81 protein-coding genes and 5 pseudogenes are annotated in these 87,021 nt (G+C 69.9%); 48 read left to right on the plus strand and 38 right to left on the minus strand.

Annotated features, from left to right (window positions below; all coding sequences use genetic code 11):
• Together I6A60_RS16240 and I6A60_RS16245 are read left to right on the plus strand one after the other, a co-directional pair.
• Positions 1 to 295: pseudogene (locus tag I6A60_RS16240) on the plus strand (gfo/Idh/MocA family oxidoreductase); the annotation flags it as partial.
• Positions 296 to 637: 342 nt separating this feature from the next.
• Positions 638 to 1,000, plus strand: a complete 363-nt coding sequence (locus I6A60_RS16245) for a hypothetical protein (RefSeq protein WP_203014935.1) — start codon at positions 638 to 640, stop codon at positions 998 to 1,000.
• Between the two features lie 257 nt (positions 1,001 to 1,257).
• Here I6A60_RS16245 and I6A60_RS41695 read toward each other — a convergent pair whose 3' ends face one another.
• Positions 1,258 to 1,629, minus strand: a complete 372-nt coding sequence (locus I6A60_RS41695; protein ID WP_238435563.1) for a hypothetical protein — start codon at positions 1,627 to 1,629, stop codon at positions 1,258 to 1,260.
• Positions 1,630 to 1,670: 41 nt separating this feature from the next.
• Between I6A60_RS41695 and I6A60_RS42810 the strand changes: the two genes are divergently transcribed.
• Positions 1,671 to 1,757: a hypothetical protein gene (locus I6A60_RS42810; RefSeq protein WP_307873717.1), complete on the plus strand. Its 87-nt coding sequence runs from the start codon at positions 1,671 to 1,673 to the stop codon at positions 1,755 to 1,757.
• A 4-nt stretch (positions 1,758 to 1,761) separates the two neighbouring features.
• Positions 1,762 to 2,601, plus strand: coding sequence for a recombinase family protein (locus tag I6A60_RS41700; RefSeq protein ID WP_307873709.1), 840 nt, complete (start codon positions 1,762 to 1,764; stop codon positions 2,599 to 2,601).
• Positions 2,602 to 2,846: 245 nt separating this feature from the next.
• On the opposite strand, the gene I6A60_RS16255 is transcribed toward I6A60_RS41700, so the two are convergent.
• Positions 2,847 to 3,794 carry a HEAT repeat domain-containing protein gene (locus I6A60_RS16255; protein ID WP_203014937.1) on the minus strand — a complete coding sequence of 316 codons (948 nt, stop codon included), beginning with the start codon at positions 3,792 to 3,794 and terminating at the stop codon, positions 2,847 to 2,849.
• Between the two features lie 57 nt (positions 3,795 to 3,851).
• Complete coding sequence (locus I6A60_RS16260) at positions 3,852 to 4,094, minus strand: hypothetical protein (protein WP_203014940.1); 243 nt, start codon at positions 4,092 to 4,094, stop codon at positions 3,852 to 3,854.
• An 872-nt stretch (positions 4,095 to 4,966) separates the two neighbouring features.
• Here I6A60_RS16260 and I6A60_RS16265 point away from each other — a divergent pair.
• Positions 4,967 to 5,179: a hypothetical protein gene (locus I6A60_RS16265; protein ID WP_203014943.1), complete on the plus strand. Its 213-nt coding sequence runs from the start codon at positions 4,967 to 4,969 to the stop codon at positions 5,177 to 5,179.
• Positions 5,180 to 5,200: 21 nt separating this feature from the next.
• Here I6A60_RS16265 and I6A60_RS16270 read toward each other — a convergent pair whose 3' ends face one another.
• The 3 genes from I6A60_RS16270 to I6A60_RS16280 all read right to left on the minus strand — a co-directional run bounded on the left by I6A60_RS16270 (position 5,201) and on the right by I6A60_RS16280 (position 7,943).
• Entirely contained in the window at positions 5,201 to 6,298 is a 1,098-nt protein-coding gene (locus I6A60_RS16270; protein ID WP_238435564.1) for a sulfite oxidase, read from the minus strand.
• A 130-nt stretch (positions 6,299 to 6,428) separates the two neighbouring features.
• Positions 6,429 to 6,770, minus strand: a complete 342-nt coding sequence (locus tag I6A60_RS16275) for a sulfite exporter TauE/SafE family protein (protein ID WP_203015080.1) — start codon at positions 6,768 to 6,770, stop codon at positions 6,429 to 6,431.
• 513 nt (positions 6,771 to 7,283) lie between these two features.
• Positions 7,284 to 7,943 carry a hypothetical protein gene (locus I6A60_RS16280; protein WP_238435565.1) on the minus strand — a complete coding sequence of 220 codons (660 nt, stop codon included), beginning with the start codon at positions 7,941 to 7,943 and terminating at the stop codon, positions 7,284 to 7,286.
• A 308-nt stretch (positions 7,944 to 8,251) separates the two neighbouring features.
• On the opposite strand from I6A60_RS16280, the gene I6A60_RS16285 reads away from it, so the two are divergent.
• Entirely contained in the window at positions 8,252 to 9,127 is an 876-nt protein-coding gene (locus I6A60_RS16285) for a ZIP family metal transporter (protein WP_203014944.1), read from the plus strand.
• A gap of 46 nt (positions 9,128 to 9,173) precedes the next feature.
• On the opposite strand, the pseudogene I6A60_RS16290 reads toward I6A60_RS16285, so the two are convergent.
• Positions 9,174 to 9,620, minus strand: a pseudogene (locus tag I6A60_RS16290) (sigma-70 family RNA polymerase sigma factor); the annotation flags it as partial.
• A 176-nt stretch (positions 9,621 to 9,796) separates the two neighbouring features.
• Positions 9,797 to 11,077: a PQQ-binding-like beta-propeller repeat protein gene (locus I6A60_RS16295; protein ID WP_203014946.1), complete on the minus strand. Its 1,281-nt coding sequence runs from the start codon at positions 11,075 to 11,077 to the stop codon at positions 9,797 to 9,799.
• A 986-nt stretch (positions 11,078 to 12,063) separates the two neighbouring features.
• Here I6A60_RS16295 and I6A60_RS16300 point away from each other — a divergent pair.
• From I6A60_RS16300 to I6A60_RS16320, 5 genes and pseudogenes are all read left to right on the plus strand, one after another.
• The gene (locus I6A60_RS16300) at positions 12,064 to 12,735 is read left to right on the plus strand and encodes a TetR/AcrR family transcriptional regulator (RefSeq protein ID WP_238435567.1); all 672 of its coding nucleotides are present in this window, start codon (positions 12,064 to 12,066) and stop codon (positions 12,733 to 12,735) included.
• A gap of 109 nt (positions 12,736 to 12,844) precedes the next feature.
• Positions 12,845 to 13,630 (plus strand): SDR family oxidoreductase, encoded by a 786-nt coding sequence (locus I6A60_RS16305; protein ID WP_203014948.1) that lies wholly within the window; start codon positions 12,845 to 12,847, stop codon positions 13,628 to 13,630.
• A gap of 71 nt (positions 13,631 to 13,701) precedes the next feature.
• A pseudogene (locus I6A60_RS16310) lies at positions 13,702 to 14,685 on the plus strand (flavoprotein); the annotation flags it as partial.
• An 8-nt stretch (positions 14,686 to 14,693) separates the two neighbouring features.
• Positions 14,694 to 15,161 (plus strand): annotated as a pseudogene (locus I6A60_RS41705) (MFS transporter); the annotation flags it as partial.
• A gap of 357 nt (positions 15,162 to 15,518) precedes the next feature.
• Positions 15,519 to 15,830, plus strand: coding sequence for an SHOCT domain-containing protein (locus I6A60_RS16320; RefSeq protein ID WP_203014952.1), 312 nt, complete (start codon positions 15,519 to 15,521; stop codon positions 15,828 to 15,830).
• Between the two features lie 174 nt (positions 15,831 to 16,004).
• Here the strand turns inward: I6A60_RS16320 and I6A60_RS16325 are convergent, their stop codons facing one another.
• Positions 16,005 to 18,374 (minus strand): diguanylate cyclase domain-containing protein, encoded by a 2,370-nt coding sequence (locus tag I6A60_RS16325; RefSeq protein WP_203042514.1) that lies wholly within the window; start codon positions 18,372 to 18,374, stop codon positions 16,005 to 16,007.
• 357 nt (positions 18,375 to 18,731) lie between these two features.
• Here I6A60_RS16325 and I6A60_RS16330 point away from each other — a divergent pair, with 357 nt between their 5' ends.
• Both I6A60_RS16330 and ppsA read left to right on the plus strand, forming a co-directional pair.
• Positions 18,732 to 19,427, plus strand: a complete 696-nt coding sequence (locus I6A60_RS16330) for a DUF1918 domain-containing protein (RefSeq protein WP_203014959.1) — start codon at positions 18,732 to 18,734, stop codon at positions 19,425 to 19,427.
• A complete protein-coding gene (gene ppsA / locus I6A60_RS16335) occupies positions 19,424 to 21,946 on the plus strand; it encodes a phosphoenolpyruvate synthase (RefSeq protein ID WP_203014962.1) in 2,523 nt (840 codons plus the stop codon). The genes I6A60_RS16330 and ppsA overlap by 4 nt, the downstream gene beginning before the upstream one ends.
• Here ppsA and I6A60_RS16340 read toward each other — a convergent pair.
• From I6A60_RS16340 to I6A60_RS16370, 7 genes are all read right to left on the minus strand, one after another.
• A complete protein-coding gene (locus I6A60_RS16340) occupies positions 21,910 to 22,398 on the minus strand; it encodes a hydrogenase maturation protease (protein WP_203014965.1) in 489 nt (162 codons plus the stop codon). The genes ppsA and I6A60_RS16340 overlap by 37 nt on opposite strands.
• Complete coding sequence (locus I6A60_RS16345) at positions 22,395 to 23,744, minus strand: Ni/Fe hydrogenase subunit alpha (protein ID WP_203014967.1); 1,350 nt, start codon at positions 23,742 to 23,744, stop codon at positions 22,395 to 22,397. Before I6A60_RS16345 ends, I6A60_RS16340 begins: the two co-directional genes overlap by 4 nt.
• Positions 23,731 to 24,621, minus strand: a complete 891-nt coding sequence (locus I6A60_RS16350) for an oxidoreductase (RefSeq protein ID WP_203014970.1) — start codon at positions 24,619 to 24,621, stop codon at positions 23,731 to 23,733. The genes I6A60_RS16345 and I6A60_RS16350 overlap by 14 nt, the downstream gene beginning before the upstream one ends.
• Positions 24,622 to 25,542 (minus strand): FAD/NAD(P)-binding protein, encoded by a 921-nt coding sequence (locus I6A60_RS16355; RefSeq protein ID WP_203014972.1) that lies wholly within the window; start codon positions 25,540 to 25,542, stop codon positions 24,622 to 24,624. It abuts the gene before it with no gap.
• A complete protein-coding gene (locus I6A60_RS16360) occupies positions 25,514 to 25,981 on the minus strand; it encodes a Crp/Fnr family transcriptional regulator (RefSeq protein WP_203014973.1) in 468 nt (155 codons plus the stop codon). Before I6A60_RS16360 ends, I6A60_RS16355 begins: the two co-directional genes overlap by 29 nt.
• Positions 25,978 to 27,171, minus strand: coding sequence for a 4Fe-4S dicluster domain-containing protein (locus I6A60_RS16365; protein ID WP_203014974.1), 1,194 nt, complete (start codon positions 27,169 to 27,171; stop codon positions 25,978 to 25,980). Before I6A60_RS16365 ends, I6A60_RS16360 begins: the two co-directional genes overlap by 4 nt.
• A 113-nt stretch (positions 27,172 to 27,284) precedes the next feature.
• A complete protein-coding gene (locus I6A60_RS16370) occupies positions 27,285 to 28,145 on the minus strand; it encodes a universal stress protein (protein ID WP_203014976.1) in 861 nt (286 codons plus the stop codon).
• 503 nt (positions 28,146 to 28,648) lie between these two features.
• Between I6A60_RS16370 and I6A60_RS16375 the strand changes: the two genes are divergently transcribed.
• From I6A60_RS16375 to I6A60_RS16410, 8 genes and pseudogenes are all read left to right on the plus strand, one after another.
• Positions 28,649 to 28,972, plus strand: coding sequence for a hypothetical protein (locus I6A60_RS16375; protein WP_203014977.1), 324 nt, complete (start codon positions 28,649 to 28,651; stop codon positions 28,970 to 28,972).
• Between the two features lie 167 nt (positions 28,973 to 29,139).
• Positions 29,140 to 29,601 (plus strand): pyridoxamine 5'-phosphate oxidase family protein, encoded by a 462-nt coding sequence (locus I6A60_RS16380; RefSeq protein ID WP_307873711.1) that lies wholly within the window; start codon positions 29,140 to 29,142, stop codon positions 29,599 to 29,601.
• A 471-nt stretch (positions 29,602 to 30,072) separates the two neighbouring features.
• Positions 30,073 to 32,754: a bifunctional GNAT family N-acetyltransferase/acetate--CoA ligase family protein gene (locus I6A60_RS16385; RefSeq protein ID WP_203014981.1), complete on the plus strand. Its 2,682-nt coding sequence runs from the start codon at positions 30,073 to 30,075 to the stop codon at positions 32,752 to 32,754.
• Between the two features lie 193 nt (positions 32,755 to 32,947).
• Entirely contained in the window at positions 32,948 to 33,376 is a 429-nt protein-coding gene (locus I6A60_RS16390) for an SsgA family sporulation/cell division regulator (protein ID WP_203014984.1), read from the plus strand.
• Between the two features lie 450 nt (positions 33,377 to 33,826).
• A complete protein-coding gene (locus I6A60_RS41710; protein WP_307873712.1) occupies positions 33,827 to 34,189 on the plus strand; it encodes a helicase associated domain-containing protein in 363 nt (120 codons plus the stop codon).
• Positions 34,186 to 34,365: pseudogene (locus tag I6A60_RS16400) on the plus strand (hypothetical protein); the annotation flags it as partial. The gene I6A60_RS41710 and the pseudogene I6A60_RS16400, both read left to right, overlap by 4 nt.
• A gap of 181 nt (positions 34,366 to 34,546) precedes the next feature.
• Positions 34,547 to 34,741, plus strand: a complete 195-nt coding sequence (locus I6A60_RS16405; protein ID WP_203042319.1) for a DUF2188 domain-containing protein — start codon at positions 34,547 to 34,549, stop codon at positions 34,739 to 34,741.
• Between the two features lie 62 nt (positions 34,742 to 34,803).
• Complete coding sequence (locus I6A60_RS16410) at positions 34,804 to 35,337, plus strand: hypothetical protein (RefSeq protein WP_203014992.1); 534 nt, start codon at positions 34,804 to 34,806, stop codon at positions 35,335 to 35,337.
• Between the two features lie 166 nt (positions 35,338 to 35,503).
• Here the strand turns inward: I6A60_RS16410 and I6A60_RS16415 are convergent, their stop codons facing one another.
• The 4 genes from I6A60_RS16415 to I6A60_RS16430 form a co-directional block, all read right to left on the minus strand.
• Complete coding sequence (locus I6A60_RS16415; protein ID WP_203014994.1) at positions 35,504 to 36,523, minus strand: universal stress protein; 1,020 nt, start codon at positions 36,521 to 36,523, stop codon at positions 35,504 to 35,506.
• Positions 36,524 to 36,595: 72 nt separating this feature from the next.
• A complete protein-coding gene (locus tag I6A60_RS41715; protein ID WP_203042318.1) occupies positions 36,596 to 39,550 on the minus strand; it encodes an ABC transporter permease in 2,955 nt (984 codons plus the stop codon).
• A gap of 7 nt (positions 39,551 to 39,557) precedes the next feature.
• Positions 39,558 to 40,379 (minus strand): ABC transporter ATP-binding protein, encoded by an 822-nt coding sequence (locus tag I6A60_RS16425; protein ID WP_238435569.1) that lies wholly within the window; start codon positions 40,377 to 40,379, stop codon positions 39,558 to 39,560.
• 183 nt (positions 40,380 to 40,562) lie between these two features.
• Positions 40,563 to 41,528 (minus strand): universal stress protein, encoded by a 966-nt coding sequence (locus tag I6A60_RS16430; RefSeq protein WP_203014997.1) that lies wholly within the window; start codon positions 41,526 to 41,528, stop codon positions 40,563 to 40,565.
• 707 nt (positions 41,529 to 42,235) lie between these two features.
• On the opposite strand from I6A60_RS16430, the gene I6A60_RS16435 reads away from it, so the two are divergent.
• Positions 42,236 to 43,609, plus strand: a complete 1,374-nt coding sequence (locus I6A60_RS16435) for a PP2C family protein-serine/threonine phosphatase (RefSeq protein WP_203014999.1) — start codon at positions 42,236 to 42,238, stop codon at positions 43,607 to 43,609.
• Between the two features lie 70 nt (positions 43,610 to 43,679).
• On the opposite strand, the gene I6A60_RS16440 is transcribed toward I6A60_RS16435, so the two are convergent.
• The gene (locus tag I6A60_RS16440) at positions 43,680 to 44,252 is read right to left on the minus strand and encodes a hypothetical protein (protein ID WP_203015000.1); all 573 of its coding nucleotides are present in this window, start codon (positions 44,250 to 44,252) and stop codon (positions 43,680 to 43,682) included.
• A 113-nt stretch (positions 44,253 to 44,365) separates the two neighbouring features.
• Complete coding sequence (locus I6A60_RS16445) at positions 44,366 to 45,271, minus strand: universal stress protein (protein WP_238435570.1); 906 nt, start codon at positions 45,269 to 45,271, stop codon at positions 44,366 to 44,368.
• A 336-nt stretch (positions 45,272 to 45,607) separates the two neighbouring features.
• Between I6A60_RS16445 and I6A60_RS16450 the strand changes: the two genes are divergently transcribed.
• Positions 45,608 to 46,000 (plus strand): SsgA family sporulation/cell division regulator, encoded by a 393-nt coding sequence (locus I6A60_RS16450; protein ID WP_203015002.1) that lies wholly within the window; start codon positions 45,608 to 45,610, stop codon positions 45,998 to 46,000.
• 68 nt (positions 46,001 to 46,068) lie between these two features.
• On the opposite strand, the gene I6A60_RS16455 is transcribed toward I6A60_RS16450, so the two are convergent.
• From I6A60_RS16455 to I6A60_RS43560, 3 genes are all read right to left on the minus strand, one after another.
• Entirely contained in the window at positions 46,069 to 46,722 is a 654-nt protein-coding gene (locus I6A60_RS16455) for a response regulator transcription factor (protein WP_203015004.1), read from the minus strand.
• 154 nt (positions 46,723 to 46,876) lie between these two features.
• Positions 46,877 to 48,619, minus strand: a complete 1,743-nt coding sequence (locus I6A60_RS16460) for a GAF domain-containing sensor histidine kinase (protein WP_203015006.1) — start codon at positions 48,617 to 48,619, stop codon at positions 46,877 to 46,879.
• 289 nt (positions 48,620 to 48,908) lie between these two features.
• Complete coding sequence (locus tag I6A60_RS43560) at positions 48,909 to 49,271, minus strand: DUF1918 domain-containing protein (RefSeq protein WP_307873713.1); 363 nt, start codon at positions 49,269 to 49,271, stop codon at positions 48,909 to 48,911.
• 105 nt (positions 49,272 to 49,376) lie between these two features.
• On the opposite strand from I6A60_RS43560, the gene I6A60_RS41725 reads away from it, so the two are divergent.
• The 8 genes from I6A60_RS41725 to I6A60_RS16500 all read left to right on the plus strand — a co-directional run bounded on the left by I6A60_RS41725 (position 49,377) and on the right by I6A60_RS16500 (position 57,510).
• Entirely contained in the window at positions 49,377 to 49,550 is a 174-nt protein-coding gene (locus tag I6A60_RS41725; RefSeq protein ID WP_238435571.1) for a hypothetical protein, read from the plus strand.
• A gap of 73 nt (positions 49,551 to 49,623) precedes the next feature.
• Complete coding sequence (locus I6A60_RS16470) at positions 49,624 to 50,613, plus strand: hypothetical protein (RefSeq protein ID WP_203015010.1); 990 nt, start codon at positions 49,624 to 49,626, stop codon at positions 50,611 to 50,613.
• Between the two features lie 78 nt (positions 50,614 to 50,691).
• Positions 50,692 to 51,744, plus strand: a complete 1,053-nt coding sequence (locus I6A60_RS16475) for a nitroreductase family protein (protein WP_203015012.1) — start codon at positions 50,692 to 50,694, stop codon at positions 51,742 to 51,744.
• 450 nt (positions 51,745 to 52,194) lie between these two features.
• On the plus strand, positions 52,195 to 53,445 hold the full coding sequence (locus I6A60_RS16480; RefSeq protein WP_307873714.1) for a ferredoxin reductase family protein: 1,251 nt from the start codon (positions 52,195 to 52,197) through the stop codon (positions 53,443 to 53,445).
• 129 nt (positions 53,446 to 53,574) lie between these two features.
• Positions 53,575 to 54,141 (plus strand): FMN-binding protein, encoded by a 567-nt coding sequence (locus I6A60_RS16485; RefSeq protein ID WP_203015015.1) that lies wholly within the window; start codon positions 53,575 to 53,577, stop codon positions 54,139 to 54,141.
• A gap of 2 nt (positions 54,142 to 54,143) precedes the next feature.
• Entirely contained in the window at positions 54,144 to 55,013 is an 870-nt protein-coding gene (locus I6A60_RS16490) for an FAD:protein FMN transferase (RefSeq protein WP_238435572.1), read from the plus strand.
• Positions 55,014 to 55,189: 176 nt separating this feature from the next.
• Positions 55,190 to 55,930, plus strand: a complete 741-nt coding sequence (locus I6A60_RS16495; protein WP_203015016.1) for a response regulator transcription factor — start codon at positions 55,190 to 55,192, stop codon at positions 55,928 to 55,930.
• A 14-nt stretch (positions 55,931 to 55,944) separates the two neighbouring features.
• Complete coding sequence (locus I6A60_RS16500; RefSeq protein WP_203015018.1) at positions 55,945 to 57,510, plus strand: cell wall metabolism sensor histidine kinase WalK; 1,566 nt, start codon at positions 55,945 to 55,947, stop codon at positions 57,508 to 57,510.
• Positions 57,511 to 57,660: 150 nt separating this feature from the next.
• Here I6A60_RS16500 and I6A60_RS16505 read toward each other — a convergent pair whose 3' ends face one another.
• A complete protein-coding gene (locus I6A60_RS16505) occupies positions 57,661 to 58,203 on the minus strand; it encodes a DUF2231 domain-containing protein (RefSeq protein ID WP_203015020.1) in 543 nt (180 codons plus the stop codon).
• Positions 58,204 to 58,645: 442 nt separating this feature from the next.
• On the opposite strand from I6A60_RS16505, the gene I6A60_RS16510 reads away from it, so the two are divergent.
• Positions 58,646 to 60,172 (plus strand): AAA family ATPase, encoded by a 1,527-nt coding sequence (locus I6A60_RS16510; RefSeq protein ID WP_203015021.1) that lies wholly within the window; start codon positions 58,646 to 58,648, stop codon positions 60,170 to 60,172.
• A gap of 203 nt (positions 60,173 to 60,375) precedes the next feature.
• On the opposite strand, the gene I6A60_RS44040 is transcribed toward I6A60_RS16510, so the two are convergent.
• Positions 60,376 to 60,690 carry a LemA family protein gene (locus tag I6A60_RS44040; RefSeq protein ID WP_374210151.1) on the minus strand — a complete coding sequence of 105 codons (315 nt, stop codon included), beginning with the start codon at positions 60,688 to 60,690 and terminating at the stop codon, positions 60,376 to 60,378.
• A gap of 215 nt (positions 60,691 to 60,905) precedes the next feature.
• Here I6A60_RS44040 and I6A60_RS16520 point away from each other — a divergent pair, with 215 nt between their 5' ends.
• The 3 genes from I6A60_RS16520 to I6A60_RS43565 all read left to right on the plus strand — a co-directional run bounded on the left by I6A60_RS16520 (position 60,906) and on the right by I6A60_RS43565 (position 64,889).
• Positions 60,906 to 61,181 carry a hypothetical protein gene (locus I6A60_RS16520; protein WP_203015025.1) on the plus strand — a complete coding sequence of 92 codons (276 nt, stop codon included), beginning with the start codon at positions 60,906 to 60,908 and terminating at the stop codon, positions 61,179 to 61,181.
• 119 nt (positions 61,182 to 61,300) lie between these two features.
• Entirely contained in the window at positions 61,301 to 63,868 is a 2,568-nt protein-coding gene (gene mgtA, locus I6A60_RS16525) for a magnesium-translocating P-type ATPase (RefSeq protein ID WP_238435584.1), read from the plus strand.
• A gap of 139 nt (positions 63,869 to 64,007) precedes the next feature.
• Positions 64,008 to 64,889 carry a universal stress protein gene (locus I6A60_RS43565; protein WP_203015028.1) on the plus strand — a complete coding sequence of 294 codons (882 nt, stop codon included), beginning with the start codon at positions 64,008 to 64,010 and terminating at the stop codon, positions 64,887 to 64,889.
• 100 nt (positions 64,890 to 64,989) lie between these two features.
• On the opposite strand, the gene I6A60_RS16535 is transcribed toward I6A60_RS43565, so the two are convergent.
• The 3 genes from I6A60_RS16535 to I6A60_RS16545 all read right to left on the minus strand — a co-directional run bounded on the left by I6A60_RS16535 (position 64,990) and on the right by I6A60_RS16545 (position 67,449).
• Positions 64,990 to 65,415 (minus strand): hypothetical protein, encoded by a 426-nt coding sequence (locus I6A60_RS16535; protein WP_203042317.1) that lies wholly within the window; start codon positions 65,413 to 65,415, stop codon positions 64,990 to 64,992.
• A gap of 501 nt (positions 65,416 to 65,916) precedes the next feature.
• Positions 65,917 to 66,408, minus strand: coding sequence for a hypothetical protein (locus I6A60_RS16540; protein ID WP_203015034.1), 492 nt, complete (start codon positions 66,406 to 66,408; stop codon positions 65,917 to 65,919).
• An 87-nt stretch (positions 66,409 to 66,495) separates the two neighbouring features.
• On the minus strand, positions 66,496 to 67,449 hold the full coding sequence (locus tag I6A60_RS16545) for a universal stress protein (RefSeq protein WP_203015036.1): 954 nt from the start codon (positions 67,447 to 67,449) through the stop codon (positions 66,496 to 66,498).
• Positions 67,450 to 67,811: 362 nt separating this feature from the next.
• Between I6A60_RS16545 and I6A60_RS16550 the strand changes: the two genes are divergently transcribed.
• The 3 genes from I6A60_RS16550 (at position 67,812) to I6A60_RS41730 (ending at position 70,015) form a co-directional block, all read left to right on the plus strand.
• Positions 67,812 to 68,426 carry an HPP family protein gene (locus tag I6A60_RS16550; protein ID WP_203015044.1) on the plus strand — a complete coding sequence of 205 codons (615 nt, stop codon included), beginning with the start codon at positions 67,812 to 67,814 and terminating at the stop codon, positions 68,424 to 68,426.
• A 429-nt stretch (positions 68,427 to 68,855) separates the two neighbouring features.
• Positions 68,856 to 69,218, plus strand: a complete 363-nt coding sequence (locus I6A60_RS16555; protein WP_203015045.1) for a hypothetical protein — start codon at positions 68,856 to 68,858, stop codon at positions 69,216 to 69,218.
• 86 nt (positions 69,219 to 69,304) lie between these two features.
• A complete protein-coding gene (locus I6A60_RS41730; RefSeq protein WP_238435573.1) occupies positions 69,305 to 70,015 on the plus strand; it encodes a hypothetical protein in 711 nt (236 codons plus the stop codon).
• A 53-nt stretch (positions 70,016 to 70,068) separates the two neighbouring features.
• On the opposite strand, the gene I6A60_RS16565 is transcribed toward I6A60_RS41730, so the two are convergent.
• The 4 genes from I6A60_RS16565 to I6A60_RS16585 all read right to left on the minus strand — a co-directional run bounded on the left by I6A60_RS16565 (position 70,069) and on the right by I6A60_RS16585 (position 73,853).
• Positions 70,069 to 70,275 carry a hypothetical protein gene (locus I6A60_RS16565; protein WP_203015046.1) on the minus strand — a complete coding sequence of 69 codons (207 nt, stop codon included), beginning with the start codon at positions 70,273 to 70,275 and terminating at the stop codon, positions 70,069 to 70,071.
• An 88-nt stretch (positions 70,276 to 70,363) separates the two neighbouring features.
• Entirely contained in the window at positions 70,364 to 71,311 is a 948-nt protein-coding gene (locus tag I6A60_RS16570; RefSeq protein ID WP_203015047.1) for an IS3 family transposase, read from the minus strand.
• A gap of 34 nt (positions 71,312 to 71,345) precedes the next feature.
• Positions 71,346 to 72,044 carry a WD40 repeat domain-containing protein gene (locus I6A60_RS16575; RefSeq protein ID WP_203015048.1) on the minus strand — a complete coding sequence of 233 codons (699 nt, stop codon included), beginning with the start codon at positions 72,042 to 72,044 and terminating at the stop codon, positions 71,346 to 71,348.
• A gap of 1,146 nt (positions 72,045 to 73,190) precedes the next feature.
• Complete coding sequence (locus tag I6A60_RS16585) at positions 73,191 to 73,853, minus strand: helix-turn-helix domain-containing protein (RefSeq protein ID WP_307873715.1); 663 nt, start codon at positions 73,851 to 73,853, stop codon at positions 73,191 to 73,193.
• Between the two features lie 480 nt (positions 73,854 to 74,333).
• Between I6A60_RS16585 and I6A60_RS16590 the strand changes: the two genes are divergently transcribed.
• From I6A60_RS16590 to I6A60_RS16610, 5 genes are all read left to right on the plus strand, one after another.
• On the plus strand, positions 74,334 to 75,875 hold the full coding sequence (locus tag I6A60_RS16590; RefSeq protein ID WP_203015049.1) for an MFS transporter: 1,542 nt from the start codon (positions 74,334 to 74,336) through the stop codon (positions 75,873 to 75,875).
• 92 nt (positions 75,876 to 75,967) lie between these two features.
• Positions 75,968 to 76,702 (plus strand): SDR family NAD(P)-dependent oxidoreductase, encoded by a 735-nt coding sequence (locus I6A60_RS16595; protein ID WP_203015051.1) that lies wholly within the window; start codon positions 75,968 to 75,970, stop codon positions 76,700 to 76,702.
• Between the two features lie 81 nt (positions 76,703 to 76,783).
• A complete protein-coding gene (locus tag I6A60_RS16600; RefSeq protein ID WP_203015053.1) occupies positions 76,784 to 77,404 on the plus strand; it encodes an NADPH-dependent F420 reductase in 621 nt (206 codons plus the stop codon).
• Between the two features lie 230 nt (positions 77,405 to 77,634).
• Positions 77,635 to 78,489, plus strand: a complete 855-nt coding sequence (locus I6A60_RS16605; protein ID WP_307873716.1) for an LLM class flavin-dependent oxidoreductase — start codon at positions 77,635 to 77,637, stop codon at positions 78,487 to 78,489.
• A 135-nt stretch (positions 78,490 to 78,624) separates the two neighbouring features.
• Positions 78,625 to 79,113, plus strand: a complete 489-nt coding sequence (locus I6A60_RS16610) for a maleylpyruvate isomerase N-terminal domain-containing protein (RefSeq protein ID WP_203015057.1) — start codon at positions 78,625 to 78,627, stop codon at positions 79,111 to 79,113.
• A 369-nt stretch (positions 79,114 to 79,482) separates the two neighbouring features.
• Here I6A60_RS16610 and I6A60_RS16615 read toward each other — a convergent pair whose 3' ends face one another.
• Both I6A60_RS16615 and I6A60_RS16620 read right to left on the minus strand, forming a co-directional pair.
• A complete protein-coding gene (locus I6A60_RS16615) occupies positions 79,483 to 80,076 on the minus strand; it encodes a YceI family protein (protein WP_203015059.1) in 594 nt (197 codons plus the stop codon).
• A gap of 35 nt (positions 80,077 to 80,111) precedes the next feature.
• Positions 80,112 to 80,750 carry an NADPH-dependent F420 reductase gene (locus I6A60_RS16620; protein WP_203015061.1) on the minus strand — a complete coding sequence of 213 codons (639 nt, stop codon included), beginning with the start codon at positions 80,748 to 80,750 and terminating at the stop codon, positions 80,112 to 80,114.
• 228 nt (positions 80,751 to 80,978) lie between these two features.
• Here I6A60_RS16620 and I6A60_RS16625 point away from each other — a divergent pair, with 228 nt between their 5' ends.
• Positions 80,979 to 81,485, plus strand: coding sequence for a MarR family winged helix-turn-helix transcriptional regulator (locus I6A60_RS16625; RefSeq protein WP_203015063.1), 507 nt, complete (start codon positions 80,979 to 80,981; stop codon positions 81,483 to 81,485).
• A gap of 171 nt (positions 81,486 to 81,656) precedes the next feature.
• The gene (locus tag I6A60_RS16630) at positions 81,657 to 82,367 is read left to right on the plus strand and encodes an IS6 family transposase (protein ID WP_203015065.1); all 711 of its coding nucleotides are present in this window, start codon (positions 81,657 to 81,659) and stop codon (positions 82,365 to 82,367) included.
• A gap of 280 nt (positions 82,368 to 82,647) precedes the next feature.
• Here the strand turns inward: I6A60_RS16630 and I6A60_RS16635 are convergent, their stop codons facing one another.
• The gene (locus I6A60_RS16635; protein ID WP_203015066.1) at positions 82,648 to 83,319 is read right to left on the minus strand and encodes a response regulator transcription factor; all 672 of its coding nucleotides are present in this window, start codon (positions 83,317 to 83,319) and stop codon (positions 82,648 to 82,650) included.
• Positions 83,307 to 85,241, minus strand: coding sequence for a histidine kinase (locus tag I6A60_RS43570; protein ID WP_203055646.1), 1,935 nt, complete (start codon positions 85,239 to 85,241; stop codon positions 83,307 to 83,309). Before I6A60_RS43570 ends, I6A60_RS16635 begins: the two co-directional genes overlap by 13 nt.
• Before the next feature lie 140 nt (positions 85,242 to 85,381).
• Between I6A60_RS43570 and I6A60_RS16645 the strand changes: the two genes are divergently transcribed.
• From I6A60_RS16645 to I6A60_RS16655, 3 genes are all read left to right on the plus strand, one after another.
• Entirely contained in the window at positions 85,382 to 86,056 is a 675-nt protein-coding gene (locus tag I6A60_RS16645) for a hypothetical protein (RefSeq protein WP_203015072.1), read from the plus strand.
• Between the two features lie 19 nt (positions 86,057 to 86,075).
• Positions 86,076 to 86,249 carry a hypothetical protein gene (locus I6A60_RS16650; RefSeq protein ID WP_203015074.1) on the plus strand — a complete coding sequence of 58 codons (174 nt, stop codon included), beginning with the start codon at positions 86,076 to 86,078 and terminating at the stop codon, positions 86,247 to 86,249.
• A 14-nt stretch (positions 86,250 to 86,263) separates the two neighbouring features.
• Positions 86,264 to 87,021: PD40 domain-containing protein (locus I6A60_RS16655; RefSeq protein WP_203055647.1), on the plus strand; the 758-nt coding region annotated here is incomplete at its 3' end.

The raw sequence follows: 87,021 nt of genomic DNA on the forward strand, positions 1-87,021 counted from the left end.
CACCTCGGTGACGTTCCCGCAGACGGTGCGAATCCTGGGCAGTGCGGGCGCGATCGAGATCCGCGACGACCACATGGTTACCGTTCGTCGGTCCAACGGGCAGTCCGAACAGTTCTCCTTCCCCGCACCTCCGGGCGATCCGCTCCTGCCGGGCGCGCAGGGGTTGATCGCGGAGATCACGCAGGCACTCCGCGACCGCCGTCAGACGTCACCGTCCTTCGACGACGGCGTCGCCGTGGCCGAGGTTCTGGACCAACTCCGCAGCGAGGCAGAGGCTATCCGCACACGCCCGTGAACGGCCCACACGGCTTCCCCGCAGCAGCAAGGGAGGTCACGGAAGAAGAGAACACGGGCGCCTGCGGGTGTGGAGGACAGCCGGGCCGGCAAGCCCGCCTCGGCGCCTGCTCGATCTTCAAACAGCCCGTTCGCGCGATAGCGAGCCTCGACGCGACACCGACGACCCGATCGACACCGTCGCCCGCTCCGTCGGCTATACCTCCGAGTACGCGTTCTCCTGTGCCTTCACCCGCCACCGCGGCCTCCCACCCGGCCGCTACCGCGCACGAGCACGCGAAAAGATCGCCGCCGCACCCGAGCCGGGACCGTCCCCACAGCGGCCGCCCGCGGACGTCGACAGATGAGCGCAACCGCGCCCAATTTGGCCCGGCGGCTGATGCCTCTGCAGGTCGCGGTGGGCCTGTCCGGGATGGTCGTCTGGGTCCCGGTCGAGAAACTGTTCATGACGCAGATCGACTTCACCCCACGAACCGTCGCCATCATGGCCGCCGCCCACGCCGCGGTCGTCCTGCTGCTCGAGGTGCCCTTAGGAATCCTCGCCGACCGCTGGAGCTGGAGCCGCCTCATGGTCTGCGCCAACGTCGCGCTCCTCGCGAGCACAAGGGAACCTACGCTTCACCAGACCCCGAGCTGGGAAGGTCCCTGGCGTCGTCCGCTCAGGTGCCCACGAACCGCGCCGCGGTTCCGCGTGACCATCCATTGAGACACCCTTCCCTCCCGCATCGCGGCCGGGGTGGGCAGCCCGGGCGTCGTCCCTCCCCACCCGCGCGGGGATCCTCCGCCGGGCCTGTAAGAAGAACAACGGTGTAACTCCCGCGCGGGCGGTCTCAGGACATCGGAGACTGCCGAACCTACGGTTTGTTGGTTCGGGAGCCAGCCTCGGCGGGTCGGAGGAGGCCAGCGCGACGGCCATGGCGATGCTCGCGCGACCGCCGAGGCGTCACGGCGCCCTCATGGAGGTCACTCCCGGGGAAGGCGCCAGATCGCGGCTTCGATGCCGTCGTCATCGGCGAACCTCACCGGGCGTTTTACGGCAACCAGTTCGGTCTGGTCTTCCCCCTGTTCGTGCACTACGACGCCCAACTCTGGGTCCCCGAGGTCGGCGGGCCGATCGATCCGAACTCTGAAGCCCACGACCTGATCATGTTGGTGTTCGGCGGCATGTCCAAAGGCAAACGAAACCGCATCAAGATCCGAGTCCGCAGCGCCATGGCTGCCCAGGCCAAGACCGAAGGGCGCTACCTCGGCGGCCGGCCGCCCTACGGCTACCGCATCGCCGATGCCGGACCCCATCCCAACCCGTCCAAGGCCGCCGACGGCAGGCGTCTCCACGTCCTAGAACCCGACCCGGTCACTAGCCGACCATCGCCAGGATCTTCCGCGAATACGCCGCAGGCCGCGGACTGTACGCGATCGCCGAAGGGCTTACTGCCGACGGCATTCCCAGCCTCGGCCTATGACCCGGTGCGTAACCCGCACCGAACGGGCATCGCCTGGTCCCAGGGTGCGCTACGCGCGATCCTGACCAACCCCCGCTACACCGGCCGCCAGGTCTGGAACCGCCAACGCAAGGACGAGGTCCTCCTCGACGTCGAGGACGTCGCCCTCGGCTACGAAACCCGGATGCGCTGGAACAACCCCGACGCCTGGATCTACTCCGCCGCCGTCGTCCACCAACCACTCGTCGACGACGAGACCTTCGCCCAGGTCCAAGCTCGCTACAACGCCCGCAAAGTCGACCCGAGCGGCCCCCGCGAACCCAAGCGCACCCGCCACCCCTACCAGCTCCGCGGCCTCATGCACTGCGGCCTGTGCCAGCGACGCATGCAGGGCAGCTGGAACAACGGCAAACCCCACTACCGCTGCGTCTACCCCGACCAGTACGCCCTCGCCAACCACGTCCACCACCCCCGCAGCATCTACGTCCGCGAAGAGCTCATCGTCCCCCACCTCGACCACTGGCTCGCCCAGGCATTCGTCCCATCACGGCTACCCGCGACCATCGCCGCCCTCACCGCCGCCCAGGACGACGAAGCCACGACCACTCACGACGCCGACCTCGAGCGGGCACGGCGAACCATCGCCGACTGCGACGCCAAACTGGAGCGCTACCGGCTCGCCCTCGAAGCCGGCACCGACGCCGACCTCGTCGCCCGCTGGACTGGCCAAGGTCAACACCGAACGCGCCGGCGCCCACACCCGCCTCCGCGCCACCACCGCGGGCCGTTGAGCGACGCCACACCGCTCCACTCCCCTGCGGCCGACGCCCTCAACCACAACACGCAATCTGCGCGCCGGCGATGACGTTCGTCCCCCTGGCCGACCAGGTTCGACCGCTGCACCCCAACGGATCCGGCGGCGGCGGCCAGATTACGGACCCACGACCGGAGGATTATGAGAATGATCTTCGGAAGATCTCTCTCATGTCTCTCGCTGTCGATGGATGCCGCCTCGGGCAGATTTCTGTGGCCCCGTCGAGGTTCCACTCCCAGACGGAACGGACCCTGGCCTGGCTCACCGCGCACCGCCGCCTCGTCCGCGGCACACCCCTACAGTGCCGAGTCGGCCAGGTCTCGTTGGAGGCGCGACAGCACCGTGTGGCGTAGCTGGGTTCGCCGGGCCTCCGTCAGGGGGCCGAACTGGCCACGGAAGTCCGGTGCGAGCTGCGGAAGATGGGCCTGAATCCAGGCGACCTCGGTCTCGTCGCGTTTCGCCCAGTGCCTCGCCGTGACGGACCTGGTCTCCGCGAACGCATCTGGTCGCGCGGCGCTCTGCTGGCCCAGGTAGTTCAGCTCCAGCTCCCAGACGATGGTGGTGCCATCGGCGCGACGGGCCGAGTCCAGCCGGTACCGGTGCAGGACCGCGTCGACCGCACGGTCGTCACCGACACAGATCAGGGCGTGGAGCGCGGCCTCCTTGGTCAGGGTGTCACGGCGTTGCAGCGGAGCGATCAGGTGATCAGTGCACGAAGAATCGCCCCTGAACGCAAGCGTGTAGAGCGCGGCGTTCCTGATGTGGGAGTCGGCGTCGTTGGCGTAGGCCGCGACGGCCTCCACGTCTAAGGTTCCAGTTCCGTAAGTGAGCACACCGAGACATAGGGACCGACCGTATTTTGACAGGCTTCCCAGCAGCGCGAGGACCGCACGCTCGCCCTCGTCGCCCGTCTTGACAAGCAGGTAGGCCGCCTCGACACAGATGTCGGTGTACGGAACCTTTACCAGCTGCTCCAGCAGGTCCTTTGGATAGTCTGCGCACGGGCAGCCGCCGGCAGCCTTGAGAAGCATGACGCGCCGCGTGTCCGACTGCTCCTCCTCAAGCCACCTGAACAGTTTTCGACAAGCCCAGTCTGCGCCCAAGGAGGCCCGCACACCGAGCTGGAGCACTAAGTCGTCGAACCGTTCGTTGGACAGCCTTCCCAAGCGGCACCTCTCGAAGTCGCTCTCGGTCCAGGATTCGATTCCCGGGAAATGGGCCGACAATTCAACCACCCCCTTCACACTCGGCTTTCATAGGCGACCCCGACCAGGTACTGATCTTATCCGCCTCGGCGATTTTCAATCGGCTGGCTCATCTGGTACGGGCCACCGACGTCCGCAGTCCATAACGTTGATCGCCTGACTGATCGTCCGAAGTAGTGCTCTAGCCTCCTCACGGGTGGCACCAAGACGCGCATGGAATTCAAGATCGGCGATATGAACGCCGTTACAGACCTCGTTGAGCGCGTTGTTGATCAGTACGGCGTCGGCATCCGACATTCGGACCTCGATCTCATCGGACGTGACGTTCAGGACCTCCATGCCCGCATCATCCGCCCACCACCGAACGGGAACCGCACCGCCCGATTGCAAGATCGATCCGCGTCGCCCTGGACTCCGCCGGTCCTGGCCACGGTCTTGCTCCGGTCCACAGACGTTCGCCGGCGTCTACCGGTGCGGGTCACGGGCTTGGCCGTGTCCCGGGCCGTCCACGCCCGTTGCACTACGCTTGCCGTTCGACAGCTCGCGGGCTCGCGGTCACAGACCATGCGTCAGACCCCAACCCGCGGTTGCAAGCCTCGAAATCAAGGTCGCAACAAAAGCAGTTCGACGTCGGAGAAGTCCGCGACGTCACGGGGGCCGACCGTCTCCGACTCAAGGCCGATCTCTTCCGGATCATCGTGTGCCAAGCCGCGGCGGGCCGCGTCGAGTTTGGCGTACCGACCATCGACGTATCACTCGTCCTCCGGGTCGATGAACGCGACAGGCAGGCATTCAGTCCGTAGGCGCAGTGGGCGACGCATTGACCTTGGAAGCGCTCGTGGGCGTGGGGGTTATCCGATCCACGATCGTCCGCAGGAGTCCGGGTGTGGTCACCGACGTCGCGACAGCCAATCGCTACAGCTCGCGTGGTGCGACACTCCGACGGGCGCGGGCGAGTGGCAGTCCGGCGCTCCCGCGCCGCGTGCAGGCGGCTGCGCGGCGGGCCGTCGGGTCCCGGCCGCGCGCGGCGAGTGGGGCGCGTACTGCTAACTTGCCCAGAACAGGTGGATCGAGTCGTGCCTTTGGCCGGCGCAACGGACCTGAGATCACCTGGGGTGAGCGGCCCTAACGCAAGGGTCCTGCTAGGTCGCTTCGCCCGACGGCCTCTCGTTGCCCACGACGAACGTCCTCGCTCCGAGAGCCTGGCCCTCATGGCTGAGGCAGAGCGTGATCGGGTTGCGTGGCGGGTCGTCGGGTCCTGGCCGCGCGCGTCGCGTGCGGCGCTGCACACGACCTACGGGCGCGAGATCTCCGTGGCCACGATGCCGACACCGCCCGCGGCGAGCCCGGTCGCCAGGACGTCCAGGAACGTCCGCGTGCTGGGCCGGGTTGCCCGGCAGGTCGGGGGCGCCAGTCTCTCCTGATCCGTCACCGCGCTGATCGGTTCAGGTTGCGGCCGAGGTGTGGATCGTGGCGCGGGGCCAGGAGTTGTTGACATATCCCATCGGGTTCCACAGCGACTCGGCCGATGTGGGTTGCAGGGCGCCGGTGTCGTCCCAGGCCCGTGCGACCAGTTCGGTGTCCGTCGCGGGCGCGAGGGTGAGGTCGGCATGCCAGAGCTGCCAGGTGTACGAGCCGGGTCTCGGGTCGAGCGCGGCCTGCCGCCAGTTTCGGCCGCCGTCGGCGGACAGGTCCACCCGGACCACCCGGCGATTCTCCCCGGCCAGTGCGTAGCCGCTGACCGTGGTCGGGCCGGGTGGCAGTGTGGCGTCGTCGGCGGGGCGCAGGATCGCGCTGTTGAGCGCGATCGGTCCCAGCGACGGTCCGGCATCCGGGCCGGCCCGGTCGGGGTCGGTGTCCGGGGGCAGCAGCCGGTAGGCGACCGCTTGGAAGTAGTTGTCCGATGGCTCGGCGCGCACCGTGACGCGTCGGACCCATTTGACGCTGCGCGCGCCGATGTAGCCGGGCACGATGACCCGCAGCGGCGCGCCGTGCGCGGCGGGCAGCGGTCTGCCGTTCATCGCCCAGGCCAGCAGCACCTCCGGCGCCATCGCCTTGGCGATTGGGATGGAGCCGCCGTAGCGCTGTGGGGGGTCCGCGAGCGGCGAGACGTCGACCGCCTCGAACGCCACGTGACGGGCGGCGTCCGCCGGGCCCGCTGCGGCCAGGACGTCGGCGAGCCGGACACCGGTCCACTCGGCGGTGGACGTGGCGCCGTCCCGCCAGGGGTCCTCCCCGGGGATGGCCCGCACGGCGATCATCCCGGCGCGCCGGTTGCCGGCGCACTGCAACGTCACCGCGAGCGTGCACGGCGCGAAGTCGCGGCGCAGATCGGACAACGACACGGTCAGCGGACGCTCCACCAGCCCAGTCACCCCAAGGCTCCACCGGTCGCCCTCCAGCTGCGGGATGGGCCCGTGGTTGCGGCTGTAGAACGCCTCGACCGGGGTGAGCGGGGCGTCAGCGAGCGCAGCGGGCGGCGGCTCGGCGTTGAACGGCTCCCACTCGTGCACGAGCATGTCGTCGCGCTTGTCCCACCTCATCGTCGCCCCCGTCCCGTCGGCCCCGGGTCGTTTCCTTCCCGTGAGGTCGAGGGCCGAACAGGCTTCGGCGACGTCGGGGCCGCCGGGCCGAGCGGCATCCGCAAGGTCAGCAGGTCCCGGAAGCGGGATTTCACCCGGGTCCGCCGCTGGCGGGCGGGTTCAGGACGGCCTGCGCGGCGACGAACACCGCGACGCCGAGGACAACGTAGGCGAAGGCCCTGCTGAGGCGCTGTGCCGGCAGCCCGGTCGCGACCCGGCCGGCGGCCAGCGAACCGATGACCGCGGCGGCGGTGAACGCGCCGGTGACCCGGTAGTCAAGCTCGGTGTCGCCAGCGCGGGCGACGAACCCGGCACCCGAATTGATCACGATGATGGCGAGGGAGGTGCCGACCGCGGTGGGCATGGGCAGACCGAGGAGCACGACGAGGGCCGGGATGACGACGAACCCGCCGCCGACCCCGAACAGGCCCAGCGGTCGCCGGACGACGTCGGTAGACCGCGTGGCGCTGGATCACCGTGTGACGCGACGCCGACCGGGCCTGTCTGCCGCTGCGACGTCCGCCCCGCGCCCTCGCATCGGTGAAGGGCGAGCGCTCGGCGGAGAACTCGCGGTAAGCCAGGCGAGACGTTCGGCGACGAGGGAGCCCTCTCCGTGGAGGAGTGGGTGGCCCCGGCAGGCGCAACCGATCGCCGGCCTGTCCCGGTCCGCGAGCATGTGAGGCCAAGGCATGCTGATGTCGAAACATACGGGTAGCTGGGGAGCGGCAGGCCGGCGTCGCCTGGGTCCCTGGAGGGGTCCGACACGGCATCCGGTCGTGCATGATCTCACGCCCGGCGGCGTGCCCGGGGCTCGTCGCGGGATGTGCATTGACCCGCGGGCGCGTTGCTAGGGCCCCGCATCGGACAGCGATCAGCCTGCCCAGTGGGCGGCGACGAAGCGGTTAGCGGTAATCAGGTCGTCGGTGCGCAGATTAAGACGAAGGAGTCAGCGCAGAAGGCTAGACACCCGGGACGCCCCCAACGCGGGACGCAGACCCCGGAGCGCCGTGATGAGAGCCCCGACCGAGGCGCCGATCGCGGTGACCAAGACCAGGCCGACGAAGGTCAGCCCCGGCGCTCCGGCCTCTCCAGCGTGCGCGTTCCACAGCATTAGGACGACGGCTGCCGTGGACGCCGCGGTGGCGACGGTCAGCAGCGCGGCGATGGGAAGAGCCACTAGTCCGGGCAGGCGTAGCGCGCGAGTTGGCGGCGCAGCTCGGGTCGTGGCGAGCGCTGGCCCGACGCCGGCGGCGACCAGGGTGCACACGAACCCAAACGTCCAGGCGACCAACGCGCCGACGAACAGGCCGGAGAAGTGCGGGTTCTGCGCGATCGGCGGATACGTCCGCCGCCAGGCGACGAGCCCGGCGAGACCCAGCAGATCCACCACGACCGCGAGCACCGCGATCAGCAACGGACGGACGATCGGCCATTCGCCCCGGCGGGCGGCTACCAGAAATACCCGCAGGATGGGAACCGAGGCGACGACGATCAGTGCGGCGCTCACCGCGATGGCGACCAGCGACGCGTTCAGCAGCGAACGCACGCCCGAGGGCACGTGTGCGGGTTCAGGGTCCAGCAGTGCTCGGTTGATGGCCGGCGTCACCAGGAATCCAGCGCACCAACAGACCCAGGTGGTGGCGACCGTCGCCTGCAGGCGACGGCGAACGCGTTCGGTCCCTTCGGCTGGAACGATGGCCCGCTCCAGGCGCGCGCGGCACCCCCGATCAGGTCCAGGACGGTCCGCAGGCGGATGTCGGTGTCCTCGACCAGACCGCGGATCTCCGCGCCGTACCGCTCCCGAAACGACGCGGTCGTCAAGGAGTCGACCCGGGGTCGCTTGACTCTGGCTGACCGTTAAGCAAACCTAACCCGCGCGGATGTAGGTTAAGCTTGCCTAACTAGGAGTTCGGCGTGAGTCTGTCGAAGACGCTGCTGCTGGGGTTCATCGCGGGTGTGACGATCCTGCTCGGGTTGCCGGTGGGGCGGCTGCGCCGACCGGCGCCCGGTCTGCGGGCCACGCTGAACGCGCTCGCGATCGGGATCCTGCTGTTCCTGGTGTGGGACGTGCTGACGCACGCCTGGGAGCCGATCGACACCGCACTGGGCAAGGTGCACGATCACTCGGGCGGTCTGGCGCCCGTGTTCGGCTACGGTGCGCTGTTCGCGGTGGGACTCACGGTGGGCCTGGGATCGCTGGTGGCCTATGAGCAGTGGATGGGACGTGTCGGCCGCGACAAGGACGCGCCGAGACGGTTCGGCCCGGGCGCGGCGGCCGCGGCCGAGTTGGACGCCCGGCCGGGGCGGCTGTCTGCCTGGTCGCCCGAGCGGCGGCTGGCGCTGATGATCGCGGTCGGGATCGGGCTGCACAACTTCGCCGAGGGCCTGGCGATCGGGCAGTCGGCGGCCCGCGGCGAGCTGGCCCTCGCGACCCTGCTGGTGGTCGGCTTCGGGCTGCACAACGCGACCGAGGGCTTCGGTATCGTCGCCCCGCTGGCTAGCGACGGTGAGGCTGAGCAGACCCGGCCTACGGTGGCGTTCCTCCTGCTGCTCGGCCTGATCGGTGGCGGCCCGACCTTCGTCGGTACGGCGGTCGGGCACGGCTTCACCAGTGAACCGGTCAGCGTCGTGTTCCTCACCCTGGCCGCCGGGTCGATCCTCTACGTGGTGATCCAGCTGTTGGGCGTGGCGGCCAAGGCACGCCGACCCGGCCTACTCGCCACCGGGCTGCTACTCGGCCTGCTCGCCGGGTTCGCGACCGACGCCATCGTGACAGCCGCCGGCGCCTGAACCTCGCCGCGATGACCACCGGAGGGATCGTCGCAGCGGTCTCGGCGGCACGGCGGGCGTCACGGGTGCGCGACTTCACCGTGCCCGGCGGGACGCCCAGGGCCTGCGCGGCCTGGCCGACCGAGCTGCCCCGGAAGTAGCATTCCCGCAGCACGTCCTGGTGCTCCTTGGACAGCCGGCGCAGCGCGACCGCCACCAGTTGGCGATCGACTACGTGCTCCGCCGGGTCGCCGACGGGCTGCTCGGGGATGTGGTCGGTCACCGTCTCCGGCCGGCTGCGGGCAGCGCGCCACTCGTCGATGGCGATGCGCCTGGCCACCGTGAACAGCCACGGCCGCGGCGAACCACCGGCCGGATCGAGCACCCGCGGGTTACGCCAGGCTCGCAGCAGGGTCTCCTGCACGATGTCCTGGGCCCGCACCCGGTCGCCGCCGGTCAGCCCCACGACATAGGTCCACAGTGCGCCAGCGTGCTGGTCGTGCAACGCGCGCAGCAGGTTGTCGTCGCTCACGTTCTCCGAGGAGCCCGACCGGCCGCCACCCTGCGGGAGCGCCCGACTCACCGGTCAGCCTTCATTCCGAAGCACTATGACGCCCATTCCCAGTAACACGTAATTCCGGGCCGATAGGTTCAACGGTTGGGGCGGCTGGCGCTGTGGTCTCGGCTTGGTCAGGTCCCGCGCAGCGCGGTCACGCCGGTGCTGGTGGGGATCAGCAGGGTGCCGGCGGCGTAGCTGGGCCCGTCGAAGATCGGTATCTGCGCGTCGAGCCGCACCGACCGCAGGAGGCGGCCTGTGCTGGTCTCATAGCCATACAACGTGCCGTTGCTGTGGTCGATGACCCAGACCTGCGGCCCCACGACGATCGGTGGCCCGTCACCGTGCGGGAGCTTCGACAGCAGTTGGTGGCTGGCGACGTCGATCATCTGTACGCCGTCGCCGCGGCACGGAACGAACAGCCGTCGGGTACGTGGGTCGTAGGCCGGTCCGCCATTGGGGTTGCTGCCGCACACGCCACGTACGGCGGCCAGTTTCGCCAGCGAACCGGCGCGTAGGAAGAAGGCGACCTGGGTCTTGCCGACGGTGAAGATCTCGCCACCTGGCAGTACGACGGGGTTGCCGGTGGAGAGATCCAGGTCCTGGTTGGCCTCGGGGTCCTTGAAGCTGGCGAGCGGTCGTAGCGCCGGGCTGAGTGCGACGGCGCTTTCCGCGAATTTCAAGGGGTCAGGGCCGTTCTCGGCCGGGAATGGGTTGGCGTTGCCGGTCGTGACGTAAAGCGTGTGGTCGGTGTCGACCGCGGGCGCGCCGCCGCCCTGCCAGATCGCGCCGCCTTCGCCGTCGGAGGCCACCTCGAAGGCCTGCTTGCCGGTGCCGGTCTCGGTGACTGACACGAGCCAGCCGTGGTAATGCCCGCAGTCGCCGTTGTTGCCGCCGAAGGGGATGTAGACCCGGCCGTCCACCAGCGCCAGCGAGGCGCGCTGCAACAGGTTCTTGGTTGGTTCATTGGCGGGCAGCGGGGGGTCGACGTCGGCGCTCATCCGGATTGCTCCGGTGCTCAGCGAGAGGCCGAACAGTTCGTGGTGTACGGCTCCGTTGTCGACGATCTCCGCGACGACGAAGACGGTGCCGGTCGCCGGGTCGATCACGGGCGTGCTGGTAACGCCGAGCGGGTCGATGCTGCCGCAGCCGGCGACCTGCACGACGTTCGTCAGTGGACGGCCCAGTGACGTCGACCAGAGCTGGGTACCGTCGGCCGGACGCAGCGCCACGACCCGGTTGGTCTCGGTCGCGGCGATGATCGCGGAATCGGTCGCGAGCACCTGGCCGTGGACCTCGCCGCCGAGGGGGGCGGTCCAGACCTTATGCGGCTCGTCGAGCCCGGCGGCGTCGCTCACCGCGCCGTAACGCCGCTGATCGCCTCCCGGCGCCTGGTAGCCAAGCCAACCCGCCACCGATCCCGTCGGCGCCGAAGCGCCGGACACCACGCTGGTCGCGGACGGCGGCGCAGCCGCACCGGTCGAGGATGAAGGCGTCGCCGAGCCTGCGCACCCGGCCAGCAGAAGCGCTGCCCCGGCCACCGGCGGCACGGACCGCCAACCCGGATGGTTCGACACCCAGCCCACGCATGCCCGCAGCATGGTGGCCACACTAATCGGGAATGGCATGAAATATGCCAATGCGCGGATGCCTTGTGGGGTGCATCTGGACGGTCCGGGGGCCTGAGCTGGGCAACCCGTCGTGAGAACTCTTAAAACGCCCATCCGGCCCGACCTCGGCTACGTTTTGGAGTCACATCACTGCGGTAGGCCACCCTGCGGGTGAGAGCATGTCCGGAGTTCGTCGCGCTATGCGGCGCCAGGCCGCGAGCGGTCCTGAGCCGCGCGCGTTTCGGCTAGTGTCTCGTGATCCTGTTTTCTTTACATCCCTGGGCCAGAGGATAGAATGATCTTGTGGAGTTGGGGGATGGGGCGAGGGCCCCGATGAGGTTCGTTGTTGATCTTCTGGTCACCGGGATCCCTTCACCGCCCTCTGGCAGATCGGGCCCCACACCGCACTTGTCGATCACGTCATCGCCTCGGGCGGGTGGGCTTTCGCCGATACCGACGCCGCCATGACCAACTCGTCGGGGCCACGAGCCTGACTCCGCGAGGAACCTCGCAAGCCGCGAGGCGGGCCGCACGGTCAGCGGGCCTGTTTGAAGATCACGAAACGCTCTCGTACGGAGTCGGGCAGCGTGGTTCCGGCGGCTTGCGGTGAGGCGTGCGCCCGAGATGCGGGGGCGCATCAGGTGGGCGTCGGTGAGTCCGCGCCCGCCAGGTCGAGGTCAGCCGCCCGCAGGCCGGTCAGGGTGGCGTGGCACAGGTCGGCGTGAACATCCTCGCCCACCCTGGCTGCGCCGAACCCTTGACATACCGTCCGGTTGGTTTATTCTGGTCTCATGGCTGGTGAGACCGCGGCGATGGTGCCGGCGACCGCGAAGGGGGAGGCGACCCGCGCCTTCCTGCTCAAGACCGCGGGACGAGTGTTCGCGGAGCGTGGCTACGCGGGCACGACGATGGCGGATCTGATCGAGGCGTCGGGCCTGACCAAGGGTGCCTTCTACTTCTACTTCCGTTCCAAGGCGGACCTCGCGCTCGCCGTGCTGACGGACCAGAAGACCCGCTGGCTGGACCGGATCACCACTCGACTGGCGGCCGAGCCCCGCGCCGTCGACCAGCTGGGCGCCCTGTTGCCGGCGATGCTCGATCTGATTGCCAACGAGTCCGGGGCATGGAGCGTCACCAGGCTGACCAGGGAGCTGGCCACCGAACCCACGCTGACCAACATCGTCGGTGAGCCGATGGCGGAATGGGTGGGGATGGTCGCGGACATAGTGCGCCGGGGCCAGGACGACGGTGACCTGCGGGCCGACCTGGACCCTGACGACGTCGCCGTCGTGCTGGTCGCGGCGTTCGACGGCCTGAAGTCGATGTCCGACATCCTCGACGGCCCCCGGGCCGCCTCGAGGTTCCCCCATCGCGCAAACACCCTGAACAGACTCGTCGAAATGGCTCTACACGAACCGGGCCTGGGCAGCCCCCGGGAACGCCCAGGAAGCACTGACAGCTAGGACCCGGACCGGCCTGCTGGCGCTCACTCACGGGTGGGCCGATGCGCTCGCGCTCGATCAAGCATGCATGGCGTCAAAACAAACCGACCAGATGGTATGGAGACAGATCATGGACCTTCGCGGACAGACTGCCCTGGTGACCGGCGCGTCGGGCGGCATCGGCCTGGCCTTCGCCCACGAGTTCGCCGCCCGAGGTGCCGACGTCGTGCTGGTCGCCCGCAGCGAGGACAAGCTACGGGCGAACGCGGTGGAGATCACGCGCCGCCACGCGGTGCACGCCGAGCTGATCGCCGTCGACCTCGAGCAATCCGACGCGGTCGACGAGATCTCCCACCGGCTGGACGCTGCCAACCGGCCCGTCGACATCCTCGTCAACAACGCCGGATTCGCCACCCATGGAGACGTCGCGACGGCCGACCCGGCCCGGCTGAGGGCGCAGATACGACTGAACACCCTCGCCGTCGTGGACCTGACAACACGATTCCTGCCCGCGATGACCGCACGCCACCAGGGCATCATCATCAACGTCGCAAGCACCGCCGCCTACCAGCCCGTGGCCCACATGGCCGTCTACGGCGCGACCAAGGCCTTCGTCCTTTCCTTCACCGAAGCCCTGTGGGCCGAGGCGAAGCCAGCCGGCGTCCGCGTCCTGGCAGTGTCCCCCGGCGCCACCGACACCTCGTTCTTCGACGTGGTCGGCGCCGAGGAGGCATCGGTCGGCCGCCGCCGCACGCCGCAGCAGGTTGTAGCCACGGCGCTGCGCGGCCTCGAGAAAGGCCGGCCATCGGTCGTCGACGGTCCCACCAACAAGATCATCGCGGGACTGCCCAGGGCGATGCCCCGGTCCGCCATTATCCAGATCGCCGAACGGTCGGTCCGCCCAAACAACTTGTAGGACACACGCACCGCTTGACGAATCCCATCGGGACATCTCCCAATGGTCCCTATTTTGCCGCAACCTGCCCCCGGCTGGTCAGCGCGGGCCGGGACGAAGCACCGTTCGTGATCCACACTGTCGACCCCGACGGCGTCGAAACGCGCCACACAGTCCGCGCGGTGATCGACGCGTCGGGCACCTGGCGCCAGCCCAACCCGGCCGGCGCGGACGGTCTGCCCGCGTTCGGCGAGCGAGAGGCCGCCGACGCGGGTGTGCTGTCCTATCTGCCCCCAACTCCCGTGCAGGTCGCGGCCCTGGCCGGCGGGCACGTGGTGGTGGTCGGCAGTGGCCACTCGGCGATGTCCGCGATCATCGACCTCGCCGCGGTCGTCCGCACGGTGCCGGGCACGCGGATCAGCTGGGTACTGCGGCGCGGCGCCGTCGGCGACGCGTTCGGCGGCGGTGCGGCCGACGCCCTGCCAGCCCGCGGCGCTCTGGGAATCCGCTCCCGCCAAGCGGTCGACGACGGGCTGGTGGACCTGGTCACCGGGTTCCGCGTGGAGCGGATGGATCTGCGGGACGGGCAGGTCGTGCTGGTCTCCCAGGATTGCCGCAAGCTGCCGCCGGCGGATCAGGTGGTGGCGGTGACCGGGTTCCGGCCGGACCTGTCGTTCCTGTCCGAGATGCGCCTGGACCTCGACCCGATCCTGCAAGCCCCGGTCCGGCTCGCACCGGAGATTGATCCCAATTTGCACTCGTGTGGCACCGTCATGCCGCACGGCGCCCGGGAACTCGCCCACCCCGAGGTCGGGCTGTATCTGGTCGGGATGAAGTCCTACGGCCGGGCGCCGACGTTCCTCGCGATGACCGGCTACGAACAGGTCCGCAGTGTGGTCGCCGCACTCGACGGCGACCACGAGGCCGCAGCCCGCGTCGAGCTGATGCTGCCGAACACCGGCGTCTGCTCCGGTGGCGGTCTGGCGGACGACCCGGCAGGAACCGAGGGTGGCGGGGGTTGCTGCGCGCCGCCGGTCGAGTTGCTCTCGATCGGCTGCGCTCCGGCGTCGGCGTAGGTGCTCTGGTGGTCGACATCTCCACCGGAGCGGGGCCCGCGGCCGGTCCCCGGCGGGCCCTGACAGCACTGTGCGTAACCACGATCGTCAGCTACGGAGTGCTCTACTACGCGTTCCCCGTCCTCGCCGAAGGGATCGCCGCGGACACCGGCTGGTCGCGCACGGCCGTGACCGCGGCGTTCTCGGCGGGGAACCTGCTGGGCGCGGTGGCTGGCGTGCCGGTCGGGCGCGTTCTGGGCCGGCGCGGCCCGCGGCCGGTGATGACCGCGGGCTCGGTCCTGGCTGTCGCCGCGCTGGCAGGGGTGGCCGAGGCGCCGTCGTATGGCTGGTTCCTCGCCGCGTGGCTGGTCGCGGGCGTGGCGATGGCCGGCGTGTTCTACCCACCAGCCTTCGCCGCGCTCACCAGCTGGTACGGACCCCATCGGGTCCGCGCCCTGACCACCCTCACGCTCGCGGCGGGCTTCGCGAGCACGATCTCACGGCGTCGCCTCCGTCAGAGGTCGTCTTCGGCGCGATCGTCGCCGCCTGACTGTCGGTCAGTTTCCTCGTCCGGTGCTTCGAGACCCGCACCCTCACCCCAGTCGCGATCGAGCGGCCCGCACCCTCCGGCTCGTCCGCGGATAGCGGAGACGGCCGCAGGTAGGAAACGTTCCCTCCCGGGCCGCTGGAGGGAACGGTCGCCTGGCGCACGGCGGTGATCGGTTCGGCCCAGTGTTCCGGGGCCTCCAGCCCCTGCGCTCCCGCGTTCGAGGGAGCACTGTGGAGGTAGCCGGAAGCGCGGGGGCGCTGCCAGGTTGAGGTCGTCCATCCGCTCTGTCCGGGAGGTGACGGCGATGATGTACTGGTACGACGACCATGGGATGCACGGCTGGGGCTGGTTCGCCATGTCGGTGGGCATGTTGCTGTTCTGGGTCGTGGTCATCGTCGGGGCTGTACTGCTGGTACGAGCGCTGATCCACCCCGGTGGGCGAGGTCGTACTCCGACGCAGCCACCCGCCGGTCCGCCTGCGGGCGGCGGCCCGGCTGGTCCGTCGCCCGAGCAGGTCCTCGCTGACCGGTTCGCCCGCGGCGAGATCGACGAACGGGAATACCACGCCCGCCTGGCGACGCTGCGCGAGACGGCCGATCGCCTCGTCAAACACTGACCGCCCTGCCGAGTGCCCCGTCAGGATGATCACGTCTTTGGCTACCATGCGGCGTAGCGGGAGATACCCAAGGAAGTTCGTGGCCGGGCGGGTCGGCGTCCCGATTCGTCGGTGTCTGGGCACTTTTGGCCGGGCTTCCCGTCATGCACGTGCTGCCACGTGGCGCCGGCTGAATCAGGCCGGCACTCCGGTTCTTACGGCGGTGCCCTGGACCAGGTCGCAGCCCAGGGTGCGGACCGCGGCGAGCTCCTGTGGAGTGTCGACGGACCGGACCGCGACTCGCAGATTCAGAACGTGCGCGAACTGAACGATGCCGGTCAGGGTGGCCAGCGGTATGCCGCCCTTGTCGATGCCGCGGACATAGCTCGCTCCCAGCCGCACGACGCCGATCTTCGCTGGGATGATGTCTTCCATCGTCGCGCGCAATGGTCCGATGTCGGTGAAGTCCATGCCGACGCCGACCCCTGCCCGGTCGAATTCGGCGGCGATGGCGTCGGCCGTGGCACGGTCGCGCTGCACCATCTCGTCGGGTAGGAGGACGGTCAGCTCGGGCGTGTCCGTGGCATGTGCGGCGCCAACCTGGCGGGCGATCGCGCCTCGCAACTCGGGGTCGGTCGCGCCGCGTTCGGAGATCCGCAGCCACAGTGGTCTTCGCCGCAGTTGCACATGCGCCGCGGCAATGGAGGCGGTGGCGTGTTCGACAAGCCAGCGGTCGAGCTCGCCGGTGAGCCCCGCCTCCCGAGCGATGCGCTCGATCTCGTCGGGGCCGAGCCGGCCTCGGCGAGGGTGCTGCCAGTAAGGAACGGCCTCTACGCCCACGACTTCACCGCCGTGGGCCGCGATCGGCTCGACACAGACGCCGAGGCCGCCATCGCTCAGTGCGTCGCGGAGCTCGGTCGTGTCGCGCAGCTTCGCGTCCAGCCCGGCGCGGATGTGCTCGTCGTAGGCGACGCACCGCCCCGGCCCGCTCTGCTTGGCGTCGTACATCGCCATGTCGGCGGCGTTGAGGAGCTCCTCCGCGTCAGCTAGCCCGGGGCCTGAGAGCGCGAGCCCGATACTGCCTCCGAGTCGGACCGTCCGGCCAAGCGCCGCGGGTTCGGCCAGTGCGGTCAGCACACGTCCAGCGATCGCGCGTAGGTCCGCCCAGCTGATGGCGTCGCACATCACGGCGAACTCGTCACCTGCGAGCCTGCCGACGACATCATCGGGCCGGACCGCCCGCTGGAGACGATCGGCGACTATGCGGAGCAGGTCGTCTCCTGCCTGGTGCCCGAGGGTGTCGTTGACCGCTTTGAACCCGTCAAGGTCGAGGAACAGCACGCCGATGGTGCGCCTGTCCGCGCGGGCACGCCGCAGGCCGCGTTCCAGCCGGTCGAGGAGCGCGGTCCGGTTGGCCAGGCCGGTGAGCGGGTCGTGCCAGGCGCGGTAGCGAGCATCGCCCTCGGTCCGGATCCGCATGACGGCCGTGCCGACGATGGCCGCGACCGCCCGGACGAATTCGAGGCTGTCCGGGCCGAAACCACGGCCGTCGCGGCGAACCATGATTTCGGCGACCGGGTCGTCGGCCCGGCCGACCAGTATCCGCATGACCTCCGACGTCCCCTCGACCGGAGGCTCGTTCCCTCCGCCGGACGCACGCGCCCCCGAGGTGCCCGCTGTGCCCGTGGCCGCCGCTGGTGACTCGTCCGCGGCCCGGTACGGCTGGATGGTGACCTCGTCGGCAGGGAGGTGGGCAGCCAGGATGCGTGTGGCGTGCTCATACACGCTCCCCGCGTCGGTGATCTCCAACGCATGCTGGGCGAGATCGACGAGCGCGGTCTGGCGGGCCGCGCGAACCCGCAGGTCCGTGACCTCCAAGGCGACCCCGCCGACGGCGGGTCCCGGTCCGGAGGCCGCGGCTCCGGGTACTGGCACCAGGTGGAGGTCATACCAGCGGCGGCGCGCCTCGATCACGGTGTGTGCCCGCTCGCCCGCGATGGCCCGGTGCACCAGCGTCAGCAGTTCCGGACACTCGGCGAGGACGTCGTAGACGCTTGACGCGAGAGCTCGCCGCAAGGCCGCGGCGGGCGGCTGGGAGGGCTCGCCGCCGCACACCAGGACGCGTCCGGCGCGGTCGAGCAGGAAGATCGTCGCGGGCGTGTGGTCAAGCACCAGCCGAAGCTGAAGTTCCGTCGAGACAAGTTCCGTGATGTCCATGAGCTGGACGAGATAGCAGGATTCGCCGTCCCACGGCACGATCGTCCCCGCCGCCAGGGTGTGGACCACAGTGCCGTCCGGGCGCGCGAAGCGGACGACCCAGCAGGTGCCCTCCATTTCACCGGGCCGGGTCTCGTCCTCCACCGTGACCAGTTCGTCGAGCTGCCTCGGGTCGACAAGCTCCCGCCAGTCCCGGCCAACGATGTCCGACTCGTCTCGGCCGAGGAGCTCACAGGTGGACTTGTTGACTCGCCGCACCCGTCCGTCCTCGACACCGGTCGTGATCAAGCCGAGGCGCATGACTTCGAAGAGAACCGCGTTCTCGCCGGTAGCACCGTCTGCGGTCACAGATACCGCCCTCCCCTCGTGAGCCGGCGGCGCGGTCGTCCCTGCCCGCAGTCCAGGGCATCTGACGCGTCTGTGTACCCGCGGGCTCGGCCGTGAATCGGCAACCTGCGGTCAACCCCGCTAGCGGTGTCGCGTGCGAGGCGCGATCGCGCGGGCGAAGTCCGGCCGGAGGTTACGCCGAACAACATCGGCATCTGTTCGATAGGGCTGTCGGTCCCGCGGGCCGGTTGGAAAGGCGCCGCGGTTTACCCGAGGTGATGCGGGCAGGAGGCGGTTTGACGTTCTCGGCACGCGTCATCGCCCGGCCCCTCGGTCGTCACGTCGCCGGTGGTGCATGTCACAAGGGAGGTGGCAGGGATGGCCCAGATCCGGGACAGGCTCCTGCGCCAGCCGATCACCGTGGGCCGGGCCACCACTGTCGGCGACGCGGCACGGGAGATGGAACGCCAGGGCGTCGGCGCGCTACTGGTCGTCGAGGGCGAACACCTGGTCGGCATCGTCACCGACCGCGACCTGGTGCTGCGGGGCCTCGCGCGAAGCGTCCCGCCGGACGCGAGGATCGACGCTCTCATGACCATCGACGTGATCACCCTGCCGGCGACCGCCGATACCGAGCGGGCGTACGAGATTTTCCGTGACCATGCGATCCGCCGGCTGCCGATCGTCGACGGCCGCCGCGTGGTCGGTCTGCTGTCGGTTGACGACCTGTTGGTGCGCTCGGAGCAGGAGATCGCCGAACTGGTCCACCCGCTCGCCGACGAAATCCTTGCTCCGCACCACGAAGCCCAGCCGCCGGCCGCGATCCGCGAGGGATCGTTGCCAGCGGCCCCCAGCCTGTCGCTTCGCCGCCTGGCGATGCGGGCCCGTGCCGGTGACACGCTGGTCATCCATCGCCGTTCCTCCGGGCAGCCCGACCGGCTTGGGGAGATTTCTGAGGTGCGCTCGCCCGCCGGCGATCCGCCGTTCACAGTGCGGTGGGATGACGACGGGCGGGTCAGTTTCATCTATCCCGGGCCTGACGCGGAGGTCCGCCACCACGATCGGTCGCGATGAACCCGCGCTGCCCGTGGGTCGCCTGGTTCAGCGAGCTGTCGCTGCGCGACGTCGCTCAGGCCGGGGGCAAGGGGGCGAATCTGGGAGAGTTGACGAGGGCCGGGTTCCCGGTCCCGGCCGGGTTCGTCGTGACGTCCGCGGCCTACCAGCGCGCGCTCGCTGCGAGCGACCTCGGTACGGAGCTCGCCCGGCGGATGGCGGAGGTCAACCCTGACGACCCGGCTGGCCTCGGCCGGGCAGCGGCAGCTCTGCGAAAGTTGGTGCGTACCGCGCCGATGCCGGACGACGTAGGCCACGCGGTGCTGGAGGCCTACCACAGGCTCATCGGCGGCCCCGGCCCGGCGTTGGAGGTCGCGGTCCGTTCGTCGGCGACCGCAGAGGACACCGCGGGTACCTCGTTCGCTGGGATGAACCAGACCTTCACCGACGTCCACGGCGATGAGGACCTGGTCGAGCGTGTCCGTGAATGCTGGGCCTCGCTTTACGGCGAGCGGGTCTTGGCCTACCGCGCCAGCCGCCAGGCCGAGGTCAAGGCCGAGACGGGCAGCCCGGAGCCGGCTCTTGCTGTCGTCGTGCAGCTGATGGTGAACGCGGAGCGCTCCGGCGTGATGTTCAGCGCCGACCCGGCGACCGGGGATACCTCACGGGTGGTGATCGAGGCGGCGTTCGGACTCGGCGAGGTCGTTGTCGGTGGGCAGGTTGTGCCCGACACCTACATGCTCGCCAAGGACGCCGGCACGGGTGCACCCGCGTTGCTGGAGACCCGGGTCGGCCGGCAGAGCCACCAGATCGTGCGGGGGCCCGAAGGTCAGGACGTCCGGGTGGAGTTGTCCGAGGCCGACGGATCGCGTCGGGTCCTCTGCAACGAGCAGGCCGTGGACCTGGCCCGCCTCGCGATCCGGGCCGAGCGGCACTACGGCGTCCCACAGGACTTGGAGTGGGCCATCGAGGACGGCGAGATCTACCTGGTGCAGTCCCGGCCGATCACCGCGTTAGGCGGCCAGCGGGCGGGTGCCGCCAGGTCCGACAAGCCTGCCAGGGTCAGCGACAAACCGCGGACGTCCGATGCCTCTGACAGCGTGGCACGCGACGATGGTGGGGGCGACGCGCCGTTGCTGGTCGGGCTCGCCGGCTCGCCTGGACAGGCGAGCGGCCAGGCGCGCCTGTTGCGGTCCCCGCAGGAGGGGGACGAGCTTCGTGACGGCGAGGTGCTCGTCGCCGAGATGACCTCGCCCGACTGGGTGCCCGTCATGCGCCGCGCCGCGGCCGTGGTCACCGACAGCGGCGGCGTGACCTGTCACGCGGCGATCGTCGCGCGCGAGATGGGCGTGCCCTGTGTGGTCGGTACCCGGGACGCGACCTCGACCCTGTCCACCGGGCAGCTGGTCACCGTCGACGGCACCCGTGGCGAGATCCACGCCGGCACGCTGCCCACGCCGTCGGACGAGTCCGCCGCGAGGACCGCACCCGCCGCGACAGGCGTGGCTGCCGCGTCGGCGACACCACCAATGGAGACGACGGCGACGAGGCTGTACGTGAACCTGGCGGTCGCGGAGCGGGCCGAACAGGTCGCGGCGCTGCCCGTGGACGGTGTCGGCCTGCTGCGCGCGGAGTTCCTGCTGGCCGACGCCCTCGGCGGCCAGCACCCCCGTCACCTGCTCGCCACCGGCGGGCGGGCCGAGTTCGTCGAGCGGATGTCGGGCTCGCTGCTGCGGATCGCCCGGGCCTTCGGACCAAGGCCGGTGGTCTACCGCGCGACCGACTTCCGCACGAACGAGTTCCGCGGCCTGCGCGGCGGCGAGCGCTTCGAGCCGGTCGAAGCCAATCCGATGATCGGCTACCGGGGCTGTTACCGCTACATCCACGACCCCGAGGTGTTCGCGCTCGAGCTGGAGGTGTTGGCCCGGGTCCGAGAGACCGCGCCGAACCTGCATCTGATGATCCCGTTCGTGCGCACCCGCTGGGAGCTGGCCGCGTGCCTGGAGGCCGTGGATCGCAGCCCCCTCGGTCAGCACCGCCGCGACCTGCACCGCTGGGTGATGGCCGAGGTCCCGTCAGTCGCCTACTGGATCCCGGAGTACGCCAGGCTCGGCATCGATGGCGTCTCGATCGGCTCGAACGACCTGACCCAGCTGACGCTGGGCGTCGATCGCGACTCCGAGGCGTGCGCCGAGCTGTTCGACGAGTCGGACCCCGCGGTGCTCGACGCGATCGGGCGGATCATCACCGCGTGTGGGGCGGCCGGCATCACGTCCTCGCTGTGCGGGCAGGCACCGTCGACACATCCGGAGTTCGCCGAGCGGCTCGTGCGACTGGGCATCACGTCGATCTCCGTCAACCCGGACGCCGTGGACACCGTCCGGCGCACCATCGCCGCCGCCGAACGGCGCCTCCTGATCGAAGCGGCCCGATCGAAGCGGCCCCCGCTACCGGTCACCGCGGACCAGACGGGGGCGTCAGAACTGGACAGGAATGAGTCCGGCTATTCGGCGTGGGTCCGTTCTGCGGAGGTCCGGTAACGCTCGGTCTCGGCGGCGATGGCCTGAGCGACGGCGCGGGCGGCGCGGATGACCTGGGGATGGACCTGCGTGGTATCGGTCAGCTGGTGCGCGGTGATCGTGTAGATCACGAGGAGCGGTGGCAGGTTCGCGAGTGCCTGGCCGATGCGGATGGCGTGCGCGATGCCCAGCCCGTGCGACGAGGTAACGGGTAAGACGGCAGGCGCCTCGCCGTCGACGACAGCGAGGCGGTGCACTGTTCCGGCCTGGGCGGGTCCGGTCAGCGGGGCAGGGGCCGCGGCGTCGATGATCCAGGCGGCGGCCGCGTCCTCCCAGAGGGTCAGCAGGTCGATCGGTTCGGCGCAGTCGATCACCTCAATTCCGTTGGTCGACTGGTCGCGCAGCAGCTGAGCCGTCAGGGGGCCCGCGCCGTCGTCGCCGCGGTACGGGTTGCCGACCCCGATGATGATCAATCGTGGGTGCGGTCGAGTGTCAGGAAGTGTGTGGCGCATGAGATGCACGGGTCGTGGTTGCGGATGGTCCGTTCGCATAGCAGGGTGAGCTCCTGGTCCGGCAGGTCGAGGTGGCGTTGGACCACGCCTCGCAGGTCCTCCTCGATGGCGCGCTGGTTCTGGGCCGTGGGCGGGTCGATCTTCGCGTCGAGGATCGTGCCGACGGCGTCGGTGGTGTAGCGGTGGTGCAGCAGGCCGCGGGGGGCTTCGGTGGCACCGTGGCCGGTGCCCGCCCGGGGCGGTGCCGGGATGGCTGGTGGGTCTGGTTCGGTGTACGCGTCGATAAGGCGCAGCGCCTCGGTGGCGGCATGGACCATCTCGACGCAGCGCACCAGGATGCTGCGGTAGGGGTTTCGCTCAGGTGGCTGCAGGCCGATCGCCCTGGCCACTTCGCGGGCGGCGGGGGCCAGTGTCGCGGCGTTGAGCGCGAAACGGGCAAGCGGGCCGGTCAGATACGCGCGGCCATCGACGAGCGTGGACTGCAACGCGTTCGACCAGGGCACCTGGTGCTCGACGAACGCGTCGTCGTACTCGGCGGGGGCGATGTCGAAGCCGTCGGTGCAGCGGATGCGCCCGCGTTCGATCGCGTACGCGCCGGGCTGGTGGAGAGCGACGAAGGGCTGGCGGATGTCGTCGTCGGGGAAGTCGAGGCCGGCGGCGAGCCGTGCCGTGTCGGCCGCGATGTCCCGGGCCCGTTCGAGCTCGCCGGTGAGGCGGCGCAGCTCCATCCGGTCCGGTGCGCGGTACCAGCCGCCGACACGGGCGTTGACGGGATGGATCGGGCGACCGCCCACCACGGACATCAGCGTGTTGCCAGCCTTCTTGACGGCGAGCCCGCGGCGGACGAGCTCCGGGCAGGACCGTGCGAGGTCGACGCCGCTGTCCTGGCCGTAGAAGTCGGGCAGGTGCAGCAGGAAGACATGCAGGGCGTGGCTTTCCAACCACTCGCCGCAGTAGACGAGCCTTCGCAGGTCGGCGGCGGGGCCGGTGACGTCGATGCCGCAGATCGCCTCGATGGCGGCGAGGGCGCTCATCTGGTAGGCGACCGGGCAGATGCCGCAGATGCGAGCGGTAATGTCGGGCGGTTCGGTGTAGGCCCGTCCGCGCAGCAGCGCTTCGAAGAACCGTGGTGGCTCGAAGATCGCCAGCTGGGCGTCGGTGACCTTGCCGTCGCGGATTCGTACGATCAGGCGTCCCTCGCCCTCGACCCGGGTCAGCGGCGGCGGAGTGAGGGTCCTCGTCTGCGACTTCGGCCCGGCTTCCGGTGTCGCTGAGTCGAGGGACCTGGTCGGTTCAGTCCGGTGCATCGCCGTCGGCCCTCTGGTCAGCCGCGCCCGTGGCCGGGCGGTCGCGTTCCTGCTGGCTGTGCCTGTTCGGGTCGGCCGGGCCTACTGGTACATCCCGGAATGCGGGCGCGCCGACGTTGAAGGTCCGCAGCACCCTGGTCACCCCGCCCGCGTCCATGCCGAGCACCCTCAGCTGGTGGATCAGCGCCGCGGTGTTCGGGCTCTCCATCGGGCCGAAGCAGCCGTAACAGCCGCGGTGGAACGCGGGGCAGAGCGCGCCGCAGCCTGCATGGGTGATGGGCCCGAGGCAGGGGGTGCCGTGCGCGACCATCACGCAGACCCGTCCGGCGCGCTTGCAGTCCGTGCAGACCGACGAGGAGGAGATCGACGGGCGTCGACCGGCGAGGAAGGCGCTGATGACTTCGAGGAGCTGGTGGGGATCGATCGGGCAGCCCTGAAGCTCGAAGTCGACCGGCACGTGCCGCGAGATCGGCGTCGACGTCGAGAGGCTGGCGACGTACGCGGGGGTGGCGTACACAGCCGCCAGATAGTCGTCGGCGTCCGCGAGGTTCCGCAGCGCCTGAACCCCGCCGGCGGTGGCGCACGCGCCGATCGTGACCAGCCGCCGGGACGCGGCGCGGACCTCGCGGATACGCTCGGCGTCCTGCGGCGTGCTGATCGAGCCCTCCACGAGGGACAGGTCGTACGGACCGGCGACCACCGCGCTCGACATCTCCCGGAAGGTGGCGACGTCGATCGCGTCGGCCAGGGCGAGCAGCTGGTCCTCGCAGTCGAGCAGGGTGAGCTGGCAGCCGTCGCAGGAGGCGAACTTCCAGACAGCAAGCCGCGGCCGGGGAGTCGGCGCGACCGGCGACGGGCTCGGGTTGGTCGTGGTCATCTAGAGCTCCCGTACGGCGAGAAGCGGTGCGAGCTGCGCGAAGTCGACGACCGGGCCGTCCTGGCAGAGCATCATCGGACCCAGCTGACAGCGGCCGCAGTGGCCGATGCCGCAGTGCATGTTCCGTTCCATCGACAGATGGACCTTCGACGGGCTCACGCCAAGGTCGACGACGGCCTGAGCCGTGAGCCGCATCATGATCTCTGGCCCACAGGTGAGCACCACCGTGTGCGCCGGGTCGAAACGGACCCTCGGCAGCAGGGCGGTGACGACCCCGACCTCACCGGTCCAGGCCGCGCTGGCAGCGTCCACGGTGACCAGCACCTGGACGTCGTCACGGTCCCTCCAGGCAAGGAGCTCGTCGCTGTAGAGCAGGTCAGCCGGGGTGCGTCCGCCGACGAGGAGGGCGATCTCGCCGACCTCACCGCGTCGGCGCAGCAGGTCTTCGACCACGGGGCGCAACGGCGCCAGGCCCAGGCCGCCCGCGACGAGAAGCATGTCGGCGCCTGCGATCTGGCCTGGGTCCAGTGGCCAGCCCCGGCCGAACGGCCCGCGGACTCCGAGCACGTCGCCGGGCTGGGCGCCGCAGATCGCCTTGGTCACCGGGCCGACCGCCCGGACGGTGTGGATCAGAGGCCGCTCCTCGGCGGTCGAGTCCGCCCAGGCAGCCAGCGCCGTCGGGGCACCGCCCGGGGTGCAGCCGCCCGCGAGGGACAGCGGAATCTCACCGACGCCGAACGCGTACACCATCGTGAACTGCCCGGGACGGGCCTCGGGCAGCGGCGCCGAACTCGTGCTGGGCTGCATCCGCAGCGTCCAGGTGTCATGGGTTTCCTGGTGGCGCTGGCTGACCCGGAACGCACTGGGGGTCATCGCCCCGGCGGCGCACCGCTCAGCTCTGGTCTGGGTTTCCGTAGACATCGAGCAACCTCAGGCGGGTCGCGTGCAGCCGCTCGGCGAGCACCCGCGAGACCTGCAGCAGGACGTCGTAGGCGAACGCCGGATCGCCCGTGAAAAGGGAACGCAGGCGTGCGCCGTCGACGGCGTGGGCGGTGACGGGCGACAGCGCGTGCGCGTCGAAGACGAACCGGTACGGCGGGAAGAGCCACGACCAGCCGACCAGCCCGCCGGCGCCGACGGTCTCGATGGGAACCAGGCCACGGCTCGGGACGAACAGTTCGATCGCAACCTTTCCGGCTCTCAGCACGTAGAAGACGTCGGCTGGATCTCCTTCACGCAGCAATGCGGCACCCGGTCGCAGATCTACCTGTCGAGCATGTTCGGCGAGGAGCGCGAGATGGTCCTCGGGGATTCTCTGGAAGATTCCCGGTTCCGCGAGCGCGCCAGGGGGCGTGCTCATCGGTCCGCCGTCCCGGCGGCACCGCCGGTCGGCTTCGGCGCGCGGCCGTCGGACGCAGCACCGCTGACGCTGTCCGCGCGTATCGCGGCCAGCTCCTCGGTGACGTCGATGCCGACGGGACACCAGGTGATGCAGCGCCCGCAGCCGACGCAGCCGGACGTGCCGAACTGGTCGTGCCAGGTTCCGAACTTGTGGGTCAACCACTGCCGGTAGCGCGACCGCCCGGCCGCTCTGACGTCGCCACCGTGCAGGTGGGAGTGGTCCAGGGAGAAGCACGACTCCCAGGTACGCCAGCGTTCCGCCGTCTCGCCGGTCAGGTCGCTGACGTCCTCGACACTCGTGCAGAAACAGGTCGGGCAGACCATGGTGCAGTTGCCGCAGGTCAGGCAGCGCTCGGCGACGTCGTCCCAGCGGGGGTGCTCCAGGTTGTCCGCGAGCAGATCACGCAGCCCCTCCGCCTCGACTGTCCGCCCCATCCGTTCGCCGGCCGCGCGCACCGCGGCGGCCGCTGCCTCCCGGTCGGTCAGGTCGGCGGTCCGGCCGGCGAGCTGGTCGAGCACGTCACGGCCCCGGGAGGTACCCGCTTCGACCAGCAGCCGGTGCTCGCCGTCGAGGATCTCGCTGAGTACGAGGTCGTAGCCGGAGCTGACCGCCGGGCCGGTGCCCATGGACACGCAGAAGCACGTTCCGCCCGGTTCGTGGCAGTTGACCGCGACGATGAACAGGTCCTCGCGCCGCGCCGCGTAGTCGTCATCTCGGTGGCGACCGTCGGCGAGTATCCGGTCCTGGATGGCGATCGCGTGCAGCTCGCAGGACCGCACGCCCAGCAACGCCATCGGCCGGTCAGGTGGAAGTTCCTCCCGCACGTCGAAGCCGAGGTCGGGGTCGCGCTGGGCGCGCAGAAGCCGAAGCCGTGGCGGGAGCAGGCACCGCTTCCACGAATGCGGTCCGACCGCGTAGCCGAACCTCGCCTCGTCGGCCCGGCGTTCCAACCGGTATGCCGCAGCCTCCTGCACGTCGGTCCAGCCGGTCGGCAGCTGCGTGGCGGCCGTGATCTCGTCGTACACGATCGCGCCGTCGTGAATGGTCGGGCCGATCACCTGGTAGCCGCCGTCCCGGAGCACGTCCACGAGGCGACCTAGCTCGGCGGGCGCGATCACCGTCTGCGGCGCCTTAGTCTCCACGACCATGATCCCTCAAAGTGGTCAGCTGCGAACGTTAAGTGATGTTCGGGGGTGTTCCCGCCGTCGACCGGCTAACGCCCGGTCCAGCCGTGGTGTTGGGTCCCTATCCTTCGTGCGGGTCACCGGACTACGGCGACGGAGCAGGCTGCGTGTAACAGGCACTGCGAACTGGTGGAACCGAGCAGCAGCTGAGCGAAGCCCCCGCAGCCCCGGCCGCCTACGACAAGCAGCTGAGCGTGCGCCGCCGCGTTGATGAGGGAGTGCGCGGGGGTGCCCTCGATCAGACTCGTATCCACCTGGAGGCCCGGACGCCCCGCGAGGCCGGCGCTGACCGACTGCTCCAGAACGGCCCGCGCGGCCTCCCGCGCTGCCTCGTCGCCACGGCTGATCTGCGCGGCGAGGAACGTTGGAACCGGCTCCCACACATGCGCGACGCGCAACGGAGCCCGCCGTAGCGCGGCCTCATCGGCGGCCCAGACCAGCGCGTCCACTGAAGCCTGCGAACCGTCCACCCCGACGACAATCGGGGCGTGGCCATCCCCGTGCGGCTCCCCGCGGACGACGACCACTGGCACGGTCGCGCCGTGCGCGCAGGCGAGGCTCACCGACCCGGTGAGGATGCGATGTGTGCGGCTCGTCCCATGGACGCCAAGGACGAGCAAGGCCGCGTCATCGGCCTCCGCCAGCAGCTTCTGCACGGGAGGCCCATAGAGCGTCCGTGGATGAATCCGCGCCGACGGTTCGTCTTTGGTCACGCGCTCCACGACATCGTTGAGCATCCACTGCGCGGTCCACCGCGGGTGCTCCGGGGATGTTGCCGGCGGCGGATGGGACTGTTCGCAAGGAGGCCCGGCGGCCGCCCAGACCAGGATCGCCCGGACGCAGGCATCTCGCGGACGGGCCGCGTGCACCGCCCAGCGCAACGCCCGCTCCGCGTCTCGGGAACCATCAATTCCCACCACGATGTCGGCTTTCGCCATGACATTCCTCCTGCCGGTTCGCCCGCCAGAAACCTCCCCGCTGGTACTTCCGACCGCTTTCTGGATGGCTTCCCGCGATTCGGGCTCGCGGGCGCGTTTACCCGAACGCCCGTCTCGGTCCCGGCCGGGAGACGCGGGCGACCAGGCCGCGATCGTCGAGGCCGACCGCCGGCCCGTCGCCCCGCAGTAGATTCCCGGCCTCTCGGCGCCCACACCGCCATATCCGATGCGTACCCCAGGCCGTCCGCGGGCGGGCAGCTCCCGTCACGCCAAGCGGTCTGCGCCGGGCACAGCTACCCTCCGGTCACGTGGCGGCGTCCGATGCAGCGTCCGGCGACCCAGGCGGTATGCCGCCCGACCGACCGCAGGGCACGGGAAACCGACGGCGTCCGAGCGGTCACCCGGACTGGCCAGGTCGCGGCCTGGCTCGGCGGCGACCCGGGCTGGCAGCCCGGGTGGCACGGCGACGAGTCGCGGAGCCGTTCCATCCACGACTACGCCGGATGGCCACCGTTGACGAGACGTTCCCCGGACAGTTCGCCGTCCACGTCAAGGGCGCGCCCGAGGCGGTCCTGGACCTCGGTACGTCGCTGGCGACGCCAGACGGCGCAACCCGAAAGCTCACCGCCGCCGACCGCGATCAGGTCGCGACCCTGTTGGACGAGTTCGCCCGCGCCGGCCTGCGAGTGCTCTCGGTCGCAGACCGCAAGCTGCCCGCGCTTCCGGCCACAGGAACACACGGCCCGGCCGACCTGACGCGGCCAGGGCTGGAAACTGGGGTCCAGTGCCGCGACTGTCAAGGTTCGCGGAATCCGGACCGCTCGTGACCTGCACCGGCGGGCGTCGCAGGACGCTAGGTCCCGTGGGACCAGGACGTTCGAACCGTGATCTACGCCGTCCGGCGGCGCACAGTCATCCCAGGGGCTGCCCCGCGAATATGCGGCTACGGGGATCGCGAGGGCACAGACTTTGCGACGAACGAGAGGTGAGTGCTGTGGCCAGTGCGCCGAGTGCCGGCTCAGGCCGTCGGGCCGTCGACCACGCGGGCATGCGTGTCCTGTCTGACGACGAGTGCGCCACGATGCTGGCCAGCCGACAGGTCGGTCGGCTGGCCTTCGCCGCCGACGGCCAGATAGAAATCTTCCCAGTGGCATTTGTGCTTGACGGCTCGGCCGTGGTGCTGCGCTCGGGATTTGGCATGAAGCTCCTGGCCGCGCTCGACCGAACCGTGGTCGCGTTCGAGGTGGACCGATTCGAGCCGGCTAGCCGCACAGGCTGGAGCGTAGTCGTGAAAGGTACCTGCGAGGAGATCGAGGACACGGGCACGCTCGCCCGGCTGGAGACGACCGGATTTGAAAACTGGATCGAGTACCCCCATTACTCCTCTACCTACCGTTGGCTGCGGATCCGACCATATTCGGTGACTGGTCGTACTCTGCCGCCGCGAGCCATTTGACCGGAGTATTCATAGTCGGCGCCCCAGACTCGGCCCACCTGGGTCGCCGTAAAGAAACGGCCCTGTTGAGCCGCCCGCAGTGCGTTCCGCCGATGAACAGAACTCCAAATTGCTGCCCTCGTCCGCCGCCCCCTGGCTCCGTAAAAAATGCCCGTTCGCGCCGCATCGGCAAGCCGACGCATGACCCTCACCGGCGCGAACCGCATCGCGCCATCGACCGGACCGTCAACCCGTCGGGACGACGGAACGGGCAGCGGGGGCTCGGCGGGCTGGACGTCGGGCAGGTACCTGTCGGAGGTCCCAAAACGGCCGGTCGTCCGGGCCCTGCCTGCGGGTCACGCCACGCCGGACGCTGGACCTCGCCGGAACGGGTGCCCGCGACACCGTCCAAGGCGCGGCTCGACCCGACGTGGACCTGATTGGCCCGCTCGCGCGGTCGTGACGCCGCGGACCACCGAGGGGAGATCCACGATGTGGACCGAGTGTGATGTGGTTCTGCGCGACGGCGCGATCGCGCATCTACGTCCGGTACAGCCTGGCGAGGGGGACGAGCTACGGTCGTTGCACGCGCGTCTGTCGGACCGTAGCCACTACTTCAGGTTCTTCAGCTCGGGTCGGCCTGTTGCGGATCGCTACGTCGACCATCTCGTCGACACGGCTGACCCGACACACGGCGCTCTCGTCGCCGTGGTCGGTGGCCGGCTGGTAGCAGTCGCGGGCTATGAGGGGCTGGTGGACCCGGCTCGCGCGGAGATCGCGTTCGTGGTGGAAGAGGCCCAGCACGGGCGCGGAGTCGGCACGCTGCTGCTGGAACACCTTGCCGTCTACGCCCGCGACCACGGCGTGACGACCTTCGTCGCGCAGACCCACGCGCAGAACGTGGCCATGTTGCAGGTCTTCGCCGACGCCGGCTTCCCGGTCAGCAGGCACCGTGACGCGGACGTCGTCGACGTCACGTTCCCGGTGACTCCGACCGAGAGCCTGCTCGCCGCGCAGGACGGCAGGGAGTCCGAGGCCGACGTCCGCAGCCTGCGGCCGTTGCTGCGGCCTCGCTCGGTGGTCGTGATCGGCGCATCGCGTAAGCCTCACACGGTTGGCCACGAGGTCGTGCGCAACATCCTGGCGGCCGGCTTCGCCGGCTCGGTACACGTGGTGAATCCACAGGCGACCGAGGTCGCGGGAGTCGCCGCTGTTCCGACGATCCGTGACCTGCCGCACCCGGTCGATCTCGCCATCGTCGCGGTCCCGCCGGGCGTGGCCGGCGAGGTCATCGACAGCTGCGCGAAGGCCGGCGTGCGCGCAGCCGTCGTGCTGACGGCTGGATTCGCCGAAGCGGGCGCCGACGGCCGGGCCCGCAAGGCCGCGCTGGTGGCACGGGCCCGCTCGTCCGGGATGCGGGTCGTCGGCCCGAACTGCATGGGCATCGTCAACACCGCTCCCGGTGTGCGGCTGAACGCCACCTTCGCTGTAGCTCCCCCGCGCGCGGGGCGGATCGCTGTGGTCTCGCAGTCGGGTGGTCTGGGAATCGCCCTGCTGGAGCAGGCCAGCGCGCTGGGACTGGGCCTGTCGACGTTCGTGTCCACCGGCAACAAGGCGGACGTCTCCGGCAACGACCTGCTGCTGTGGGCCGAGCAGGACTCCGGGACCGACGTCGTCGCTCTGTACCTGGAATCGTTCGGGAACCCGCTGAAGTTCGCCCGGATCGCCCGGCGGGTGTCCCGTAGCAAGCCCATCGTGGCAGTCAAGGGCGGCGCCTCGCAGGCCGGCTCCCGCGCGGCCGCGTCACACACGGCCGCGGCCATGACGCCACACACCCACGTCGACACGCTGTTCCGCCAGGCCGGCGTGATCGCGGTCGACGGGCTCGGTGAGCTCCTGGACACCGTGACCCTGCTCGCGCACCAGCCGCTGCCCGCCGGCGGCCGGCTCGCGATCGTCGGCAACGCCGGCGGCCCGGGTGTGCTCGCCGCGGACGCCGCCGACCGTGCCGGGCTGACGGTGGCCGAGCTGGCGCCAGCCACCCAGGCGGAGCTGCGCGCGATCCTGCCGGCCGGGGCGGCGGTGGCCGGGCCTGTCGACACGATCGCCTCGGTGTCCGGGCCGGCGTTCGAGAAGGCCCTGCGTACCGTTCTCGCGGACCCGGGCGTCGACGGCGTGCTGGCCATCGTCGCGCCGACGCCACTCACCCAGCCTGATGACCTTCCGGCGGCCGTGCGTGCCGCCGCCGGCCACACCGGCAAACCGCTGCTGGCCGTCCTGCTGGGGCAGGTCCCCCGCGTGACGACGCTCGAACCCGCCGGCCGGGCGGTGTGCGCGTTCAGCGTGCCCGAGGACGCGGTTCGCGCGTTCGCCCGCGCGGCTGGCCATGCCACCTGGCTGGCACGACCGACCGGGACCGTCCCCGACCTGCCCGGACTGGACCGTGGCCGGGCTCAGGCTCTCGTCGAGGACGCCCTCGCGACGGCTCCGGGCGGCGGCTGGCTTCCGGCCGAGCGGGCTGTCGAGCTCGTCGCGGCCTACGGCATCCCGGCCGCGGCGGCCATCCGGGTCGACTCGGCCGAAGCGGCGGCCGACGCAGCCGAACGGATCGGCGGGCCGGTCGTGCTCAAGGCCGGCAACCCGGATCTGGTGCACAAGAGCGATCGCGGTGGCGTCGCCGTCGGACTCGCCACTCCCCCAGCAGCCGCGGCCGCCTACCTCAAGATGGCCGCGTCGCTCGGCGACGAGATGGGTGGCGGCCTGGTCTCGCCGGCCGCCGAGCCCGGTGTCGAGACACTGGTCGGCGTCGTACAGGACCCCGCGTTCGGACCGCTCGTCGCCTTCGGACTCGGCGGCGTCCTCACCGACCTGCTCGCCGACCGCGCCTACCGCCTGCTTCCCCTGACCAACGTCGACGCCGCCGAACTGGTCCGGGAGCCGCGCGGCGCCGCCAGGGTCCTGCGCGGCTTCCGCGGCGCCCCCGCCGGGAACCTCGCCGCCGTGGAGGATGTGTTGCTCCGCGTCGCCCGCCTCGCCGACGAGATCCCACAGATCCGCGAAATGGACATCAACCCACTCATCGTCACACCGGGCGGCGCGACCGCCGTCGACGTCAAGATTCGCCTCGCACCGGCCCCCGACTCCGTCGATCCCACCCTGCGACGCCTGCGCTAACCGAACCGGCCACGCCAGGAACAGCTCCTCGCCTGACCGGCCGACAGGGACGTTTGGACCGTCCGGGCAGGGCCTGTGTATGTCACCGGAGCTTCTGTCGCCCCACTACAAAAAAGCGCGCACGCGGCACAATGTGTTTGTCAGACAAATCCCTGGCCCTCTCCAGGGAAACCAGCAGGGAAGGGGTCCGGCGATGACACGCAGCCACGACCACGTCACAGTCGACCTGATTATCCTGCTTGTTCAATCACCGGGACCGGCACAGCCGCTGGCCGCGACGATGCGGTACGACCGGACCGATCCATTCGCGGTCGCCCTCGACATCCACTCCAGCCCCACCACGGTCGTGACATGGACGTTCGCGCGCGACCTTTTGCAGCAGGGAGTCTACGGGCCGGCCGGGGACGGCGACATCGAAATCTGGCCGGCGAACCTGCACGGAGGCCCCATCTCACTCTCCTTGTCCGGACCAACCGGAAAAGCACTGTTCGAGACACCCCGCAGGAAGGTGCTGACGTTCCTCACCCACACCTACACGGTCGTGCCCCTGGGAGCGGAGAGCCAGAATTTCGACGTCGACGCCTTCATCGCACCGCTGACCGGCCACGATTCAGTCGGCTAGTCCACCGATCCGCCGGGCATCCGCGGGAGCATCGACAATGTACGAGCAGATCGCCCGGAGCAAACCGCGATGTGTGTCGACGACCCTCTGCGACGGCCGGGGCCAGCACACCGCCGACCCGCCAGGCCGCGTAGCCCGGCATCGTGCTGACTCATGGGGCCGACAACGTCAGGACGTCGTGAGCGGCCAGCACGTCGACGAGCCGCGCCGTCAGGAGGGCCGGTCGGCAGGGGTACCGGCACCCCAATCGCTCCGGAACGGGTGTCGTTCGGCCTAGCCCGATATCCCAACGCCAGCCGCCCGGATAGCGTGAAGAGGGATCACCGCAGGCGCTCGACGCGCGATCCTCAGTCGCCCGGCGGGTCGCCATCGCTGACTGAACAACCCGCCGCGCGTAGCCCCCGACATCTGAAACGCCCTCCTGTCGCATCTGGAGTGTCTGGAGTGCCCGTGAACGTTCCCGTATCAGATCCACCGGCACGCGGAATCGGCGAGCACGCCGCGCGGGTCCGGGCGTCACGCCTGGAACAGGCGGTCGGGCATCTGTCAGCCGCCGACGCCGAGGCCGAGGCCGCCGAGTTCGCACGCGGACTGGACGCGATCAGACAATGGGCGGCCGCGCACGGCGGTACAGACCTGCCGCACGGCTGCGTCGACGAGTCCGGGTTCCCGCTCGCAGTCTGGGTCGCGACCCAGCGCGAGGCGCACCTGGAAGACCGGCTCGCCCCGGATCGCCGAGCCGCGCTCGAGAGCGTCCCGGAGTGGCGGTGGGCTCCGGGCGCACCGGACCACGGCCGTGCGCGGCTGGCATGATCGCGGCCATGAAATCCGACGGTCCCGGCACGGACCTCGACGACGCCACCCTGGACCGGTTGATCGACTACTGGGACGCCGCGAACTACCTGACCGCCGCGCAGATCTACCTGCGGGACAACCCGTTGCTGCGCCGGGACCTGCGGGTTGAGGACATCAAGCCGCGGCTGCTGGGGCCCTTTCGCCCTGATGTCGCGCGACTCGAGGCGTCGGGTACAGCCTGCCGCCTGCCGAGATCCGGGTCGGTCGGCTCCTCACTCACCTGCCAATCGGCAGGTGGCAGCGCCGGACGTCAAGCCTGTTGGTGATAGGCGATGGCCACTGGGGATGACGCCTTAGGTGACAGAGACTTTGCCCATGGGCTGGTTCTTCCGAGCGATCGAGCTTGCCGACGGCCAGTGGGCTTGCCGTCACGGTCGGCACGTCTACGACACTCACACCGAGCTGAGCGACGCCCTCGACCACCTTCACGATCTCGCAGCGGCGGTCGCGCCGGCCGAGCTGTTCGTCCACCGCCTCGACGGCAGCGTCGAACACCTCGGCGTCGCCTAGCAGCCAGACCTGGAACGACCATCGGCAAGCAGGTGAGCCTCAGTCAGGGGATGCCCGAGAACATGAGTGAACGTCCTACCTTGCGGCTGCCCATCGTCGGCGGGGATGTCGAGGTCTCGCTGCTCGGGGACTTCCTCGAAGCCGACGCGCGGCGGCCGACCAGTTTCATCACCAACTTCGGAGACTGGCAGCTGCCCGACGCGGTCGCCGCCGTCCTCAGCTCCCCGATCGCTCACCTTGAGTGGTTCCACGACACGGGCGAGCTCGTCGCGATTGGCGGCGTTCCGCATCGAGGCGAGGCGACCGTAGAGGTACCCCGGGCCGACGCGGCTCTCGACGAGGCCGTGGACGTGGTGGCCGGCCCGTTCGGCAGCGCCGGCATGTCGTTCCGAACAGCCGGTGGCGCTGTTCGTGCGTTCCCCGAAATGGTCGTCCCCGCGGCCACCCGCGTCGCGGTCCTCGCCGACATCGAGCATGGACCACGGGTCCACGAGGTGCTCTGGGGCTGGCACCGTCAACACCGCCGGCCAGAGGGATGGACGTGGCTCGGCGAGCGCCTGGCCGGTGCTCGCAACACCACGCCCCGGAGCGACTGACCCGTTCGGGGCGTCTGAACGAGAGGCTCGCGGGCCCGCAACTTGGCCGACGATGGACGGGGATGGCCACAGTTGCGGCCATCCCCGTCGCCTCTGCGGGTTTCTCCAGCACGGCAGGGCCGGGATTGGGCGGCACGATGGGCCGCGGCGCGGCTGCCGCCGGGTCCTAACCGGTCGGGGCGACGCGGCCGCGGACCACGGCGACAGGGCAGCGAGCCTGTGCCAGGCAGCGCTGGCTGGTGCTGCCGAGGGCCAGCCCGTCGAAGCCGCCGGCACCGCGCGCGGCAACCACGAGCAGCTGCGCGTGCTGGGCCGCGTCCAGCAGACGGCTCGCCGGGTCGCCCCAGGTCAGGATCGGCTCGATCCGAGGGGCTCCGGGCAAAGCCTGGATGCCGGAAAGCGCCCGTTCGCAGTCTTCGTCCGCTCCCTGCGCGGCGGGTGGCCGTGGCGACGGACCGGTGACGGCTGTCAACGACGTCCCTCGTGCCAGGTGTGCTCCGCGCCGAGCGATGACCGCCGGCTGCGCCACCACCAGTTCGGCGGGTCTGGTCGTCGGCGAGCTCGCTGGGCGCACGCACAGGACCTGCAGCGCCACCTCGCGTATCGAGGCCTCCTCGGCCGCCCAACGCAGCGCGGCGCCGGCCGTCGCCGAGCCGTCGTAGCCCACGAGGACGGGTCGCGGGTCGGGGCGCCGCAGGTCAGCGGCGAGGAGATCGCCAGGCACGACGACGACCGGTACCAGCGCTCGATGCGCGCAGACGTCGCCGACCGAGCCAGCCACGACGCCCGCTCCCAAGCCTTCGGCCGGACCTCTCCTCGGTACGTGGCGTGCCTGGCTGCCGACGACCAGGAGACCCGCGGTGAATGACTCGTGGATAAGTACGTGAGCAGGTGCACCGTAGACGATCTTCTCTTGCACCGGCACCGGGCCACGGCTCCAGCCGCGTCCGCCGGCTGGCTTGGCGGCGACGACTGCGCGGCGCAGCGCCCGGCTGGCGGCCGCGGCGAGGTCCTCGATCGCGGCTGATGCCGCGTCGGCGTCGACTGCGTGGGGGCGGCCGTCGTCGGCCCAGGCCAGTACGGCGCGGACGCCGACGCCGCGGCGGAACGCGTCGTCCATAGCCCACGCGAGCGCGGCCTCGCTGCCACGGGACGCATCGATGCCGACGACGACGTCGGTCCTCATGGAGATCTCCTTTCAACGCTGGCCAGTGGCCTCGCCAGCGGCTGTCGGCACCTGGCCGGCGGGCGGGGCTGTCTAGTCGGCGACGCGAACCGCCACGGCGGGGCTGATCGCTGCCGCGCGTCGCGCGGGGCCGGCGCTGGCCAGCAGGGAGGCGACCAGGGTGGCGGCCATGGTCGGCAGGATCGTGGCCCAGGCGATCGGGAAGGAGATGTCCAGGCCGCGAAACATCGGATTGTTGCTGAACATCAGCCAGGCAGTGAGCAAGGACAGCCCCGTGCCCGCGACGATGCCCTCGACGGCGACGAACGCGCTCTCGCCGAGGAACGCGGCCATCACGGTTCTGGACCGGACGCCGAGCGCGCGCAGGATCCCGATGGTCCGGCGGCGCTCGCGCACCGCGCGCACCATGACGACACCGAGGCCGGTGATTCCGACGAACAGGCCGAGGGCGAGGTAGCCCTGCATGAGGCGGAAGAAGGCCACGTTCGCGGCGAAGGTGCGCCGGACGTCGTACTCGGTCCGGTTGGAGACCAGGCCGTTGGTCAGGAACCGGCCTTGGAGCGTGGCGGCCAGCCGGTCCTCTTCCTCTCCGGGTGCCGCCCGTACCAGCGCGCTGGTGACCTTCGCGCTGTCGCCGTAGAACGCCCGGACGGTGGCGACGCCCGCGAACACCGGGTAGCCGGCCGGCTGGCCCGGGAACGTGTAGAAGGGGATCGCGCTGCGCACGATGGCGCCGACGGTCTTGTGAGCGGTCCGGCCTGTAGCCGGGTCGGTGAGAGTGAGGGTGGCGCCCGGCTTGATCGCGTTGCCCTGTGGCCCGGTCGTCGAGTCATAGAAGGGGTCGAGCACGACGTACCTGGGGTCTGCGAGGATCGCGCGCCAGGCCGTCGGCGAGTCAGTGCCCAGGGCGGGCAGCCAGGAGTCCAGCGCGAGCGGCCGGGCCGAGGCCGGCCAGCCGACCGCGACGACGGGCAGCGGCTCGTGGGTCCGCCCGGCCGGGTCGTCGGCCGTGCCGCGGCCGATTGTCAGCGGCGCGACCTCGGCGACCTGGCGAGCCAGGTCGCCGGAGCGCAAGGTCGTGGTCGGGTCGGTGACCGGGTTCGACCCGGAGAAGTCGACCCGGATCGAGTAGCCGGCCGAGGCCTCCGCGACGGCCTTGTCGGTGCTGGCGCCGATGATCGCTCCGATCTGCGCGATCAGCACCAACGTAAAGATGATCAATGCATACATCAGGAGAGTCGAGCCGGTCCGGAACTTGCGCGAGACCGGGTAGGTCACGGCGAGCCGCGTCGCCAGGCCCGCCTCCCCCGGGCGCTCGATGAGCGGGCGCAGCGGGCGCAACACGACATCCTGATTCGCGGACAGGATGATCACTGCGGTGGCGGTGATCAGCACACCGAGCACGATGTAGGTCGTCGTCGACCCGTCGTCGTAAAGACCGGGACGTACGAGATTCGCGACCAGCGCCCAGGCCAGGACTGCCGCCGAGGCTCCGGTCGCCACCATCCGCTGGCTCGCGACCCGCAGCAGCAAGGGGATGGCGAACGCCACGGCCAGCGCCGGGTACAGATAGGTCGTCACCCCCGCGGCGTTCGCGATCGCCGGCACAGAAGACGCGACGAAGGCCGCGCACAGGACGCCGCAGGCCACCAGGCGCCACCGACGGGGACGCCGCCCGATGCCGTCGGGCAGGTCCCGGATCGCGGCGATGATGTTCAGGCGGCTCACCCGGGCGCTGGTCGCCGCGATCGTCACGAACGCGATCAGAAAACCCGCGGCGAAGCCGTTGACGAGGCTGGTCGGGGTCACGGCGAACGTGAGATCCAGGGCATTCGGGCCGTCCTGGAAGGCCGCGAAGATCCGTCCGGCAACCAGCACCACCGCGGCGCCGACGCCGATGCCGGCCGCGACGCCGAGTGCCGCCGCGAGTACTCCGTAGACGCTTCCCTCCAGCAGGAAGCTGCCCACCAGGCGTCTGCGGCGCATGCCCATCGCGCGCAGCATCCCGAGCTGCCCGCGCCGCTCGTCGGTGAGCATCACGAACACGTTCACCAGGAGGAGCAGACCGGCGATGATGCTGAAGCTGCCGATGAACAGGAACAGCGAGCCGAGCTGGTCAGCCAGCTGCGTCGCGGTGGCCAGCGCGTCCTTCTTCGGCGTCGTGACCTGGGCGCCGGTGCTCGTCAGCCCGCCGAGCGCAGCGCGGATCTTCGCCTCCACGACGCCGGTGAGCCGGCTACCCGACTCGACTCCGCCGCGGTTCGAGATCAGGCTGATCGTCGTGGGCGTGGCAGGGCTGCCGGCGCGGGCCGCGGCGGCGGCGAGGGTCCCCGGTGCGACGAACAGGTCGCGGTTGGCGCCGCTGCTGATGCCGAGCGCGGCCAGCCCCTCTGCGGGTACGACCCGCTCGACGCGCAGCGGCGTCGCCCTGCCGTACAGGTAGGCGGTGATGGCGTCTCCGGGACGCAGGCCCAGCGGGCCGGCCAGATCGGCGTTGACGACCGCGCCTCCGGCCGCCGGGGTCTGGCCAGCCAGGTGGCTGCCCTCCGGGCCGCTCGCGCCACGGCCACCGAACACCGCGGCCGCGCGGAGGTCGGCCTCCACGACCATCGCCTGGGGCTCGGCGACGAGGGCCGCACCCACGCCGCGGCTGACGGCGGCCCGGTCCGCGAGCACGGTGAGCAGGCCGTCGACGTCCGGGGCGTCGCGCAGGGTAGCCAGCCGCGCGGCTGCCTCCGCCCCGCGCACCGGGCTGTCGCTGAGGACCTCCTCGTCGACCGGCCCCAGGGTCCGGAACGCTGTCGCCTTTACCGAGTGGTTGAGAGTGTCACCGACGGCCAGGCTGCCGACGATGATCGCCGTGCCGAGCAGCGAGCCGGCAATGACGAGGACGGCCTCGGTCGGCCTGCGAGACAGCTGCCGCTGCGCCAGCCGCCGCAGGAACGGCCGGGCCAGCGCGACCGCCGCCATCGCCACCACAGCGGCGGCGACCAGCACCACCAAGGGCCGGGTCAGCTCCGGGTACACGGCCGTCTCATCTCTCGTGCGTCAGCGTGGCGCCGAGTGCCGCGCGGGCCGGGCCCGGCGGCTCGCGCCGCGTGGCGGCTGCCGTACCGGCGGCCCCCGTACCGACCGCGGGCCGTACGGCGCGACGCTCGTCGCCTACCAGGGCGCCGTCGCGCATCAGGATCAGCCGGCCGGCGGCCGCGCCGATCGCCGGATCATGGGTTACCAGGATGATCGTCTGCCCCTCGTCCCGGTTGAGGGTGTTGAGCAGGTCCATCACCTGGGCGGCCATCTCGCTGTCGAGATTGCCGGTCGGCTCGTCGGCCCAGACAATCGCCGGACGGGCGACCAGCGCCCGGGCGATCGTCACCCGCTGTTGCTCGCCACCGGACAGCTCGTTGGGCCGGTGCGCGCCGCGCGCGCCCAGCCCGACCCGATCGAGCATCTCCGCGGCCCGTCGACGTGCTTCCTTGGGCCCGACGCCGACCAGCAGCAGCGGCAGTTCGACGTTCTCGATCGCGGTGAACACCGGAATCAGGTTGAACGCCTGGAAGACGAATCCCATGGTTCGGGCACGGTGCTCGGTGCGCTTTGCGTCCGGCATCGCGAACAGGTCGACACCGCCCAGCGTCACTCGGCCGCCATCGATGTCGTCGAGGCCGGACAAACAGTTCAGCAGTGTCGTCTTCCCGGAGCCGGACGGCCCCATCACCGCGACCAGCTCACCCGCGGCGACCTCGAGATCCAGGCCGCGCAGCGCCGCCACCTCGACCGCGCCGGTCCGGTAGATCTTGCGTACGCCCTCGGCGCGCAGCAGCGGCTGCGCCCCCTGTGTGCCCGTCTCGACCATGGTTCCAGCGAAACACCTCTGCCCCCGCCGCCTCATCTGCCGACCTGCGCCCCCAGAAGGACCTTCGGACCGCCGATCACGGGCGCATCTGCGCGTGCCATTGGTGGCCCGGGAAGCAAACCGGCCGGGGCGCGTCCTTCGACGCGGCCCGGCCGGTTTGTGTGCGACAGCCGTCGCGAGTTCTCAGCTGGCCGCGAGACCGGCGCCAGATACCGCGGCGGCCGGCGGAACCGCTTCGCCGTCGGTGTGAACGACGGCGGTATCGCAGGCCGCGTACAGGACGCACTGGTGGCTGACGGAACCGAGCAGGAGGCGGGCGAAACCACCCAGGCCACGGCTACCGACGACCAACAACTGCGCGTCACAAGACTCACGGATCAGCGCTCGAACCGCCGATTCGGGTGACAGGACGGCGTCCACGGAGAGGTCGGCGGCACCTTCGAGTCCGAGCGCCACCGCCTTGTCGAGGATGTCCTCGGCCTGACGGACGAGGGCACCCTGGGCGGTGACGAGCGCCTCAGTATACATCTGGTCCAGGCCGCCCCAGGCGTGCACCACCCGCAGTGGCGCGCCGCGCAGGGCCGCCTCGTGCGCCCCCCAGCGCAACGCGCCCAACGACAGGTCCGACCCGTCGACCCCGACAACGACCGGACGATCGGCACGCTGGGTGGACGCGGCCGGCTTGCCGTCGCTGCGGGCGACCACGACCGGAATCGGCGAGTAGTGCACGGCGCCCTGGCTGACCGAGCCGGCGGTCCGCCGGTGCAGGGGCGTGTGTCCGTGCTCGCCGACGACGAGCAGGTCGTAGTTCCTGGCCGCGACGGTCAGGGCCTGTGTTGCCTTGCCCTCGACGACCAGCCGACGCAGTTCGAGCGTCGCGGCCGGCTCGCCGACCCGCTTGATCGTGCGTTCGAGCATCTCGGCCGCGGCCGCTCCGAGCGTTCCCTGTTCGGTCTGCTCCGCGGCGCGGAGCACTGCGGCGGGCAGGCCGTCGCCGGTCCAGGCGAGCAGCGCCGTCACGGTGGACGCCGGGGCGCGGTCGTCCGAGCTCGCGGTACGCAGGGCCGCCTCCGCCAGCGCCCAGCGCAGGGCAGCCTCGGAACCGGGAGAGCCGTCGACCCCAACCAGAATTCGTAGCGAGTTGTTCATGTCCCACGCTCCAGGTCCGATACGACACCCATCCGCCGCACTCTCGGGCACGAGATCCCAGGTGATCTTCACCGATCGCCTGGCCCCAATCTCCGTGGTGACCGGGTTGATGGGACTGTTCCATCGACACCATCGGGAAAGCCTCGGCCAGCCGGCAGGCGCGGCCAGTCCTTCGGCTCATGCCCCAAAGGATCGAGATCGGGGCCAGCGCCTTCGACTGCCGTTGGTCCCGCTCTGGTCCCAAGAACGGCCCGTCGTTCCCCGGCCTTGGGCACTGCCGCTGGTCGGCTTCCCCTCGCAGCTCCGCAAGAGTCCGGGGCATGCAGTGTGTAACGAGGCGAATACGGGTAAGCCCTGCGGGTGGCCGACCTGGCGACGCGGCGCCGAACGTCCTGCCTGGGACCTCGATCGGAGGTTCAGGAACCCTCGACGGTCCTCGTCCAGTTGCTCGAGGCGCTGCGGCGCCGTCTCCAGATGGATTTCGCCTGGCTCGGGCGGCTGGACGGAGATCTACTCACCCTTCAGGTCGTCGATCATCAAGATGGACTGCTTCATCACGCAAGGCGGTCGGCCGGCCGCCGAGATGCGCGACGCCTGTTTCAGCAGACCGGTCCCTGCCGGTCATGGCCGAGCGTAGGAGCCCCACAGCAGCCGGTCCGGGGGGTGTGACGGAGCCGAAGAACCGGGCTGCGCCTTGGAGGGGCCCTGTGAGCCAGGACAGTGACCTGCGCCAGCTGTCAGCGCAGGCGGCCCAGGCGGGAAGGCGCGCGGCCGGGACGGCCGAGCCCGCCGATGAGCGGGTCGAACAGCTTTCCCGGGCCAACCAACGGGTCCAGGCGCTTTTGGACGCGGTGCTCGTGGTCAGCCGGGAACTGGAGCTACCCGTCGTGCTGCGGCAGATCGTGAGTACCGCGATGGAGCTCGTCGGTGCCCGCTACGGCGCCCTGGGTGTGCTGGACGCGGAGGGCGAAAGCCTGGCCGAGTTCATCCCGATCGGCCTCACCGAGCGGGAGTACCGCGACCTCGCGGGTGTCGAGCTTCCCCACGGGCGGGGCCTGCTGGGCCGGCTGATCAGGTCGCCCGGGTCACTGCGCGTCGACGATGTTCATGCGCACCCTGATTCGGTGGGGTTCCCCCCGGGGCATCCACCGATGCGCACGATGCTCGGCGTCGGCATCGGAGTGAGCGGCCGGATCTACGGCAACATCTACCTGTGCGACCGGTACGACGGGCGCCCTTTCGACCAGGACGATGAAGCTGTCGTCGTGGCATTGGCCGGTGCCGCCGGCGTCGCGGTCGAAAACGCCCGCCTTTTCAACCAGGTCCGCGCAAGCGCCGAGCAGTTCCAGCGACTTCTACTGCCTCGCCTGCCCGATCTGTCCCCCTTGTCCGTTGCCGCGGTTTACAAGGCCTCATCGGAGCGGGGTACCCGGGCCGGACATGTCGGGGGTGACTGGTATGACGCCTTGCTGTTGCCTGACGGCGCCGTCGGAGCTGTGATCGGTGACGTCGTCGGCCACGACCTCGTCGCCGCTGCCGCCATGGCCCAGACCCGCAACATGCTGCGGGCGCTCCTCTACGACAAGGGCGGGCCGCCCAGCACCGTGCTGGCCCAGCTCGACCGCACCTTGGAAGCCGTCGACGACAGTCCCATCGCCACTGCCTGCCTCGCGCGCGTCGAACCAGCGGACGACACCTGGCGAATGACCTTCAGCAACGCCGGCCACGTCCCACCCCTGCTGCTGTCTCCCAACGGCGCGAGCCGGTATCTGGACGGGGCCCCCGACGTACCGCTCGGCGTCGACGCCCGCCTGCCTCGACGCGACCACAGCCTCGTTCTGCCGCCGGACGCCACCCTGATCCTGTTCACCGACGGGCTCGTCGAGGACCGGTGCCACTCGATCGACCACGGCCTGGACACGCTCGCCGCGCTGGCCTCGGGCCACGCCGCGCGCCCGCTGCCGACCCTGTGCCAGGCCTTGGCAGACGAACATCCCAGCGATGGTCACGACGATCTGGCTGTCCTCGCGATCCGCACCCCAGGCACAGGTCGCCAGCCGAGCCCAGCCGCACGGTGCTAGTCGAGTTGCTCCGGACTACCGAGCAGCGGCGGGCGGCTCGCCAGAGCCCGTCATCGGCACACAGCGTCCGCTACGTCTCTCGCGGGCCGGGCAATTCGACCGCCGGCGCCCTCGGTGTGCGGCCCGCCGCTGGGAGTTCGGCGAGCTCGCTCGCCCAGATGCGGGCCTGGTCACGTTCGCCGTCTCGCAGCGGGCCCTGGGTGCCGGTGACGTAGAAGCTTCGGCGGCCGACGACGTTGGTCCCTCGACGGCTCAGCAGCCGTGCCGCCTTCGACGCGGCCGAACCTGGCAGCGGCGAGCGCACCTTGGTGTCGAAGACCGCGACGGTTGGCGCCGGCCGGCCGAGGTCCACGTTCGCGAGCCACTCCCGGATCCCGTCGCCCCTGGAGACAACCTCGAGGTTGAAACTGCCGTGCTCGGCGTCGGCGGCCAACTGGCGGGCCGCGTCCTGTCGGGTGCTCGGCCGGCTCATGCCCAGGGCGTGGGTGGGGCCGCCGACGACCAGGAGGTCGACCTCGCCGGGGACGACCGTGGGTGCGTCGGCGACTTCCATCAGTTCGATGTCCATCCGTTCCGCGAGGGCCGCCGCGACAGCTTCGGCAATCTCCCGTGTGTTGCCGAACATCGACTCGAAGACGATCATCGCGCGCATTGTGCCTACTCCATTCTCGCATACGTCAAGGTCGGCGGATTCGCGACGAACAAACGCCGCGGAATGTTGCCGAGACGGCCGAGTCTTCGACGGCGACCGCGCTCCTAGGCTGTGGTCTCGTCGCTTCGGACTACAGCGACGGAGCAGGCGGCGTGCAGGACACACTGGTGGCTGACAGAACCGATCGCCAAATCGGCGAACCCGCCTCCGCCGCGGCTTCCAACGACGAGCAGCTGAGCGTGGCAGGACTCTCGCAACAGCGCGACCGCCGGGCGTTCCGAGGCAATTACTGGATGAAGCTCAACCTCCGGCGCGCCGTCGAGGCCGAGTTTGACAGCCTCGTCCAGGAGCTCGCGGCCAAGTCGCAGGACGGCCTGCTCGGAGGACAGGAGCACGTCCGAGTAAAGCGGATCCAGACCGCCCCAGGAGTGGACCACTCGCAGCGGCACGCCCCGCGCCGCTGCCTCACCCGCGGCCCATCGCAAGGCGGCGAACGACGTCGTCGAGCCGTCGACGCCCACGACGACCGGCCGCGTCTCGGGCGCGCCGGGACGGGGAACCTCGCGCGCGACGATGACGGGAACCGTGCTGTGGTGGACGACTCCCTGGCTGGTGGAACCCACGAGCAGCCGACGCATCGCGCTGTCCCCCCGCGCGCCGACGACGACCAGGTCGGCCTGGGCCGCCATCTCGAGCAGCGCGGCGACGGGTTCGGCTCGTCGCACGACCGGTGTCACCGCGGCGTCCGGGTAGTCCTCGTGGACACGGTTGATCGCCGTGTCGAGAAGCGTGCGCGCCGCGTCCGTGAACCCGCTGGGATCCGCGTGCACCGCGAGGTGGTGAACACGACGCGGCCGTCCGTCGGCTGTCCAGACAGTCAGCGCCGTGACCGTCGCCGGTCGCAGCGCGGCCTCGTTGCAGGCCCACCGCAGCGCCGCCTCCGAACCTGAGGAACCGTCGACTCCGACCAGGATTCGCATAGGTTGGGCCGGCGCGTCAGTGCGGTCCATGGGGCACCTTCCGGGGTTCGGTTCGCTGTTGAAGTCCACTGTCCGCACAGGCGTAGTAGCCGACATCTGTCGTCGGGCCGGCCGCCGCGGTGCTTTGGTCCCACCCCCGGCGGTGCGACGGACCCCCGCTGTCTGTGATCTTCGAGCGACCAGCGCGGCGACGGGGGTCCTTTCGCCCCCGGAGCCTGACCGGCCGGCTCGGGAATACGCCTGGTCACGCGAGCAGAGTCGACCTACGAACTCGAAAGGCCCGCGACGCAGGCAAGGAGTGCCCAAATGCCAGGCCAGCGCACATCTGAGACAACGAGACTCAGCTGCAGCCTTCCCATCGGCCAGATGGTGGGCAACGGAGAACGGGTGCCGCTGACCGGCCTCCTACGCTTTGACCCCGCCGACCCGATCGCGATATCGCTCGTCATTCGGGTGACGAGCGGCCAGACAGTCGAATGGACGTTCGCGCGAGACCTGCTCGTCGCAGGCGGCGACCGACCCATGGGCGTGGGCGAGGTGCGAGTCCGACCATCCCAAGGCGCCAAAGGGCGAGTCCTCGCACTGACGCTGACAAGTCCGGACGGGCCGGCGGAGCTGGAACTTCCATCGCAACGCGTCGACACATTTGTGCGCCAGACTTATGCGGCCATTCCATCCGAGATGGAGGCCGATCTGATCGACTGGCCGTCCGAGTTTGCGTGGCTGCTCGGGCCGGAGGATCGCTCTACAGGTACGTAACACGACCAGGGTCATCCGCGCCGCCATTGTCCAGCGGCCGCACCGCAGCCGGCCCACGACCAAGAAAACTAGTGGGTCGAGGGCTCCTGCCCGAGGTGCTTGACCGCGAGTACGGCGGCCTGGGTGCGGCTGGTCAGCGAGAGCTTTTCCAGGATGCTCGACACGTAGTTCTTGACGGTCTTCTCGGACAGGTGAATACGCGATCCGATCTGGCGGTTCGTGAGACCTTCGGCGACGAGTCCGAGGATCTCGCGTTCCCGGGTGCTCAGCTCTACCAGGACCGGGTCCTCCTTCGGCCCCTCACGCAGCCGGGCGAGCACGCGCTGCGTCACGGACGGCGAGAGCAGCGACCCGCCCGCGGCGACCGTCCTGATCGCGCTGACCAGGTCGTTGCCGCGGATCTCCTTGAGAACGTAACCGGCGGCGCCGGCCATGATCGCGGAGAAGAGAGCCTCGTCATCGTCGAACGAGGTCAGGATCAGGAAGGCGATGCCCGGGTGTTCCACCTTGATCTCGCGGCAGACGTCAATGCCAGTGCCATCGGGCAGGCGGCCGTCGACGATCGCCACCGTGGGCAACAGAGCCGGTATGCGTCGTAGCGCCTCCGCCACGAGCCCGGCCTCTCCGACGACCTCGATGTCGTCATGACGTTCCAGGGTCTGCCGCAGACCATTCCTCACGATCTCGTGATCGTCGAGGATGAACACCCGGATCTTCTCCATGACGGGCACGATACGCGGCGTCAACGACGCCGGTGAACGTCGATGGAAGCTCGACCTCGGGACCTTCGGCATGCCCGCCACACGCCGCTCGACTACTGCGCCCCGCAGGTCGGAAGGGATTTCCACCAACGCGGGACCGCTGGGGCCGCGGTCGTCAGATCGGGGCTGTCCAGCGCAGGTGCGTGCCGCCCCCGGCGGGGACCGTCAGGTTGAACGTCCCGCCGAGTGACTCGGCCCGCTCTCGCAGATTGGTCAGTCCGCTGCTGCGGGCCGTGTCGCCGATCCCCACGCCGTTGTCCTGGACCTCCGCGACGATCTCGTCGTTGTCCAGGGCGACGCGTAGCCGCAGTTCGGACGCCCCGGAGTGGCGAGCCGCGTTGGACACCGCCTCCCGGACCACGGCGAGCAGGTGCGCGGCCAGCGCGTCGCTGACGACCGAGTCGAGCGGGCCGGTGCAGATCACCGTCGGCGCGAAGCCGAGCGCGGCTTCGGCGTCCGCGGCGATCTTCTCGATCGCGCTGCGCAGACCGCCGCGTCCGGCCTGGGCGTTTCCTTGCAGTTGGAAGATCGACCGCCTGATTTGCTTGATTGTCGCGTCGATGTCGTCGACGTAACGGTTCAGGCGGTCGGCATTGGCGCTGTTCTCGTACTGCGCCACATCCTGGATACCCAGCGCGACGGCGAACATCTGCTGGATCACGTGATCATGAAGGTCCCGGGCGATACGACCGCGGTCGGCGAGGACCAGCAGCCGTTCGCGGTCGGACTTCGCGCGGGCGAGTTCAAGGGCGAGCGCCACGTGCTCCGCGAAGCTCGCCGCCATGTCGAGATCGGTGGCGCTGAATGCCTGATGTCCGTGGTCGCGTCCCAGGAGCAGGACCCGGCGGTCGGGCTCTGTGCCTGCCCCCAGCGGTAGGGCGAGGAGTGACCCAGTGTCAGGGCCTCGTTCCGCGTCGCAGGCGTCCAGGAGGGCGTCGCCGCTGAGGAGGGGATGCCGTTCGGCGAACACGCGCCCAGCCAGGCTGCCGTCAAGGGGAACCGCGTTCCCGATCGTTTCTGCGCCGACCGCTGCCTCTATGGACGCAGCAACCGCATCAGTTCCACGGGTCACCATGACTGCATGGTCGGCACGCGCGGTGGCTTGAGCGGCCTCGACGACCAGGACGATCGGGTCGGGGGGATCCGCCATGACCTGGCGAGTCACCGCGGCCGACGCGCTCATCCACTGGTGCCGCTGCTGAGCCTCGTCGAAGAGCCGAGCGTTGTCGATCGCGACGCCGGCGTTGGCCGCCAGAGCGAGCGCCAGCTCCTCGTCCTCGGCGGTGAACGCCCGACCGTCGCGCTTGTCGGTCAGGTACAGGTTGCCGAAGACCTCACCGCGCACGGTGATCGGTACCCCGAGGAACGTGTGCATCGGAGGGTGTCCCGGCGGGAAACCGGTGGCGTTCACATCGTGGGAGATGTCGTCGACCCGGCGGGGGTGAGGGTCGTCGATCAGGACGCCGAGCACGCCCTTACCGGTCGGGAGGTGGCCGATGAGTTCAACCTCCGCGGGGTCCATGCCGACATGGACGAATTCCTCGAGGGTCCGGTCGGGCGCCACCACGCCCAACGCCCCGTAGCGCGCGTCGAGCAGCTCGCACGCCGCCTCGACCACCATCCGCAGCAGCACCGGCAGGCGCAGGTCAGCCGTGACCATCTGGTTGGCGCGCAACAGGCCTCGCAGCCGTCCTTGCGTGGCCAGGACGTCCTGCGCACGGTCGACCAGTTGCGTCAGCAACTCGTCGAGCTCCAGTCGACCGACTGTCGGGAAGGTCAGACTGCCCCTGTCCGACAGGGCCAGGCGTTGATCTTCAGGCTGGTCGGCCCGAACGTCGGCCCGCGTGAACGCATCCACAATCTGGAGCGTAGCTGGACCGAGTTCGAGGATCAGAAATTTCGGTCGGACATTCACGTCGCCGACCCCGGGGATGCTCCCGTCGCGCCACTAGTCTTCCGCAACGGAAGAGTGTGGGACGTCGTCAACGGCCTCGTTCCGCACAGGCCACCCGAGCCTGTCTCCGCGATCGGAAGCCCATCACGTGAACCGGCACAGATCGTAACGCTCCACCACTGAACTGGTGATTCTGGCTGACGCCGCGGCGCTGACCGCGCACCAGCCCGGTCGGCGCCGCGCGGGTCAGGCGTCAGCGGTTGACGAGATGGCGGATCTCGGCGTCTGGGCCGGGATAGAAAAACGTCACCTTGCCCGTATCCGACCAGCGCACCAGGAACGGCGGGTCTCCGGCTGGCGAGCGCGCCTCGATGATCTCCCCGTCCCGGTCAGGCTCACCGACAGCGTGCCGGTGGATGACGATCTGGTCGCCGACGCTCGCCTGCCCACGGCCCCTTCTGGCGTTGGCCACAGGGGCCGGCCGGGTCGGCAGGCGAGCGGGAACCGGCAGCGCGGCCTCGTGGTGCGGACTACGCGCGGCCGGACCGGTCGGCTCGTGCCGCTGGTCACAGCCCCGTGCCGGAGGACCATGGGTCGGCGGTCCAAACGACTCCATCTCCTCAGCGCCTTCGGTCGGTCGTGCGATGCCTCGAGACGTCGCAGCATGACGAAGAAGTCGGCGACCGTCCGGCGCCGATTTGTTCCGCCGGAGGAGGCACAGGTGGACGCGCAGACCGCCCCACGAGATGGCGGCTCCGGCGAGCAGAACGATCAGCGGTCCGACGAGCGCGGCGCGCTCCAGGTCTCCTCGGACGACGTGGCCCATCTGCCGGTCCATACGGTGATGACCCCACTCCTGTTCCGGCTGACCCCAGTACTTCCTGGCCCTGGCTGAGGTCCGGTCACAGGCGTGCCTTGGCAGTCTGCTCGATACGGCCGCACCCCCACCCACTTCCCATGGAATGGCGATGACCGTCCTGCAGACCCTGATCACCCGGGGCGAGGCCGCCGACACCTTCGGCGCGCCGGGCCACGTCGAGGCCAAAGAGACCCAGACCGCCACCTTGTTCTTCCTTGGCGACCACGTCTACAAGCTCAAGAAGCCGGTCCATCTTGGTCCTGTCGACCTCACGAGCCGAGCGGCGAGGCTGGCCGCATGCGAGGCGGAGGTACGTCTCAACCGCCGGCTGGCTTCGGACGTCTACCTGGGTGTCGCCGACATTCGGGACGACCGCGGCCGGCTGTGCGACCACATGGTTGTGATGCGCCGCCTTCCGGCCCAGTCCCGGCTCTCCGCGCTCATCCGACAGGGCGAGCCCGTCGACGAACAGCTCCAGGCCCTCGCCCACCAGCTCACCGGATTCCATGAGCGATGCGCCACCGGAAGGGAGATCTCCCAGGCCGGCAGTCGGGAGCACCTCGAGGCGCTGTGGATGACGGCCATCGCGAGGGTCGTCCCGTACCGCGGTCTCCTGGGCGAACCCGAGATTCTCGACGAGATCGGACGGCTCGCGCTGGGCTATCTCGCCGCTCACGGTCCGCTGCTGACCGACCGGATGCGCACCGGATGGATCCGGGAGGGCCACGGCGACCTCGACGCAGACAAGGTCTACCTCCTGCCCGATGGTCCGCGCGTTCTCGCCTGCGTCGAGTACGACCAGCGGATGCGCGTCGGCGACGTGCTGGGCGACGTCGCGCTCCTGGCGGTGGATCTCGAACGGCTGGGCGCCGCAGCCGCCGCGACGCGCTTCCTGGCGTGGTACCGCGAGTTCTCGGACGGCACCTATCCCCCGTCGCTCCAGGATGTCTACGTGGCCCACCACGCACTCCGGCAGGCGGCAGCCGCCGGGGACCGGCATGGTCACGGCGATCCGGACGCCGCGGGGGAAGCTCGACTGCTCGCCGACGCCGCGCTGGCTCATCTGCGCCGGGCACAGGTGTCAGAATCCGCAGCTTGAAGGTCCCTGCCGAGGTCGGAGTCCGGTCGAGGTCCGGGTCGGCGAGCTACTTCGGTGACAACGGCGAGGAGACAAACCATGGGCACGGACAGCACCACGGTCACGACCGAGCAGGTGTACGCGGCCGTCGAGGCCGGTGGCCTCGCGCCGTCTATCCACAACAGCCAGCCCTGGAAATGGCGGTACCGCGAGGGGACCCTGGAGCTGTACGCGGACCTCTCCCGCGCCTTGCCGGTGATCGACCCGGACCACCGCCAGATGCTGATCAGCTGTGGCGCCGCGCTGCTGAACGCCTGGCTGTCGCTGCGCGCCGCCGGCCTCGACATCGAGGTCGGTGACGTTTCCGACGGTCCTGACCTCGCCACCGCACCGGTCGCGACGCTGCGCATCGAAGGCACCCGCCCACCGACGCCGGACGAGAATCGACTCGCCGCGGCGCTCACGCTTCGGCACACCGACCGCCGCCCGTTCACCACCGCCCCGCTGCCCGCCGAGCAGGTGCACGAGCTCCGGCGGGCCGCCGAGGCGGAGGGCTGCTGGCTGGCGGCCCTGACCAGTGAGGACGCCCGGGTGGAGCTGGCGGTGCTGCTGGCGCGGGCCGACTGGGTCGAAAAGCACGACCCGGAATACCAGGCCGAGCTCGCCTCCTGGATCCGCTACGACTCCGAGGCCACCGACGGCATCCCACGCCCCACGGCCCTGTCCAGCGCCGAGCCCCGCGTCGAGGAGTTCCCAACGCGGGACTTCACCGGCGGCAGGAACGGCGAGCCGGCCAGCCCCAGCGAGGCCGAGGAGCGGGCCCGGACGGCGCAGGTCGAGCGTCCCGAGGTGCTGGTGATCGGCACCGACGCGGACGGTCCCACGGACCGCCTGCGCGCAGGTCGGGCGCTGAGCCGTGTGCTGCTCACCGCTACAGCTGCCGGACTCGCCACCTCGCCGCTCGGACAGGCGCTCGACATCGAGGCGACCCGCGCCCTGGTCCACTCCCTGACCGGCGGCACCGGACTGACCCAGATGATCCTACGGGTCGGATACCCGGACACATCCGCGCCCGAGTTGACTCCCACTCGGCGCCGTCCCATCGCCGAGGTACTCGAGCACCTCAGCGACAGCCAAGCGCGGCGCCGCTGACAGAAAAGCCAGGGCTCGTCGGGTGATCCGACGGGCCCTGGCTACATTGCTCTTGCGGTGCCGGCGCTCACCGCGGGTTCGTGATTCCCGGGCTGTTCCTAGGGTTCTCCCAGCCAACTCCCAGGTTCCACCGCCACTGTTCGTGGCATGAGCGCCAGACAGGCCCCGTCGGACAGGACGACGCCCCCAGGCAGGACAGCACCGCCCGGAGTTACCCGCGTCCCCGCCTTCGGCGAATCGCCGACCATACCCGGCCGGCGCGTTGGCCCGCCACGTGTGGACACACTCGTTCGGCAGTCGGACACGCTGCGTTCAGGCGGCGGAGGCGAGGGTGGGTCCGGCGGAGCGCCGGGCGGATGGGTCCCGCGGCCGTCGCCGGGCTGGCGGGGCCGGCTCACCGTCCGGGTGGGTCTCTCGGCTTGGGGTCTCGTGGTCGTGGCCTTGTGGTGGATGAGCACGACAGCGCGCAGCGTGCACGGCGGTGCCGCCGTGATGACCGACCTGGGGCGGGTCAGTGGGTTGCTCGCGGCGTATCTGATGCTCGTCGAGTTGCTGCTCATGGCGCGGGTGCCAGTGCTGGAACGGGCCGTCGGGCTGGATCGGCTGGCAGCCTGGCACCGCGGTCTTGGGACCAACATCGTCGTGTTGATGGTCACGCACGTGTTGCTGATTGTCTGGGGCTATGGGCTGAGCGACCATCATCAGCCTCTCTCCGAACTCTTCACGGTTGTGACCACGTACCCGGAAATGTGGAAGGCGACGATAGGCACCGTCCTGTTCGTCTCGGTCGGCGTGGCCAGCGCCCGTCGCCTCCGACCGCGGATTTCATACGAACTTTGGTATCTGCTGCACCTGACCGTGTATGCCGCAGTTCTCTTGGTCTACGGCCACCAGACGGCGAACGGCGCCGAGTTCGTTGGCCATCCGGTGAATCGTGTTCTGTGGCAGCTCATGTACGTAGCTGTCGCGGCCTGCCTGGTGATCTGGCGGCTCGTTCTCCCACTGGCCAAGATTGCCCGGCATCGGATGCGGGTGGAGCGGGTGGTCGAAGAAGCTCCAGGTGTCGTGTCGATCTGGATCCGAGGTCGGCATCTGGACGATCTGGACATCCGATCCGGCCAGTTCCTGCTGTGGCGGTTCCTAGCTCCGGGGCACTGGCTTACCGCCCATCCGTACTCGTTGTCGGCCGTGCCGCAGCCCCGCCGGCTTCGCATTACCGTCAAGGCGGCCGGCGACCACTCAGCCGCGATCGCCCGTCTTCGTCCCGGCACCTTCGTCGTCGCCGAAGGCCCGTTCGGACACTTCACCGCAGCGCGGGCGAGCCTCGGCAAGTCGCTTCTCATCGCCGGCGGCAGCGGCATCGGACCGGTGCGGGCGCTCGCCGAGGACCTGGCCGCACGGGGCGACGACGTCATCGTCGTCCATCGGGCACGCACCACCCGGGACCTCGCCCTGTGGCGGGAGCTTCGCCGGATGGCCCAGGAACCGCGACTGCTGGTGCACGGCGTCATCGGCTCCCGCAAGGAGCTTGGCTATGACCCACTGGCCGCCGACCTCATCGCGGCGTCGGTGCCCGACGTCGTCGAACGGGACGTCTTCATCTGCGGTCCGCCCGGCCTGACCCACGGTCTTGTCCGTTCGCTGCGGCTCCTTGGTCTGTCAGACGAGCAGATCCACACCGAGGAGTTCTCGCTCCGGTAGTGCCTCTCCCCGACTCGACAGGGTTCGTGGCGCGACAGGCCATCGCCGGTATGGCGGCCGGACTTCATTTCTCTCCTGGAAGGAGGCAGGCGGCGACCAGCTCGAAGGGGCTGCGCGTCGCCACCTCATATGAATCTCAACGCCGGGAAGGCATACCGGGCTCGGCTCGGTTTTGCCGGGTTGCTCGGTGCCGTCGTCGTGGTCGTCGCGGGCAAGGCCGCGGCGGGACATGGTGAGCAGGCCGCCGCGGCGATCTCCATGCCCGGGGCGACAACAGGGGCGCCCCAGCCGACCTCAAGCCAAGCACCCAGTCCCACCGTGGCGGCCGCCGCGACCGCGTCGCCGGCAACCGTCGGCACGCCCACCGCCACGACCGGCGTTGGCACGGTGAGTGGCTCGACAGGCGCGGCCTCGTCCACCCCGAGGACGGTGGTCGGCGACGTGGAGGACACCCACTACGGACCCGTGCAGGTTGAGCTCATCGTCGCCGGCGGCAAGATCACGAACGTGATCGCACTGCAGTTGCCGAACCAGGAACGGCGCGACATCGAGATCAGCTCCCAGGCCGTGCCCATCCTGCGCCAGGAGGTCCTCGCCGCGCAGAGCGCCAAGATCGACGCCGTGTCCGGTGCCTCGTTCACCAGCAGCGGCTATGCCTGGTCGGTACAGTCCGCGATCGACAAGGCCGGGCTCTAGCCATGGGCGACACAACAACGGGCACCACCCGTGATGATGGGACGACCCGCCGGGTGCACGCGGAACCGGTGATGGGAACCGTCGTCAGCATCGACGTACGCCTCCCGGCCGGCCCGGTCACCACGGCGGGGCCCGTCGGGCCCGCGAGCAACCAGCCCAAACTCACCGCCGCGGCCGTCGACGCGGCGATCGCGTCCGCGATCCTCGCGCTGCACCGGGCCGACGACGACTTCAGTACGTTCAGACCCGCGTCGTGGGTGTCCCGGCTCCGCCGCGGCGAAATCGATGTCGACGACTGCCCCGAGCACGTTCGGGAGGTGCACCGGCTCGCCACAACGTGCCGGGAGCGCACCAGAGGGTATTTCGATCCCGGCTGGCGCGCCGACGGCACGCTCGATCCCACCGGCCTGGTCAAGGGCTGGGCCGCGGACGCGGCGTCCGCCGCGCTGACCGCGGCCGGAATCACCACTCACTGTGTGAACGCCGCCGGCGACCTCCGCGCCAGCGGACAGGCGGCGCCGGGCCGGCCGTGGCGAGTCGGGATCGCCGACCCCTTCGACCGCGGCCGGTTCGTGGCCGTCCTTGAGTGCACGGATCTCGCTGTCGCGACGTCGGGGGTCGCCGAGCAGGGCCAGCACGTCGTCAACCCGCGGACGGGAGCGCCCGCTTCGGGACTCGCCTCCGTCACTGTGGTCGGGCCCGACCTGACCTTGGCCGATGCGTATGCCACCGCTGGCCTCGCCGCCGGCCTGGAAGCGTGGGACCTGCTCGCGGACCTCGGCCAGGACGGATGGGAGTGGCTGACCGTCGAGGCCGCCGGCCGGTTGCGATGCTCGCCCGGTCTGCGCCAGCAGCTGGCGCGCCACGCGTGACTCGGATCTGGCGCTGCCCCGGGCGCCTCTCGCCGACGCGCGGACGGTTAGCCGCGCTCTCGGCAGCGACCGAGCGCCCAGCGCCGGGGACTGAGGTCGGCCAGTTGGGCCAGGTGAACGAGTCCCTCACCTGGCCAGGGGACACTGGGTGGGTGGTGGCGCGAGTGAACCCGTCAATGGACGATCTGCCGGCGACCCCGGATTCGACCAAGGACGTGGCGAACCCGCGAGTCCACGTGCTGGTGGTGGACGACGAGGAGGCCATCACCGATCTCGTCGCGATGGCACTGCGCTACGAGGGATTCGAGGTCGAGACGGTGCGTTCCGGACAGGCGGCGCTGACCAGGGTCGCGCTCGACCCGCCGGACCTCCTGGTCCTGGACGTGATGCTCGGTGACATCGACGGGTTCGCGGTGTGCGAGCGGCTGCGCGGCGCCGGTCACCGCGTCCCGACGCTGTTTCTGACCGCGCGGGACACGACCCAGGACAAGGTGCGCGGCCTGACGCTCGGCGGCGACGACTACGTGACCAAGCCGTTCGCCGTGTCCGAGCTGGTCGCGCGGGTCCGCGCCATCTTGCGACGCGCCGGTTCACCGGTGCCCAGCGACGGCCATCCGGCGCCGCTGCGCTTCGCCGACCTGGAACTCGATCCCAGGACCCGGGAGGTCCGCCGCGCGGGCCGACTTGTCGAGCTGACGGCCACCGAGTTCCGGTTGCTCCAGTTTCTGCTGGCCAACGCCCGCGCCGTGCTGACCAGGGCCCAGCTGCTCGACCACGTCTGGGGACACGACTTCGGAGGGGAAGGCGGCGTGTTGGAGACCTACATCAGCTACCTCCGCCGGAAGATCGACGGCGTCGAACCGCCCTTGATCCACACTGTACGTGGCGTCGGCTACGTGTTGCGCCTGCCCCGCTAAGCCGGACCTCCGCCATGTCGCTGCGCGGCCGCCTGCTGCTGGCCCTCATCGGGCTCCTCGCGGTCGGCCTGTCCCTGGGCGCCGTCGGCACTCATCTCGCGTTGCGGTCCTACCTGATGGGTCGCCTCGATCAGCAGGTCCGCGACGCGCATCCGGTGATGGAAAAGACGCTGCTGCGTGGCACGCCCTACGGGGACAACGATCCCTACAGCTCTTCGGCGGGAGCGAGCGGCCAGGGCGACCCCGACGATCGAAACCCTCGGTTCGGCAGCTCGTACCTCGTCGGCACCTATGGCGCGTTGTATGACCGGACCGGACGCCGTTTGCTGGAGTCAAGCCCCTCCCCCGGCGGGGCACGGACGCCGACCGAGCGTCCGGCTGTCACCGTGCGCCAACTGGCCACCGCCGAGGTGCGCCCCAACCTGGCGACGGTCCCCCTGTGGACGGTGACGGCCGCCGACGGCCAGGACGACCACTTCCGGGTACTGGCCGAACGCTACGACAGCGGGGACGTCCTCATCGTCGCCGTTCCCTTCACGGAGCTGGACGCGACACTCGATCGCGTCACCCGCATTGAGATCATCGCGAGCTCCGTCATGATGGCGGCCCTGGCCGCACTGGCCTATCTCCTCATCAGGGTCGGGCTACGCCCGCTGACCCGAATCGAACACACGGCAGACGAGATCGCCTGGGGCGACCTGACGAGACGGGTCACCGACACCGACCGCCGCACCGAGGTCGGCCGGCTCGGCCGCGCCTTCAACGCGATGCTCACCCAGATCGAGGCGAGCTTCCGAGCACGAGAGGCGTCCGAACAGCGGCTACGTCGCTTCGTCGCCGACGCGAGCCACGAACTGCGCACCCCGCTCACCTCGATTCGCGGTTACGCCGAGATGTTCCACCGCGGCGCCGACAGCCGGCCGCAGGACCTCGCCATCGCGATGCGACGTATCGAGGAGGAATCCGCGCGCATGTCAGAGCTGGTCGACGACCTCCTGCTGCTCGCGCAGCTCGACCAGGGACCACCCATCGAACACGAACCGCTCGACCTCGCCGCGATGGTCCGAGACATCGGCACAGACGCCCGTGCCGTCGCACCGAACCGCCGCATCGATATCGACACGCCGCCGTTCCTCGAGATCACCGGCGATCAAGGCCGACTACGTCAGGCGGTCGGCAACCTGGTGCGCAACGCCCTCGTCCACACCCCGGCCGGGACCCCGCTGTCCCTCACCATCACCACCACCGTCGAATCCACCTCACGGCTACCGAATGCAGATCCGGACATCTCGGGAGCGACCAGGCCGGGGCCCACGCTCTCCAAGGTGGTGATCTCGGTGATCGATCACGGCCCCGGAATCCCGGCGGAAGCCGCGGACCACGTTTTCGAACGATTCTTCCGCGCGGATCCAGGGCGGTCCCGGAACGCCGGCGGCACCGGCCTGGGCCTCTCCATCGTCGCCGCGGTGGCCGCCGCCCACGGCGGCCACGCCGACTTCGAGCCGACGCCGGGCGGCGGCGCGACCTTCCGCCTCACCATCCTCCGCGGCCAAGCGCCGCACCGATTCACCGACCAGTAGCGCCGAGCGAAGCCTTCGGCCTCGGCGAGCGACAAGCGCGGACGGTCATCACCGAGTCGGTCGGCCTGCGCCGAGGCCCCATCGCCGCCGGTAGCGGCGATGTCCACGAAGTACTCCCGGCTGGTCCGGACCGCCCACAGTCGTACGGCCTCACCGGACGGGAGCGGCCGCGACCCCAGACCACGCGGCTTTGGCGCCGCTGTGCCCGATTCGGACGATCTGGACGACACTGCCGACGGCGGTCGCTATGACCAGCGCCATAGCCAGAGCTGTCACCCAGTTCGTGCCCCGCGCCACCGCATGCCGCGCTGTCGAGTGTGTCGAGCTGGCCGCGCCACCGGGCCGCGTCGGCGACGCCCAGGCGGTGGGCCGCCAGCCGTCGTTCCACAGCAGCAGCAGCGCCGCCACGAACAGTCCGGCGACCCAGGGCAGCAGCGTGTCGCCGAGCTCGGCGTGCCGCGCGATCAGCGGGTTGTCGGGAAGCCGGGCTCGCAGTTGCTCGCCGCTGTGGGAGGTGATGGGTACGAGGATCAGCGCACCAAAGGCGGCGAGCGTCGGCAGGGGGCCGAGGGCCCGGCGCAGCCGAGGCCAGAACGCCGCCACGCAGAGCATCAACGCTGTCAGCGGCACGAGCACCACCGTGGCGTGGATGATCAAAATGTGGGTCGGCAGGCCGAACACGGTCGAGGGCACGGGGTCTCCAGGCTGCGGCCGATCGGCGCGACCAGAGTTGGTGGAGGCCGATACGGCGGTCGGTTGGGCAGGTCAGGTGTCGCACGAAGATCGGGCCAAGGCGCGCCCTGGCGCCGGAAGCGCGACCACGACGTGCACCGTGCCGGCCGAGTCTGGGAAATGGCTGGGAAATCCCTGTGCATAGGACGGGAATCGACCTCATCCCCGCGCGAACCACTCGTGGTCCGCAGGTCAACTCGGACGTAACGGGAATGCGCAGGCCCGGTTCGGCGCCTTCCGGCCCAGGCGCCGTCTGGCGCCGACGCACTGGCTGGGCGGGCCGGAGGTCGTCGGACAGGGGTGCCAACGTCCCGAGACGCGGTTACCTCCTGCTGCCGCTGCTACCCCGTCGAGCGTCGATGCTGGACTTGCTGGAACCAGCGAACGAGGTGCAGGAGGCACGATGCCCGGGCAAAGCTCTCCTAGCCCACGAACGGAGCCCAGTCGCCCGACCTGGAGCCTCAACGCGATCCCGCCCGGAGAGACCGTAGAGACGCACACCGCGATCCTGACCTTCGCTGGCGACCGGGTCTACAAGCGAAAGAAGGCTCTCAACCTGGGCTTTCTCGATTTCCGGGAGCGTGAGGCCCGGCTAGCCGCCTGCGAGGCCGAGGTGGCCCTCAACAGCCGGCTGGCGCCTGATGTCTACCTTGGTGTCGCCGACCTGCGCGACGCGACCGGCCAGCTCATCGACCACCTGGTGGTGATGCGCCGGCTACCGGAGGACCGCCGACTGGCGACCCTCGTCCGGCACGGCGAGCCGGTGGGCGACGTGCTGCGGGCCATCGCGCGCCAGCTCGCCGCGTTCCACGAGACCTGCGAGACGTCCGACGAGATCGCTCAGGCGGGCAGCCGGTCGACGTTGTCCGGGCTGTGGCGGGAAGGCGTAGAGGGCGTCGCCTCCTTCCGCGATGACATCCTCGATGATGCGGTGATCGACGAGATCGACCGGCTGTCGTCGCGCTACCTCGCGGGTCGCGGGGCGTTGTTGCTGGAGCGGATGCGGTCTGGGCGGGTCCGCGACGGACACGGCGACCTGCTTGCCGACGACATCTTCTGCCTGACCGACGGGCCACGAATCCTCGACTGCCTCGACTTCGACCAGCGGCTGCGAGTCGGCGACGTGCTCGGCGACGCCGCGTTCCTGGCGATGGACCTGGAACGACTCGGCGCCGGCGGCGATGCACAGCGGTTCCTCGGCTGGTACCGGGAGTTCTCCGGCGAGACGCATCCATCGTCACTCGAGCACCTGTATATCGCCTACCGCGCGTTTGTGCGGGCCAAGGTCAGCAGCGTACGGGCCGCGCAGGGCGACCCGGACGCCGCCGACCTCGCCCGGCAGTTCGGGACGCTCGCTCTGGACCACCTGCGCCGCGGCCGCGTGCGCCTCGTCATCGTCGGCGGCCTTCCCGGTACGGGAAAGACGACCCTCGCGGGCCACCTCGCCGACGCCGAGGACGGCTGGGTGCTGCTGCGCTCCGACGTCGTGCGCAAGGAGCTCGCGGGGCTTCCTACGAACGCTCCGGCACCACCGGAACTCGCAGGACTCGGTACCGGCATCTACGCGCATGAGACGACCGACGCGGTCTACACCGAATTGCTCCGCCGGGCCGGGCACGCGCTCGCCCACGGGGAGAACGTGCTGCTCGACGCGTCCTGGTCGGCGACGACGCAGCGGACGGCTGCAGCACGGGTCGCCGCCGCGGCGAGTGCCGACCTCGTCGAGCTGTGCTGCGTGACGTCGTCTGCCGTCGCGGAGGCCCGGATCGCCCGGCGGGCAGCCGCCGGCTCGGACGCGTCCGACGCGACGTCGATGGCGGTCTACACGGCGATGGCCTCACGCACCGACCCGTGGCCGGCGGCCGCGGTCGTCGACACCGCCGTCCCGCTCGCTGAGGCCGCGGCGACCGCCTCCCGGCTGCTCCGCTAGCCGGAACCGTCAAAGGCGCAGAACAACAGGACCGTCACGTCTCAAACTCCCACAAACCGCAGGGTGGGTCCCGGCAACCGCATGGCTCTGCCCTTCGTCCCGAAGGCCGTCTCCGGGGCGACCGGCAGGCCGCACGCAGTGGGGAAGACGAGTGTTCGAGCCTGGAATCTCGAACTCGCTGGCTCCAACGGGCCGGCGTCTCGTCACCCCGCCGGTGCGCCATCCGGAGGGGCCGGTGTTTCCCCGGGAGCCGCCGATGGTCTCGACGGCATTTCGAAAAGGTCGACTTCCGGCACTTGTCGGTCATCGTGATCGGCCACGAAGAACAATGCGTCTCGGAAGCTGAAGATCCCGGCAAGCAGGTTCTGAGGGAATGTCTGCGACGCCGTGTCGTAGTCGCGGACGCTGGACACGAGAAAAACCGCGATCACAGCTACATGCGTCATTCCTCCCGGCCGCTGTTCGGCACACGGTCGGATGCTGGAGAGGCTAGGCGGGGCGGCAACACTGTGTGGCATTCGTCGTGTTCGAAAGGCGGAGGAGCGACCTGGTGGTCATCACGACGGCAGGCGGATCGGGCTTCCAACGGGGGGCGAACGTCCCTGTGCATCCACGGGCTCGGTCGAGATCCTGACGGTAGCTCTCCGTACCGGGGGGAGAGGATTTGAGGCTGGCTAGGCCGCCCGCGTCGCGCGGGCCGCGCTACACCCGCCCAACCCGATGGGAGCACAAGATGATCGTGTCCTCCGCTCGCCACGCTGCCGGTGCGGCGTTCCTGAAGGTGTCATGGCACCAGGAGCCGGTGGCCGGCTGCCTCGGCGGCGACTGGATCGACACAGTGCATCTACCCGGCGGGCAGGTCGCGGTGACGATCGGCGATGCCTCCGGGCACGACGGCCAGGCCTCCGATCTGGACCGTGTCCTACGCGCAGTCATCCGCACGGCACTCCGCGAAGGTGTCGGCGGTCACGCCGTCGGGGAACCGTTGCGGCCCGTCCGATCCGCATGACCCGCTCGTCCTACTCGCCCGCGGCCTCAGCCGATCCTTCCGGCGGTTCGAGCGTGGCGAGAACGACGAGCCCGAAGCAGCGTGTCTCGGCGGCCGGTCGAGGCTTGGCCGTGACCGAGATGGCCAGCGTCGCTGTTGACGATGTGCTTGCTCGGGTCGGGTCAAGCGGTGCTGGGCTCACCGCGACGTCGGCGCGTCAGCGACTGGACGACGTCGGCCCGAACGCCGTCATGTCGCACCGCGCGCGCTTCCTGCCAGTGCTCTGGCACCAGCTGCGTTCGCCGCTGCTGGGTCTATTGCTCACGGCCGCCGCCGCGTCGTACTTCGTCGGAGAACGCAGCGACGCGATCATCATCGCCGTCATCGTGGTTCTCTCGGTCGGGCTCGGCCTTGTCAACGAGTACCGGGCGGAGAAGGCGGCCGAGGCACTGCACTCACAGGTCACCCGCCGCGCGCTGACCATACGTGACGGGCAGCCCACCACCGTCGACGTCGCAGCGCTGGTGCCAGGAGATGTGGTCGAACTGCAGCTCGGCGACGTCGTCCCCGCGGATCTACGCCTGATCGCCTGCTCTGATCTCGCCTGCGATGAGTCCGTCATCACCGGGGAGTCGCTCCCCGTCGACAAGAACACTGCTGTCGTGTCCCCTGACGCGGTACTGGCTGAGCTGACGGGCTCTGCGCTCATGGGCACGGTCGTGCATTCCGGTACCGGTCGTGGGGTGGTCGTGGCCACAGGCGCCGCGAGCGCATTCGGGCGCATCGCCGCGGGCCTGACCAGTCACCAGACCGAGACAGCGTTCCAGGTTGGGCTGCGCCGGTTCTCCATGCTTCTCGTCTATGTGGCCGCCGCCCTGACCACGGGGATCTTCGTGGCCAACGTGCTGCTTCACAAACCGATCCTCGATGCCCTCCTGTTCTCCCTCGCGATCGCTGTCGGGATCACGCCCCAGTTGCTCCCGGCGGTCGTCTCGACCAGCCTGGCTTCCGGATCCCGCCAGATGGCAAAGCAGCGTGTGCTCGTCAAGCGCCTCGTCTGCATCGAGGACCTCGGTGACGTCGACACTCTGTTCACGGACAAGACCGGTACGCTCACCGAGGGCCGGATCAGCTTCATGCGCGCTGTGCCCACCGGCTCTATCCAGCAACGCGATGTGCTGCGGTGGGGATTGCTCTGCACCGACCGGGCCGTCGACGGCGCGCGGACGTCGCACGGGAACCCGTTGGACGCGGCCTTGTGGGAATCCCCCGCCGCCGCGGAGGTTTCTCGCGATCTGGTGATCCAGACGACGGTGGCGGTCTTGCCGTTCGATCACGAACGTCGCATGATCACAGTCCTCGTCCGCGACGCCGACGGACGTCAAATCCTGATTGCAAAGGGAGCACCTGAGACGGTGCTCGACCGCTGTGTCGACGTGACCGCGGACGCTCGCACGGCCCTCGACGCCGAGTTCGCCGCGGGAAACCGGGTGGTTGCGGTCGCCACCCGACCCGCGCCCGGCCTGACCACGGTGGCCGCCGCCGACGAGGCCGAACTACACCTCGCCGGCCTGCTGGTATTCCTCGACGCGCCCAAGCCCAGCGCTGCGGCGGCACTAAGGCGACTGACAGATCTCGGCATCACCGTCAAGATCGTCACTGGGGACAACGCCGTGGTCGCCGCCAAGGTCTGCGACGACCTCGGTCTGCCCGCCGCGGCCGTCCTGACCGGCGCCGCCATCGACGCACTCGAGGACGACGCACTCGCCGCCGCGATCCCCGCGACCACCGTGTTCGCCCGGGTCAGCCCCGAGCAGAAGGCTCGCATCGTCACGATGCAGCGCCAAAGCGGCCGCGACGTCGCCTTCCTCGGCGACGGGGTCAACGATGCTCTCGCGCTGCACGCCGCCGATGTCGGTATCTCGGTGGACTCCGCCGTCGACGTCGCCAAGGACGCCGCCGATGTGATCCTGCTCGAGAAGGAGCTCGACGTACTGGCCAACGGCGTCGTCGAAGGACGTCGTGTTTTCGCCAACACCATCAAGTATGTCCTGATGGGGACATCGAGCAACTTCGGCAACATGGCCTCCGCGGCCGGCGCCTCGCTCCTGCTGGCCTTCCTGCCTATGCTGCCCTCGCAGATACTGCTCAACAATCTGCTCTACGACACCAGCCAGCTTGCAATCCCGACCGACAACGTCGACCAGGACCAGCTCCGCAAACCCTCGCACTGGGACATCCGGTTCATCCGCCGCTTCATGCTCTACTTCGGCCCACTCAGCTCAGTGTTCGACTTCCTCACATTCGGGCTGATGCTCTGGGTCTTCCATGCTGGCGCCGCACAGTTCCATTCTGGCTGGTTCGTCGAGTCGTTGGCAACCCAAACATTGGTCATTTTTGCCATTCGTACGCGCCGCATTCCGTTCTTCCGTAGCAAGCCCAGCCTTCCGCTCACACTAGCCGCCATCGGCGTCGTCGTCGTCGGTGCCGTCATCCCCGAAACGCCGCTGGCTCACGCCCTTGGATTCGCACCACTACCCTTCGGATACTTCCTGACGCTCGTCGCCATGATCGCCGGATACCTGGCCCTCATCGAGACCGGCAAGCGACTCTTCTACCGCCTCAGCTCACAGCAGCCGACTACTCCGCCCATGCCGGCTGGACACCGCCACCTTCGCCGGCGCGCGGGCCGTTTCAGCACCGGCTGATCGCCCCGTCACCAGGTTCCGTATCGGCGATCGTTACGTCGCGCGGAGGTCGGCGATGCCGTGCAGAGCGTCGGCGTCATCTCTGTAAGACCGCTGGTCCGGCGGTCGTTCATGGTCTACATCGGCGGAAGGAACGAATGTGAGCATCGAGGACAGCCGGGAGATTCTCGTGGGAATCGACGGCTCGCCGGGTTCGGAGTCTGCCCTGCGCTGGGCCTATGCGACGGCGCGTCTGGAGAGCCGGCCTGTGACCGCCCTGCTGGGCTGGACGGCCGACGGCGTACCTCGGCCCGTCTACCAGGCGGCCGCCAACGTCGACCACCTCGGGCTCATGAAGGCCGCGGACCTCACCTTGGACCGCGTGATCACACACGTCCCCATGCCCGACCCGCCGGTAGAGCTGCGCCGGCTCGTCGTCGCCGGAGATCCCGTGCAGGCGCTCGCCGACAACGCCAGGACCGCCGCAATGATCGTGGTCGGTCCACGCGAACCCGGTATCGCGCATCGCATCACGGCCGGGTCCGTGGCCCAACGCCTGCTGCACTGCCAGGCCAGTCCCGTCATCGTCGTCCATGGCCCGCAAACCGATGCCGGTTCACGCGGCGGGCGGCCGATCGTGGTCGGTGTCGACGGCTCGGCGCCTTCCAGTGCCGCTGTGCGCTGGGCGCTCACTCAGGCCACCGAGCGCGAGGCTCCCCTACACCTGGTGCACGCGTACAGCATCTACGTGACTCCGCCCGGACCGCCGTTGGTCGACTTCTACCCGTCACTTCAGCGGAACGCCGAGCGGCTGCTCGCCGACGTGATGGGGTCGGACATCGACACCGGCGCCGGGGTCGAGATCCACCGGATCGCCGTCGACGAGTTCCCCAGCCGCGGGCTGCTGCAGGCCGCCCGGGATGCCCAGCTCCTGGTCGTCGGCTCCCGGGGCAGGGGCGGCTTCACCGAACTCGTCCTGGGCTCGACCGCGCACCAGTGCATGCTGCATGCGCAGTGCCCCGTCGCCGTCCTACGTTCCTAGCCCGCGCGACCCCGGGAACGAGCGGGCGGCCGCATGCGGCGTCCGGAATGCCGCCGCCACCTCGCCGGAAAGATCTGCCCGGGTGACTCGCCGCACCCTCTCACTCGTCTCGCGGGATCTCGCGCAAGCGGCTCGGGCGAGGCGTGTGGAAAACGGCCTCCGAGACGATGTCTCCGCGCTGCTGCTCGAAAGCGCGCAGCGTTTGCGCGTGCCTGGAGTCAGGACCGGCCTGGTAGGGCCCTTCAGCCTGTACGTCATCCGGCTCGACGTCGGCGTCTTCGGAACTCGCGCGCTCCACAATGAAGTCGTCCGCGAAGTCGCTCGTCGTCATACCCTTCTCGATCGACCTCGCGACCATTTTCTCGCGCCACTTGTCCCGATGGTAGTCACGAAGGCCACTGAGGACGGTGGCGGTGAGGCCCGCCGCCGTTAGGACGATGCCCACGGCCGTATAGGGCGATCCGGAGATAGCGAAGGTGAAGACTGCGCCGACGACGAGGAGCCCGAAGCTGAATACGGTGATCATGTCATATCTGTTCCCACGCGGACGGCGGTCAAGGTAAGCCGGAGGTCACGTCACGGCGGTGCATAGATCGCACACAGCAGGACCTTCGGCATGCTCGCCGACGGCGCCGCACCTCGTGCCGGGGCCGTTTCAACGCCTGGCGGTCGAGAAGGCCAGCGGGTGCGCCTGACATAGGCAACGGCAGGTCGTCATCGGTCTGACCGATAGCCTGGACCCGCTCGCGGAATGCGTCCTGCTGGTCCGCGGCCAGTACCCGCGCCGGCTCTACGACCTGGTCACAGGCCTGGACCGGTGGCGGCCTCGCGAGCGACTCACGCAGTGCCGTGGGCGCCGCCTGCGCACGGCATGCCGCTGCCCGGGCCCGCTCGGGCGGGTCCGGGTAGCTGACGTGCGGATCACCTGAAGGTATGCGTGGGCCCGCCGACGACGAGCAGGTCGACCAGCTCGGTCTTCATCCGGTCGGCGCGACCTGCCGCGACCGCCTCGGCGACGGTCCTGGCGTTACCGGACATCGACTCGGCCGTGACCAAAGGCGAGTTCCTCGGCCGGGCCAGTGCGTCGCAGGTGCAGCAGACCGAGGCCAGTCAGCAGCAGCAGCATCACGCCACCGAGCACGAAGCTGGCGATTGCCGCGACGAGCGCGATCTGGCCGAGCTTCCAGAACCCGTAGGCCTCCAGCAGCAGACCTCGCAGCGTCTCGCCCCGGAACAGCGTCTGCACCTGACCGGCGAGCTTGGCGTTGGTCGGGTCGGCCTGGGCCTTCGTGCTGACCTCGGCGTAGGTCTGGCCGCCGGCGACCTCGGTCAGGTGAACCTTGATGAAGTGGTCCGCGTAGGCCTCGGCCTGCGGCCCGGTGACCAGCTGCTGGCCGGCGTACTGGTTCAGATAGGGACCGATACGGGGGTCGGCCAATGCCTGGCCTCCCTTGGCCGGGAAATAGATCTGCTCGGCGGCGAGCTGGTTGCGATATGCGCGCCCGCAGCGAGGACGCATGGCCGAGGAGTCAGCTGACAGCGCTTCCGCCAGCGCCGCGCCAACCGATGACCATCGGCCGACGCGGCGCGCTCGCAAGCTGCACGGCTACCCGGCGACGAGGGTCGCCGCTCCGATCGGGTTGGTCTCGACGGCGGCGACCGGCTCGGGGCGGACGACGGCGACGTCGCAGGCCGCGTGCAGGACGCACTGGTGGCTCACGGAACCGAGCAGCAGACGCGCGAGGCCGCCGTGCCCTCGGGTGCCGACGACAAGCAGCTGGCTGTCGCGGGCCTCGCGCAACAGGGCACGAACCGCCGAGTCGGGCGACAGGACGGTGTCGACGGTGATGTCCAGCGCGCCGTCGAGGCCCAGCGCCACCGCCTGGGCGAGAACGTCGGTCGCCCGGCGGACGAGTGAGCTTTGCGCGGCGACGAGTACCTCGGCGTACATCGGGTCGTAGCCTCCCGAGGCATGCACCACGCGTAGGGGCACCCCGCGGACCGCCGCGGAGTGCGCCGCCCAGCGCAGCGCGGCAATCGACAGATCCGACCCGTCGATGCCGACGACGACCGGACGCCGATCGGGCTCGACGACCGCGTCGCGGGAGCGGACGACCACGACGGGAATCGGCGCGTGCGCCACGATGCCCTGGCTGACCGAGCCGGCGGTCATCCGATGGAGGGGATCGTGGCTGCGCTCGCCGACAACCAGCAGGTCATAGTTCCGAGCCGCCGCGACCACCGCCGGCACCGGGCTGCCCTGGACGGCCATGCGGCGCACCTCGACGCCGGCAGGCGGCGCACCCGTTCGCCCAACGACGCGCTCCAGCATTTCCTGGGCGGCCGCAGCGAGCCCGTCACGGTCGTCACGAGTCGTGGCACCCACCCCGGCGGCCACGCTGTCGCCGGTCCATACCAGCAGCGCCGTCACCGTCGGCGCCGTGTTCCTTCCTCTGCAGCCGGCGGCCCACAGCCCGGCCTCCCGAAGCGCCCACCGCAGCGCCGCCTCGGAGCCCGCCGAGCCGTCGACCCCCACCAGAATGCGCACCGAGCTGTCCATGTCCCACGCTCCAGGTCCGTTGCGGTACCCGCTGTCACTTTCGGGCCGCCGACCCCGACGCTGTGTCGCGATCCTCGCGGATCGCGGCAGATCGGCCTCCGACGGCGATCGACCCGTGATCACTGTCCCATCGCCGCCAGCCGGTGAGCCTCTGTCACCCAGCCGCTCGCGCCGGTGCGTTCGTCCCGCGAGGCAGGGGTCCGATCGGCCCGCGTCCGCCCGGACGTGAGCGTTGGGAGTCCGCCTCTTCCCCGTTCCGCCCCCCAGGACGGGACGTCCCGATCGGGCCGCCAGCCGCTCTGTCGGGCAACACTGGCTGGGACGCAGGTCGACGACCAGGACGACCTCGAGAGGAGTACGCAATGCGCATCGAGCAGGTCATGACGTCTCCGGTGTCGGCCGTGGCACCCGAGACACCCGTGAAGGACGTGGCGATGTGGCTGGTCCGGCACGGCTTCGGCGCGGTGCCCGTGGCCGGCTCGGACGGGCGACTAATCGGAATCATCACCGAGGCCGACCTGATGGCCATCGAGGAGACGCCCGACCCAGGCCTCCACGCCCGCCGAGACCTGCCCGAGGAGGCCCCGTCACCGCACACCGCGGCGGATGTGATGACCACACCCGTGATCGCCGTCCGGGTCGGTACCGACACCGCCGACGTCATCAGGATCATGCGAACGGAACACCTCACCCGCGTCCCCGTCCTCGACGAGGACAGCCGCCCGGCCGGCATCGTGAGCAGAAGCGATCTCGTCAGGCTGCTGACCCGCCCCGACGCGGAGATCGAGGTCGACGTCCGCCGCATCCTCGCGCCCTGGCCCGTCGTCGGCGTGACCGACATCCGCGTGGCCGCGGGCGAGGTCACCCTCGACACCTCGACCGGGCCAGGCCGTCCGCTTCTTGATCACCTGATCCGCGCGATCCCCGGAGTGATCAGCGTGAGATATGCCCCGACGACCGCCGGAGCGTCCGCGTAACCATCGGCAGGACGGGCACCACCGAACCCGGAGCTCTGACGAAGACCTGGATGGTGCGGTGCCGCACGGTTCCCCCGACCTGGACATGCACGGGTACAGCGCACGACGGGGACCGAGCATCGTTTGAATCTGCTTCCAGTCGACGTCGACCGCATAGGCCATCGTCGCCGCGGTGTGCCGTAGGGCCTGCGGACCAAGGTGCAGTAGGCCCGCCGATTTGCACAGCGAGCCAGGTGGGTCCTCGACCACGCCCACACCCACCAGCTACTCGTTCGGGCCTTCGACCCCGCGCAGCACCATCCATCCTCAGGCCCAGGCGCTGAACTGCTGCGCCGCCAGATCGCCGACTGCGACGGCAAACTCGCCATCCACCGCGAAGCCCTCGAAGACGGCGGCGCCGCCGAGACGATCCTGGGATGGATCAACGAGGTGACCGCACGACGCCAAGCCGCCGCAGCTCAACTGACCCTGCTCACATCGAGCGGGGGCATGGACGGACGACAGACCACGCTCACCGGCCGACAGATCCAAGAGCTGATCGTGGGAGTCGGAGGCATCTTCACCGCACTCAAGACCGCCGACGCGGCAGACAAGGCCAAGCTCTACCAGGAGCTGGGACTGCAGCTGACCTACGACGATCTGACCAAGGAGATCAAGGCCGAGGCCAAACCAACATCATCTGCTGGCGTATTGGTTGTGTCCGAGGGGGACTTGACCCATTCGTACATGCCCGGTCTCCGTGAAGTATTCGACCTCGCCCTCTTGGCGGCGGGGAACGGTGAGCACCGATGACGGACGCCGAAATGCCGGTCGCCGCTGGTGTTGGAACCCGATCAGACCCGAGTCACCTGCCATCGAGCGCCTTGAAGTCTCCGCCTATGGCTCCCCCGGCCAACCAGCGGCTCGCGCTCCACGCGGTGACCACCCTGATCTCCGTCGTCGTCGCCTTGAGTTTCCTGTTCGGATTGGGCAACGTCTGGGCGTTGGGTATCAGGCTCGGTGTCCCTGCCTACATTGCCCCACTAGTCGCGCCGGTCGTTGATCTGTCTGTCGTCATCCTTGCCCTCAACACCACAGAACCGATCATCGACGGCCACGTCCAGATCATCAGCCACGACCCGATCGACGGCCACCACGCCCTGACCGCGATCACCGACCCGGTCATCACCGTTAACGGCCGCCGCGTCGCCGGGATGCGGTTCACCGACCGCCGCGTCGACGCGCTGCTCACCGCGATCCTCGTCTTCCGCCTCCTTCCGACGGCTTCACCAATCGGGACCTGCGCACCCACCTCGCGCCCCTGCTCGGACGTCACCGAGCACCATCAGCAGCGGACAGATGAGCTACGACCTCCGCCGCCTACGCCTCCACGGAATCATCGAACGCATCCCCGGCAGCACCGCCACCACGTCACCCCCGACGGCCGACGCCACGCGATGTTCCTGACCCGGCTCCATCACCGAGTCATCGCCACCGGCCTCGACGACCTCACCCGCACCGACGACGAGCCACCAGCGTTACGCAAGGCCGCCAACGCCTACTACACCGCCCTTGGCCAGCTCATCCACCAAGCCGGACTCGCTGCCTGACCCACAGCTCACAAACTTGACCCACCCTCGACGGCTTCGCCCGTCCAAGCCCTCTAGGCCGCGGCGAGCAGCAGCAACGACCGGCTCTCGGCGGGCAGCTGGCGGGCGCGGCGCCGGAACATCTCCTCCGCGCCGCCGGGCACCGTCATCGCGCCAGGCAGGGCGAATCCGCCGGCCAGCGGCGCGGCGGCCAGTTCGCGTGGCAGTTCCACGAGCGCCAGCGGGTTGCCCCGCGTCTCGGCCACAAACTGGTCACGCACCCCCTGATCCAGCTTCACAGTCAGGGACCTGGCTTCGTAGGTGACAACGGGAACCAGATGTATGAACCGCCCCGGGGTGTCCGGAGGCTCAGGTTGTTGAGTGGCTGGCCCCGGCCTCGGCGGGAGCCTTGTGTCGTTCACGGTGGGCGGTTTCGAGTTCGGCGGGCGGTAGGTCGCCGCAGGCATGGTGCAGGCGGCGGTCGTTGTACCAGTCGACCCATTCCAGCGTCGCGACCTCGACCTGGTCGGCGGTCTTCCAGGGTCCGCGGGGTTTGATCAGTTCGGTCTTGTAGAGGCCGATCGTGGTCTCGGCCAGGGCGTTGTCGTAGGCGTCGCCGACGCTGCCGACGGACGGGTCGGCGCCGGCGGCGGTGAGGTGTTCGGTGAACGCGATCGAGGTGTACTGGCTGCCGGCGTCGCTGTGGTGGACCAGGCCCGCGGGCGGGCTGGCTCCTTGCCTGCGGCGGGTCCAGAGGGCGTGTTCGAGTGCGTCGAGGACGAGGTCGGTGCGCATGCTGGTCGCCGCGCGCCAGCCGAGGATGCGCCGGGCGTAGGCGTCGATGACGAACGCGACGTAGACCGTGCCCGTCCAGGTCGGGACGTAGGTGAAGTCCGCGACCCAGGTTCGGTCCGGGGCCGGTGGGTCGAACCGGCGGCCCACCATATCCGCGGGACGCGCGGCGGCCGGGTCGGGAATCGTGGTCCGGCGCTGGCGGCCACGGCGGACGCCTTCCAGGCCGAGGTCGCGCATGAGCCGCTCCACGGTGCAGCGGGCAACCGGGACGCCTTGGCGGTTGAGCGCCAGCCAGACCTTGCGCGCTCCGTAGACGCCGTAGTTGTCCTCGTGCACCTGGCGGATCAGCGGCTTCAGCTCCGCGTCCCGGCGCGCCCGGCTGCTCGGAACCCGTGCCAACGCGTCGTAGTAGGTGGACGGGGCGAACTGCAGACCATGCTCCGAGAGCACCCCGCAGATCGGCTCGACGCCCCAGCGCAGCCCACCGTCCGTGCGGTCGGCGTGCTCACGGACGAACCTCACGAGAACCTCGAGTCTGTGCGGCGCGGCGACACGTTCACGGCAGCCTCCAGATCTTAAGCCTGAAGTCGAGCTCCGCACCGTGTGCAGTCACGACGAGGCAGCCGTCCGGGCTGAACGCCGCATCCGTTATGCGTCCGGCCTGCAACATCGCATTCGCGATCGGCTGCGGGCGTGCTGGGTCACTGATATCCCACAGAACTTGATCGGGATCAGGACCGGCGGTGACGAGCAGGCGACCGTCTGGACTGATCGCCGCGTGGGGGCCAGCCGACGACGGACAGTCGATGCGGGCAAGGCGGACTGGGGCCTCAGTGCTGGATATGTCCCAGAGATCGGTCGCTCCGGTCCCGTCAGCCTCGTGAGCCGCACAGGTCACCAAGATCCGATCATTAGGGCTGAACAATACCTGGTGCGCGCCGTCGTCGGTTGTCATCAGAGAGGCAAGCTCCACCACGCGGGCCGGGTTCGCGACGTCCCAGAGGGCGGCCGTCAGTCCCCAGCCAGCGACCGCAAGCAGGCGGCCAGAACGGCTAAAAGCCACGGTCTCGGCGATGTCCCGCCGGTCGAGCACCTCCGGCGCTCTGACGTCCATCGCTGTCAGTTTGACCGGGGCGGACAGGTCGGCCGTTTCCCAGAGAGTCACGCGGCGGTCCATGTCCGCTACGGCGAGGACGTTTCCCTGCGGACTGAATGCCAAGCCGGTGACCAGACTCCCCGCCACGAGCACGGCCATCGGCCTGGGACGCTTTATGCGCTCCATGCTCCAGATGACCACTTGGTCTTCCCCGCCGGTGACAAGCGCTCTACCGCCCGGTGCGATGGCCGCGCACTGGACCCAGTCACGGGCATGTATCCGAAGCCGCGAATTCGCAAACCGCCGAGGGTGCGTCGGGGCGTCAAGATGCCATGCCAGCAGCCTGTTCTTGGAAATTGATAGCAGCGATCGGCCAGCTCGGTCAAACCCGACATATGCAACCGCCCAAGACGAATCTGCAAGCTCGACGATAGGCGTGGCGGATCGACTCCGGTCTGGCGGCTCTTCAGCGATCATCTAATCAGTCACCTCGAAGCACACGGCAGCGATATCCGGGGGGCATCAGGATCGGACAAACGAGGCCGGTCTCCATCCACGTCAACTAACACCCATTCCGGCTGTGACGGATCGCACACCACAAGGTCCTAGTAGGTCGACGCCGTCGGACCACTGCTCCTTATCGGCTGGGCCGAGGTCGGCCCGGGTCTCCTGTACGTGATGCAAGCGGCGACCGCCGGTCGACGGCCGGAAGATTCGCGGGTCACCGATGGCTCAGGCAGCGTGGTCCAGCGTGGGCGGCCGGAGCCCGTTTCCGCGGGCGAGCCTTCCCATAACGGGACTTCCATTGCGGGCTTGTTGTCGCGCCAGGCCGCACGGGAGGCGCACGCAGGACCTGCTTCATCGCGCCCGCGCCGAGGACGTCCTGCACTGACAGCACCACCAACGCCCAATCTCCGCTGAGACCGTGCGCAAACGGCTGCTGGGCGCCGACACCGCCCGCGGCCTGGTCGCGCAGATCCGTAGCGACACGCATCTGACACTCGACAACCAGCCGCCAGAGGCGGCCTCAACTTAGCCCGCGCCGGTCGGCGTGCATAGGACCGTTTCGACGTGGGCCGACACGGTCCTATGGGCTCTGGTGCCGGCCCCGGCCTGCCGCGGCCGAGAGTCGATCCCGGGCGCCGACGGTACAGGCCACCCACATGCTGAAGCATCACCCCAGCGGCAAGATCGCCATCACCGCAGAGCGAGCGACACCGCGCGCCAGGGACAGGTGCGCGGCCGGCGAGCGGCGTCCAGGTCTCCGCGACGCGGCGGGCTGACCGGACAGCAGGCCGGCCGCCCCTACTGCGCCTTGCTGAGATGGACCATGGCGTCGTAAAGCTGCTCGGACGTCATCGGCGGCTCGGGGATCGGATGTGCCCGCTCAGCCCGGTAGGCGTCGAGCATGAGGTGGAGGTAACGCCGCCAGGCGTTGGGCGCCGTGGCGCTGGTGGCCTCGATGATCCTGCCGTTGGACCAGATGAGGTTGACGATGTCGGCCAGGGTGATGTCGCGGCGAGCCTCGCCGGCTTCTTGGGCCCGGGTGAGCATGTCCACGATCTGTTGGCACATCTCGTCGTGGATGCGCTCGGTCTCGGCGCTGTCGGTGAAGCGGCGGGAGAGGAAGTCGTTGAAACCCCGGTCTCCCGCCTGCATGCCGAACAGGTGCTCCAGGTAGTAGACGAGCCCTTCCCACGGGTCGTTCATCTCCAGGGCCTTGTTGGCCCCGTCGAGGAACTCCTGAAGCCGGGGCTGGAAGGCGGCCATGAGCAGGTCCAGGCGGGTTGGGAAGTGGCGGTACAGGGTGCCGATGGCAACGCCGGCGTCGCGTGCGATCTTCTCCAGGGAGGCGTCCACGCCGTGTGCGGCGAATTCGCGCTGCGCCGCGGCGAGGAGCTTGTCCCGGCGCTCCCGGGCGTCGCGGCGCAGGGGCCTGCGCATCTGCTCAACGTCGCTACGGCTCACTTCGTCAGTTTACCGGCGATGCTGAGGGCAGCCTCCCTTTCTGCGCTGCTCAGGAGCCCGGCCGAGCGCGGTTGACCTCGGGGAGCTCGTCGGCATGGTCGTGCGCGACGTGGCTGACGCCGCGCGGCAGGACCATGGCGCCCGCCAGCTGGCTGACGATCCCGGTGGCCCTCCCGCGAGCATGACGTTCGTCCGGTGCGGTGGCATGGCTGAGGACAGCCCAGGTGGCTGCCGGGACCCGGGCCGGTACCCGGCCTGGATGTCGCCGCCGTCGCGGGCAGCGTTCGCGACCAGGCGGCGAGGGGCGCCTCGTCTCCCTTCGTCTCTTGGGTGCCGCCAGATGTCGAGGCCCGAAACTTCTGCCAACTTGAGGCACCCCTCCGGAATAGAGTGAGGCACCCCTCCGCTTGTGTAGGCAACAGCGACCGGAGGGGTGCCTCATCTTGGCGCTCTGACTTGACCGTACGAGGAGCGAAGCAGATGAGCACTAGGGATTCCTCCGGGGCGCAGGCGCCTCAGCGGCCCGCGGAGGCCGTCGGCGCGCGTCTGGCCGCTTCGCCCGATCCCCATGACGCGCGGCGTTGGATGGCTCTGGGTGTCCTCGTCATCGCCCAGATCATGATCCTGCTGGATGCGACCGTCGTGAACGTTGCCCTGCCCTCGGCGCAGGCCGACCTCGGCTTCTCCGACGCCAGCCGCCAGTGGGTGATCACCGCCTACGTGCTGGCCTTCGGCAGTTTGCTTCCGCTGGGAGGCCGGCTGGGCGACGCGCTCGGCCGCAAGACGATGTTCATCGTGGGACTGCTGGGGTTCGCGACTGCCTCCGCTGCCGGCGGCGCGGCCCCGAACATCGGCACGCTGATCGCCGCCAGGGCCGTCCAGGGCGGGTTCGCGGCAGTTCTCGCGCCGGCGGCGTTGTCGCTGATCACGGTGATTTTCACCGACCTCAAGGAGCTGAACAAGGCGTTCGGGATCTTCGGTGCGGTGTCCGGCAGCGCCGGCGCCGTCGGCCTGCTGGTGGGCGGGCTGCTGACGGACTACGTGGACTGGCGCTGGTGCATGTACGTCAACATCGTCCTCGCGGTCGCCGGGATCATCGGTGGCCTCACGCTGCTGCACAACTCCGCCGAGCCCGACAAGCCCAGGCTTTCCGTGCCGAGCACGGTCGTCGGCTCGGCGGCGATCTTCGGGTTGGTCTTCGGGTCGGCCAAGGCCCAGACCGACGGCTGGGGCTCGGCGGTCACCCTGACCCCGCTCATCGCCGGGGGTCTCCTGTTGGCCGGCTTCGTCGTGCTCCAGCAGGTCGCCCGCCACCCGCTCATCCCGCTGCGGGTGGTCGCCGACCGCAACCGTGGTGCCGCCTACCTGACGCTCTTTCTGGCGAACGCGGCGGTGTTCGCGCTGTTCCTGTTCCTGACCTACTACTTCCAGGGTGTGCTGGGCTACTCGCCGATCATGACCGGCGTCGCGTTCCTGCCGATGATGGCCACGATCGCCGTGGTCGCCACGCTGACCCAGGGCGTGCTGCTGCGGCACCTGACCATGCGGGTCATCGTCGCCGCCGGCTTGATCGCCTCCGGTGCCGGAGCTGCACTGCTGACCCAGGCCGGTGCGGGCAGCCCATACGCGGCCTGGGTGCTGCCCGGGCTGGTCCTGGTCGGGACCGGCATCGGGTCGGCCGCCGTCGTGGCAGTTGCGGTCGGGCAGCAGGGTGTCGATCCGCGCGACGCTGGTACGGCGGGGGCGCTCAACAACGTCTCCCAGCAGCTCGGCTCGGCGCTCGGCGTCGCCTTGATCAGCACCTTCGTCGCCACCGCTACCAGCCACTATCTGACCCGCCACGGCAGCACCGGCGTCGACGACGCAACCGTGCACGGGTTCACCGTCGGCTACTGGTGGGCCGCTGGCGTCTTCTGGGCCGCTGCCGTCCTTTGCGGTGCCCTGATCCGCGGCGGCACCCGGCTTCATCACGAGGCCGGCCAGCCCGAGCCCCTCGACGAGATCGTCAGCGGACTGATCTGACAGCCCGTGGCGGGCGGCGCCCCGGTGGCAGGACGGACTGCGGCGCCAACCACCACAACACGAACCACAACCGACAGAAAGGCCAGTTCACCATGCCCAAGCTCGATGGCAAGGTCGCAGTGATCACCGGAGCGACGTCTGGGATGGCGCTCGCAACGGCCAAGCTGTTCGTGGCTGAAGGCGCCCACGTGTTCATCACCGGGCGACGCAAGGACAAAGTGGACGAGGCGGTCACCGCCATCGGCCACAACGTGACGGGCGTGCAGGCGGACTCAGGAAACCTGAACGACCTCGCCCGCTTGGCCGAGACCGTGCGGGAGCAGCACGGACGAGTCGACGTCCTGTTCGCCAGCGCCGGCATCGGGTCAGTATCCGACCCGCTGGGCAGCATCACCCCGGACTCGTTCGACACGCTCGTGGCCGTCAACTTCCGGGGCACCGTGTTCACCGTTCAATACCTGCTGCCGTTGATGAGCGACGGCGCGTCGGTCATCTTGAACGGCACGACCAGCGCGACCAAGGGCATCCCCGGCGCCGGGGTGTACTCCGCCAGCAAGGCAGCCGTTCGCTCACTCGCGCGCACCTGGGCTGCGGAGCTGAAGGACCGCCGCATCCGGGTCAACGTCATCAGCCCCGGCTCGATCGACACCGCGCTCTTCAGCACCGTCACCCCGGAATTCCGGGAGCAGATCACCTCCGCCATCCCCCTGGGACGGCTGGGGGCCAGCGAAGAGATCGCGGCCACCGCGCTGTTCCTCGCCTCTGCCGACTCCAGCTTCATGACCGGCGCAAACCTGGTCGTCGATGGCGGGTTCAGTCACGTCTGACGCCATCCGGCCGGGGCAGCCGGCCCCCGATCCCACAAAGCAAAAAGTTCATCCCAGACTGCAGAAAGTGAGCACCCGTCCATGAGCAGCGTCAGCTTCATCGGCCTGGGCGGCATGGCCCGCGCCATAGCCACCCGCGCGGTCGAGGGCGGCAACGCCGTCGAGGTCATCGGCCGCGACCAGGCCAAGGCCAAGGACCTGGCCGCCGCCCTCGGCGGCGGCGCGACGGCGGGGACTTTCGGCACCGCCCCGGCCGGCGACATCGTCATCCTCGCCGTGCCCTACGCCAGCGCCGCCCAGGTCCTCGCCCAGTACGTGGACGCGCTGGCCGGCAAGGTCCTCATCGATATCTCGAACACCTTCAACGCCGACGCCACCGCCCTGGTCACCCCTGACGGCACGTCCGGCGCGCAGGAGATCGCCAAGGCCGCACCGGCCAGCGCGCACGTCGTGAAGGCGTTCAACACCGTCTTCGGCCACGTCCTGGCCCAGGGCGGCCCGCTGGACGTGCTCATCGCCGGCGACGACGCGGACGCCAAGGCGAGCGTGTCGGCGTTCATCGAGAGCCTCGGGCTGCGCCCGCTGGATGCCGGCGACCTGGCGGCGGCGCACTGGCTGGAGGCGGCGGGCCCGCTGCTGATGGGCCTGGCCAGCCATGGCGCAGGGTTCAACATCAGCCTCGGCGTCAACGTCCCGGACTGAAGCCCCGCTCGCAGTTCCAGCGCCGCGCACTGGCACCCGGCGGCCATCCCGGGCAGGCAGGGTTCCGCCTGCCCGGGATGGCGGCGGCCCCTGGGCCATCCGACCTGCAGGCAATCGACTCTGACCACCCGGGACTGCCCGCGTCCGGCACCGGCGAAGACGTCATCAAGCAGGTCGGCGACAACATCTCATCGGGGCTGGCCACACACGAAAGACCGAAGGAGACACCCGTGCCTGACTACCTCCATCCGCTGCGTTTCGCAACGTTCATCTCTCCCGCCAACTCCCCGGCGCACCGTCCGGTCGAGCTGGCGCAGCACAGTGAGCGGCTCGGTTTCGACTTCGTCACCTTCCAGGATCATCCCTACCAGTCGAGTTTCCTCGATACCTGGACCCTGCTGAGCTGGGTGGCAGCGCGGACCGAGCGCATCGGCGTGTCCGCCAACGTGCTGAACCTGCCGCTACGCCAGCCCCCCGCCGTGCTCGCCCGCGCGGCTGCCAGCCTCGACCTGCTCTCCGGTGGACGGACGAGCCTCGGGATCGGGGCCGGCTTCTACTGGGACGCCGTGCAGGCGGCCGGCGGACGGCGGCTGACCCCGCTGCAGGGCGTGGCGGCACTCGGCGAGGCCATCGACGTGATCCGCGGGATCTGGGACGCCGACGCGCCCGGCACCCTCAACGCCGACGGCGAGTTCTACAACGTCCGCGGCGCCGAGCGCGGACCCGCGCCCGCACATGAGATCCCGATCTGGCTCGGCGCCCACAAGCCAAGGATGCAGGACCTGGTGGGACGCAAGGCCGACGGCTGGCTGCCCTCGCTGCCGGTCATGGGGCTCGGCGGCCTGCCCAAGGGAAACGCGATCATCGACGACGCCGCACGGGCCGCGGGCCGCGACCCCCGCGAGATCACCCGTCTGCTCAACATCTTCCCAGACCAGCAGACCCCGGAAGCACTGGCCCAGATGACCCTCCAGGACGGCGTCAGCATCTTCATCCTCGCCAGCGATGACCCGGACCTGCTCGAACGCTTCGCCGCCGAATCGATACCCGCCGTACGCGAACACGTCGCCCGAGGACGCAAATAGCACACGTGCGCGCTTCGGCATCGCTCACGCGCCGGCCGCCGACCGGCCTGAGCTCTACCTCGAAGCATTCCTGACCTCCCGTCCGCATGCGGGCGCGGGCGTGCTCGCCTGGTTCAGGAAGGTCCGCGGCTGCTGTTGGATTCGGTCGCGGCCGACCCCGAGGCGACGGTGTGGACGGGCGTCGGCCCGCGGCCGGCCCGCTGGTGGATCCGCAGGATCCTGAACGAGTCGGTGGTCCACCGGGCTGATGCCGCGCTGGCGCTGGACGTCGCCTATACGGTCGAGCCCGCGCCCGTGGCCGACGCGATCTCGGAGTGGCTCGACGTACTGGCCGGGCTGCCTGGCGTCACGACGGCGCCGGCACCGCAATCCTTCCCACCGGGATCTGCCTGCACCTGCATGCCACCGACCGGCCTCGGCGCCGACGGGGAGTGGACGATCCTCGGCGGGCCGGCCGGGATCGGCTGGGAGCAGCGCCACGGCACCGGCGATGTTCCGGTGTCCGGTGCCGCCGCGGACCTACTGCTCGCGGTGATGCGCCGCATCCCCGGCGACGACCGCCGTCTCCAGGTCGCCGGCGAGCGACAGCACTGGACGACCTGGCTGGTGAACACCCCCGTCTGACCGTCCACCTAGCCCATCGCCTGCAACCGATGGACCGTGCCCGCCCGGCGGGGATCCGGTCTGCGCGTCAGTAGGCAGGCGGTCGACGGTTCCGGAGGTCTTGTGCTGTCGCCGGAGTCCGTCGTGCGGTAGCAGCTGTCCAGGGCGGGCGGGGCCGGGCGCCCCACGCCCGCTCTGAAGGTGGAGGCGGGCGTGGGTGCGACCGTCCGGGTAGTGACCATCGATGTCCGCAGGGTCGAGTCGGCGAGGAGGTACTAGACGGCGGTTGACTGCGGCCGGCCGTCCGTGCCGATGGTGGTCAGGACCGCGGTCAGGGTTGGGTGAGCAGGTCCAGGTGTGAGTCCGGGATCTGCGCGGGTGTCGGGGTTGTCATGGGGCGATGAACTGGAGGTCGAGATCGATTTTGATCTTGTCACCGAGGGCGAGTTTGCCGGCGCCGAGGGGCATGTTGAAGTCGATGCCGTAGTCGCTGCGGCGGATTTCGGTGGTCGCGGCGAACCCGGCTCTGGTCCGGCCGTCCGCGGGGTGGACGTCGACGCCGTTGAACTCGACCGCCAGGGTGACCGGTTGGGTGGTCGCGTTGATGGTCAGTTCGCCCTCGACTTGGTAGCCGTCCTCGCTTTCGGTAATGGATAGTGACCGATAGTGCATGGTCGGGTGGTGTTCGACGTCGAAGAAGTCGGTGGAACGCAGGTGGGCGTCTCGGTCGGGCTGGTTGGTGTTGACCGAGGCCATGTCGATCGTGGCGTCGATGGCGACGTCCGCGAGCGTCTCGCCGATCGTGAGTGTCCCGCTGAACAGGTCGAACCGGCCGCGGACGTTGGTCAGGCCGAGGTGGCGGACCTGGAAGTAGACACCGGAGTGCGCGGGATCGATGGGCCAGACGCCGGCAGACAGCGGTAGCCCGCTTCCCGTGTCGGGGAGGGCTGGCGCCGAGGGGTTGGACACGGATGGAGTCGTCATGGCGACCTTCCTCGAAAGTTGATTGCTCAACCAACTTACGGCTTATTAGATGACGCGTCAACCATCTGTGGGACGCGGTCTTCTCGGACGGCGTGCAGTCCGCTCAGCGGTCCGCCGTCCACCTGCATCAGGCGTCCCATCTCAAGTCGGCCGAGGTCGACGGGCGCGAATCCGAAGTCCTCGACAACGGAGCGGAAGAGACCCTTCGAGGTCCCGTCGTCGCCGGCGTAGAAAAGGATCCGGCGGCCGGCGTCGGTGACGGGGTCGGCGGCGATGTAGGGGCCGTACATGTTGTCGAAGGCCTTGATGACGTGGGCGCCGGGGATCAGTGCGGCGACCAGTTCGCTGCCTCCGATCTCGAGGTGGTCGGCGACGAAGGTGGGGGTCAGACTGGCCCACTGGTTCGTGGCGTCGATAACGATCCGGCCGTCGCGGAAGGGCAGGTTGCCTACCACGTCGCGCACCCGTGTCCAGCGCACGGCGAGCACGACGAAGTCCGCGGCTCCCGCCTCGGCGACGGTGCCGGCCGACGCGCGGGGACCGAAGGCGTCGACGACGGCGTCGAGGGTGCCCGGACCGCGACTGTTGCTGAAGACCACGTCGTGACCGGCCTTGACCACGTGGCCGGCGATGGCGCGCGAGACCGTTCCCGCGCCGATCATTCCAAACTTCATGGGTGGCTCCTGTTGAGTGGGCGGCGTGGGAGCTGCCGGGATCCGGGCGTGCCCGGCGCGGGACGACCCTGCCGGATGGCGTCACGCGCCGGATGCGATGGAGATGTGGCTCTGGCTGTGCAGGCCGACGATGCTCACGATGTGTTTCCCGGAGCGCCGAGATCTTGGTTGACTCGTCGACCGTATTGACCCTTGGTTGACGAGTCAACCAGCAGGTAATATCGCCGCATGCCGACGGAACCGACCTGGCTCAGCCCCCGTGAAGACCGCGCCTGGCGGGCCTTCATGCACGCGCACCACCAGCTCGCCGTCCGTCTGCGCCGGCACCTGCTGGAGGACTCCGGACTGACGGAGGCCGACTACGAAATCCTCGCTGTGCTCTCGGAGCACGCCACGGGCAGCCTGCCCGCTCGGGAACTGTGCGCCCTGCTGCAGTGGGAGAAGAGCCGCCTCTCCCACCAGACCCGACGCATGCAGGAGCATGGGTTCATCGTCCGGGAAACTAACCCAGCCGATGCCCGCAGCTCCATGATCCGCCTCCTGCCCGCTGGACGCCGCGCCATTGAGGACGCCGCGCCCGGGCACGTGCGCAACGTCCGCCGGCACTTCATCGACCTGCTCACCCCCGCCGAACTCGACATCCTCGCCGCCCTCAACGAACGGATCCTGGATCACCTCGCCGAGGACCCGTTCCCCGAACACTCCACCCCAGACGAACCCGCGCTCTCGCCCTGAGCGGCGTGCGAACGGGTTGCCCTGCACCTTCTTGGTGCTGATCCAGCGGACTGCCGGTGGCGATCGCGGGTGTCCCCCGAAGCCGCCGCCCAGTACATCCGGCGAGGCGGAGGGGCGCTGTTGCGTTGGCGGGCACCGTGGTCGGGCCAGCCGCTCGGGCATGATCGACCGGTGCATCGTCGGCGTGTCCGTCCAGTGGTTCCGGCCTCCGAGTTCGCGGGATTCCGATTCCCGCCGGAGGTCATCACGTTGGCGGTGCGGTGGTACCTGCGCTACAGCCTGTCCTACCGGGACGTCGAGGAGTTGCTCGCCGAGCGTGGCATCGTGGTCGATCACGTCAGCGCCTACAGGTGGGTGCAGCGGTTCACGCCGTTACTGATCGACGCGGCCCGGCCGTGCCGCGACATTCCGGGCAGCAGGTGGTTCACCGACGAGACGTATGTGAAGGTCGCCGGTCGCTGGACATACCTGTACCGGGCAATCGACCAGTTCGGCCAGGTCATCGACGTGCTCGCCTCCGAGAAGCGGGATCTCGCTGCGACCCGCCGGTTCTTCACCCGGGCGCTGGCACACGGCCGCCGGCCGGTCGAGGTGACCACCGACCGGGCCGCGGCCTACCCCCGCGTCCTCGACGAACAGCTCCCCACCGCCCACCACGTGGACGCCCGGTACGCGAACAACAAGGTCGAAGCCGATCACGGCAGATTGAAGGCACGGCTGCGGCCGATGCGAGGGCTCAAACGGCTGCGCTCCGCCCAGGTGATCAGCTCCGGGCACGCCTTCGTCCAGAATCTCCGCCGCGGCCACTACGAACTCGGCACCGACGCCGAACCCCGTCACCGACTCGCAGCAGCATTCACCGAACTCGCCCTGACTCTGTGACCAGGCGACCAGCCCGCCCGAGCCCTGCCCGGGCCAGCTCAACGCAACAGCGCCCGGGCAACTCCTTCCCCGCACTCGGGGCGCAACAAGATCAACCGGTTCGGATGCTGGTACACAGGGTCCACCTGGGTACTGATCATGCCTCTGACCTGCGCGGGTGTGGTTTGCGATCTATCGCTGTTAGGTCGGCGCCTCGGAGCGGTGCTGGTCAAGACCTCGATGGCTGGTTCGAGCCCCGGGTAGACGACCGGTTTGCTGCCACACGAACCGCTCTCTCTAGCTAGACGTCGGGCATTCGCGCGGCCGGTAGGGCGGAGTGTCGTAGGTGGGCGAGGACTGCGAGCACGCGGCGGTGGCCGTCGTCCACCTCGGCCAGTCCAAGCTTGATTAGTAGATGGCGTACGTGTCCTTCGATGGTGCGTTCGCTGACGACCAGCCGCCGGGCGATGGCGGTGTTGTTGAGGCCCTCGGCCATCAGCGCGAGCACGTCCCGTTCGCGGGCTGACAGTCCGGCCACCGGGTCCGCCGTGCTCTGTGCCGCGAGCAGCGTGCCCACGACGTGCGGATCCAGCGCCGAACCACCGCCTGCGACCCGTCCGGCGGCCGAGAGGAACTCGTTAACGTCGAGGACCCGGTCCTTGAGCAGGTAGCCGAACCCGCCGAGCGCCACCAGCCCGACGGCGTACCGGGCCTCCACGTGCTGCGACAGTACGAGGACGCCGACCTCCGGATAGGCGTCCTTCACCGCGCGGGCGGCTCGGGCGCCCTCGTCGGTGAAGGATGGCGGCATCCGGATGTCGAGCACGACAAGGTCCGGCGTGTGCTCGGCGACCGCGGCCAGCAGTCCGGTCGCGTCCCCGAGGGCGGCGGCGACGGTGTGTCCGCGATCCTCGAACAGGCGGACGAGGCCTTCTCGGAGGAGCACCTGGTCCTCGGCGACTACGACGCGCACGGCAGCCTCACCGTCAGCGTCGTGCCCGCGCCGGCCGGGCTCTCGAGCCGCAACTGCCCGCCGAGCGCTCCTACCCGGTCGGCCAGCCCGCGCAGGCCAGATCCGGCGCTCAGCTGGGCGCCCCCGATGCCGTCATCGCGCACGTTCAGCACGAGCTCGTCGTCCTCGCGGTTCGCCCGCAGCTCCACTGTGTTGGCGACGGCGTGCTTCACCACGTTGGTCAGTGCCTCCGCGGCGACGTAGTAGGCCGCGGCCACGACGGCGTCCGGTAGCGGGCCGGGCGTGGCCTGCACCCGCACGGGCATCGGCGCCCGGCCGGCCAGCTCGCGCAGCGCCAGTTCCAGCCCGTCGTCGAGCCGGGCCGGGCGGATGCCGTGCGCCAGGTCACGCAGGTCCTGGATCGCGCCGCCGATCTCGGTGACGGCGGTCTCGATGTCGCTGGACGCGGGTTGGTCCCCGAGCTGGTGCTGCACGTGTCGCAGCGCGAGTCCCGCGCTGACCAGCCGCTGCTGCGCCCCGTCGTGCAGGTCGCGCCCCAGCCTGCGGCGCTCCTCGTGGGCCGCCGCGACGATCCGGGCACGCGAGGCCTCCACCTCGGCGAGCCGGTGGCGGACCTCCGCCTGGAGGCGCGCGATCTCGATCGCCAGCCCGGCCCGGGACAGTACGTCGCTTAGCGGTTCGCCCTCCGGCACCGCGTGCGTCACCTCGGCGAGCGCAATCCCCGAGCGCTCGATGAGCGTTCGGACACTGCCGCCGGCGTCAGCGCCATCCGCGGGGGGCGACGTCGACTCGCCCGGCAACAGCAGGCGTAACTCCAGCGCGGGGTCGCGGAGCACATCGCGTAGCAGTCCCTCCAGTTCGTCCGCTGAGGCCTGGCCGGCGCGCAGGTCTTCCAGGTAGGCGTCGACCCGGGCCAGCGCATGGTGCCGCGCGCGCCGGTACGCGTGGTCGACGCCGTCCTGCACCCTGCGCCGCAGTGGCAGGAGGGCGGCCGCGGCCGCCGTCGTCGCGCCCGCGGTGACCCAGGCCGAGCCGCCGCCCAGCAGGGCGCCCAGGATGAGCGCGGTGCCGCCCCAGGCCACGGCCAGCAACGCGGTCAGCGCCGCGTAGGAGATCGTCCGGGCGATCAGAACATCGACGTCGTACAGCCGGTAGCGCAGGATCGCCACGCAGATCATGACCGGCAGCATCGGCACCAACAGCGCGATCGCGACCTGCACGACGACACTGCTGTTGAAGCCCACAGCCGCCGCGGGGCCGACCACCGCGAGCACACAGGCAAACCAGAAGATCAGCTTAAGCTGCTGCCGCTCCGCGCCGCCGGCCCGCCGGAACCGGCTCACCAGCGACACGATCGAGAACAGGAGCGACGCCACGAAGGCGAACTCGCCGACGGTGTAGATGAAGTCGAGCCCGTCAAGGGCGTACGGGTTGCCGCCCCTGGTGAAGGTGTACGAGTCGTCGTTCGCATGCGACAGCGCCGCCCCGAGCACGAACGTCGCGGTCACCCCGACCGTGAAGGGCGGCAGCCAGCGCCACCACCGGCCCGCCGCATGCCCGTCCGGGAACAGCGCCAGCACGGTGGCGGTGCTGCCGATGCCGACCATCGCCCCCCAGGACGCGCCCCACTGCGCGGTGAGCGCGCCCGGCCAGGTGTCGTGGTAGCCGTAACCCTCCAGCAGCTCGACCAGGGCGGCTACCAGGCCGACACCGGCCAGCAGCAACCCAACGCGATGCCGCGACAGCCGCAGCCGGATGAGCGCGCCAGCCCCGCCGAGCGCCACCGCGTTGAGCGGGTAGAGCGCGGTGTCGATGACGGGCTCCAGGCCGGCCGAGAGCGGCACCGAGGCGACGGCGGCCGCGCAGGTCAGCACCAACAGCGCCACCGGGAACTGGCGCGCGCGGGCGTCGGGACCGGCCACCGGCTGATCATCGCGCGCCGCCCCGGCGGGTGGCAACAGTGCCAGCACCTGTCGCGGGTCAGGTGCCGGCCCGGCTGCCACGAGCCCTACCCGGACGGCAGCCTCAACGACACCCCGACGACCCATCCAGGAGGTGGACGATGACCGGCAACTACGACGTCACGACCCGCACCGCCGCCAGCCCGCGGCCGACCCCGGCCCAGCCAGCCGGCCGAGCATTCCCGCGTCTGTCCGGCGCGCTCTGCGCGGTCGGCGGCCTGATCGCGGTGGTGGGCGCGGCCTGGAGCGCCACCCTGACCTCGCCCGTGCCCACGGAGGAACTCAGCTGGCCTTACGGCCCCGGCCTGTTCCGGGGCACCGAGACGATCTGGACCGTCACCCACGTCCTGACCTTCCTCGGCGCGCTCGGCCTGGCCCGGTCCGGCCTCGCTGGCCGCGGTCGGGCCGCCCGGGTCGGCACCCCGATCATGCTCGTAGGGATGGCCCTGCTCGTGCCGTGCGAGCTGGCATTCATCCCGCTCGCCCACGCGGCGGCGGACGACCCAGGCGCGGTCCTGGTCAGCACGCTGATCGGCATCTCATCGATGATCGCCGGCGTCGGGTTCGTGCTGACCGGCGTGGGTGTGCTGCGCGAGCGCGCCCTGGGCGGCGCCGGCCGGTTCGTGCCGCTGCTGTGCGGCGTGTTCGTCTTCCTCGGCCTCACCCCACTGGTCATGGCCGGCGGCGACATATTCTTCCTCGGCGTCGGCGGCTGGAACGTGCTCCTGGCCCTGCTCGGAGTGGTGATCGCCCGTACCGCCATCACCCGAGAGTGAAGGTGTGACCACCCGGTAGGTGCGGCGCCTCGCCCGCCCCGCCAACGCGTCCCGGATCGCGACGCCGCAGGACTACCTCGACGTGGAATTCTTCCACCTCACCCTCGGTCTGGTCCTCGCCGTCACGGCGACCGGAGCCGTCTTCCCGCGCGCCGTCCGACGGCGGGAGAGGCTGCCATTGCATTCGATTTAAAAGGGAAGGACGACATGACTCGTCTAGGAAAACTGGCAGCCGGTCTCGTGCTGGTCGCGGTAGTTGCCGCCTGCACCGCGAACGGAGAACCGACCCCGTCGGGCGGGTCGTCGTCGACTGGACAACCGGCCGCCAGGCTCCACGGCACCATCCTGTTCACCAGAGCCGGTGGACCGTTCGGCGAATCGACCGTCTTCACCGCCCACGCCGACGGGACGAACGAGCAACAGATCAACCAGCTACCAGACGGTTGCTGCCCACGATTCTCACCCGACGGCACCCGAATTCTCGCCTCGGCGACCACCGCGGACGGTCGCATCACCACAGCGATCTACCAGGGCGCCGGAGCGTCACACCCGCTTGAGCTCCCCGACGGGACTATCAACCTCGGTCCGGGCGCATGGTCCCGCGACGCCCGCGAACTGGCCTTCGAAGGCTGGGACGACCAGGACCCGGGACGCAACGGCATCTACACCGCACCCCCCGTCGACCAACCGGCGGTCCGGCGCCTCACGACCGCACCCGCCGGATACCACGACATCCCAATGGACTACTCGCCCGACGGCACACAGCTACTCTTCCTGCGCGCGACGACCGCCGACGGCTCCCCCCACGGAACGCTCTACCTCACCGCCGCCGACGGCTCCGCGCCCCGCCAGGTCACCCCCGCCGGCGTCGCCGCCGGCCCGGCCCGCTGGTCCCCCGACGGGCAGACAATCGCCGTCGGCGCCGAATCGGTGACAGCCGCCGGCCCCCGCATGGCCCTCCCCCC

The organism is Frankia sp. AgB1.9, assembly GCF_016786355.1.
In the GTDB taxonomy this organism is placed as follows: domain Bacteria; phylum Actinomycetota; class Actinomycetes; order Frankiales; family Frankiaceae; genus Pseudofrankia.

Coding starts and splice junctions, on each gene's coding strand:
- mgtA (WP_238435584.1), top strand. CDS start 61,301: ATGGCCAGCGTCGCTGTTGACGATGTGCTTGCTCGGGTCGGGTCAAGC.
- I6A60_RS16330 (WP_203014959.1), top strand. CDS start 18,732: ATGGCCCAGATCCGGGACAGGCTCCTGCGCCAGCCGATCACCGTGGGC.
- I6A60_RS16600 (WP_203015053.1), top strand. CDS start 76,784: ATGAGCAGCGTCAGCTTCATCGGCCTGGGCGGCATGGCCCGCGCCATA.
- I6A60_RS16365 (WP_203014974.1), bottom strand. CDS start 27,171: ATGGTCGTGGAGACTAAGGCGCCGCAGACGGTGATCGCGCCCGCCGAG.
- I6A60_RS16480 (WP_307873714.1), top strand. CDS start 52,195: ATGAGCACGACAGCGCGCAGCGTGCACGGCGGTGCCGCCGTGATGACC.
- I6A60_RS16260 (WP_203014940.1), bottom strand. CDS start 4,094: ATGGAGGTCCTGAACGTCACGTCCGATGAGATCGAGGTCCGAATGTCG.
- I6A60_RS16360 (WP_203014973.1), bottom strand. CDS start 25,981: ATGAGCACGCCCCCTGGCGCGCTCGCGGAACCGGGAATCTTCCAGAGA.
- I6A60_RS16370 (WP_203014976.1), bottom strand. CDS start 28,145: ATGGCGAAAGCCGACATCGTGGTGGGAATTGATGGTTCCCGAGACGCG.
- I6A60_RS16545 (WP_203015036.1), bottom strand. CDS start 67,449: ATGGACAGCTCGGTGCGCATTCTGGTGGGGGTCGACGGCTCGGCGGGC.
- I6A60_RS16305 (WP_203014948.1), top strand. CDS start 12,845: ATGGACCTTCGCGGACAGACTGCCCTGGTGACCGGCGCGTCGGGCGGC.
- I6A60_RS16320 (WP_203014952.1), top strand. CDS start 15,519: ATGATGTACTGGTACGACGACCATGGGATGCACGGCTGGGGCTGGTTC.
- I6A60_RS44040 (WP_374210151.1), bottom strand. CDS start 60,690: ATGCCACACAGTGTTGCCGCCCCGCCTAGCCTCTCCAGCATCCGACCG.
- I6A60_RS16265 (WP_203014943.1), top strand. CDS start 4,967: ATGGCTGAGGCAGAGCGTGATCGGGTTGCGTGGCGGGTCGTCGGGTCC.
- I6A60_RS16470 (WP_203015010.1), top strand. CDS start 49,624: ATGACCGTCCTGCAGACCCTGATCACCCGGGGCGAGGCCGCCGACACC.
- I6A60_RS16350 (WP_203014970.1), bottom strand. CDS start 24,621: ATGACCACGACCAACCCGAGCCCGTCGCCGGTCGCGCCGACTCCCCGG.
- I6A60_RS16385 (WP_203014981.1), top strand. CDS start 30,073: ATGTGGACCGAGTGTGATGTGGTTCTGCGCGACGGCGCGATCGCGCAT.
- I6A60_RS16405 (WP_203042319.1), top strand. CDS start 34,547: ATGGGCTGGTTCTTCCGAGCGATCGAGCTTGCCGACGGCCAGTGGGCT.
- I6A60_RS41730 (WP_238435573.1), top strand. CDS start 69,305: ATGGCTCCCCCGGCCAACCAGCGGCTCGCGCTCCACGCGGTGACCACC.
- I6A60_RS16575 (WP_203015048.1), bottom strand. CDS start 72,044: ATGGCCGTGCTCGTGGCGGGGAGTCTGGTCACCGGCTTGGCATTCAGT.
- ppsA (WP_203014962.1), top strand. CDS start 19,424: ATGAACCCGCGCTGCCCGTGGGTCGCCTGGTTCAGCGAGCTGTCGCTG.
- I6A60_RS16345 (WP_203014967.1), bottom strand. CDS start 23,744: ATGCACCGGACTGAACCGACCAGGTCCCTCGACTCAGCGACACCGGAA.
- I6A60_RS16390 (WP_203014984.1), top strand. CDS start 32,948: ATGACACGCAGCCACGACCACGTCACAGTCGACCTGATTATCCTGCTT.
- I6A60_RS16270 (WP_238435564.1), bottom strand. CDS start 6,298: ATGAGGTGGGACAAGCGCGACGACATGCTCGTGCACGAGTGGGAGCCG.
- I6A60_RS16520 (WP_203015025.1), top strand. CDS start 60,906: ATGATCGTGTCCTCCGCTCGCCACGCTGCCGGTGCGGCGTTCCTGAAG.
- I6A60_RS16590 (WP_203015049.1), top strand. CDS start 74,334: ATGAGCACTAGGGATTCCTCCGGGGCGCAGGCGCCTCAGCGGCCCGCG.
- I6A60_RS16410 (WP_203014992.1), top strand. CDS start 34,804: ATGAGTGAACGTCCTACCTTGCGGCTGCCCATCGTCGGCGGGGATGTC.
- I6A60_RS16475 (WP_203015012.1), top strand. CDS start 50,692: ATGGGCACGGACAGCACCACGGTCACGACCGAGCAGGTGTACGCGGCC.
- I6A60_RS16625 (WP_203015063.1), top strand. CDS start 80,979: ATGCCGACGGAACCGACCTGGCTCAGCCCCCGTGAAGACCGCGCCTGG.
- I6A60_RS16430 (WP_203014997.1), bottom strand. CDS start 41,528: ATGAACAACTCGCTACGAATTCTGGTTGGGGTCGACGGCTCTCCCGGT.
- I6A60_RS16415 (WP_203014994.1), bottom strand. CDS start 36,523: ATGAGGACCGACGTCGTCGTCGGCATCGATGCGTCCCGTGGCAGCGAG.
- I6A60_RS16445 (WP_238435570.1), bottom strand. CDS start 45,271: ATGGACCGCACTGACGCGCCGGCCCAACCTATGCGAATCCTGGTCGGA.
- I6A60_RS16355 (WP_203014972.1), bottom strand. CDS start 25,542: ATGTCTACGGAAACCCAGACCAGAGCTGAGCGGTGCGCCGCCGGGGCG.
- I6A60_RS16455 (WP_203015004.1), bottom strand. CDS start 46,722: ATGGAGAAGATCCGGGTGTTCATCCTCGACGATCACGAGATCGTGAGG.
- I6A60_RS16615 (WP_203015059.1), bottom strand. CDS start 80,076: ATGACGACTCCATCCGTGTCCAACCCCTCGGCGCCAGCCCTCCCCGAC.
- I6A60_RS16550 (WP_203015044.1), top strand. CDS start 67,812: ATGCGCATCGAGCAGGTCATGACGTCTCCGGTGTCGGCCGTGGCACCC.
- I6A60_RS16375 (WP_203014977.1), top strand. CDS start 28,649: ATGGCCACCGTTGACGAGACGTTCCCCGGACAGTTCGCCGTCCACGTC.
- I6A60_RS16595 (WP_203015051.1), top strand. CDS start 75,968: ATGCCCAAGCTCGATGGCAAGGTCGCAGTGATCACCGGAGCGACGTCT.
- I6A60_RS16490 (WP_238435572.1), top strand. CDS start 54,144: ATGGGCGACACAACAACGGGCACCACCCGTGATGATGGGACGACCCGC.
- I6A60_RS16485 (WP_203015015.1), top strand. CDS start 53,575: ATGAATCTCAACGCCGGGAAGGCATACCGGGCTCGGCTCGGTTTTGCC.
- I6A60_RS43560 (WP_307873713.1), bottom strand. CDS start 49,271: ATGGAGTCGTTTGGACCGCCGACCCATGGTCCTCCGGCACGGGGCTGT.
- I6A60_RS16425 (WP_238435569.1), bottom strand. CDS start 40,379: ATGGTCGAGACGGGCACACAGGGGGCGCAGCCGCTGCTGCGCGCCGAG.
- I6A60_RS16440 (WP_203015000.1), bottom strand. CDS start 44,252: ATGATCGTCTTCGAGTCGATGTTCGGCAACACACGGGAGATTGCCGAA.
- I6A60_RS16300 (WP_238435567.1), top strand. CDS start 12,064: ATGGCTGGTGAGACCGCGGCGATGGTGCCGGCGACCGCGAAGGGGGAG.
- I6A60_RS16645 (WP_203015072.1), top strand. CDS start 85,382: ATGACCGGCAACTACGACGTCACGACCCGCACCGCCGCCAGCCCGCGG.
- I6A60_RS16620 (WP_203015061.1), bottom strand. CDS start 80,750: ATGAAGTTTGGAATGATCGGCGCGGGAACGGTCTCGCGCGCCATCGCC.
- I6A60_RS16450 (WP_203015002.1), top strand. CDS start 45,608: ATGGTGGGCAACGGAGAACGGGTGCCGCTGACCGGCCTCCTACGCTTT.
- I6A60_RS16500 (WP_203015018.1), top strand. CDS start 55,945: ATGTCGCTGCGCGGCCGCCTGCTGCTGGCCCTCATCGGGCTCCTCGCG.
- I6A60_RS16245 (WP_203014935.1), top strand. CDS start 638: ATGAGCGCAACCGCGCCCAATTTGGCCCGGCGGCTGATGCCTCTGCAG.
- I6A60_RS16510 (WP_203015021.1), top strand. CDS start 58,646: ATGCCCGGGCAAAGCTCTCCTAGCCCACGAACGGAGCCCAGTCGCCCG.
- I6A60_RS16540 (WP_203015034.1), bottom strand. CDS start 66,408: ATGCGTCCTCGCTGCGGGCGCGCATATCGCAACCAGCTCGCCGCCGAG.
- I6A60_RS16535 (WP_203042317.1), bottom strand. CDS start 65,415: ATGATCACCGTATTCAGCTTCGGGCTCCTCGTCGTCGGCGCAGTCTTC.
- I6A60_RS16495 (WP_203015016.1), top strand. CDS start 55,190: ATGGACGATCTGCCGGCGACCCCGGATTCGACCAAGGACGTGGCGAAC.